The sequence below is a fragment of the Streptomyces sp. SD31 genome (assembly GCF_052068475.1).
Lineage (GTDB): Bacteria > Actinomycetota > Actinomycetes > Streptomycetales > Streptomycetaceae > Streptomyces.
Genome location: NZ_JBQHCX010000011.1, coordinates 113106 through 227556, shown reverse-complemented (window position 1 = coordinate 227556; position 114451 = coordinate 113106). Strand labels below are relative to the sequence as shown.

Sequence of the window (114451 nt, the reverse complement as noted above, 5' to 3'; positions counted from 1 at the left end):
CCCCGGCCGCGCCGCGGTCGTGACCCGGTGCATACCGGTCGTAGCCGATGACCTCGGCTCCGCGGGTGGCCAGTCGCCACATGGCCTGGTGCCCATGCTGCCAGCACCGATCACGGCGACGCGCTTGGGGATGCCCATGAGGTCGCTCCTCTCTTCCGGTTTTGTCCCGCCGGGAGTGGCGTTCACCATCACCCGGGAAACCTGCAGGTCAACCCGCGCTGTGTCCCACCTTCAGGCGGGGGGAGATGGCTCAGAGGAGCTCGATCAGCTTGTCGGTGAACTCGGCGGTGGTCGCGGTTCCGCCCAGGTCACGGGTGCGGGTATCGGTCTTGGCCAGGACCGACGCGATCGCGTCCGTGATGTCCCTGGCCGCGGCGGGATGGCCGAGGTGGTCGAGCATCATGGCCGCGGACCAGATCGCACCCAGCGGGTTGGCGATGCCCTGGCCCGCTATGTCGGGCGCGGAGCCGTGCACCGGCTCGAACATCGAGGGGAACTCCCGCTCGGGATTGAGGTTGGCCGCCGGGGCGATGCCGATGGATCCGGCGACCGCGGCCGCGAGGTCGCTGAGGATGTCGCCGAAGAGGTTGGAGGCGACGACGACGTCGAAGCGGGCGGGGTCGAGGACGAACTTGGCCGCCAGCGCGTCGATGTGCTCCTGGTCCCAGGTGACGCCGGGGTGTTCGGCGGCCCGCTCGGCGATCAGCTCGTCCCAGAACGGCATGGTGTGGATGATGCCGTTGGACTTGGTGGCTGAGGTGAGCTTCCCTCGGCGGCGGGCGGCGAGCGAGAACGCGTAGTCGGCGATACGAGTGACCCCAGCCCGGGTGAACACCGCTTCCTGGACGGCCAGTTCCTCGGACGTGCCCTGGTTCAGCCGGCCGCCGATCTCGCTGTACTCGCCCTCGGCGTTCTCCCGTACGACGACGATATCGACTTCGCCCGGCCGGGCGCCGCGCACCGGACTGTCGATGCCTTCGAAGACACGGATGGGCCGGAGGTTGACGTACTGGCGGAAGCTGCGCCGGATCGGGATCAGCAGTCCCCACAGCGAGACATGGTCGGGCACCCCCGGGTACCCCACCGCGCCCAGCAGGATCGCGTCCGCCTCGCGCAGCTGGTCGATCCCGTCGGCGGGCATCATCGCGCCCTCCCGCAGGTACCGCTCGCACGACCAGTCGTCGTACGACGTGTAGGACAGGCTGAAGCCGTGGCGGCGGCCGAGAACATCGAGCACCTGCTGTGCCGGGGGCAGCACCTCGGCACCGATGCCGTCGCCGGGGATCAGGGCAATGCGGTGGTTCGTCGTCATGCCGTCGATTGCAGCAGGGCGGTCCGCGGGGCGTCCAAGACGCAAAGCGGATATCCCTTATAAGCGGCGCCTATCAGTCCTCGGCGGCAGAGGTCGCGGCCGTGACGAACGCTGCGGCTGCCGGCGACAGGCTGCCGCGGCGGCTGACGAGGGCGATGTCCAAGCTGGTCTCCGGCTCGATGTCCAGGACGCGGGCGCCCAGCCGCCGTGCGACGTCCCGCCACGAATCCGTGACCACCGCGAGCCCGACCCCGGCCAGTACCAGGGGCATGAGCGACACCCGGTGCTCGGTCTCGGCGGCGACCGTGAACTCGATGCCCTGTTCCCGCAACGCGTCGACGTAGGCACGCATCCCGGTACCCGACTGCCCGACGATCAGCCGCTGCCCCGCAAGCTCCCGGCACTCCACCGCCGTCCGGCCGGCGAACGGGCCGTCGGCCGGCACCGCCAGCACAAAACGCTGCCGCCCCAGCGCATGCGAGACGACCTCCTTGTCGGAGACCGGGCCGGCGGACGCCAAAAGTCCCAACTCCACCGCACCCGTGCGCACCATGTCGATCACATCACGCGAGGTGAACGCCGCCTTGATGGCCACGGAGACGCCGGGATACCGATGGCTGAAGGCACTCACCAAACTCGTCAGCGGCTCCACCGCCTGCGACGGCATCGCCGCCACGTCCAGGCGCCCCTCACGCAGCTCATGCACCGCCGCAACACTCGCCCGCGCCGTCTCCAGACTCCGCACGGCCTCCCGGGCAGGCTCGATCAGGGCCCTTCCGGCCTCCGTCAGGACTGCCCTACGCCCGATGCGATGGAACAGCTCGGAGCCGAGATCACGCTCCAGCGCCCGCACGGCCTGCGACAGCGACGGCTGCGACACATACAGAGCCGACGCCGCACGGTTGAACCCCCCACGATCAACAATCGCAAGAAAGTACTGCAGCTGCCGAACATCCATACACGCCCTCTACTCCTTCAAGAAAACAACCGCCGACTCGATCGGCCCCCAGCATGGTGGCCTGAACGATCGCCTCGACGAAGTACGGACCACCCGACGCACCGGCTGCAATCCTCACAAAACGCGCTCACAGCCACCTCAGGCACCCAACAGGTTGGCCGCCACCCGGTCACATGCCCCGTGGTCTTCCTTCCGCCGTGAAGGGCGCCGGGCCGAAGACCCCACTGCAAGCCGACGGTATGGTCCCCGATTCCCGGGCCGGCGAGGGCACCCCGCCGCCCCAAGACCCGGTCCCCATCAAGCGTCCCTGGCTTGGGCAGGCCCTGCACGTGCCCGGAACTGTGGCTTCCACCACGGCGAACGCCGGCCTTGTCCTGGTGAGATCACCGGATGCTCGGTTTCCTCCTCCGCCTCCTGCCCTTCTGGGTCCGCGAACCCCTGCTCATCGCGGTCGGATCCGTTCTCGGCATCCGCATCATGTATCTCGCCGTCCGCGATCACGACCGGGTCGCGGCCGGTATCGGCGTGGCGTTCCTCCTGTTCACCGCAGTACGCGTCCACACGGTTGTGCGGGCTTTGCGCGCACGCCGGAACCCGAATTCGCCGGCCTCCGAAGACGCGGCGGTGGTCGATGCTGCCGCCCAGGTCCAGGTCCAGGCCCCGGCCCCGGCCCCGGTCCCGGCCGGAGCGAAGGCGCGTCCCAGCCCGGCCCCTGCGGAGAAGGAGCCCAACGCCTGGGGCCAGGCCGTCGCGGCCGTGGCCGTGTTCGGGGCACTCGCCGCCGCCCTGTGGGTGGGCCCACGCGTGATGCCGCCCGACGACACCACCCCGCAGCCCGCCTCCTGCACGGCAGAGGAACACGAGGAACTGCCCCACGCCTACAAGGAGACGCCCCGGCCGGTGACCGGTGAAGAACTGTGCAAGGCGCTCAACCGGCCAGATTTGGCCAAGCTCCTTGGAACGCCGGGAGAGAGCGCGAGCACCGCTTCCGGCACCAGCAACACCGCTCCCCTGACCGACGGCAAGGTCGCCCAGCCGCAGGCCCAGGTCACATTCGACACGTACACCGTGGATGTCTCGGCCACTTACAACGAGCTGTCGACTGACCAGTACGCGAAGCTGATGGAGTACGGGGATGAGAAGGACATCAAGACCCTTACCGTTCTCGGCCGGCCGGCGGTCTTCTCCTCGGATCACACCATGAAGTTCCAGATCAGCCTCGAAGGCAGCGCATCCGGCGGACCGGTCGAACAAGGACCCCTCGCCAGGACACTGACGGTGGCCCTCGACCCCAAAGACCGGGGCGGCTACTACGACATCACCGTGTGGAGCACATCCGCAGCCCTCCCCGATGACAGCGTCCTCCTCGGCATCACGGAAAAGCTCCTACCGAGGATCCCCGACCAGACCGACCGATAACACATCCCAACCACCCCGCCGCGAAAAGAACGGCCCCCTCGCGCCGACGGACCACGGCATCAGTCCGTGACGAGATACGGCGCCGCGATCTTCTTGAACCAGCGCCCGGTTGGCAGCACGTGCAGCCCACCGGCCGCCTTCGCAGCGAAAGGCACCGCGGGACACCACCCACACGGGAGCGGCGCCCGGCAGGCGATCGCACTCAGCAACGGCTACCCCGGACTCCCTCAGATCAGGAAACAACGATGACCCGGTGCGGAGCCCAGCCACCGTCTCCACGCTCATCGAGTCCGCCCAGCAGCGTCAACGGACCGGCCAGAGTCATCCGCCTGAACCACCAGAGGGTGCGAACAGCCGCTGATCCACAGCGTGTGACCATCGCCCGGCCCACGACGGACCGCGGCAAGAGAGCACCCAGCCCATCCAGCAGCAGGCGTAGGACCTACTGCAGGGCCTCACGCACCACAAAGGCCGACAGCGCCAGTTGCCCGCCGCACGGCAAAACGCCGCACACGTCCCTCCGGCGCCAGACCGCCGACGCCATGTCGACGCGACTTACCTCACTCCGCGTCAGGCAAGCCGAGGCGATCGCCGCAGAGGGGCCGATGAGCGGCGGCTGCCCCGCGCGGGCGCCGCGTGCCCCGAAATCTGCACGGAACCGACCTCCCGCGCAGTGTGTCGCCACCGAAGCCGAGTACCGGCCGACGAGCCCATGACGGCGCGGGGGCCGTGCCGGGGGCCGCCGCTGTTGTCATGCGATTCGGCCCGGAATTCCGGTCGCCTGTGCTCATCTGCGCCGATGGGGCGGACGGTGCAGGTGGTGGCGAGGCTGAGCCCGTCTCGGGGGGCCCGGCGCCGTTGTCTGCGAGGAGCTTGCCCGTGGGGCTGACCGGCGGGAACGCCGGTGTCCGGGGACGGGCTCGCCTACGGTGCGACCTTCGGCCCCCGCTGGAGGCAACCGTCCAGCAGCCCATGGTTCACCCCCCTGCCCATGCAACCCCCGTGGCGGTCCGCGGCAGGCGCGGCGTGGGCCAGGCCGGCTCCCACTGCCAGGACGCCCAGGCGGCATCGGCGAACGGGCCGGAGCGCTCTTCGAGCATCGCGAGGACCTGGGCACGGGCGGCGTCCACGGCCCGGTGCTCGGTATCGGTGACGATGCCGAGCCGCCGCACGTGGGCGTACTCGTCCTCGTCCTTCCACCTGATCTCGCTCAAGTCAGGGGCGACGACCAAGTCCACGGTGAGGTCGAAGGTGTCGAACCCGGCCGGCGTGCGGCAGATGGGGTGCTCGAAGTTCACGTACCAGTTCCGCAGCCCGGCGCTCGTGTAGAAGGCGTTGATGCTGAACCACACCTCCGGCGCCTTCCACAGCAGCAGTTCGGTCTCCTGCCACACCGCGGGCTCCAGCTCCCACTCCCCCGTGGCCATCGCGTCGAACGCCTCGGTGCGCACCGATCGGTCGCCGTCGGCGCGGGCCCTGGCGTACAGCGCGGGCCAGCGCGCTTCAGCGCCGGGAGCGCAGCCGGCCACCAGAGCCTCGCCGGTGTCGGCGATGACACGCAGCGCCTGTTCGCTCCACACACGGCCGCTGCGGTACACATCCCGCCGCACGACCGACTCCCCGGCCTCAAAGGATCGCATCCCGCACCTCTTCCTGTCCGAGACCGGGGTGGGCAAGCCACCGGCCGAACATGACTTGCCCAGAAGACTGGTGGGCTCACCCACGGATTCCCGGCGGCATCCCCGGGGTCAGCGGCGGACCGGTTCCGGGCAGCAGTCCCTGTGACCGTACGGAGCATCCACGCCGATCTCGCGCCACGGCCCACCCCGCCAGCAGGGCGGGCAGCGTGACGGCGCGCCCTGAAGAACCTTGACCGGGAAGTGCTGCGTGTCGGCGGCCAGAACTCTTGCCGGCACACCCGTCACAGCGTTGCTCGTGTTTCGGGCCGTAGCGCGCCGAGGGCCCATGTGCTCCCCGGACGGTCGATCCGCGCCTCGGCGCTCTGACCGGTCGTAAGAATCCCAACGTCCGTACGGTGCAGGGTGTTTCCGTGTGGGTATCAGCATCGGATCCGGGAGTGCCGGGTCGGGTGGATGCGACGGGGGCGGGGCGAGTGGCCAGAGAGGTATGGAGTGGCAGCGCCGGGATAGAAGCGGCCGACGCGGTGTTCGAGTTGATGAGACGGCTCATCGACAATTTCCGGGACAATCCGCCGGTGACGCCGCTGGTGGTCCTGCAGGCCGGCGAGGAGGACGACACCGGCACCCTGGACCGTCGGGTCGCGCAGGTCGTGGAGTTCGTCCGTCAGGGCCATCAGCCGCGGGGGCTGATCGCCACACGGCTGGACGGCGGAGGCGGCGCGGACGCGTACTCCTCGGCGATCGACCTGGTGCGCCAGCTGTGCGAACACCCCTGGGACAACCAGAACCAGTCGCAGTACAAGCCGTTCGGCTTTCCGCGCTCGCGGCTGCTGCGCGCCATCGAGCAGGCCGCGCCGGAGGTCGGCGGGGACGTGAGCACCGTGTGGTCCGCCGCCCAGCGCCGCGAACGGCTGATGCGGCGGCTGGCCGAACTGCGCTGGCGGCCGGAGCGTGATCCGGACGGCACCGATGAAGAGAGACGCGTCTCGGCGGTCGCCGACACTGTCGGCGCGGTGGTGAACCCGTCCGGCTTCGTGGGCGCGATGTTCATCGCGTGCCTGAGCGTGCTGCTCGGCGAGGGCGGATGGCAGACGGCTTTGTGGGGTGGGGCGCTGGCACTGGCGGCGTTCGGCGTGGTGCACCTGCTGGCGCGCAGCGCGCCGCCGCTGCTGTGGCTGCGCCGGGCCAGCCGGTGGTTCGCGACCACCACCTTCCTGGCCCCTTCGAGCGACCGCCCGGCGGCCGCCGAATGGTCCCGGTGGCGGCCGACGAAGTCCTGGGAGACGATCCGTGGCCGGGCCTTCGCCGTCGCCCAGCAGGTGGTGGCCGCCCAGGCCGGTGATGCGACGGCTCGTCAGTTCCACCTGGAGCTGCGGGTGCTGGCGTTGCTCGAGGATCTCCGCGACAACTTCCGGCCCCGGACGCTTGACCTGCGCCGCCGCAAGCGCACGGTTCCACCGGTGGTGTATCTGCCCTGTGCCACCGAGGACGACGGCGGCCTGCTGTTGCTGCGGGCGATCAGCAACGTGCGCACCCGTCGCAGCGAGGTGGACCCGCTGCTGGTCCTGGCCGCGATCCCGGCAGCGGAGCGGCTGCGGCCGCCGGGATCCGAGGACCCGGGGCGGCTCGCCGCACCGCACCCCGACGGACCCCCGCAGGACGATCCGGAGCGTGCCTTCGCGGCGGACGCCAGGTATCAGGAGTGGGTGACGGGCCTCAACGTCGGCCAGTCCCCTGGGCGTTCGGCCGCCCTGCCGTGGATCCTGTGGATACCGCTGTCAGCGGAGGAGTTGCGCCGCCGGCACTCCGCGCAGCACTCCACCACCCGGATCCGCCGTACGGCTGTCTGGCTGCTGTGGTCCAGGCCCTGCCTGGCGGTGGTCCTCGCCATCGCCCTCGCTCTCGGCTTCCTGGGCAACCGGTGGATGGCCCAGCGCTACTGCGAGGGTCGGCTGATCGGCTCCAACACGGACTCCGTCCTGGTGGGCGGTGAGTGTGTGGGGATCGCGACCGGGGACGTACGGCTGGCGGCGGGCAACGAGCTGGAACTGTACGGGGCCGGCAAGGGCGTCACCTTCGACGCCGTCGAGCAGGCGATCAGGGCGGAGAACGCGAAGATCGGCCCCGAGGACAAGTACGTGACGATCGTCTACGCCGGTCCGGTCACCGCGGCGGACGAGTCCGACACCCGCAAGGGGCTGGAGGAGATCACGGGTGTCTACCTCTACCAGCACTACGCCAATGTCAGCACTCACCAGCCGACCAAGATAAGGGTCCTGCTCGCCAACGCCGGCGAGAACATGCTCCAGGTGCTGCCCATGGCCCGGCACATAGCGGAGCTGGCACGGCGCGATCGGTCGGTCGTCGGTGTCGTCGGCCTGGGACGCGACACCACGGAGAGCGACGACGCCGTGGAGATCCTCAAGGGCGCGGGCCTGCCCGTGGTGAGCACCACCAACTCCGGCAGCCATCTGGCGCGGGAACTGTCGAACTGGTTCGGGCTGGCCGCCACCGACGAGGAGGAGGCGAACGCGCTGCTCGTCGTCGCCAGGCAACTCGCCCGGCGCGCGGAGGGCGCCCGGGGCGTGGTGCTGTCCCGCAAGGTCGGCAGCGAGAAGGACTTCTACACGACCGAACAGGCCAGGGTGGGCAAGCAGATGCTGGACCGGGCCGGCTTCACGCCGCTGCCCTCCCGCTCCTACGGGCTGAGCCCCAACGGCGAACCGGAACTCACCGACCCGGTGGAGAACATCTGCGCGAGTGACCCGGTGCCCAGGGCCCTGTACTTCGCGGGCCGGGTGGAGGACGTGCCCAACCTGATGTCCCAACTGGGCTCCACGCCCGGCTGCTCCGGCCGGCCCATCACCGTGTTCACCGGCGACGACCTGGCCAAGAGCAACTACGACGAGGGCGAGAGTCTGCGCATCCCTCCGGAGGTCACCCTCTACCACTTCGCGCTGGCCCCGATGGACCTCGTCGGCGCGACCGGCTTCTACCAGGACGCCCACCAGGCGCTCGGCGACCTGCTCCCCGCGGGCGCGACGGCGACCGCGCTCGCCGATCCCGCCCGGCCCTGGAACGACGCCCTCTTCTCCAGCGGTCAGTCGGTACTGGCCTACAGCGCCACCGCGGTGCTGTACCGGGCTTCGAAGAACGGCGACGCCCCGCAGACGGCCCCGGAGACCTGGGCCGACCTGCGCTGGCGCCCCAACCCGAACCTGCCGGTCGGCACGGTCAGTTTCGCCGGCAGCCAGCCCTACGCCGATCAGCGGGGACACGGCTACAAGATCGTGCGGGTGACCTACCGCGGCCACAAGGTGCGCTCGGTCACCGTGTGCGGGCGGCCGGCGGGCAGCGACGAACCGCTCTCCGCGCCGCCGGGCCGCAAGGGCGCCGACCCGGACACGGTGTGCCGCGAGGAGTGATCTCGCCGTCCAGGGGTGGGGGCAGTGGCCCTGTGGGATTTGTGGGAGGAGTGCGGGAACCTGAGTATGCTCCTTCTCTGTTCGTGTCGACGGAAGAGCAGAGAAACAGGGAGGTGAGGTTGATGACCGCGCTCAAGGCCACCGTGCGCAGTGTCCGGGTCTCCCTCACGTCCCGGGCCGTGGCCTGACCTCATCCCGTCCGCCCTCGCCGGGAGCGTGAGCTCGCGGGGCGTCCACACGAACACCACTCCGGAACGGATCTTCATCCATCATGCGCAACTGGATCACGCGCGCTGAGACCAGCGCCGACATCCCCGCCATCCGTGACATCGTCCTGGCCGCGTTCGAAACCTCCTTGGAGGCCGACCTCGTCGACGCGCTGCGTGCCGACTCCTCCTGGATCGAGGGCCTGTCCCTCGTCGCCACGGACGAGGACGGCCGCCACGTCGGCTACGCGCTGCTGACCCGCTGCCACATCGGCGACACCCCGGCCCTGTGCCTGGCCCCGTGCGCCGTCCGCCCCGAGCGGCAGAACAGCGGCGCCGGCTCCGCGGCCGTCCGCGCCGCCCTCGCAGCGGCCAAGGACATGGGCGAGCACTACGTCGTCGTCCTGGGGCACCCGACCTACTACCCCCGGTTCGGGTTCACCCGCGCCTCGACCCACGGCATCGGCCTGACCATCGAGGTACCCGACGAGGCCCTGATGGCCCTCACCCTGGACGCCGAGCACCCGCTGCCCAGCGGAATCGTCCGCTACGCCGCACCGTTCGGTATCTGACCCACCCTGGCGCGGGGCGCGGTACAGCGCGCCCCGCGCTTCGTGCATACGGCCACTCCGCAGAGCGTGAGCATGGACATGGGCTGTCGGTGGCGCAACCAGGTCCTCCGCACAGCAGCAAGCAGGGGAGGCCGGCCCCGCAACTCATCCCTTGGATCGGCACGGCGCCGGCTCGGAAGCCGGACGAACCGGACCGGTCTGACAAGCTGTCAGCCAGCCCGGCAATGCTCGATCCTGCTCGGAACTGCTTTCTATCGAGCACATATTGACATGCACCCTCGAAGCCCGCAGAGTCATGCCCCGACAGTCCCGACAGTGCCCCGACAGTGATGCAAGCCACCCCACCGAGGAGTGTTGCCGTCATGTCCGAAACACCCGCTGTCTCACGCCGACTGCTCCTGGGTGGAGCCGTCGCCACCGGCGCGCTCGCGGCCGGGATGACCGCCGCGGCACCGGCCGCCTCCGCCGCGACCGGACAGGCGCCGAGCCGCCGTCCCGGACAGAAGTCGATGATCGGCGTGCCGTTCGAGGTCCACAGAACCGTCCGCGTCGGCGTCATCGGCCTGGGCAACCGTGGCGCAGGCATGATCACGGGCTGGGCGGCCGTACCCGGCTGCACCGTGACCGCCGTCTGCGACATCCGCGCCGACCGCGCGCGACGCGCCGCGGACCGGCTGGTGAGCAAGGGCGAGCCCCGCCCGGCCGAATACGGCGGATCAGCCGACGCCTACGCCCGGATGCTCCGGCGCGACGACATCGACCTGGTGTACGTCGCCACGCCGTGGGAGTTCCACTACGAACACGGCAGTGCCGCGCTGTCGAGTGGCAGACACGCCGTGGTGGAACTTCCCGTCGCGACCGAACTCCGCCAGCTCTGGGACCTCGTCGACACCTCCGAGCGCACCCGCAAGCACCTGCTCCTCGCCGAGAACTGCAGCTATGGCCGCAACGAACTGGCCATGCTGAGGATGGCGCACGCCGGCCTGTTCGGAGACATCACCAACGGCCATGGCGGCTACTGCCACGACCTGCGTGAACTCCTCTTCTCAGACACGTACTACACCGACTCCTGGCGACGACTGTGGCACACCCGCAGCACCGCGTCCCTGTACCCCATGCACGGGCTGGCCCCGATCGCGGCGGCCATGGACATCAACCGCGGCGACCGGATGACCACCCTGAGCGCCACCGCGACCGCCCCGAAGGGTCTGGCCGACTATCGCGAGCGCTTCATCCCCCGGGACCACCCGTCCTGGAAGGAGACATACGTCAACGGTGACTTGATCACCTGCCTCATCGAAACGGAGAGGGGCAGGGTCATCCGGGCCGAGCACGAGGTGAGTTCACCCCGGCCGTACAGCAGGATCAACACCCTCGCCGGCAGCCGCGGCATCGTCGAGGACTACGCGGGCCCCGCCCCGACCGGCGCGCGTGTCTATCTCGAACCGGACCACGCCGGCCACACCTGGCGCGACTTCGCCGACTACCGCAAGGAGTACGACCACTGGCTGTGGCGGAAGGTCGGCGACGACGCCGCGAACAACGGCGGGCACGGCGGCATGGACTACGTCCTGCAGTGGCGCACCGTCCAGCTGATGCGTGCCGGGCTGGTGCCCGACATCGACGTGTACGACTCGGCTGCCTGGTGCGCGGCGGTCCCCCTGAGCGCAGCGTCCCTGGCGAGGCAGGGCCGCCCGGTCGAGATCCCCGACTTCACCCGCGGAGCCTGGGCCGGCAAACGGCCCGGACTCGACTCCAGCCCCACGGACATGCCGCCCGCCCGCTGAGGGGTGCCGCGCCGAAGCGTTCCGTGGATGTGACGGCGGGTCGGTGGGACGCGGTCAGACCGTAGCGAGGGACACGACCCCCGCCGCCACACTCGCCGGCTCGGTTTCATTTCGGAGCTGAGCGCGATCTTTCGCAGCTGATCCATGGAGCACTGTGGCGTATGGGCTGAACTCTTCGTGCAGTTCGCACAGTTCGTGCCGTTCGCGCCGTTGGGCTCGGTGGCCTTGTCCTCCGGCAGCAGGTCCTTGAGCGTGGTCGTCCGTGCGGGCCCAGTCCAGTGCGTGCCGCAGCGGGCCGGCGGCGGGCTCCGGCCCCCGGAACGGCAGGGTGCGCATGCCATCGCGCCAGTCCCGCACGTACTGGTCGCGGGCCCGCCTCGGCCTGTCGGCGGACGGTTCAAGCAGGCCGTCCTCGTCGGGATCAGCGGTCGTCCGTACGACTGTCGAGAGCCGGCTTCCACGCGCGGACCGGCAACTTCACCGCGGACACCGCGAGGAGGCGTGAGCGGCTACCCATCCTCCACCCCCGGCCGAGCACGCACCGCCACAGATTTCAGGCCATTTCACACCTCAGGCACATCAGCCACACCTTCGACCCGCGAATGCAATGAAAGACCTGTCACCTCCTCGACCATGAGGACCGATCGGCCATTCAAGCCACTGATTGAACAGGCAATATGGTCCGAATTCCAGCGGCGGACAGAATTCGACTCCAGCGTTCTGAGACGACAGCAACAAGGCGGGTACTTCGAGGCATCAACACCGCAAACAGAAGGGAGTTACACCATGCGACCAATGACACGCTGGGCAATGACAGGAGTCCTGCTCACTACAGCTGTCGCCGGTCCCCTGAGCATGCCTGCCCACAGCGCGCCGGCCTCCGCTCCCGCCTCGCTGTACGCCCCCTCGGCGCTGGTCATGACCACCGGCCACGGCGAGAAGGCCGCCTCCACAGCGCCGGAGCGCGCGGTGACGGTGAACTGTGCGTACACCACCTCGGGAACTCACCCCGATCCGCGACAGGCCTGCGCGGATCTGGACCGTGTGAGGGGGGACCTCGACCGCTTGGCCACACTCCGCGGGAATGAGGCAGGACAACCCTGCACCAGGGAATACCGCCCCATTGTCGTCACCGTTCAGGGGGTATGGCGTGGTACACGCATAAACTACGAGCACACCTTCGCCAATCCTTGCATCAAGGAAACTCAGGGGGCTGCGGCATTTGCCTTCTGAGCCACCACGGCCGAGGTAAAGCCTCAATCGACGGGGCGGGGCGCACACTGTCGGGCGGCCCGCCCCTTCCGTGTGCGCACTGCACGCGGACCGTAGGTCACGGCAGCAGACGTCGCTCCTTCGCGACCGCCACCGCGCCCGCGCGCGTGTCGACGCCGAGCTTGTCGTAGATGCGCCGAAGGTGGGTCTTGACCGTGGCCTCGCTGATGTACAGGGCGCGGGCGATGTCGCGGTTGCCGACGCCCCGGGCGAGCTGGGCGAGGATGTCGCGTTCGCGGTCGGTGAGGGTGGGGCGGGGTCGGCGCAGGTTGGCCATGACGCGGCCGGCGACCGGTGCCGACAGGGCCGTACGTCCCTCGGCGGCTGCGTGGATCGCGGCGAAGAGCTCCTCGGGGCGCTCGGCCTTGAGCAGGTAACCGGTGGCGCCCGCCTCGATGGCACGGGTGATGTCGGCGTCGGTGTCGTAGGTGGTCAGGACCAACACGTGGGCGGAGGGGTCGGGGGTGGAGGTGAGGCGGCGGGTGGTCTCCACGCCGTCGATGCCCTCGCCGAGCTGCAGATCCATCAGCACCACGTCCGGGGTGAGCTTCGCGGCCAGCGCGAGCGCCTCCTCGCCGGTGCCGGCCTCGCCGACGACCTCGATGTCCGGGGCGCTGTCGAGCAGGGCGAGCAGCCCGGCCCGTACGACGGCGTGGTCGTCGCAGACCAAAATCCGCACGGGAGTGCGGTCGGGGGTCATCGGGGCGCCTCCAGGGGGACGGCGGCGGACAGGACGGTGCCCTCGCCGGGAGCGGATTCGACGGTCAGGGTGCCGCCGAGGGCGCGTAGCCGGGCCCTCATCGCGGGCAGACCGTGGCCGCGTTCCGCGCCCGGGGAATCAGGCAGTGCGGTGGGGTCGAAGCCGCCGCCGTCGTCCGTGACGTCGAGTACGACCGCGTCGTCGAGGAGGGTGAGGGTGAGGGCGGCGTTGTCGGTGGCGGCGTGTTCACGGACGTTGGCCAGGGCGCCCTGCGCGACGCGCAGCAGGGCGGACTGGACCCGGTCGGGCAGCTCGGGAAGTCGGCCGTCGTCGTCGACGTGGACTCGTACGGCGAGGTGTGCCTCGGACTCGCGTGCGGCCAGGGCGCGCAGCGCCTCGGGGAGGCCGCCGCCGCGGGCGAGGTCGGCGGGGGCCAGGTCGTGCACGAAGCGCCGGGCCTCGGTGAGGTTGTGCTCGGCGACGGACGCGGCGGTGCGGACGTGGGCGCGGGCCTTGTCCGGTTCGGTGTCCCATACCCGGTCCGCCGCCTGGAGCAGCATCCGCTGGCTGGACAGGCCCTGGGCGAGCGTGTCGTGGATCTCCATGGACAGCCGCTGGCGTTCGCCGAGAGTGCCCTCGCGGCGTTCGGCGGCGGCGAGTTCGTGGCGGGTGCGGATCAGGTCGTCGATCAGGACGCGCTGGCGCGAGGTGTGCCGTTCCATCTGGAGGAACACGGCGGTGGCGAGGGCGGCGACGGCGGGCGGGGCGAGGACCAGGTTGGGGTCGAAGCGGCCCGCGAGTTGCACCTGCGCGGCGACGACGAACACGGTCAGGAGCGCCACGAGTGCGAGGGCCGCGCGCGAGGGCAGTGTGCGCAGGCCGGTGTAGAAGAGGGGCACCGCGCACCAGGCGAAGCTGGGGGCGAGCACGACCAGGATCATCCACACCACGACGACCAGCGCCAGCCAGGCCGTGTGCCGACCGATGGGCCGCGGGCCGGAATCGCCGGCCTTGGGGCCCAGCAGATGCAGCACGGTGAGCACCACGCACAGCGCGATGATCCACGGCGTACGCGGTTCGCCGGGGTGACGCAGCAGGAAGCGGGTGAGCGCTCCGCCGAGCAGCAGGAAGAACGCCGCGTGCATCACGGCGCCGAGCCACCGGGTGTCCACGGTGTCCGGTTCGTATGGCCGGTTCCCCATGCGGGGTCGCCTCCCTTCCCTGCTTGTGGGCGCTGAACTGGGCAAACACCTCCATTGTGGCCCGCTGCGCGGGCCGGGCAGGTCAACCGATCGGATGACACCGGTGTCGTCCGTCGCGCGACCGGGAGGCAGACGGAACGTCGACCGGCGCGGCCTGGTTCCGGGACGAGGGTGGAGAGCGGACGAAGCGGAGCGGCAACCGGGCCGCCCGCCCACCGAAGGAGTCGACCGACCCATGAACCGAGTGCACAAGAACTTCTCCCGCCGTGCCCGCGTCGCCACCGGCGGCGCCGTGCTCGCCGTCGTCGCCCTGGCGGGCTTCGGCGCGGTGTCCGCGAACGCCTCGGCGCCCGCCACGACGTCCGCCGCCGCCACGTCGGCCGTCGCCCCGGACCGGGCCACCACCACCTCCACCCACCTGACGATCGACGCCGCCGGCAAGGCCGCGCAGGCCGCGCTCGACGCCGCCGAGAAGGAGAACCAGCGCGTCACGGTCGCCGTCGTCGACCGCAACGGCAACACGATCGTCACCCTGCGCGGCGACGGCGCCGGCCCGCAGTCCTACGAGTCCGCCGAGCGCAAGGCGTTCACCTCGGTCGCATGGAACGCCCCCACCTCCCAGCTGGCCGAGCGCCTGGAACAGGCCCCGAACCTCAAGGACATCCCGGGCACCCTGTTCCTGGCGGGCGGCGTCCCCGTCACCGCCGACAAGGCGCCGATCGCCGGCATCGGCGTCGCGGGTGCCCCGTCCGGGGCGCTGGACGAGAAGTTCGCGCAGGCGGGGGCGGATGCGATCGCTCGCTAGTCGCCCGGGTCAAGGGCTGGTGCGTTCGGCTCGGCCATGACGGGCGGGCCATGCTCCCCGAACGCGGCCCGCCACCGGTGCTTCGGAGCCGGAGCATGGTTGACGAGTCCCCCATGCCGCCTGCCGACAAGGCGGACGGCCGCGTGCGATGAGCGAGGACGGCGTGCCCGGGTCAGCCGGTGCCGAGGGCCATGAGGAGGCGGGCGCAACGGGCCGTCATCTCGGACGTGTTCTGGTCCGGGTGCTCGAACCACCAGCGCATCACGGCTGTGACGGTGTGCTGCCACACGTGGTTGAGCAGGTCGTGGTCGAGCGGGTCGTCGTGTCCGGCACCGGCCAGCAGCTGCGCGGCACCGGCGGCGCCCATGGCGGCGAGGCGTTCACGGTAGCGGTTCACGGCGTCGCGCATCTCGCCGGCCGGCGGCAGAGCCGGGTCGTAGAGGACGGACCAGGCGTACCGGCAGTGCTCGACGGCGGTGAAGATCGCAGTGAGCGTGTCGACGGCGTGACCGGTCGATCCGCTGCGCGACCGGGCGGCGGCCACCGAGTCCACCAGGAGGGCGCCGACATGGTGGACGCAGGCGAGGTACAGGCCGTCCTTGGAGTCGAAGTAGCTGTAGATCAGCGGCTTGGAGATCCCCGCGCGCCGCGCGACGGCGGCGACGGACACGCCTGCGTAGCCGTGTCTGCCGAACTCCTCCACGGCCACGTCGATGATCTGTCGCTCCCGATCGACGCGGGAGACGCCTTTGGTTCCGGCCTTCCCCATGAGGCTCATCCTAGCCAACCATATGACCGAGCGGTAATTTACCCATTGGTCAATTCATCGGACGGGCGACAGAGAGCGGGCGACATGACGCGGTCGTGGTGGGGATGGGGCAACGTCGAGGACGCGGTGGTCGGCGCGGAGCTAGACGCCTTGCTCGGCCGGGTGCGGGCCGTGATGCCGGGGGAGCTGACGGCCCACGACCCGCCCGGCATCGCCGCCCTCGATCTGCCCGGACCGCGGACGACTCCCCCGGCCTCCCTCGCCGACCTGTGCTCCGCCGATCCCGCCGACCGGGCCGCGCACGCGCACGGCAAGGCGTTCCGGGACGTGGTGCGCAATCTGCACGGGGACCTGCGCCAGGTACCGGACCTCGTCGCCCGCCCCCGTGACGAGCGCGACGTGACCGACCTGCTCGACTGGTGCACACGCGAGGGCATCGCGGTGGTCCCGTTCGGCGGCGGCAGTTCCGTGGTCGGCGGTGTCGAGGCGCGGTGCGCCGACCACCCCGCCGTCGTCACCATCGACCTCGAGCGTCTGAGCAGGGTTCTGGAGATCGACACCACGAGTCGTGCCGCGCGAATCCAGGCGGGTGTGTTCGGCCCGCAGTTGGAGGACCAACTGCGGCCGCACGGCCTGACCTTGCGCCACTTTCCGCAGTCCTTCGAGTTCTCCACGCTGGGTGGCTGGCTCGCCACCCGGGCGGGCGGGCACTACGCGACGCTGTACACGCACATCGACGACCTGCTCGAATCGATGCGTGTGGTGACGCCCGTCGGGATCAGCGAGTCGCGGCGGCTGCCGGGCTCGGGCGCCGGACCGTCGCCGGACCGGCTCTTCCTGGGCAGTGAGGGAACGCTGGGGATCATCACGGAGGCATGGATGCGGCTGCAGGAGCGCCCGCGTTGGCGCGCCGGTACCTCCGTGCGGTTCAGCGACTACGCATCGGCGGTGGCGGCCATCCGTGCCGTCGCGCAGAGCGGGCTGAACCCGGCGAACTGCCGTCTGTTCGACGCGACCGAGGCACTGATCAACGCGGGCGTGAGCGTCGGCGGCGGCCTCCTCGTCCTCGCCTTCGAGTCGGCGGACCACCCGGTGCGCGCCGGCCTGGAGCGAGCGGTGGAACTGTGCCGGGACCACGGCGGCGAACCGTACGCCGACGCCGCGGGAGAGTCCGGCGGCGACACCCGAGGCGAGTCCGCCGCCGAGACATGGCGCTCGTCGTTCCTGCGGATGCCGTACCAGCGGGACGCGCTGGCTCGCCACTCGGTGATCGCCGAGACCTTCGAGACGGCCTGTACCTGGGACAGGTTCGGCGCACTGCATCAGGCGGTCACCGACGCGGCACGGCGGGCCGTCGAAGAGGTCGCCGGAACGGGGGTGGTCGCGTGCCGGTTCACCCACGTCTACCCGGACGGCCCGGCGCCTTACTTCAGCGTGTACGCGCCCGGCCGCTGGGGCAGCATCGTCAGCCAGTGGGACCACATCAAGGCCGCGGTGTCCGAGGCAATCGCGCAGAGCGGCGGCACGATCACTCATCACCATGCGGTCGGCCGCGATCACCGGCCCTGGTACGACCGCCAGCGACCCGGCCCCTTCGCCGCCGCGCTCACCGCCGCCAAGGCCGCTCTCGACCCGGCCGGCGTCCTCAATCCCGGTGTGCTGCTGCCTGCGCGGTGAGCACGGGCTGTGAGCACGGGCTGTGAGCACGGGTCGGTCGCGCACCGCCGTGGCGCCTCGGGGAGGCGCACCGGGGAGGCGCACCGGGCTGTCGACTCACCGCTGGAATCCCGTCGCCGGCGCCATGCCGGTGTCGTCCAGCGGCCCAGGGCGCCTCCAGTGCGCCGCCGCCGATCCCGATCTCTGAACACCTACGGCACGAGCCGCCCGCCCTGGGAAACCGGCGGGCGACTTGGTCGTTCACGGCCATGGGGCACGAGCTTTCGGCCGCCTGGGCCGACTGATGTCGATCCCCACCGCATACCTGGTGTGACAAGGGGAAACTCGGACTGCGGACCGTTGATGACGCGCGGAGGGAGTACGCAATGAGTCAGGACAGGACGAACTCCTCGGATCTTCCTCAGCCGCTGCGGATCCTTGGCTCCGGGCTCCGCCGCTTGCCCGGCGCGGGGCAGGTGAGCAAGGTCGCCGACGGTGCCCTGGATCGGATTGGTGCGGTCTCGCCGCGCGGACGGCGGATCGCGGTCTACACCGGAGCCGGGGTGCTCGGCGTGGCCGGCGTGGTGGAATGGCCCCTGGCTCTCACCGGCGCGGCCGTCGCCTGGCTGACCCAGCCGCGCCCCCGCCAGGACGCACGAGGGGAGACGGCCCCGGACGACCTGGCGCAGGACAGCGGGCAGCGGCCAACTCCGGTCGGCGCCGGCGACGCCCTGTCGGAATCCCAGGGTCCCGGTGGCAGGCTGGCCCCCTCCCACTTCCAGCACGAGCGCCCTGAAAACGGCAGGCACGATCAACCCGCCAAGGTCGGTGACCCTGCCACGACGTCGGCGCTCAAGAAGGTCGCGGAGGCCTCCTCGCACCACACCGACACGTAGGTCCCGCGCGTTGGCGCCAAGAACCGCAACAGGTGGCTGGCGCGGCCCGACCGCGCACCCGTCCCGCCGTACGCGCCCGCGCCCGACGCCCCCTGCCGAAGGCTCGCCCGGCTGGGCGCCGACCGCCGCGCCCAGCGTCCTCGGGGTCGCTTGAAAAGCCGGCCATGGTGCCTGGGCAAGTGGCGGCCTTACTCAGGCCCCCGGTTCCTCCGGTGTCGCCGGCGGCTCGGCAGGAGCCGTTGTCGGCGGGCGGAAGAGGACGGCTCGGGCTACGGGCGGGGCGAACAGGGCGGTGACGGGTGCGGAGAGGGTCAGTACGGAGCGGAAGGCGCGTCCTACGACGGGGTCGCCCGGGGCGCGGTCCTGGACGCGCTGCAGGTACCAGTCGGCAGCACGGTCCGCGGGTCCGCCGGCCACCGCGTTGCCGGCCGCCCCCGGCATCTTGCGGTCCGCCCCGGCGGAGATGTCCCACGCCTGCCGGGATGCCGCGAGGAGTGCCCGCTGCACGCGCCGCGTCGTGGGGGTCCGGCGTGGATCGGCCAGTGCGTCGCGCAGAGCGACCGCGCTCATCGCGGCGATGGCCATGCCCTGTCCGTAGATCGGGTTGAAGGTGCACAGGGCGTCGCCGGTGGCGACGAATCCGGCCGGGCCGTTGCCGGGCACGTCGTAGCGGCGGCGGATATTGGCGGTGCGTCGGTAGCCGAAGGCCGGCGAGAGCGGTTCGGCCTCGTCCAGCCACCGGTGCAGCAGCGGATGCGGCAGCCTCTTGGTGTACGTCACGAACTCGTCGTCGTCCGTGGGCGGTTCGTCACCGCGCAGCCCCGAGACGATGACCAGATGGCTGCCGTCCTCCAGCGGCAACGCACCGCCGGCGTGGACCTGATCGGGGCTGGGATAGACGTAGTAGCCGACGGTGTGGCCGTCGAGGACGCCGCTCCTGCCGCGGTAGACGCGCGAGGCGTACGCGAGCCCCGTGTCGATGGTCTCCTCGAGCGGGGCCTCGGCCCCGATCGCCGTGAGCCACTGCGGGGCCTTCGTGCCGCTGCCGGAGGCGTCGACGACCAGGTCCGCCTCCAGGGCCCGCTGGTCCCCGCGGGCGTCGCCGGAGCGGTCCCGCAGCAGCACGCCCCGCACGCGCGAGGCGTCGCCGAGGAGCCCTACGACATCGGTCCCGTCCACCGCGCTGATCACCGGGTTGGCCAGAACCCGCCGCCGTACCAGCTCCTCGAGCTGTGCGCGGGAACCGGTGTAGATGTGCGTCGTCGCGGGCAGCCGGCGGTACCAGCGGCTGTTCTGCCACAGCACCATGTCCGACGGCATGCCCACCCGCGGCGCCCCCGCCGCCCGTAACTCCGCCAGGAAGCCCGGCAGCAGTGACTCCAGGGCCACCTGCCCGCCCTCCAGCAGAACATGTGGATGTCGGCCCTGCGGTACGCCGGGGCGCGGTTTCGTCCCCTCCGGGAACCGGTCGCGCTCCACGACGGTCACCCGGTCGGCGTGCCCCGCCAGGACGTGCGCCGCGAGCATCCCCGCGAGACTCCCGCCCACCACGACCGCGTGCCGCCCACCCCAGCCATCGCCCACGCCCCAACCGCCCTTTCCCTCGGCAGAGTTCACCCAGCCACTCCCCTGATCACCACGACGCGAGAAGGCACCAGTATCCCGCTCCGCAGGACGGGTTGACCGCGTTCAAGCCCTTTTGCGCCTCCCTGAACACTCCCGCCCGCCCCGGGCCGCGAAGCGGCTGTTCATCGTCGCCGTCCGTGTCGTACTTCCGTGGCCGGCGGCACAGCCGGGTGTGTGGCGGTCGTGCCGGGGCATTCGGACTGCCGGGAGGTCTACATGGACATGAGTGCGTTGGCATGGACGGGACGGTTCCGGGCCCGGCGGGTGGCGCGGGGTTCGGTGACCGAGGGGGCGGCGCGGGCGGGGCTCGCCGCCCGCGGTGTGATCTATCTGCTCGTCGGTGCGCTGGCGCTGCAGATCGCCTTCGGCGACACGAACGAGCAGGCCGACCGCGGAGGGGCCTTGGCGGAGCTGTCGCAGAAGCCGTTCGGCGCGGTACTGCTGTGGGCGCTGGGCATCGGGCTCGTCGGTATGGCCTTGTGGCGGTTGTCCGAGGCACTCTTCGGCTCCGTCGGGCAGGACGGTCGCAGCGCGCGCAAGCGGCTGCTGGCCACCGTTCGTTTCGCGTTCTACGTCTTCGTCGCCTATTCCGTGCTGTCGGTCGCGGCGAGCCGGAACCACAGCGGCGGCGGATCGAGCGACCAGCAGTCCCGCGATGCCACCGCCCGGGCACTGGAGATACCCGCCGGTCAGTGGCTGGTGGGCGCGGCCGGTGTCGCCATCGTCGTGGCCGGCGGCTGGATCGGCGGACGGGCGGTTCTGCGCAAGTACCGCGACAAGCTCAGGCTCGGGCAGATGAGCCACCGGACGCGGCAACTCGTGGACGTCACCGGCGTGGCCGGCGGCGCCGCCCGTGGGCTGGTGTTCGCCCTGGCCGGCGTCTTCGCCGTCCGTGCGGCCATCGACTACGAACCCGACCAGGCCAAAGGGCTGGACGACACCCTGCGCAGCTTCGCCGAGACCCCGCTCGGCCCCTGGCTGCTGGTCTGCGTCGCGGCCGGGCTGGTGCTGTTCGGTGTGTTCTCCTTCGCCATGGCCCGCTGGCGACGGGTCTGAACGGCGTCCTGCGGGGAACACGAAGCGGATGAGTGAATCCGAGATTCCGCATGGCGACGGCCGGCCCGTGGACGTGTACCTGGACCTCCTGCGTATCCGGATGGACACGGACGACTACCGCCTTCTGCTGCGCGTGGTGGAACCAGCCCTCCAGGCGATCGAGGAGGAGCGCCTCTCCAGTCTCGACCTCGCGCTCGACACGCGGGGCGACGAGCTGCCGCAAGAGGTCCGTGACGAGGCCGCGCTCGTCATCGCCACCGCCGTCACCGGCCGCCTGGACAATGAAGTGATCGAGATCGATGTCGACGAGACCGGCCCGGTCAGGATCGTCACGGACGCGACCACCGCTTCCGATCCCGTCCGCCTCGGCGAGATCGCCGCATACATCAGGGAACGGCACAGGCAGACGGAAGAGCTGCGGGGCATCGCCGAGGTGAGCGGGCTGCCCACGGACTTCTGAACGGCAGCCCGGACCACCCCGCCCTCCCTCGCCTGCGTCCGCCTCGCGGGCGTGGGCCGGATCAGCGGCTGCGGGTGAAGACCTTGTCCTGGGTGGAGCCGGTGGAGCAGAGCTTCTTCTCGGCTGCGGTCATCTTGCGGGACTTGACCACGACCGCGCTGTGCTTGCCGTCCGTGCCGTTCGGGGCGGGGCCGGTGATCACATCGGGTACGAACCAGTAGTAGTGGCCCCACTTGGGGTCGTCGTAGTGGGTCTGCCAAGTGCCTGATATCTGCTGCATCACCTGGGCGCGGGAGATCCAGCCCACTTCTCCCGGCCGCACGGTCACGGTGAAGGAACTCGTCTCCGTGTGCGAGCTCTGCCAGGTGTAGTTGTACGTCGCGGTCACGCTGGCCGTGATGATGCCCTCGATGCCTGCCCCGACGGTGACCGAACCTCCCACCGAGTGGGAGGAGCCCACGGTGTCCGCCCACGACATCGACTGGGAGGCCGGCGAGGCGGTGCAGTTGTAGAGCAGTTCGGAGACCTGGCGGGGCTTACCGACGTAAGCTTCGCCGATTTCCGGGGAGTTGAAGCTGCACTTGCCTTCTCCGGAAGCACAGTCGGCCATGATCTGCTCCGCGGTGGGCTGCTGCTCCTCCGCCCCAGCGGGGACGGCCGCCGCGATCACCCCGAGCGTGGTCGCCGTCAACGCCAGCGTGCGAGCGCCGTGGCGCAGAGTGCGGTTCATCGTCATCTTTGTTGCCTCTTACCGTACGTGGGGGGGTTGGTGCCCATGAGGCTCACGTAATCGACGACTCAGCTACACCAAGAACTGGCAAAGTTGTACTTGATTCCAGAACTGATGAACAGTCAACTTCGTTGGTGGCGACGTGTGTTGAGCTCGAGGTGGCCCGTCGGCGCGTCTCCGCACTGCTTCAGTGACCGATTTGGGACGATGGCCGGATGGACGGCGATCCGGCTTTCGGCGGGAGCGAGCCGACGGATGCGCTCGAGGTGGCACCGACGGCCCGGACGGCGGTGGCGTGGCTGCCGCCACGGGAGTTGTGGCCGGCCATTCAGGACATCCGCTGGGAGCACGATCCGCAGGTACGGCGCTGGCCGCCGCATGTGAATCTGCTGTTCGGCTTCGTGCCGGAGGAGGAGTTCGACCGGGCCGTGCCGCTGCTCTCCACCGTCGCGGCGCAGAGCACGCCGTTCACGGCGCGCCTGGCCGGTGTGCGGTACTTCCGGCACCGGCACTACGCGACGGTCTGGCTCGATCCGGCCGCGGCGGATACGGCGCCATGGGCCCGCCTCCACCGTCAGCTGCGGCTGCGGTTCCCGCTCTGCCAGGGGCGCGGCGGCCGCTTCACCCCGCACCTGTCCCTCGGCCGCACCCAGGACCCGAAGACCCTGGCGACCGAGTGCGCCGTCCGGCTCGGGACGCTGTCGGCGTCGGTCGAGGAGGTGGTCCTGCTTTCCCGCCGGGGCCAGGAGCCCATGCTGCCCCGGGCCGTGATCACCCTGGGCACGGGCGAGGTCCGCGACCCTGGCACGTACTGAGTGCGTGGCACGACGGCGACCGGAGGCCGCACCGCCGCATCCTCCCGCCACTCGGCAGCGGCAACCGGCCGCGGAGTCGTATCAGCCGATCGTGGGTTTGGCGGTACTTCGGTCCGGGACGGTCGTTGGGTGGGTCGTGATCGACAACGACTTCCCCGTGATGACCAGCGGTGGGCGGACAAGCCGCCGCCGGTTCGCCCTGGCGCTCGCTCCCCTGCTCGTGGGTGCGTCCGTCCTGTTGGCCGGGAGCGCGGCAGGGGCCGTGTCCGTGGCGTTCGCGGGGGAGGTTCCGGTCACCGTGCATGCCGCGCGGGTGTCCGCGTCGGGTGTGTCGGCCTCGCCGGCCGCCGCCGGCCGCAGCGGGTTGTTGCCTGCGCTGGCGACGCGCGTGGAGCAGGCCACGGTGGAGGATGCCTGCGTCACCTCCACCGCCCACCTTCCGGTCGTCGGAGCGGTCACGGCCGTCGTACGCATCGAGCAGGCCTCCGCCACTGGCCTGACCGTTGAGGCGGGCAAGGCCACGGCCCGGTCGGTGAAGCTCTCCGGCGCGAAGTTCAGCACGCCGCGGCTGTCCCTGCAGGAGCCCACGGGCCTGTTCACCGTCGGCGCGCGGAAGGTCAGTGGCAGCACGGTGACGACGCAGCCGCATGCCTTCACCGCCGGGACGATCACGTCCCGGGGTGTCTCCATCGAGGTGCGCCGAGGTGCGGGCGGCTGCGCACCGGGGGCGGCCCGATGAGTACGGCGGCACGGCCTGACCGGCGGTTCGGCCGGCAAGGATGGCGGCGGAGCCGCCCGTTCACGGCGGGGCTGCTGTTGGGCCTCGGCGGGCTGGAGTTGATCTGCGTCTCCTGGGTGGGGCTGGGCTTCCTGCGGTTCACCGGCACCGCCGGCGCCGCCTCATGGGCCCTCGGCGCCCTGTTCGTCGTCGCCGGTGTGACGACGTGGCACAACCCGGCCCTGCGCTACTTCTCCGGCGTCCTGGCCGCGGTGCTGTCCCTGGTCAGCCTGGTCGCCGCCAACCTCGGCGGCCTGCTGTTGGGCTTCCTGCTCACCGCCGTCGGCAGTGCGCTGGCCCTGGCCTGGGTCCCCCAGCCGGCGGCTACGTCCGCGGAAGCGGAGGCGTGAGGTGAGGTCTCCGGCTGTGCCCACCGCCCGGGTCTACCAGCGCAGCGGCATCCACGACGCGGCCCTGCGCCGCGGCTACGAGGCGTGCCGCCGTGCCACCCGAGCGACGGGCGAGATCGAGTACGCCGTCTCGCTGCTGCTGCCGCCGCCTTTGCGGACCGCCACCTGGGCCCTGTACGGCGCCGTACGGGCCGTGGACGACCTGGCCGATTCAGCCGATTCAGCCGACAGCACCGAAATCCCTGGCAGCCGGAGCGGAACCGGCGGCGACGGGACGGATCCGGGGCGGGCCGGGCGGCTGGAGGCGTGGATCTCGGCGTTCGACGCGGACCTGCGCGACGGCCGCAGCAGCGACCCGGTACGGCAGGCGCTGATCCACACCATGCTGACCTGGAACCTGCCGCCGGGATTCCTGCACACGGTGTTCGAGGAGCTGCGCCAGGACGTCCACGGGCGGCAGTTCACCACGTGGCAGGAGTGGCGGCGCTACAGCAGCCTGGTCAACACCCCGTTCTGGCTGCGCGCGGGCTCACTGCTGCTGCGGGTCGCGGGCCTGCCCGCCGAGCCGGAGGCGCTCGCCGCGGGCGTGCCCGAGGCGGCCGTGGCGTGGCAGACCGCCGTGGACGGTCTCTACCTCACCGACGCCCTTGTCGACCTCTCCGAGGACCTGGGCCGCGGCCATGTGCCGCTGCCGCAGGAAGCCCTGGACGAGGTCGGCGTGTGCCGGGCGGACCTGTTGGCCCGGCGCGCCACCCCGGCGTTCGAGGAACTGGTGCGCCGCCTGGCCGACCGGGCCCGCGCATGGCTGGACCGCACCCCGCTGCCGCCGGTGCTGCACCCGGCGGTCGGCGTCGCGCTCGGCGCCTACACCGACCTGTACCGGCTGCGCCTGAAGGCCGCGGCCGACGCCCCCGCCGCGCTGCTGCACCGCCGCCCGGCCTTGCCACGGGGCGCCCGCATGCGCCTGTTGCTGCCTGCCCGGGCGAAGGCCGCGCTGGCCTGGGGCCTGTTCCCTTTCCCCATCCGGACCTGCTCGCCGGGCCCCTTCCCCTCCTGCCCGCAGGGCCCGGCACCGGCAGACGCGCCCGAAGCGGCCGGCTGGACCGAGGAGATGCGGTCGGTCGCCGCCCAGCGGCGTCCGACGGTCCCTCCGACCCCGCACCCGTCCGGCGCCCGCCCGCCTCAGCTGCCCGCCGAGGCCATGCCCCGCCACCTCGCGATCGTGATGGACGGCAACGGCCGCTGGGCTGTCGCCCGCGGGCTGCCGCGCAGTGACGGTCACCGGGCGGGCGCCGACGCACTCATCGACGTCGTCCACGGTGCCCTGGAGATCGGCCTGAAGCACCTGACCGTGTACGCGTTCTCCACCGAGAACTGGAAGCGCCCTGCCGACGAACTGCACGCGCTGATGTACGAGATCCCCGAGTGCCTGCGTCGCCTGACGGACGACGACACGACACTGGACGTCCGCGTGCGCTGGGCCGGAGTACGCTCCCGCCTGCCGGCCGACGTCGTCGAGACCCTCGCCGAGGCCGAGCGGGCCACCCGCCACCACACCGGGCTGACTCTGACCCTGTGCGTGAACTACGGCGGCCGCTCCGAGATCACGGCGGCCGCGGCCAAGCTCGCCCAGGAATCGGTCGCCCGCAGGGTCGATCCCGGCTCCGTCTCCGAGCATGTCTTCGCCCGATACCTGCACGTCCCCGAACTGCCCGACGTGGACCTGTTGCTGCGCACCGGCGGCGACCAGCGGACTTCCAACTTCCTTCCCTGGCAGGCCACTTACGCCGAACTGCTGTTCCTGGACACCCCCTGGCCCGAGGTGGACCGCCGCGATCTGTGGGACGCGATCGAACAGTACGCCCGCCGCAGTCGCCGCTACGGCTCACTCCCCCGCGTCCCCGCCCAGCTCTCCACCACCGGACTCTCGAAGCCGTGACGGAACATGGGCTTTGTCACGTGAGTATCTAGACCTCCGCGGTTCGCTGGTTCACGGTGGTCCCTCCTGTCCGGCCTTGTCGGGCCCTTCCCGGCACTGCCCGGCACTATCCGGCTCCATCCGCCTGGAGGGATCCCGCAGTGAGACGAAGGCGATTTGTCGCAGGGGCGATCGGCGCATTATCGGGGATCGCGCTCGGCCCGGCTCCGGTCCGGGCCGACGAGCCGACGCCCCGTACGCAAGGCTGGCAGGCCGTGCCGGCGCCCGGCAGCACTCCGGCCGCGCAGCTGCGTCGTATCGCCGCAGCCGGATCCCAACTGGCCTGGGCGGTGGGCGAGGAGGGCCGGGCCGGGGCGTCGCAGGGACGGGGGCTGGCCATGCTGTGGAACGGCGGTGCCTGGACCAAGACCGACCTGTCGCACCTGGGCCACACACGGTTGACCGACGTCGCCGGTGTCTGCTCCACCGCGGCCTGGAGTGTGGGCCAGCCCGCCGGGAGTGACAGCCCGCTGCTGCGCTGGGACGGAACCTCCTGGCGGGAAGCCACGTTTCCGGGGAGGGGCGAGCCGGACGTTCGGTTGAACGCGGTGGCGGTCGGCCACGACCGGCGGGTGTGGATCTGCGGCAGCCGAGGCGGCGCCGCCCGTCTGCTGCACTGGGACGGGCAGCGATGGCAATGGCTGGACCCGCTGCCCGTCGCGAGCGCGAGTCTGTACCGGGTCGTACTGCGCTCGCCGGGCGAGGTCTGGGTGAGCGGCGACCAGTCGAACGGCGGAGGATGGTCCGGGCTCGTGGCCCGCTGGGACGGAGCGTGGACGGTCCTGCCCGCGATCGCGGGCCTGCGTCTGGGGATCGCCGATCTCCACTCGGCCGGTGCCGACGATGTCTGGGCGGTGGGCACCGAGGCCGGCGTCGGCGGGCCGCCCGGCCGGCCCGGCAACCCCGCCCTGAGCCACTGGGACGGCACGGCCTGGACGCGGGTGGAAGCGGGCTTCACCGTCGGGTCGTTGAGTGGAATCGCCGGTGATGCGCAGGGGCGCGCCGCGTGGATATCGGGCTGGAACTACCAGGACCAGAGCCGCAGTACGTACCTCCGCCGGGACGGTGACACCTGGACCGTCGTCCGAGGCCCGGCCGGCGCGGCGCCGGCGCCGTATCTCAACGACGTGACGTCGATTCCCGGTACCGCGGGGTTCTGGTCGGCAGGCATGACGAGTCCCACACCGGCCCCGCCGACCGAGGCGTACACAGAACGCATCGAAGCCTGACGCGCCTCCTATACGGAGCCACATGCGCGCCACCACGAAGCCGACCTGACGAGCAGCACACCGCCCGGCGCGCAGGGGCGGCTGCGGCTCGCGACCGGCGAGGCCGGCGTGGCCGACGTACGGCCGCCGCGTCCGGCGGTGCCGTGCTCGGTGACCGTCTGCTGCGCGCGGCCGGACTGACCCCGGCGACGGACATCCACGTGCGCCACCTGCCGATGCCGTCGGCGGCGCGTGCGATGCGGGACGGCGCCGTCGACGCCCTGCTGGTCGCGGGCGGCGTCCCGCTGCCGGTGCCGTCCGGCCTCGATGTCAGGCCCGGGCCCGGCTGCGACGGGCCGGCATTTTGGTGGTGCACGGCAAGAATGTCCTGCTTCGATGCCGCCCGCACCGCGGAGGGTGGGCGGGTGTTCCGCATCAAGGACCTCCCCCAGGAGCAGCCGCGCCGGCCGGCCGGCTGCTGGCCTCGCATGCGTCCTGCGCCGCTACTCTCAGGAGAACAACATCACGCTCCGTGAGGTCGCGCGCATGCTCTGCGAGCGCGGCACGCTGTCGTGATCGCGCAGGGCGGCTCCCCCGGCTCGTGGTCTGAACCAGAGGAGCCTGGCCGGACCAGCCCCCAAGGGGATCGCCGCTGAGCCCGGCCTGACCGCCAAGTCCCCAGCTCCGCGCATTTCACTCGGACCGGCTCCGGGTGCGTCGAGGCCGTCACCGTGCGTGTGCGTCGAATCACCGTCATGGGCCCGTCCCCGCAGCCATTCGGTCCAGCCGAGACGCGGTCGGGCAGCGCCGCGCGCCGCCGATTCGATCTCTGCCCGTCTGTTGTGGAGAATCATGGCCATGAGCGAGAACGTGTTTTTCAAGGTTTCGGCCGGTGGCGAGGACCTCGGCCGCATCGTCTTCCGACTGTTCGACGACGTGGTGCCCAAGACCGCGCGCAACTTCCGTGAGCTGGCGACGGGCCAGCACGGGTTCGGCTACAAGGGTTCGCCCTTCCACCGGGTCATCCCGGAGTTCATGCTGCAGGGCGGTGACTTCACCAACGGCAACGGCACCGGCGGCAAGAGCATCTACGGTGAGAAGTTCGCGGACGAGAACTTCCAGCTCAAGCACGACAGGCCGTTCCTGCTGAGCATGGCCAACGCGGGCCCGGGCACCAACGGCTCGCAGTTCTTCATCACCACCGTGGTGACGCCGTGGCTGGACGGCAAGCACGTCGTCTTCGGCGAGGTCGTCGAGGGCGAGGACGTCGTCAAGGCGATCGAGGGCCTGGGCAGCCGCTCGGGCGCGACTGCCAAGAAGATCGTCATCGACGACTGCGGCATCGTCGCCTGACGTCCTTGTGCAGGGGGGCGGGTCCTGACGGACCTGCCCCGTCGCCGCCGCGGTCAGTGTGATTCGCGGCTCACCTCCGAGCCGCTGGACCCTACGAGAAAGTCCAGATCGGCGCCGGTGTCGGCCTGCAGGACGTGGTCGATGTAGAGGCGTTCCCAGCCGCGCCGGGGATCGGCGAAGCCGGCGACGGCGGCCTTGCCGGGGTTTCTGCGAGCGAGTTCGTCGGTGGGTACGTCGACGTCGATACGGCGGGCCTCGACGTCCAGGGTGATGAAGTCCCCCGTGCGCACCCGTACGAGGGGGCCGCCCGCCGCGGCTTCGGGGGCGACGTGCAGGACGACCGTGCCGTACGCCGTGCCGCTCATCCGGCCGTCGCAGACGCGGACCATGTCGCGGACGCCCTGTTCGAGAAGCTTCTTCGGCAAAGGCATGTTGGAGACCTCGGGCATGCCCGGGTAGCCCTTGGGGCCGCAGCCGCGCAGTACGAGGACCGAGTCGGCGTCGACGTCCAGGTCCGGGTCGTCGATCCGGGCGTGGAAGTCCTCGATGGAGTCGAAGACGACGGCCCGGCCGCGGTGGCGCAGCAGGTGCGGGGAGGCTGCGGCCGGTTTGATGAGCGCGCCGTCGGGTGCGAGGTTGCCGCGCAGGACGGCGATGCCGCCCTCGGCGACGAGCGGTTCGGCGCGGGTGCGGATGACCTCGGTGTCCCAGACCGGGGCGTCGTCGAGTGCGTCGACCAAGGGTTTACCGGTGACGGTGAGGGCGTCGGGGTCCAGCAGGTCGCGGACCTCGCGCAGGACGGCGAGCAGGCCTCCGGCGCGGTGGAAATCCTCCATGAGGAAGCGTCCGGCCGGCTGGAGGTCCACGAGGACCGGCACGCGTGAGCCGATGTGGTCGAAGTCGTCGAGGGTCAGGTCGACGCCCAGGCGGCCCGCGATGGCCAGGAGGTGGACAACGGCGTTGGTGGAGCCGCCGATGGCGGCGAGCGCGACGATCGCGTTGTGGAAGGACGCCTTGGTGAGGAAGGATGCCGGCCGGCGGTCGGCGCCGATCATGTCCACCGCCAGTCGGCCGGTGTGGTGCGCGGCCTGAAGCAGCCGGCTGTCGGGGGCGGGGGTTCCGGCCACGCCGGGCACGACCGTGCCCAGGGCCTCGGCGACCAGGGCCATCGTGGAGGCGGTGCCCATGGTGTTGCAGTGGCCGCGGCTGCGGATCATCGCGGACTCGGAGCGGGTGAACTGCTCCTGCGAGAGCGTCCCGGCCCGCACCTCTTCCGAGAGCCGCCATACGTCGGTGCCGCAGCCCAGCGGTGTACCTCGGAAGGTGCCGGTGAGCATCGGGCCGCCGGGGACGACGACGGCGGGCAGGTCCACCGACGCGGCGGCCATGAGCAGCGCCGGGATCGTCTTGTCGCAGCCGCCCAGCAGGACGACGCCGTCGATGGGGTTGGCCCGCAGCATCTCCTCCGCGGCCATCGCGGCCATGTTGCGCCAGAGCATGGCGGTGGGCCGTACGTTCGTCTCGCCGAGCGACACCACGGGCAGGTCCAGTGGGATGCCGCCCGCCTCGTGCACGCCGTCGCGCACCGAGGACGCGACCTCGTCGAGATGGGCGTTGCACGGGGTCAGGTCCGAGGCCGTGTTGGCGATGGCGATCTGCGGTCGGCCGGTGAAGGCGTCGCCGGGCAGGCCCCTGCGCATCCACGCCCGGTGGATGTAGGCGTTGCGGTCCTGTCCCTCGTACCACTGTGCGCTGCGCAGCCTCACCATGGGACCCCTCTTCCGGCAGTCGGTACGGAGGCCTACAGTCTGGAACGCCATGGAGCATACGCAGACGTACGACGGATCGACAGCCCGCGTCGAGCCGCACTCCTGACGTGCCCCGCCCCTCACCACCTCGCTCTGGAGCCGCCGTCTCATGCGTGCGTTCGTGCTGACCGCGCCCGGCGCGTACGAGGTCCAGGACCTCCCGGCACCGGTGGCGGCACCCGGTGAAGTCGTCGTCGACGTCGAGCGGGTCGGTGTGTGCGGCACCGACATGGAGTTCTTCACCGGCGCCATGGCCTACCTCCACCAAGGACACTCCACCTACCCGATACGGCCGGGTCACGAGTGGGCCGGGCGCGTGGCGGCGGTCGGCGGGGGCGTCGACGCGGGCTGGGTCGGGCGCCGCGTCATGGGCGACACGATGCTCGGCTGCGGCAGTTGCCGCCGCTGTCTGCGGGGGCGTCAGCATGTGTGCGAGAAGCGCCAGGAGGTCGGTATACGCGGAGCGCAGCCCGGCGCCCTGGCAGAGCAACTCGCCGTACCGGCATCCTCGTTGCACGCCCTTCCCGACTCGGTCGACGCCGTACTCGGCGCGCTCGTGGAGCCGGGCGGCAATGCGCTGCGCGCGGCGCGGGCGGCGGACCTGCGCGCCGGGGACCGTGCTCTCGTGCTGGGGCCCGGGACCATCGGACTGCTGGTCGCGATGTTCCTGCGGGCGTCGGGTGCCGAAGTCCACCTGCTGGACCGTGCCGGCAGCTCGCCCGCGTTCGCCCACGCGTTGGGCTTCGAGCACGTGTGGGACGCGCACTCCCTTCCGGACCTGCCCTTCGACGCGGTCGTCGACGCCTCGAACGCCGCCCATCTGCCGGGGAGAGCACTGGAATTGGTCGAACCGGCCGGCCGCGTCGTGTACATCGGGCTGGCCGGCGAGCCGAGCGGGATCGACACCCGCGCGCTCGTGCTGAAGGACGTGACCGCGGTGGGCATCCTGTCCGCGTCTCCCGGCCTGGAGGCCACCATCCGGGCGTACGCGTCCGGAGCGGTCGACCCCCGGCCCCTCGTCGCCGCCACGGTGGGCCTCGACGAGGTCGGCGCGGTACTCGCGGGTGAACGGCCGCAGGGCGCCGGGCCCGGCCCGAAGATCCACGTGGACCCCCGGTCGAGTCAGGACTCCAGTGCCCGCCGCCGGCTCCCGTGACTGTGGACGTGGCACAGCAACAGGCATACGTCGTCGTCGTGTTCGGAGTCGTGCAGCAGGGGGTGCAGGAGTCGGTCGGCCGACGCCTCCAGGTCCTGCTCGAGTTCGGTCCGGCTGAACCCGCCCAGTTCCTCGGCGAGGCGCTCGATACCGGGGTCGATCCCGCGGGAGCGGCGTTCCACCAGGCCGTCGGTGTACAGGGCCAGCGTGGATCCGGGCGGAAGCGGCACCGTGTGGTCGTGGATCTGCTGTTTCAGTGGGATGCCCAGCATGGCACCGGGTTTGGCGTCCAGGGTGTGCACCCGGCCGTCGGGGGTGCGCAGCACCGGTGGCGGATGGCCGGCGGCGGCCCAGGTGAGCGTGGGGTCGTCCGGGTGGAAGCGGGCGATGACCGCGGTGGCGTACAGGTCGAGGCGCAGGCGGTGCAGGAACGCGTGCAGCCGGGTCAGGAGTTGGCCGGGGCTGCTGCCGTCGACGGCGTAGGCGCGCAGGGCGGTGCGTAGCTGGCTCATCATCACGGCGGCGTGCAGGCCGTGCCCGGTGACGTCGCCGATGACGGTGATCAGGCTGCCGTCGGGCTGGCGGAAGGCGTCGTACCAGTCCCCGCCGATGTTCAGGCCCCGGGTGGCCGGGAGGTAGCGTGCGGCCAGGCTCAGTCCGGGTGTCGTGGGCAGTTCGGTGAGCAGGGCGCGTTGCAGGGTCTCGGCGATGTCCCGGTTGTGCTCGAAGCGCCGGGCGTTCTCCAGGGCGATGCTGGCCCGTCGGGTGAGCTCGATCAGCATGACGGCGTCGTCCGCGTCCCAGCGCTCGTCGGGCGGCGACAGGGTGAGGACGCCCTGCGAGGCCCGGCGGGTGAGCAGCGGGATGCACAGGAGGGGTCTGCCGGGGTCGAGGGCCGAGGGGGGCTGGTCGTCGACGCCGGGCAGATTGCCGGGGTGGTCGGCGGCGTACTGCGGGCGGCCGCGGCGGGCCGCGAGGACGGCGGCGGCCGGATGGGGGCCGCCGCGCAGCGCGTCGTCGACGTCGTCGAACAGCCAGACGTCGACGGTGCGCGCGTATCGCGGCACCAGCAGGGCGGGCAGCAGCCGCACGATGGCCTCGTGGTTGAGGGAGGCCGTCAGGGCGGCGCTGGCATCGGCCAGGAAGGTCAGTCGGCCGCGGGCGTTCTCCGCCTCCTTGCGGGCCTTCTGCTCGGCGTCGAAGAGCTCGCGCTGGGCCCGGCCGGCGGCGTCCAGCTCGGCGTGGAGCGCCAGTACGCCCTGGTTGGTCTGGTGGAGTTCCTCGCGGTGGAAGGCGACCAGTCCTTCCTGCTCGTCGAGCCGCTCCAGCAGCACAGCCGCGTCCTCGTCGGCGCCGAACAGGGCCTCTGCCAGCGTCGCCGGGTCGTCGGCGGCATGTTCGGCACCGGAGACGTCGGCGTCCGCGGCGCAGGGGACGCAAGCGCGCCACGGAGGCTGCCGGTCGTCCGGGCGGCGCTTGGCCGCGGCCACCTCGACGCTGAAGTCTCCCCCGCCCGGTGACACGGTCGCTGCCACGTCGACCCGCCACTCGCCTCCCTTGGTGAGGCACTGCCGTAGCTGTGCGGTGAGGGCGGCCACCAGACGGGTGCGCTCGACGGTGGTCACTCCGCACGCGGCGGCCAGCCGCGCCGTGGCGATGCGGGCCTGCGCGGCGTCGGTGATGGTGCTCACGTGCCAGGTGCGGGTCATGAGGAGGCGTCCGAGGGGCAGGGGCTCAGCACGACGACGGCGGTGTCGTCGCGTACCGGCCGGGCGGGACTGCCGGCGTCCCGCACGATCGATGCGGCGATCACGGCAGGGTCGACGGGCGACCGGTCATGAGCGGCCGGGCCGGGGCTCCAGCGGCTCGGCAGGCCGTCGCTGTGCAGGACCAGGAGGCAGTCGTCCGTCCAGGTCAGCTGTTGTTGCGGCAGGTGCGTGGGGAGGTGGGCGCCGACTATGCCGGGGTGCGAGACCAGCCCCTGCCAGCTGTCGCCGCGGCGCAGCCGGGCCCCTACGTTGCCCACTCCGGCGAAGTACAACCGTCCGGCTGCGACGTCGAGTTGGGCCACGGCCACGGCCGCTCCCCTGGTGTCGCGCAGGGCACCGTGGAGCCGCCGTAGCAGGTCCGGCGGTGGCAGGTGCGGTGCGCACCGCACCGTCTCCAAGGCGGCGGTGGAGGCACGCGCCGCCAGCGGGCCGTGGCCGAGGCCGTCGGCCAGCATCAGCGTCACGCGGTCGGCCGTCCGGACGCACGCCCAGGCGTCACCGGAGAACTCCGCGCCCGCGAGGGGGATGTTGATTCCGCCGGCGCGCACCGGGAGCGGGGCGGGGCGCGGGCCGATGGTGTCGCGGTTCGGGCGCGGAGCGATCCTGGCCAGGGCGACCGTGCCCCGCCCGGGTGTGCTGTGCAGGCCGAAGTCGTCGGCCGTGCGCAGGCAGGTGCCTAGGCCGGCGCCGAGGGAGGCGGTGGTCGAGTAGCCGTCACGCAGCGCCGCGGCGGTGTCGCGCATGCCGGGCCCGTGGTCGACGGCCATGATCTGCACCCTCGCGTTGCTCTCGTCGCCGTAGGCCGGAACGGGTGGGACCACGAGTTCGAGAAGCATGCGTCCGCCGCCGGCGTGCTTGAGCAGATTGGTGGCGAGTTCGGTGGCCACGAGTTCGGCGGCGGCGGTCCGGTCCTCGGCGAGCCCGGCACGGCGGGCGGCGGCCCCGGCCGCCACGCGGGCGTCGCGTACGCGGCTCGAGTCGTGCACCGGCACCTCCCAGACGCGCGGCATCAGCGCGCCTCGCGCGGCCGGGGCGGCCCGGCGATCCAGGACGTCACCGTCACTGTGGTGCCGGCGCCGCGGCGGCTGTCGACGGAGAACTCGTGGACCAGGCGCCGCGCGCCGCCCAGGCCCATCCCCAACCCCTCGCCGGAGGTGTAGCCGTCGGACAGGGCCTGGTCCAGGTCCGCGATGCCGGGGCCCTGGTCGCTGAAGACGAGTCGCAGGCCCTGTGTCCCGCCGCGGGTCACCGGGCTGCACTCCATCTGGCCTCCGCCGCCGTGGACGAGGGCGTTGCGTGCCAGCTCGCTGGCCGCGGTGACGAGTTTGGTCTGCTCGACCAGACCGAACCCGAGGTGGGCGGTCATCTGCCGCACATGCTGCCGCACCCGTACCAGATCGAGGTCCGAGTGGATCGGCAGGCAGGCGGAGACGCTGCCGGGGCTGTGGGTCACGGGCGCTCCCGGCGTGGGCGCCCGGCGCGCGGCAGGGCCGACACCTCGGAACCGAGCAGGTGCAGGGCGTCCTCGGTGCTGAGGGCCGTGCGCAGTCCCGGCAGGGTCAGGCCGAGTTCCACCAGGGTGATGGCCACCGCCGGGCGCATCCCCGCCACCACGGTCTGGGCGGCCAGCAGCCGGGTCATGGCCGCGACGTCACTGAGCACGCGGCCCATGAAGGAGTCGACGATCTCGACGCCGGAGAGGTCGATGACCACACCGGTGACCGCGCTGTCGGAGGCGGTCTCGCCGATGTCCTGCCGGAGTTGTTCCGCCGTGCTGTCGTACAGGTCGCCCTGGAGGGTGACGAGGAGGACCCCGCCGAGCCTGAGTACGGGCACGTGTCCTTCGTACGGGAAGGTGGACGCGCCGGTCACCTGGTGGACTCCGCGTCCGAGTCGGGGTTCGGGACGATGTGTGCGCCCTGCTGGCGCAGGGCGTAGGCCAGGGCGTCCGCGAGGCTGGCGCGGGTGAGTACCGAGCTCAGGTCGATGCCGAGGTGGACGATGGTCTGCGCGATGGCCGGCCTGATCCCGGACACTATGCACTCCGCTCCCATCAGCCGCGCTGCCGCCACGGTCTTCATCAGGTGCTGTGCCACCAGGGAGTCGACGGTGGGCACTCCGGTGATGTCGAGGATCGCGAAGCGGGCGTGCTGTTCGACGACGGCGTCCAGGAGCGTCTCCATCACCACCTGACTGCGGGCGCTGTCGAGCGTGCCGATCAGCGGTACGGCGACGATGCCTTCCCACAGTTTGATCACCGGCGTGGCGATTTCGAGGAGTTCGAGCCGTTGGCGGTTGATGAGGTCCTCCCCAGCGTTCATCGTCGCCTCCAGCATGACCAGGCGCAGGGTGCCCATCAGCACGGTCAGCGCCGTCGTGCACTTGCGCAGGTGCTCGGCGGGCGCGTCGGAGAGCTCCTCGATCAAAAGCTCGGTGACAGCCGGGCGCAACGCGTCCATCTCCGCCGAGATCTGCCCGATGCCGGCGCCGGCGCGGGCCCGGGCCTGTGCCGTACGCACCAACTGCTCGCGGACGACCGCGAATCCGTCCGCCTCCGCATCCTCGACGCGTCCCGAGGCGGCCACCGCGGCCAGCGCCTCCACGACGGTCCGGCCGGCTTCCACCGCCTCGTCCCGGGAGACGGTGAATACGGTGCGCAGCAGCGCCGCGTCGGCCCAGCGCTGGGCGATCTGCTCCCGGCGCTCCCTCAGGAAGGCCCCGACCTCCTCCGTGGGGTTGGTCTGATCGTCTGCCGCTCGCTGCTCCGGCACGTGCTTTCCTCCTCATACGGTGTGCGCCGCCCCGATCCTGTGGGGAGCGCCGGACGATACGGTCGAGGCGCCTGCCGCGGCCCCAGCCGGTCGAGGCGGACCACGATCGAGTCGTCGTCGGCCACGGGCGTGCCGCGGTGACCGGGCAGTTCCCTCAGGGCGGCGCCGGGGCTGAAGCGTGGTGAGGCCGGGGCCGGGCAGGAAGAGCTGGGCGGTCTTCGCCGGGTGGTCGTCGCACCGTACTTCGCGGACCGCGTCCACCATGGGGTGCGGGGCCGCGGAGCGAGCGCCGGCTCGGCTGCCAGGAATCTGCTCACGATGTCGGATACGCCATTCTCGTCACGGTGACGGCTTCGGAGCCGCGCTGTCGGGGAGGCCGTCCATCGGTCCTTGTTGTCCGTATCTAGCGCTCTGTGCGTATGGTCCGAACCGGCGGGCTGACAGTGCCCGGGAAGACTGAAAGGGTGGAGGCGTGACTTCCTCCCACTCGCATCCGCGGCCGGACGAGGTGGCGCATGTGACCTCCGAGGCCGCCGAGTTGCTGGAGGTCTTGTGGGGCCGGGCTTCGACAGCACCGGTGTCCGCCTCCCAGATCCGCGTGCTGTTCGTCCTGGAACACACCGACGGCATCAACCTGCGCATGCTCGCCGAGGCCCTTGGCTCCACGCCGTCGTCGACCAGCCGGCTGTGCGACCGTCTCCAGGCGGTCGGCTTCGTCGAACGCGGGCCCAGCGCCTCCAGCCGCCGCGAGCTGCGACTGCGGCTGAGCCGTCGCGGCCGGTCGTTCCTGGCGGGGCTGCGCGGACGACGCGAAGCCGCTCTGTGGTCCGTGCTGGAGCAGATGCCGGTCACGAAGCGGACCGCTCTGCTGGAGGGTCTGGAGGCGTTCTGCGCCGCGGCGTCCGCGGGGATCCACGAGGGCGACGAAGCCTCCGGTATCAGGAGCACCTGAATCCCGCGGGCGACGCGGGAAGTCGTCGTTGCTGATCGGCACGTTCCACACCCCTCCCGCGCTGGACTCGCTCACTCTGTTTCCTCACAGTCACAGTTGTCAAACGACAACTGTCGGTGCTGTGGGCGCGGCTCGCGATCGATGAACCGCCTTCCCCGGAAGCCGTCTTCACCCCTCCTCCGGGTTCGGCGGCTCGGGGTCCGCCGGCCCGGCGTCCGCGGCGGCGAGCGCCTCCTCGGCGCTCGCCACGATGGGGACGGTGATGCTGACACCGGTGAGATCCAGGATCCGCCGGACGGCGGGCGCCGGGGAGATGACGTACACACCGCCCGGAAGCTCCCGCACCTCCTGATAGGCGCGCAGGATGATGTTCATGCCGGACGAGTCCATGAAGGGAACGTCGGCGATGTCCAATAGGAAGTGACGTCGGCCGTGGTGGAGCTGGTTGGCGATGTGGTGCTGCAACTCGGTCGCTGTATCCATGTCCAGGTCGCCCTCGACCGTGAGCAGCACGGCATCTTCGCGGGGCACTTCCACCTTGATCGACAAGGGATTCTGGGCAACGGACACAAGTACCTCCCATAGGCGTTGACGATCGGGACGGGTGCCCCGCCGGACGGATTTGATGCATCGCGGATCGACACTTCTGTCCTGCCGACTCGGCCGCTGTCGACCGGCCGTCGATGCGTTCGCCCGCCTACCCCCGAATCCCCCTTACACACTGCCCGAAGAGCGGTTTGGCGGCTGGTGGACTGGTCACGCGAATAGGGAGAACCCCTCGCCTCGGTCAGGGAGCGGAAGGATGAGTGAGAAGTACCGGATCGGCGCCACCAGGAGCCCGGCGGACGCGGGCCGTGCGCGCCACGGACCGCTGAGTCCGGCCGAGGCACGCGGAGCCGTGCGGCAGGTCCTGTCCGAAGAGTCACGTACGCGGGGCACCGCGTGCGGGCCGGACGCACTCTCGGACGCGCTGCTGGTGGCATCGGAGTTGACGACCAACGCGATGCTGCACGGCGGCGGCGTCACCGGCTTCGACGCCGAGGTCGTGGGCCAGAACCTGTACCTGTCCGTCAGTGACCGGGAGCGGCGCCGGCCGGTCACTGTGGACCCGGTCGACCGCCAGGGACGGCACCGCTGTGGAGGCCGCGGCTGGCCGATCGTGTGCAGGCTGTCCCAGACCGTGCTGGTGTCGGATCTCCCGGCCGGCGGCAAGTGCGTCACCGCCGTGATTCCCCTGTCGGCACAGTGCCGGCACCCGGTCGGCGGAAGCTGACCGGGTGCCGGGTGGACGGCCGGTCGGCCGGGTCGAGTCGAGGGTCGAGGTGGGCTGACGACACCTCGGCCGCGGCCCACCTCGACGGACACCACTCGTCCCTCGACCGACACCACTCGTATCGACGACACCAGCCCTCGGCCGGTACCGGTCAGGCGACCCCGGGCTCCAACAGCCCGGCGCGCAGCTGCTTGATGATGCGGCTGATGAGCCGCGAGACGTGCATCTGGGAGACGCCGATGCGGTCGGCGATCTGCGCCTGGGTGAGCTCCTCGACAAAACGCAGATGGAGGATCCGGCGCTCACGCTCGTCGAGACCGGCGATCAGGGGTGCCAACGAGTGGAAGTCCTCGACGAGTTCCAGCGAGGGATCCTCCTCACCGAGGAGGTCGGCCAGGACGGACTCGCCGTTCTCGGCGTCGGAGGTGACGGCCGCGTCGAGGGAGGCGGACCGGTAGCCGTTGGCGGCCTTGCGGGCCTCGATCACCTCTTCCTCCGACAGCGACATCAGCTGTGCGAGCTCGGGGGTGGTCGGCGTGCGGCCCAGCCGGGAGCGGAGTTCCTCCGTCGCCCTGGTCAGCTCCACGCGCGCCTCCTGCAGGCGGCGCGGCACATGGACCGCCCAGCTCGTGTCGCGGAAGAAGCGCTTGATCTCGCCGACGATGTACGGGACGGCGAACGTCGTGAACTCGACCTCCCGGGACACCTCGAAGCGGTCGATGGCCTTGATCAGCCCGATGGTCCCGACCTGGACGACGTCCTCCAGCGAGTCCCCACGGGCGCGGAAGCGCGACGCGGCGTACCGCACGAGCGACAGGTTGATCTCGATCAACGTGTTGCGTACGTACTGGTGCTCGTGCGTGCCCTCTTCCAACATGGCCAGGCGGTCGAAGAACTGACGCGACAACTCGCGTGCGTCCTGGGGCCTCACTTTCGTCGGATCCTCGATCAGCGGCAGCGCCGCCCCGTCCGTCGTGACCGTCTCCTGTGCCGTGGCCGTTGCCTGCGCCACCGTCACGGCTGCCATGCCGCCCTCCCGATTGCCGAAACCAGTTGCCTTTCCCCGCGTGCCCTGGCTCGCGCGGCTCACTCCCCTTCGGTCGCCGGAAACACGGCCCGGTGGTGACTTCTGGCGTGAAGTCGCCCCTGGACGCGGTCGATTCCGGACACGCCGTCCGCGCAGGCCCCCGGCCGACGTCGGCCCTTTGTCGCCCCTCGTGTGTCCGGAGCAGTTTGCGTGGTCGGTCGTGGGGCATGCGGGATTTCGTGCTTCGGACCAGAGGCGCACCGGTGCTGGAGGTGTGACCGCTCCGGGGCTTTCGTGCCCCGTGCACCGTTTCCCACGGAGATTCCCTGAGAACGCCGTTCAGGAGCTGTTCCCCATGCTGGTTGAGACGTCCGCTCATGGTTCCGACCTCGCTGCCGCCCGTCCCCGAGTGTCGGGGGGACGCGTCCACGACGACGCCCCCGACACCGCTGCCGACTTCGCCCGCCTGGCCGCTCTGCCCGAAGGGCCCGAACGAGACGCGGTACGCGACGAACTCACCAAGGCGTGGCTGCCCATGGCCCACCGCATCGCCGGCCGATTCCGCAACCGCGGGGAGTCGCTGGAGGATCTGCGCCAGGTCGCGGCCCTCGGACTGGTGAAGGCGATAGACCGGTTCGAGCCCGGACGGGGGGCCTTCGAGAGCTATGCCGTGCCCACCATCACCGGAGAGATCAAGCGGCACTTCCGCGACCGGATGTGGGCCCTGCGGGTCCCCCGCCGTGTCCAGGAGCTGCGCAACAAGGTGCGGTTCGCGCGTCGCGACCTCACCGAGACCGCGGGCGGCGCCATGCCGTCGGTCGCCGAGATCGCCGCTCACGCGGGGCTCACCGAGGACGAGGTCAACGCGGGGTTGGAGGCCCTGGAGAGCTTCAGCACGCTGTCCCTCGACGCCGAGATGTCCTCGAGCGACGACGGCTTCAGCCTCGCCGACACGATCGGCGCCTGCGACGAGGCGTACGACGTCGTCGTCGACCGGGAGGCGGCGAAGGAGGGGCTGCGGCGGCTGCCCGAGCGCGAGCGCGCCATCTTGTACATGCGTTTCTTCGAGGACATGACGCAAAGCCGCATCGCCGATCGCCTGGGCATCTCGCAGATGCACGTCTCCCGCATCATCAGCCGGTGCTGCGCACGGGTGCGGGACGAGGCTCTGGACCCGGGGTCCCAGCCCGAGCACTGATGCGGCGGGACCAGTGATGAAGAAGGAAGCTACGACACGGAGAAGGAAGCGATGTGAGCACCGACAGAATCTGGTCGTATCCTCCCGGCAGCGGCCACCAGGAGGGGCGGACGCTCACGGGGTTCACGGTCGAGGCGACCGACGGGATCGTCGGCCATGTGGACCGCCAGGCCGATGACACACCCCTGCGGCACTTGATCGTCGACACGGGCGCGTGGGTGTTCGGCAGAAGCCTGCTGATACCCGCGGGCACGGTCACCGGCGTCGACATGACGACCCGGGTGGTCACCGTGGGGTGCACCCGGGCGGAGGCCAAGGCGGCGCCCCGCTTCGAGACCGACCGCGAGACCCTCGATCCCGCGTACCTGTCCACCGTCGGTGCGTACTACGCCGCTCTGCCCCATGGATCGGGCGCGAACGGGTAGCCGAGCCACATGGACGTGGACGGGCGACGAGGAGTGGAGACGACAGCGTGCGAGGAGTGAAGTGACACAAGCCGCAGCCCTCTTGGTGCGCGCCTGCGATGCTCGGGGCAAGACGAGCATCCCGCGGGCAGCGGACGAGCAACCGTGAAGCCGGCGGAGCGCCGTCCGGCCGAGGACAGCGGGACGGCGCCTGGCCGGTCGGCCCCGATCACCAGCGCGGCGACGGCACGCAGGTATGTGCGGTCGCTCGTGGACGAGCACTGGCGTGCGCAGTCCGGCGCGGCGAGCGAGAGAGCCCTCATGGACCTCCTGCTGGTCGTGTCGGAACTGGTCACCAACGCCATCCGGCACGGCGGCGGCCTAGCGGGGTTCGAGGTGGCCCTGCTTCCCGAGGGGGTGAAGCTGAGCGTGCACGACTACAGCGACGCCGTTCCCTCCGCCGCCTTCGGGCCGGGCACCTTGCCCCGATCGCACGAGGGCAGCGGATACGGATGGCCGCTGATCATCCGCCTCTCCCGGGAGATCCTCATCGAGCACCGCCGGGAGGGCGGCAAGACGGTCGGCGTGCTGGTGCCGCTGACGTGAGAGACCAGGGCGGGAACGCGTGCACGTCCTTCACCAGGACAGGAACGCGTGCACGTCCTTCACCAGGGCAGGAACGCGTGCACGTCCTTGCCGTCCTCACGCACCACCACGCTGACCTGATCACACAGTGTGTGGAGCAGATACCAGCCGATACCGCCGCCACCGCCCTTGCCCGGGTGGAAGGGACGCGGCGCCGGTGAAGTGGTGCTCGTGTCGCCGAGCGTCACGTGCACACCGTCGAACGCCTTGCGCAGCGTCAGCTGGAACGGCCCCGGAGCGTACTGGATGGCGTTGGCGGCGAGCTCGCTGACGACCAGCAGGATGTCGTCCCGGTACTCGGGCGCCGCCGGCGGTGAGGACCGCGCCAGCGTGCTCAGGAACTCCTCCGCGCACTGGCGGGCTCTCGTCACATCACCGAATCCCCCGTCAAACCCGACCTCCCAGTCCTCGATCTCTTCGGAGGACGGTTTGCCGCCCCCACGCGATTCGGTAGCCATCACACCTTCTTCGGCCCGTCCGCCCGTCGGCCGCCGTGACTCGTCGTGCTGCTTCCACCCCGCTGGTTCCCAGCCAGGGCGCGAGTACTCGTCCTGAATTGGTCGAAGCAGTGGGGCATCTCGGACGAAAGCGACGACAGAGCCTGCTGTGTCGATCGGATCGCGGTCAGCCGGCGAACACCCTGCCTTCCTTCACCTCGTAGTGCGTGGGCTCCGAGCAGCCGATGGAAGGTGTGATCAGCAGGCTCACGGTGAGCGGCGCGGGGTCCGTGCTCGCGGTGGAGAACTCGCAGACGGCGCCACTGCCCGTCAGCGGGTACCAGAACCACCCGTCGACGTCTCCCACGGTGACCCGGTCGGACTCCTTCCACGCGCCACCGCTCTGTGTGTAGACCTGCAGCCGCACCGAGGCGGCGTTCTCGTCCTGTGTCGACCGCAGGGCGGTCAACGTGACCTTGTAGTCGCTGCCGAGGACGGACGAGGCGATCTGCCGTGTCTGCGGCGCCGCGGCGCCGGCGCTGGACGCTCCGGCGCCCGCCGTCCCGAGGACGGCCGCCGTGAGGAGAGTGGCGACTGCGGTCACGGCACGACGAGTGCGGTTGCGGTTGCGGTGCTGATTACGGACCAGGCTCATGTGTTCCCCCGTTGGAACGAGATGTACTGGAAGGTCGGATTGATTCGTACGGTGGTTGAGACCAGTCAGCTGCCTGGAGGGTTGTACGGCGACATGCCCGGCAACGTGAACTTCGCGCCGGCCGGCGGTGCGGCACGAGCCGCTGCGCGTCCGGCTGCGGCCGTGCGGCAGGATGAGCACCATGAGCGTAGTCAAGATCAACGTACTGACCGTCCCCGCCGAGCAGCGCGAGACGCTGGAGAAGCGCTTCGCCTCCCGTGCGCACGCCGTGGAGAACTCCGACGGGTTCGAGTGGTTCGAGCTCCTGCGGCCGGTCGAGGGCACCGACACCTACCTCGTGTACACGCGCTGGCGTGACGAGGAGTCCTTCCAGGCCTGGATGGAGGGCCCCATGAAGTCGGCCCACCAGGGCGGCGGCACGGAAGGCGGCGAACGCCCCAAGCCGGCGGCCAGCGGGTCCACCCTGTGGTCCTTCGAGGTCGTCCAGCAGGCGGGGCCGAAGGGCGAGTAGCGCGTAGCGGTCACTGGCGGGGGCTTCGCCCCCGCCGTCGCTCGGCCCCGATCGCGCCCGATGCCGCAATGCGGGGATGTCATCCTCGCGCAGCCTCCCCGGTTTCGACCGGGACGACTTCCACATCGACTTCGAGCGCCGCCAGGTCACCTGCCCCCAGGACCAGGTCAGCGCGGGCTGGCACGGCCCCTACCCGACCTCCTCTCCCACCGCCGCCCCGCTGATCGTGGCCCAGTTCACCAAGAGCCAGTACCGCCCCTGCCCGGCCCGTACCCGCTGCACCACCACCGCCGACAGCGCCCGGACCGTCGGCTTTCCCCCACGAGAACTCCGCGACCTGCAACTCCGCGTCCGCGCCGAACAGCAGACCCCCAACGAGTTCGCCCACGGACATGGCATGCGCCACTGCCGCTATCGAGGACAGCCGAAAGCCCACCTGCAACACATCCTCACGGCCATCGCCGTGAACATCTTCTGGCGAACCCTCGGCAGTTGAGCCCGACCATCCAAGATCCCCGACAGAGTCAAGCTGAGCTTGGTGTTCAACCTCGGCCGTTCACCTGACCCTCTGTTCTTGGTTCATTCCCGGGACAACAGGGCGCCTCGATGGCCAGTGACTTGTCGGGACTTTCCGGTCCGCTGCTCGCGGGCCGGGTGCAGAGAAGGCGTGAGATCCCCCGCTGGGTGACCGACGGCCCGGTCGGCATCAACGGCAGATGAGCAGGGAACCCCGACGAGCTCGCGTGACGCCGCGCCTGACGCCCCATGAGGAGAAGCGCTTCGACGCGCAACTTTTCGAAAACTCGATTGAGGTTCCATGCGGATTAGCCCGTTCTCTCCGTCGTCAGGTTGCGCTAGGCTCCCGCACCGTGTCGAAGCGCTTCGACGATGACGTATTCGACGCAGGGGGCAGGCCTTTCGACTCAATGGAGAGTTCTATGCCGAGTTCAGCCGGTTTCACTCGCCGCCAGGTCATGACGACCTCCGCGGCCCTCGCCGTCACGGCGTCGTCCATCCCGACGGCCGCCCAGGCCGCCGCCCGGTCCACCGGTTCCGCCGCGTCGGCGTCCGCGATGGATGTCGTCGCACACATGCAGCCCGGCTGGAATCTGGGCAACAGCTTCGAGGCCATCGGCGCCGACGAGACGGCGTGGGGCAACCCGCGGGTGACCCAGGCGTTCTTGCGCAGGGTGAAGGCGCAGGGATTCAAAAGCATCCGGATACCGGTGACTTGGGGTCAGCACGAGGGCCCCGCTCCCACCTACACCCTCGACCCGGCGTTCCTGGCCAGGATCAAGCAGGTGGTCGACTGGGCCCTGGCCGAGGGCTTCTACGTTCTGATCAACATGCACGGCGACGCGTGGCAGTGGGTGCCGAACATGCCGACCCAGCATGACGCGGTCCTGGCGCAGTACACGGCCACCTGGCAGCAGATCGCGGCCACCTTCCGGGACGCATCGCGCCGACTGCTCTTCGAGAGCATCAACGAGCCCTTCTTCACCGGCAGCTCCGGCGATCAGCAGAACGCCGTTCTGATGAACGAGCTCAACACGACCTTCCACTCCGTCGTGCGCGCGACCGGCGGAGGCAATGCCGACCGCCTGCTCGTCATGCCGACCCTCGGGGACACCCCGGATCAGCCCAAGATCGACACCCTGCTCGCCACCTTCGCCGCGCTCGACGACCCCAACCTCGTGGCCTCGGTCCACTACTACAGCTTCTGGCCCTTCAGCGTGAACCTCGCCGGCTACACGACCTTCAACGCGGCCACCCAGCAGGACCTGACCGACACGTTCGACCTGCTGCACAGGGCCTTCGTGGCCAAGGGAATCCCGGTCGTCGTCGGTGAGTACGGGCTGCTCGGCTGGGACTCCGGCCCCGGCACGGTCGAACAGGGCGAGACGCTCAAGTACCTCGAGTATCTCGGCTACTACGCGCGCCACCGGGGCTTGACCACGATGCTGTGGGACAACGGCAGTCGCTTCAACCGCCGCACCCTGCAATGGAACGACCCGAGCCTCTATGCGCAGATACGGTCGAGCTGGACCGGGCGCTCCGGCACCGCGTCCACTGATCAGCTCTTCGTGCCCAAGGGCAAGACCCCGACGGACGCGACGATCACGCTGAACCTCAACGGCACCAGGCTGCTGAGGATCGATGTCGGCACCCGCCCCCTGATCCGGGGCGTGGACTACACCGTCAGCGGCAACACGCTGACGATCGCAGCGGCGACGCTCAGCCGGCTGACCGCATCACAGGAGTACGGCACGAATGCCGTCCTGTCCCTCCGGTTCACGGAAGGAATTCCTTGGGCCGTCAACGTCATCACCTATGACAAGCCGGTACTGACGAGCGCGACGGGTACGACAGCCTCGCTGGTGATACCCACCGCGTTCAACGGAGACAAGTTGGCGACCATGGAAGCCGTCTATGCCGACGGCACCGCCGCCGGTCCGCAGCCCTGGACGACGTACCAGCAGTTCAATGTGGCCTTCACACCGGACTACACCGCAGGCACGATCACCTTGCCGACCGCGTTCTTCGACGCTGTCACCGACAACACCACCGTGACCCTCACCTTCCACTTCTGGAGCGGGGCGATCTTGACGTACACGCTGACCAGATCCGGCACCGCGGTCACGGGCACCTCTGCCTGAGGGCGACGGCCCGGCTGGGTGCATTCAGTGTGCTGCCGCGCTCGCTGTGCAAGGACTGCCTCGACGGCGGCCGCCTCACGCTCCTCCACGAAGCAGGAGATCGTCGCTCAGCACCCTGTTCCTCGTGCATCGGCCGGGCGCCTGTGCCAACCCCGACGTGATCCGGGTGCGTGACGTCCTCCGGAGCGCCGCCCGCGACCGGTAGGCGAACCGGACCCGGATTCGCGGGGGACAGCAGTGCGCATTCCTGGCTTGCGGATCACGGCGCCGTCATGCAGCTCACCGCTCACTGGCCTCAGGCGGCCGACCGATCCGCTTCATGCCCATCCGTTCCATGCCCCAGGTGGTGCGGTGTCTGAACAGCGCGATCCAAGGCAGCGGCTCGCGTTCGCCCGCTTGCCTGCCTCCTTGGCTCGCGCGTCCGCCTGGATGGAGGCGGGTTCCTCGGCGGACAGCCGCGGGTGGTCCTTCGGGGCCGCGGTGGAACTTCGACCAGATCGGGCCGGGGCTGGGGCAGCGCGGGTCAGGAGCGGCAAGGTGCCCTGGTGGTGCTTCGTATGACGAGGTGTGGTGTGACGACGACTTCTCGTTCGTCGTCCGCCGCCCCACCCTCCAGCCGGGCGACGGCCCGGCTCACGGCCCGGCGCGCCAGCTGGCGGGCTTCTTGCCCGACCGTGGTGAGTTGGACGTGGGCGAGGCGGGCGAGGTGGCTGTCGTCGAAGCCGACGACCGAGATCTCGTCGGGCACAGGGATACGGGCGCGCAGGAAGGTGTCGAGGACGCCGATGGCGCAGTGGTCGTTGAAGGCGAGGACGGCGGTGGGGCGGGCAGCCTCGGCGAGGAGTGTTCGTGCGGCTGCCGCGCCGTGGTCCTCGGTCAGCCCGCCCGGCACGAGGCGGACGCGGTCGGTGAGGCCGTGGTGCTTCATGGCCGACTTGTAGCCGCGGCGCCGATCGGCAGCGCCCGGCGCCCTGCCCCCGTCGATGTGGACGATGTCGCGATGGCCCAGTGCCACGAGGTGGTCGACCGCCTGGCGGGCGCCCTCGTCGTCGGCCGCGCGGACGACGTCGACGCCGTCGGTGAGCGGACGCAGCCGGCGGGCCACGGAGACGACGGGAAGCTGCGCCGCGAGTTCTGCCAGCCGGGCCGCCGGGGCATGGGGGCTGAGCAGGATCAACGCCTCGCAGCGGTCGGCGAGCAGCGTCTCCACCGCCTCCTGTTCGCTGCGGCTCGCGGCGACGGCGCTGAGCGCGATCTGATAGCCGGCCGCCCCCGCCGCGGCGTAGAGCGCCTCAACCATGTCGGCGTGGAAGGGCTGTCGCAGGTCGAACTGCACTCCCACCAGGTGCGAGCGGCTGCTGCGCAGGAGGCGGGCCCTGCTGTCCGGCCGGTAGCCGATCTCCTGCGCGGCCCGCAGCACCCGCTCGCGACTTGCCGCGCTGGGCCCCTTGGCACCGCGCATGACCATGGAGGCAAGCGGCACGGAGACACCTGCCCGCGCCGCGAGGTCGCTGAGCGTCGGCCGCTTTCCGTCCGGGACGGCAGAGGGCGATGGCACCGTCGGCCTTCCTGATCGAGGGTCTTCTCCGAGGTGATCGTAGACCGAGCCAAGCAGGACACGCACTGGTCAACGTTGTCACAACGTTATAAATCAAATGTCCGCACAAACCCTTGACAGGCTGCCCGGCGCCTGGCGTACTGCTCCTGTTCTCTTAGAACGTTATAACTCTGGAGCTGCGATGTACACGTTGGCGGTCTGTGCCGAGATGGTCTACCGCGACCTGCCGATCGAGGAGCGGGCCCGGCGCATCCACGAGGCCGGCTTCCAGGTGGAGATCTGGGACTGGACCCGGCACGACCTGAACGCACTGGCCCAGACCCCCGCCGAGTTCTCCTCGATGACCGGCTACATCCGCGGCACCCTGACCGACCCGGACGGCGCAGCCGAACTCCTGCGCACAGCCGAGGAGTCGATCAAGGCCGCCGAGCATCTCGGCTGCCCCCGGCTCAACCTGCACGGCACCGGCCTGGACAGCGAGGGCCTGCCCGTGGTGCCGGTGACCGACGAGGCCACCGGCGACATGTGGATCACCGCCCACCGCACGCTCACCCGCCTGGCCGAACTGGGCGAAAGCGCGGGCGTCACCTTCACCTTGGAGAACCTCAACACCGCCGTCGACCACCCCGGCGTCCCGTTCGCGCGGGCCGCCGACACCTACGCCCTGGTCGCGGCAGTCGATCGGCCCGGTCTGCGGATGAATCTGGACCTGTACCACGCCCAGATCGACGAGGGAAACCTCATCGAACTGATCCGCCGCGCGCACGGCGCCGGCCTGATCGGAGAGATCCAGGTCGCCGACGTGCCCGGCCGCTGCGAACCCGGCACCGGAGAGATCAACTATCCGGCCGTCGCCTACGCCCTCACCGACCTCGGCTACGACGGCACGGTCGCCCTGGAGGCATGGCCCTCCGGCGACAGTCACACCGCGATGGAGCGGTTCCGCGCCGCGTTCACCCTCTGATCCCCCCGAGTCGCACAGCAGGCTACCCAATAGCTCCCCGCCCGACCCACAACGGGATGTGTGGCGTCCCGCCGGTGGATCACCCCTTCCCGCAAGTCAGCACAGTGAGGTGCCGAAATGAACCGCTCGCTTCCCTCCCGCTCCCGCAGATTCACCATGCTCGTGGCCATGGCCGCCAGTACAGTCCTGGCACTCGCCGGCTGCTCCAGCAGCTCGGGCGGCAAGCAGTCGGAGGAGAGCGCCGGTGGCGTCTCTGCCGGCAAGGCCACCACGCCCCGCATGACCATCGCGATGATCACCCACGCCGTCCCCGGTGACACGTTCTGGGACACCATCCGCAAGGGCGCCCAGGCCGCGGCCGCCAAGGACAACGTCAAGCTGATCTACTCCTCCGACCCGATCGGGGGCAACCAGGCCAACCTGGTGCAGAACGCGATCGACCAGAAGGTCGACGGCATCGCCGTCACCCTCGCCAAGCCCGATGCCATGAAGGAAACGGTGGCAAAGGCAGTGCGGGCCGGTATACCCGTGGTCGGCTTCAACTCCGGTGTGGACGACTGGAAGAAGCAGGGCCTGCTCGAGTACTTCGGCCAGGACGAGACCGTCGCGGGCGAGGCGATCGGGAAGAAGCTGAGTTCCCTCGGTGCCAAGAAGGTCGCCTGTGTCATTCAGGAACAGGGCCAGGTCGCCCTCGAGGCACGCTGCGCGGGCGTGAAGAAGGGCTTCACGGGCACGACGGAAAACCTGTTCGTCAATGGCGCCGACATGCCGTCCGTGCAGTCGACCATCACCGCCAAGCTCAAGCAGGACCCTTCCATCGACTACGTCGTCACCCTCGCCGCCCCGGTCGCGCTGACCGCCACGCAGGCCGTGTCCGACGGCGGCAGCAAGGCCAAGGTCGCCACCTTCGACCTCAACAAGGAACTCGTGAAGGCGATCCAGGGCGGCAGCATCCAGTTCGCCGTCGACCAGCAGCCCTACCTGCAGGGGTACCTGGCGGTCGACTCCCTCTGGCTCTACAAGAACAACGGCAACTACAGCGGCGGTGGCGTGGCGCCCGTGCTGACCGGCCCGGCCTTCGTCGACAAGTCCAACGTCGAGGCCGTCGCCACGTTCGCCGCCAAGGGAACACGGTGACGCGTACGACCCGGGTCACGGCCGGACCCGTGTGGGTTCGGCCGGCCCTCTGCTGACCGTCACCGCCATCGCCCACCCTCAAGTCAAGGAACCACATGACCTACCGCACCTCCCTCGGAGTCGCCGTGATCGGCGCCGGCCGCATGGGAGCCGATCACGTACGCCGGATCAGCGAGGTGACCAGCGGCGCCCATGTGGCCGCCGTTGTCGACGTCGACATCGATCGCGCCAAGACGGTCGCCGCCGACGTCGAAGGATGCGCGGCCTACGGCGACGTCGCCGAAGCGATGGCCTCACCCGACGTCGACGCGGTGCTGCTCGCCTCCCCGGGCGTCGCCCACGAGGCGGCACTGCTCACCGCGTTCGAGCACGACCTGCCCGTCCTGTGCGAGAAGCCCCTCACCCCCGACGCCGCCTCCGCCCTGCGCGTGCTGGAGGCCGAGCAGCGGCTCGGGCACCGCCGGGTGCAGGTGGGCTTCATGCGCCGTTACGACCATGAGTACATCAAGCTCAAAGCGCTGCTGGACAGCGGGGAACTGGGCCGGCCGCTGATGCTGCACAACCGGCACCGCAACCCGTCCTGCCCGCCGGACTTCACCAGCGCCATGCTCATCAACGACTCCGTGACCCACGAGATGGACATCACCCGCTGGCTGCTCGGCCAGGAGATCACGTCCGTCACAGTGCTGCGGCCGCGGCCCTCCGGCAACGCGCCCGAAGGGCTGGCCGATCCGCAGTTCGTCGTCTTCGAAACCGACGGCGGCGCCCTGGTCGACGTCGAGATCTACGTCAACGCCCGCTACGGCTACCAGGTCCAGGCCGAGGCGGTGTGCGAGCACGGCATCGCCCGCATCGGCGACCGGCACGACATGCTCGTCAGCACCGGCGGACGCTGGGGCGGCACGGTCACCCCCGGCTTCGTCGAGCGGTTCGAGGAAGCGTACGACCGCGAGGTCCAGGCATGGGTCGACGCCACCCGGCGCGGCGAGGTCACCGGCCCCAGCGCCTGGGACGGCTACGCCGTGGCCGCGGTCTGCGAGGCGGGCGTCCGCGCCCAGAACGAGGGCCGCCGCGTCGAGGTGGAACTCGCCGACCGCCCCGCCTTCTACAGCTGACCCCTACCGCCGCCACACCGAACCACCGGGGAACGACGACCCCCGCCGACCACACCGCAGACGGGACGCATCATGAAGATCGGTCTGAACACCGACAGCGTCGGGCAGCTCACGCTCGACGAGACCCTGGACCTGGCCGCCGAACTCGGCCTGGACCACGTGGAGTTCGCCACCGGCGCCTGGTCCACCGCCCCGCACATCGACATCGACCGGCTTCTCGACAGCGACGGCGCGCGCCGCGAACTGCTGGCCAAGGTCGCCGACCGAGGGCTCACGATCAGCGCCCTCACCTGCTCGGGCAACCCCCTGCACCCCGGGCCCAGCGGCCGCGAGCACGACCAGGTCGCGCGCAGGACGATCGCTCTCGCCCCGCTCCTCGGCGTCGACCGCGTGGTGATGATGTCCGGGCTGCCGGGCGGGCCGGGCGACGCCAACCCCAACTGGATCACGGTCTCCTGGCCGCCGGAGACCACACAGATCCTCGACTGGCAATGGACCGAGGTCGTACTCCCGTACTGGCGAGACCTCGTCGCCCACTCCCGTGACCGGGGCGTACCCAAGCTCGCTCTGGAGATGCACGCCCACCAGGCGGTGTACAACGTCCCCACCCTCCTGCGCCTGCGCGAGGAGGTCGGGCCCGTGGTCGGAGCCAACTTCGACCCCAGCCACCTGATGTGGATGGGCGCCGACCCGCTCGCCGCCATCGAGACCCTGGGCGAGGCGATCTACCACGTGCACGCCAAGGACACCCGGCTGGAACCCTCCCGCCAGGCCCTGACCAGCAGGCTGGAGACGCTGCCGGTCATGGCCGCCAAGGAACGCTCCTGGAACTACGTCACCCTCGGCTACGGCCACGACGACGCGTTCTGGCGCGCTTTCTGCCTCGCCCTGCGCCGAGCCGGCTACGACGACGTCCTGAGCATCGAGCACGAGGACGTTCTTGTGGCCCCCGTCGAGGGCGTCACCAAAACCGTCGATCTGCTGCGCCGCGTCATCCTGCGCGACCCCAGCTCCTACAAGCCCCAGGAGATCTGAGCCGTCCTGAGCCGCACGGACACGAGTTCCGCGCGGCTCGGTCCGCCAGGCCGAGGTCGACCGCAAAACGCCCAGTTCTTGTCCTCGGAAAGCTCCTGGTGCTGCTGGAGGACGACTACACCCCGGCGTTGCGCCGGGCTCCCGACGTCCGCCAGGCGTGTCTGGACGCCTACGGCTCCCCGAAGGGGCCCACGGTGGTCTCTCTGCGGGAACTGCTGGGAGTGATCGGCGCTCACCAGTGGCGCTTGAACGGAGTCGATGTGCCGGCGCTCGGGACTCGCATCCACCCCCACTACGGCGTTTTCGCCCCGGTCAGAGGCGAGTACGTCGACCTGGTCGCCCATACGCCGTGACGCGGCCGTTTCCGCGAGGAGCCGGGCATCGGCCGCGGTCGTCGCGACGGGTTTCTCGCATACGACGTGCTTGCCGGCCCGCAGGGCGGCGACCGCCTGGCTGACGTGCAGGTGGTTGGGGGTGCAGACGTGGACGACGTCGATCGTGTCGTCGCTCAGGACGGCATCGAGGTCCGGGTAGCCGACATCGACCTGCCACCGCTCGGCCGCCGCGAGGCTGCGCTCCGCCGTGGAGGACAGGACGCCGACGACCTCGGCCCCGCTCGCGCGTGCGCTACGCAGGTGGACGTCGCCGATCATGCCCGCGCCGAGGACGGCGCCCCGCAGGCTCGGGGTGCGCCGCGCCCGGCCGGTCGCAGCCGCCGTTACACGTGTGGGTGCGGACGGGGCGGGGGTGCCGTCGGTGGAGGGTGCGTGCGGGGAGTGCCCAGCAGGAGCCGTCATGCCTGGTCCTTTCGATGTGCGGCGGCGTGGTCGCCGACCGCCGGCCACGTCCGGGCCTCGTCCACAACGGCCTTTCCCGCCCGGAGAGTGGCAATGGGATCAGCCGCTTCGTCCAGCTCGATGAGCGCGATTCCGGCGCCGGGCGTACGGGACATCGCCTCGGCCCACGCTCTCCAGTCCACGATGCCGGTGCCCAGTTCGGTCATGTAGGGCTGTTGCTGGGCGAAGACCGTGTCGTCGATGGTGAGGTGGACGTCGATCGGCTTGACGGCGTCCTTCCAGTGCGCGAGCGCGATGCGCTGGGCGTGGCGGCGTGCGACGGCGACGGGGTCACCTCCCCCGAGCGTGATGTGGCAGGAGTCGGGGCACAGCCACACGTAGCGCGGGTCGGTCAGGGTCATGAACAGGTCGATGTCCCGCTCGTACCACAGGGTGCTGTTGGACTCCGTGTGGAAGGCGAGCTTCACGCCGTACCGGGAGACGGCCTCCCCGACCACGTGGGCGATGTCGGCCATCCGGGTCATGTACGCGGCGTCGACGAAGAAGGGCGGGCGGGTTCCGTACGTCGTCCGCATGGGCAGCCCGGCGACGAGCAGTTCCGCCCCCACCTCGGCGAGGAAGGCGGCGCGTCGCTCCGCGTCGGCGACGATCGCGGGCAGGTTGCCGCCCTGCCGCCAGTCGGGTGCGTCGCTGCCGGCGATGAACGCGCTCACCACGGACAGGCCGCGGGCCGCGAGCTCGCGGCGGAAGGAGGCCGCGCTGCCGAAGGCGCGCAGAGCCGAGTCGATGTCGCCGGGCGCGAAGGTCAGCTCCAGGCCGGTGACCCCGGCCTCCACCAGCGCGTCCATCACGCGTTCCCAGAAGGGCCGGGGATGGTCGCGGGCCCAGTCGCGCAGGGCCTCGGCGCAGTCCAGTCCCCAGAATTCCGGGTGGTAGAAGGTGACGACGTCGGTCGCGAAGCGCGGTGTCACCGGGCACCTCCGCGGGCGTTGTAGACGACGACACCGTCGGCGTCGACGGCGTCCCGGTAGCCGCGGAACACGGCGAGCGCCTCGTCCCGCAGCACGTCCCTTACGACCTTGATGCCGCGTCCCTCGAACTGCTCGGCCCAGTCCGCGCCCAGCGGGCCCTCGTCGAAGGTCGTGATCTCCTCCAGGTCCGGCCCCTCACCCGCAACCACGAGACCACGCACGCCGGACCACATCGTCGCGCCGTAACACTGCACGCACGGGCGCCAGTTCACGACCAGTTCGTGCGCCGGCATGCCCTCCCCGCCGAGGTCCCAGCCGCCGGTCGCCGTCTGTGCCAGTCCGAGCGCGACGACCTCGGCGTGTGCACTGGAGACACCGGAGGCGAGCACCACGTTCACGCCGACCGAGACGATTCGGCCGGTGTCCTGCTCGGCGACGAGTGCTGCGAACGGGCCGCCGTTTCCCTCGCGCCAGTTGCGGTCGGCGAGGCGGTGCACGAGGCGCATCCGGTCGTCGCGGTCGGGGATGACAGCGGGCACATCGGCGAGTTCGTCGTCGATCCACGCGGGCAGCGCCACGCGGTATTCCTTCGGTATGTCGATCACGGGTTCCGGATTCCTCTCAGTGGGCGGCGTGCGCGGTGAGGCGTTCGGCGACGGCGCGCGCGGCCCGTACGGCGGTCACCGCGCCGGCCAGCGTGACGTTGGCGGCCATCGCGGTGGGGATCACGCCGTTGCCCGCGAGGTACAGGTTGTCGAAGTCCCACACCCGGCCGTCGGGGTCGCACACGCTGGTGCCGTCGTCGGCGATGCCGGCCCGGACGGTGCCGGTCTGGTGCAGCGACGAGCCGGGCGGGAGCAGGGCCAGTTCGGTCTCGGGATCGAACGGGCCGAACTCCTCGGCGAGCGACCGGACTTCGTCGAGTGCCCGGCCGATCAGTGTGCGGTCGGTGTCGGAGTAGCCGAACTCGACGGTGATCCGTGGCATTCCGGCGAGGTCGGTCCGGGCTTCCGAGAACACGAGCCGGTTCTCGGGGCGTGACTCGACGGGGGCGTACAGCGACAGGCCCACTGAGTGCGCCAGGGGGCGGCCGGCCTCGTCCACATACGTGCGGTTCATGATCTGACCATGGAACGGCTGCGCCGCTCCGTTCTGCGGCAGCCAGAGCGAGTCCGTGGCGAACTCGCCGGGGCGCGGCAGGGGCAGGGCGTCGAGGCCGATGCCGAACCGGTCGAGGTCGAGCAGCACCCGGGCGCTGATGAAGGCGTGCTCGTTGAGGTGACGCCCCAGTGCCTCGGGCCGTATGCCGGACGCGAACAGCAGCTGCGGGGTGCGCAGCGCGTCGGCGCACACCACCACGGCGTCCGCCAGGAGTTCTGCCTGGGCACCGTCGGCCACGCGACGCAGCCGGGCGCCGGCGACCCGGCCGCCCGAGTCGATGAGCGACGTCACCAGCGTGCCGGTCACCAGGGTGAAGGCCGGGTCCCCGCCCGCCGCGATCGGGGGGAAGATCGTCCCCGGAGCCGTGCGCGGCATGGGTCCCGCCGGTGTCGCGGTGACCGCCATGGGCATCGGCTGCGGCTGCCGGTCGTCCGGTCCGACGCCGTCGAGGCGCCGGCGCAGTACGTCGAGCACCATCCGGCCGACCCGGGTCGGCCCGATCGCGGAGGGTGTGACCGCGAGCAGGCGGCGCGCGGTGTCCAGATCCGTCGCCCAGCGGTCCGGGTCGCCGAAGTCGAACGCCTCGTCCCCGGCGGGCCAGGGGGTCGCGGCGGTCCAGTGCACGCCCATGCCGCCCGCGTTCCACGCGAGCGCGGCAGCCGGCATCGCCTCGGCGTCCTCGCCGAAGGCGAGCGCGTGGAACATGCCGGGCGGGAGGCCAGTGATGCTGTCCGCGACGTCGCGCACCACTTCGGCGCCCGTGTACAGGCCCTGGACACCGGTGGCGACCCGGTGGTTGTACTGCGACCAGAGGGCCGGGTCGTCGAGGTCGTGCAGGTGCAGGCCGGGGGCTGCGCCGATCGGGTTTCCGCCGTCGACCATGGTGATGTCCAGCGCCGGATCGGTGTCCCGCAGCAGCCGGGCCACGACGGATCCCATGATGCCGCTGCCCACGATGAGAACGCCGGTCCTGCTGGTGCCGGTCATGGCCGGACTCCTGTCCTGTGTCACTGGGGGATGAGGGGAAAATGCGGGTGGGGTGCGCGATCACGCGCGCGGGACGAGCGGGCCGAACAACTCGGTGTCCATGTGGTCGAGGGCCAGCTTGACGGCGCCGATGAGAGGGGCGTCAGAGCCCAGTGCGGTGGCGCGCAGCTCGACGGCAGGGGTACGGGCGCCGCGCATCGTCTCGCGCACCCGGGGCAGCAGCACATCGGCCGCGTCCTCCAGACCGCCGCCGAGCACGATGAGCGACGGTGCGACCGTCCACGACAGGGTGGTGAGGATCGACGCGATGTTCTCGACGAACTCGCCGACCTCCGCGAGCGCCGTGGTGTCGCCGGCCCGCGCCGCGTCGAAGCGGCTGAGCGCGACCCTCCGCCGCTCCGGTTCCGGCGAGGTGAGCCCCGCCACGGGGCGGTCCTCGACCGAGCCGGCCGGCAGCGACACCGCCTCGACGATCTCGCCCGCCGCGCCGTCGAGACCGCGGTGCACCTCACCGCGGATGAGGATGCCGAGGCCGGTCCGGTTCCCGAGCATCGCCCACACGACGTTGTCGTGGTCACCGGCCACACCCCGCCAACGCTCGGCGAGCGCACCGAGATTGGTGTCGTTGTCCGCGAACCAGGGCATCCGGATGCGCCGTCCGAGTTCCTCGGGCAGGTGCACGCCTTCCCACCACGTGGTGTGCACCAGGCGTCGTACGACGCCGTAGTCGTCGATCGCGCCACCGCTCGCGATCGCGCCGGCCCGCAGCCGGTCGGCCGACCCGCCCGCGTCGTCGAGCGCCTCCAGCACCAGCGCCGCCGCGTCATCGAGCGTGGCCTGCGGATCCTGATAGGCGCGCAGCGGCCGGTGCGCCCGGCCGACTATGCGGCCGCGCACATCGGCGACGACTGCGGACACGTCCAGGGTGGTGATGCGCACAGCCGCCAGCAGCGCGTGGTCGGCCCGCAGCTCGTATCGGCGAGCGGGGCGCCCGGCGCAGCCACTGGTCGGCACACGATCGAGTTCGCTCACCCAGCCCGCGTCGACGAGCGAGTCCATGATGAGTTCGATGGTGCGGCGGGACAGGCCGACCTGCTCCGCGAGCTCGGCCAGCGTCACCGGCCCGGCCGACACCGCCAGCGCGCGAAGGATCACCGAGGTGTTGACCCGTCGGACAGCGCTCTGGTTCATCCCGGGCATCAGCATTCCTCCGCCGCACCGGACCCCGCCGCACCGGACCCCGCCGGTACCACCGGGTCGAACACGCCTGTGGTGTCGGCCGTCGGCGCCGTCCCGGGCCTGCCGTACTCGCGAGCGGGGTCGCCGAGCCTCCCGGTCGCCGGCTCCCAGGCCGGCGGCCGGCCGTGGACGAACGCGACCAGGTCGGAGTGCATGAACCTGGCGAGTTCCGTGGGCGGTTCCGCTCCGAGGGCCTGGGCGGTACCCGGCGCGTCGAGTACGTCGAAGAAGAACGGGATGTCGGCGCAGTGCACGGCGCCACCGAGTACGGGGGAGGGCCATTCGAAGGAATACAGCCAGGTGCCGGCGGCGGCGTCGCGACGCGAGGCCGCCGCGCGCGGACAGGCGGCGCGGAACAGGGTGTCCGTCACACGGGTGCCCGCCGCGCGGGCGGCGGCATTGCGGATGCCCGGGGCGCCGCCGTCGAACTCGTCGCCTGTCGCGCCGAGCAGCAGCGGTACGCCGTGCCCTTGTACGGCCAGTCCATCGGCGATGGGCACCGGAAGGATGTCGTCGCCGACGACCGGACCGAGCACGAGCGGGCCGTCGCCGAGTTCGCTCCGCAGCAGATTGACGCCCTGCTGAACGCGTTCCACGGTGAGGCCGCCGAAGCCGGCACGCGTCGGCGGCACGCCGAGCCCTTCCCCGAGCCGCACGACGAAGTCGCGCGCGGCGTCGTCGCCCACCTCGAAGAAACCGCCGGACATACTGACGGCGCGGTGGAAGCGGCCGCTGCCGAGGGGCGAGGAGAGCAGGGCGAGCACCACCCCGCCTCCCGCCGACTGGCCGGCGACGGTGACCCGGCCCGGATCACCGTCGAAAGCGGCGATGTTCTCCTGCACCCAGTCGAGCGCGAGCAGCAGGTCGCGCAGCCCGAGGTTCGCGGGGACGCCGTCCAGCGGGGCGAAACCGTCGACGCCCAGCCGGTAGCCGACGGTGACGCAGACGACACCGTCGCGGGCGAAGGCGCGGCCGTCGTACCACGGGCTGGCCGGGCTGCCCGCCAGGAAGCCGCCGCCGTGGATCCACACCAGCACCGGGAAGGGCGCGCGGTCGTCGTCCGCGTCGGGAGCGACGACGCTGAGGTTCAGTACGTCGTCGCCGGGCACGGAGGGCTCCGGGATCGTGGTCGTCTCGAACAGGGGTACGACCTGGGAGGTGGCACCGTGCCGGGACGCGTCGAACGGTTCCGTGAACCGGCCGCGGGGGACCGGGGCCGCGAACCGCCGCGCACCGATGGGTGCTTCGGCGAACGGGATGCCGAGGAAGCGCCGTACCCGGCCGGAGCGGCGGCCGATGACCGTTCCTGCGGGAGCACGTACGGTGACCGTCGCCCGGGGAACCCCTGTGCCGGGCTCGTCGAGTGAGCGCATCCAGTCGTCCATCGGGTCGTCCATCGAGGTCACCGCATTCCCGTCCCGGCGATGCCCTGCACGAAGTAGCGCTGCAGGAGCAGGAAGAGCAGGAGCACCGGCAGCATCACGACGATCGCCCCGGCGAGCATCAACCCGTAGTCGGTGACGTGTGCGGCGGCCTGGCTGGTGGCGGCGAGGCCGACCGGCAGCGTGTAGCTGGAGGTGCTCTGAGCGACGATAAGCGGCCAGATGAAGTTGTTCCACGAGTAGAGGAACGACATGATCGTGATCGTCGCGACAGCCGGGCCTGCCATCGGGAGGAAGATCCGGAAGAAGATCCGGAACTCGCCCGCCCCGTCGATCCGGGCCGCCTCCAGCAGTTCGTCGGGGATCGACATGGCGTACTGCCGCATGATGAAGACCGACAACGGCAACGCCACACCGGGCAGAGCGATACCGGTGAGGGTGTCCGCCAGGCCCAAGCCGACCGTGATCACGAACTGGGTGACGAACACCGTGGTGAACGGCACCATCATCGCCGCCATGACCGCGCCGAACGCGATCCGCTTGCCCGCGAAGTCGAGCTTCGCGAGCGCGTATCCCGCGGCGGACGCCGCCACGATGTTGCCGGCCACCACGATGATCGCGACCACGATGCTGTTGACCAGGAACCGGCCGAAACCCTCGGTCTGGAACAGCCGCACGAAGTTGTCGAGAGTGACGTGGTTCGGGAGCCACGCACCGGGGTCGGAGCGGATCTCGTCCAGGCTGCGCAGCGAGCCGCTGATCACCCAGACGAACGGCAGCATCGTGAGCAGCGCACACAGCACGAGCGCGCCGTACAGCAGGGGACGGGCGACGGACCGACGGCGCACGTGCGTCCGGTCGCCTGCCATCTCGGCATTCCGCGGTGCGGCGATGGTGGTCATGCGCGGGGCCTCAGCATTCGGAACTGGACGATGCTCACCAACGCCACGAGCAGGAGCATCACGAAGGACGCCGCCGAGGACATCCCGAACTCGCCGGTCCCGAACTGGTGGTAGGTGTACAGCGCCACCGACTCGGTGGAGCCCAGCGGGCCGCCGTCGGTGAGCAGATACGGCTCGTCGAACACCTGGAGGTAGAAGACGGTCAGCAGGACCGACACCAGGAGGGTGGTGGGCAGCAGCAGGGGCAGGGTGATGTGCCTGAGCTGCCGCCACCGGCCGGCCCCGTCGAGGGATGCGGCCTCGTACACGTCCTTCGGAATCGCCTGCAGACCGGCGAGGAACAGCACCATCGCGATGCCGAAGTTGCGCCAGACACCGAGCAGGATGACCACGGGCATGGCCAGGTGCGTGTCGTCCAGCCAGTTCGGTCCGGCGAAACCGACGGCGCCGAGCACCTTGTTGACGGTGCCGTCGGCGTTGAAGGCGTACTGCCAGATCAGCGTCACCGCGACGACGTTCGTGACGACCGGCGCGAAGAAGACGGTACGGAAGACGCCGCGCATGCGTCGGATGCCGGAGTTGAGCGCGACGGCCAACGCGAAACCGCTCCCCATGGTCAGGGGCACACCGACGGCCACGAAGAGGACGGTGTTGAGGATGTCCCGCAGGAAGCTCGGGTCCGCCAGCAGCCGGACGTAGTTCTGCAGTCCGGTGAAGTCGACGGCGAGCGGATGACGCAGATCCGTGCCCCGCAGATCGGTCAGGCTGAACCCGAGCGCGGCGACGGTGGGTATCGCCGTGTAGAGCAGGAACACCAGGGTGAACGGCGCGAGGAACAGCCAGGCGACAGCTGTTCGGCGGGCGCCCCGGGGCCGATGCGCCCTGCGCGGCGTCATCGGCCCGATGGCGGCGGTCATCCGGGGATCACCTCTTGCCCGTGCCGAGGCTCTCGGCGTACGACTGGACGTTCGCGGCGGCCTCTTCGGCGGTCCCCTTGCCCTTGGCCACGGCTTCCATCTCCTTGCCCAGCCGGGTGGCGACCTGCTGCCAGCTGCTCACCTGCGGAAACGCCCTGGTGTTCTTCAGTTGCGTGAGGAAGGCGTCCAGCAGCGGCTGGCTCGCGATGGCAGGGTTGGCCCAGGCGGAGGCGACGGCCGGTAGCGAGCTGTAGGCCTTGTACTGCGCGACTTGAGTGCTCGGCTTGGAGATGTACCGGATGAGCTTCCACGACGCGTCCGCGTTGCCACTGTCGGCGAGCACGCCCCAGCTGCCTCCGGCGGAGAAGGAGACGCTGCCCGACGGCCCGGCGGGCAGCGGTGCGGTGGCGACGTGGGACGCCGTCCAGCCGTCCTTCTTCGCGACCGTGTCGAGCTGACCGACGACCCACGGGCCGGTGACCATGCAGGCGGTCTTGCCCGACACGAAGTACGGCTGCGCATCGAGGAACGTGGGCCCGCTGGTGTCGGCGGCGCCCGAGGTGAAGAACGACGCGTTGTACTTGAGGGCGTCGATCACCGCCGGCGTGTCCAGCGTCCACTTCCCGTCGGACGAGAGCAGCGAGCCACCCGCCTGCCACGCGTACATCGCGACGTCCTGGCCGTTGAAGATGTCCCAGCCGATGTCCGCCCCGAGGCCGTGCCCGGCGCCGGCGCGCTGGAGCGCCTTGAAGAACGGCACCACGTCGTCCCACCTTGCCGGCGCCTTGACACCCGCCTTCTTGGCGCGGTCGGAGCGGTAGACGAGCGCGTAGGTGTAGGCGTACCAGGGCACCGTGTAGGCGACGTTTTTCACCACACCGGCGTCCCACAGGCTCGTGAAGAAGGCGGACGGGTCGACGAGGCCGTCCGGGACGGGCCGGAGGATCGACGGATCGAGGAACTGCGCCTGCGACTCGGGGAAGAACTGGGCGACATCAGGTCCCTTGCCCGCCGCGATCGCCGACTGGAGCTTGGTGTAGTACTCGGCGTTCGGGATCAGTGTGAACTTCACGTCGAGGTCGGGATTCGCCGCCTCGAAGGGCTTGATGACCTTGTCGAGCACGTCGGCGTCGCCCTGGGCGGCCCAGACGTTGACGGTTCCCTTGGCCGGGGAGTTGTCGATGGGCTTGGCGGTGGCGGTCGCAGCGTTGTCACCGCCGCGACCGCAGCCTGCCAGGGCAACGCTGCCGAGGAGAGCTGTGCCGGCGGTCAGCCGTAGGACACCGCGTCTGGAGGGATTGGACACGCTGGGCTCCTGTCTCATGGGCGCTGAGCACAGTGGGGAATTTCGGGGAAAGTAGCTATTTCAGCCCGAGGGGACCCGATGGGGGTGATGGTGCCTTTACGGCGTTGCAGTGACCGTAGGGGTGACGGGTCGCCGTGGCGTGACGGGCCCGTCACGGCGCAATTTCGGAACTTGTAGCAAAATCCCTTGGGGCCGCATTCGGGCTCTGTGCGGCCACGCACATCGACCCGGGTCCGGTGCGTGCCGAAAACCTCATCCATGCTGGTCGCAGCCCTGCACCTGTCGGCAGACTGCCCTGTCCGGTCCGGTTGCGGCATCCCGCCCGACCCGGAGCATGATGATCACTCGTGCTGCTGTGACTTGCCTGCCTCGCGCGGTAGGACCGTGCGCGGCCCCCCGAACGACCAACGATCCCTGCCATCTACCGCGCCCCGACTCCACATCGCGGTCATCTGGCGCATGAGGATGGCTGGCGTCCGCTCACGCAAACGGCCCCGGACGAGGAGTCCGAGGCCGAGTAGAGCCCCTCCCTGGGGGAGAAACTCTAGGTCAGAGCGGTGCCGAAGGATGCGGCCATCTCCTGGCAGGTCAACGGACCCTGACCAAGCCGGGCCCGGTCCGCGAGCACCTTAAGGATGCGCTGGTAGTCCACCGACAGCACCGACCAGGCCGGCCCCTCGTGCCACACCGGCACCTGCGACTTCGGCTTCGCCGCCACCCGGAGCGTCGAGGGCGCGTCCGCACCCCGCGGATCGTCGGCGACCTCCGTGCCGTCCGGGGCCGGCACCGTGTCGACCCGCCTGCGGGCGATAGCCCACTCCTGCCATTCCTGCGCGGCAGCGGCGAGTCCGGCCTGAATGCGGTCGGCCTCCTCCCGCAGTTCGTCGACTCGACGGCGAGCGGCGAGCTCGTGCTGTTCCAGCAGTCCGACCACCGACGGCATTCGCGACCTCCAGGGAAACGACGACCCGACGGGCCACCACTCCCACGGAAGCACCGCTCCTATCCCCGACCAGCGGAAACTCAGCGATCACGATCGGAAAGACAACAGCTTCTCAGACCGACCGTATCGAGGTGTCGGATCCCGTCCTGTTCCCGAAGGCCGCGCCGACCTCATCGTGTGTAACCCGCCCTGGCTCCCCGCCCGTCCGACCAGCCCCATCGAGCAAGGCGTCTACGACCCGGACAGCACCATGCTCCACGGCTTCCTCACCGGACTGTCTGCCCACCTCCGGCCAGGCACGTGGAGCCGGATGAGGAACCGTGGGCCGCGGTCGCCCGGGAGTGCCGGGAGGAGCTGGGTATCCCGGCGGTCGCTTCGGGGTTCACGGGCGAGCGACCCCTGTTCCTCACCGTCACCCGGACTCGGAGGCAAGGAGAACACACGGACGTCTCGCTCTCGTACGTCATCAACGCGGACGCGGAAACCGTCGTCGCCTGGGACGAAGAGGAGTTGTCGGCGATCCGATGGCTGACTCCCGATCAGGTGCTCGCCGAGGCGCTCGACTCGATGGATCCCCATATGCACCGCTTCACCCGCAAGCTGGTGCGGGCCCGGGCTTCATGACCTCGGCGGTGTCGTGCCAGGGCTCTCGGGTTTGGGGTGCTGCGATCGGGCGACCATGGCCACCAGCACGACGGTGACACTGATCAGCAAGGACCAGGCGCCGAACTTCTCCACTCCCACGGGCTGCCAGCCGTCGAGTTGGTACGGGTAGCGCCAGGCGCCCAGGTAGGTGGCGAGGTTCTCGGCGACCCAGAGGAAGAAGCCGATCAGGACGAACGACAGCGCGAGCGGCATTCGTCGGCGTACCCCGCGCACCGTGTAGCGCACGGAGGTGCCCGCGGTGACGGCCAGGAGCAGTGCGGCCAGGAGCCAGCGGGCGTCGGGGAGCCAGTGGTGGCTGAAGAAGTTGACGTAGATGGCCGCGGCGACGACGGCCGTCGAGCGCGGGCGGTAGCGGACCAGTTCCAGCTCGAAGAGGCGCCAGGCGCGGCAGACATAGCTGCCGACAGCGGCGTAGAGGAAGCCTCCGTACAGCGGCACGCCCGCGAACTTCAGTACAGCCGGTTCCGGATAGCTCCACGAGCCGAGGGACACCTTCACGACCTCGAAGGCCAGGCCGATGACGTGGCAGACGGCGATGACGGCGACGTCCCGCCCGTTCTCCCAGCCGCGCAGCCAGAACAGCAGCGTCAGCAGCACCCCGTAGACGACGAGCAGGTCGTAGCGGGCCATGGGGAGGCCGGGCAGCAGGGCCGATGCCGCCACACCGGACATCAGGGCGATGGCGAAGGCGCAGGACCGTGTCTGCATCCACGCGAAGTCGAGCAGCTGGCGCAACGACGCGGCCAGCGGGCCTGTGATGCTTGTGGTGACCATGATCCCAAAGACGGGACTGCGGCTTCCTCGGTTGCGGCGCGGCGGGGAAGAGGGCGCGCCGCCGAAAATGCGTTGCGGCTGCGCTCCCCTCCCCCGGACCCTGAGCCCATGTCCTACCTTCTTCGTCCCGCCGGCCTCACCGACGCGACCGCCATCACCGAACTGCTCAACGAGGTCGACCGGATCGAGATCGGCCGGCCCGAGACCGATCTGCACGCCGTCGAGGCCGATCTGAAGCGGCCCGACATCCAGCTGGAGCGCGACTCGTGGCTGGCCTTCCACGGCGACCGGCTGGTGGCGTACGGCCTGCTGTGGGACGACTCGGGGGGCGAGCGCATCGACGTCGACCACTATGTGCTGCCCGAGCACCAGCAGGCCGGGGAGCTGATTCTGGACCCGATGCAGGCCCGGGCCCTGGACAAGGCACGCGAGAACGGTGCGGACAGGGCGGTGGTCCATCTGCACCTCAACACGGAGCCCACGCTCGACACGGGGCTGATCGAGGAGCGGGGCTGGTACGTCGTACGGCGCTATCACGTGCTGCAGCGGTCGCTGGACGCGGCCGCGGACCTCGTGCCGGAGATACCGTCCGGCGTACGGCTGCGGTCGTGCGCCGACGAGGCGGACCGTGCGCGTGTCCATGCGCTGTATCAGTCGAGCTTCGCCGAGCACTTCGACTTCCAGCCGCGTACCTACGACCAGTGGCTGGGAGACGTCGACGCCGACGTGCTCGACTGGTCCCTGGTGTGGATCGTCAGTACCGAGGAGCTGGGGGACGCCGGGTTCCTCCTCGCCCGCGACGACCGGGAGGCGATGGGCTGGATCCGGAGCATCGGCGTGGTGCGAGAAGCCCGTGGTCTGGGTCTGGGTGGCCTGATGCTGCGGAACGCGTTCGCCGCGTTCGCCGCGCGCGGGCGGGAGACGGTGGGGCTCGGCGTGGACACCGCCAACGCCACGGGGGCTCCCGCTCTGTACGCCCGCCACGGCATGGCCGTCCACTACGCCGTGGACACCTGGGAGGCGGTCCTGAAGTGACCGGGGCCTGCGCGCCGGCAGCGCAGCCCCTCTCACAGGCCCACGCCGAGGAGCGCGGACGGGGCGCGGCCGCTGATCACGGCGAGTGTGAAGACCGCGCAGGTCAGCAGGCGGAACGGGACGGTCCACCGGAAGAAGGGCTTCCAGTCGGCGAGTGCGGCCAGCACGTACCTGCATACCGTGCCGGTCCCGGCGCGCAGAACACCGAGACCGGCCGGGACCGGGCGGTCAGCGGGCTCTGACGTCCTGCCGGGCGCTGTTCCTGCGGGCGTTGTTGTACAGGCGCAGCAAGTGCTTCGCGACCGCGCACGGCACGGTGTCGGCATGGCACTGCCGGCAGGTCTGCATGTGGTGTTCGTAGTCGGTACGGGTCTGCTGCAGGGCATCGCCTTGAGACGGCATCGAGGTCCTCGGAGTCGACGGCGGTGGGGGGTGGAGGTGGCGGGGCCGGTGCCGAACGGACCGCGCCCGCGCACCTGACAGAGAAGTTGATCATGTTACTTGTGGTAGGGGGAAGTCGCCCCCCCCAAGCCGCACCCGTCACCGCCCAGCCGGAAAACGCTTGGACTACGCGGTCGCCGTCGCGGGACACTGCGTACTCACACCATGACTCCACGTAACCACAGGGGTGGGATGGGTACGCCTGAATCGCGCAGGGTCCTGCCGGGCAAACGCTCGGTGCTTCTCGCACTTCGTTACTACGCACGGGAATTGGCCCGTCTACGGTGGCTGACGGCCCCGGCGATGCTGCTGTCGGCGCTCGGCAACATCGGAATCAACTACATCGCGCCGCTGATCGTCGCCAAGCTCGTCGGCGACATCGCGAGCGACACGGACGTCACCCTCGGCTCGACGCTGCCGTACGTCCTCGGCTTCGTCGGTGTGCTGCTGTTCGCCGAGACGTTGTGGCGCATCGCTCTGCACTGTCTGAACCGCCTGGACGCCCTGGGCATCGAGCATCTGTACGTGATCGGGATGGACGAGCTGTTCGCCAAGGACGCCGCGTTCTTCCACGACAACTTCGCCGGGTCGCTGACCAAGCGCGTGCTGAGCTTCGCCTCCCGTTTCGAGCAGTTCGTCGACACGCTGACGTTCCAGATCGTGGGCAGTTTCGTGCCGCTGGCGTTCGGGGCGGTGGTGCTGTGGCGCTACGAACCGCTGCTCGTCGTGGGCCTGTTGACGATGATCGCGGTGACGGCGCTGTGTGTGGTGCCCCTCATCCGGCGCCGGCAGGCGCTGGTCGACGAGCGTGAGGAGGCGATCGCCCGGGTTTCGGGCCATGTCGCCGACAGCCTGATGAACATGGACACGGTGCGGGCGTTCGCCGCCGAGGGGCGCGAGGCCGCCGAGCACCGCTCGCGGGTGGCGGTGTCGCGGGCGCTCACCCTGCGGTCGTGGGACTACGGCAATCTGCGCATCGACACGCTGGTCGCACCGATGTCGGTGCTGACCAACGCGCTGGGCCTGCTGCTCGCGGTCACGCTCGGCGGGGGCGCGCACGGGGTGGAGGCGGTCGTGGTCGCCTTCACCTACTACAGCAACGCGACGCGGATCATGTTCGAGTTCAATCAGATCTACCGTCGGCTGGAGAGCTCGATGACGGAGGCCGCGCAGTTCACCGAACTGCTGCTGACACCGCCGACCGTGCTCGACCCGCCGTCGCCCGAGCCGCTGCTGCCCGGGGCCGCCGACGTCCGCTTCGAAAAGGTGACCTTCGCGCACTCCGGCGGTCGGTCACTGTTCGAGGGCCTCGATCTGGCCGTGCCCGCCGGGGCGAAGGTCGGCCTCGTGGGCCGCTCCGGCGGCGGCAAGACCACGCTCACCCGGCTGCTGTTGCGGATGACGGACATCGACGGCGGCCGGATCCTGATCGGCGGTCAGGACATCAGCCGGATGCGTCAGGCCGACCTGCGCGGTCTGATCGCCTATGTGCCGCAGGACCCGGCGATGTTCCACCGCACGCTGCGGGAGAACATCGCGTTCGCCCGGCCGGACGCCACCGACGCCGAGATCCGGCGCGCGGCCGAGGCGGCACACGTCACGGAGTTCGCCGACGCGCTGCCGAACGGCTTCGACACCATGGTGGGCGAGCGTGGCGTCAAGCTGTCCGGCGGTCAGCGCCAGCGGGTCGCCCTCGCCCGGGCGATCCTGCGCGACGCGCCGATCCTCCTGCTCGACGAGGCGACCAGCGCGCTGGACTCCGAGAGCGAGATCCTCGTCCAGGAGGCGCTGTGGCGGCTGATGGACGGGCGGACGGCGCTCGTGGTGGCGCACCGGCTGAGCACGGTCGCCACCATGGACCGCCTTGTCGTCCTCGACCGCGGGCGGATCGTCGAGCAGGGCAGCCACCACGAACTGCTCGCGGCGCAGGGCGCCTACGCGAAGCTCTGGGAGCACCAGTCGGGCGGCTTCCTCGACGACGACCCTGCGCGGGCCGAGTTGCCCTGAGTCGGAGATGGGTCCGGGTGGCGGCGGGCGGCCGCCGCCACCCGCAGAGGGCCTTCAGTCGGCGCAGCAACCGTCCTCGACGGCGTCTCGGCCGGTGGTGTCGAGGCGGCAGAAGCAGGACGCCTCGATCGGTACGTCCGCCATCGCGGCCGCGAGACGCAGTTGCTGGGCCACCATCTGTGCCTGCGCGGTCCTGCCCAGGCGCATCAGGCACTCATGGAGGCCGTGCAGGGACCAGACGTTGCCGGGATGCTGCAAGGCTCGCGGGAGCGTGCCGTCGAGGCCGAGGTCGGCCCGGTAGACCGCCTCGGCCTCCGCCACACGCCCCTGTTCGAGGAGGAGGGCGCCGTAGGCGTGCCGGGTGGGCTGCATCCAGCCCCATGGTTCGTCGTAGGGGAGGTTGTCGTCCAGTTCGATGGAGTGTTCCAGGGCGGCGAACGCGGCGTCGAAGTCGCCCTTGCGGTACTCCAGTTCGCCGTCGAGCATCGCCGAGGCGATCGTGAGGATGTCGGCGCAGGTGTTGTTGAAGAGCATGCGGGTCTCGGGGACACGGGCGACGGCCTCGTGGAAGAGGCGGCGTTCCGTCTCGGCCTCGGGGACGCGGTGGGTCGAGGAGTACGCGACCCCGCGGGCGTAGTGGAGCATCGCGGTCGTCACGCAGTACAGCTCGGGGTCGGCGGGCAGGGGCAGTTCCAGGATGTCGTCCCAGCGCCCGAAGCGGATCAGGGCGTGGACCCGCATGGCGAGGAAGCCCTCCAGCCAGTCGGCCATGGGCGGGCTCGGCACGCGCAGCAGGTCCGCCGGGATGGACGCTTCGAGCTGCTCGACGGTCTGGAGGGCGACCTCGCACTGGCCGAGGAACATCGCGCCGTAGATCTTGAAGTGGTAGTTGTGCGTCCGGTACAGGGTGTAGAAGTTCATCGCTCCGGCTCGGGAGCGGTACTTCTCGTCGGCCTCGATCGCCGCGGTGTTGTCCGAGACGACCCGCCGGTAGTCGCCGCACAGCACCTCCAGGTGCGAGGGCATGTGCAGCAGATGCCCGGCGTCGGGCATGAGGCCGCGCAGCCGGTCCGCGACGCGAAGGGCCGCCTCGGGGGTCGGGGACATCTCCATCAGGTGGATGTACATGTGGACCACGCCCGGGTGGCCGCGTCCCGCGTCGGTGGCGAGGGCACGGTCGAGGGCGGCCTTGGCCTCGAGCGTGCGCGCGCCCTCGGCCGGTTCGCCGGTCCTCAGGTCCCACAGCTGCCAGGGGGTGAGGTTCATCAGGGCGTCGGCGTACAGCGTGGCGACGTCCGGGTCGTCGGGGGCGAGTTCGTAGGCCGCGCGCATGCTGTCGGCGTAGGGGGCGTTCCAGACGGAGCAGTCCGCCACGGCCTCCGCCTGCGGGTAGCGGGCGCGCAGGGCGGCGATGAGGGCCTGTTCGACGGGGGTGGCCGTGTCCGCTTTCGCATGGGCCAGTTCCACGGCGGCGTGGGTGCGGTCGACGGTGCGGGCCAGGTCCTGGTCGTCGAAGAACTCCCAGGGTTTGTTGTAGTTCGGGCCGAGCGCGTAGGCGATGCCCCAGTGGGCCATGGCGCAGTCGGGGTCGGCCGCGGCCGCGGCCTCGAAGCAGGCGACGGCCTCCTCGTGGTGGAAGGCGTACGTCCACATCAGGCCGCGGTCGAACCAGAGCTGGGCCTGGGCGCGGGAGGTGGTCACGGGGCGGGTGTAGGTGCCGAGGTCGTAGTACTCCATCGTCTGTCTCCTGCCTGTGCTGCGCCCGCCAGGTCGTTCCCGGGCCGGGTCCCGTTCCGACAACGGGGAGGGTTGATGCCCGGTTGCGGGTTCGGGCATTTCCGGGCGGGGCGCCCTGCCCGGCGCTGCGGCGAGGCCCGGTCGGGGTGACCGCACAGCCCCGCTTGCGCCGCCCAGGTGCGGGCAGGGTGCGTCGTGGCGCATTCTTGCTGTGTCGCGCGCGTGATGGGCGTACGGACGAGGTAGGGCCGATGACTGGGAGCGCCGAGGGCGCAGAGCGGACGCCCGGCAGGCTGGCGGCGCTGCTGATCGATGCCTCGGCCGAGGCGATCAGCGCGGCCGGTGGCCACGCGGGTGGGGTCTACCTGCGCTCCGGCACGCCCGGACTGCTTCGTCTGGCGGTGCTGGAGGGGCTGCCGGGGCCGCTGTTCCGGCCGTGGTGGCGGCTGCATGTGGACCGGCCGTTTCCCGTCGCGGACGCCTATCGGCTGGGCCTGGAGGTGGTGCTGCCGAACGCCACGGAGACGATGCGCCGCTATCCGCAGTTCGCGGCCGGTCTGCCGTTCCAGTTCGGGTCCCTGCACGTCCCCGTGGCGAGCAGGTCGGCCGTGTACGGAGTGCTGACCGTGCTGCGGCCCTCGGCGGCGGACGCCACGGAGCTGCTGCCCGTGCGCGAGCGCATGACGCAGGTGGCCGAGGAACTGGGGTCGGCGCTGCGGGTCCTGGAGGACGGGGACGCCTCGGCGGTGTCCTGGGACGGCGGGCCGCTGTGCGTCCGGCCGCCATCGGGCCGTCCGCCCACGGGGCGCGTCGGACGGTTCGCCTGGGATCCGGCGACGGGCCTGGTGACGACGGACGAGCGGCTGAACGTCGTACTGGAGGCGGCCGCGGGGAAAACCGACGGCACCGGGGAGGCGTTCGCGCAGGCCGTCGCACCAGGGCATCCGGAGCGGATTCTGGCGGCGCTGCGGGAGGCGGCGGGTGGCCGGCCGCCGGCCCTGCCGCTGTATGTGCGTGCGCCGGACGGTGCGCTGCGGCTGGTCGAGGTCTGGGGGCCGCACGACGACTCGGCCCCGTTCGGTGCGGCGACGGTGCGGGGTGTCGTCCTCGACCCGGGGCCGGGCGCGGTGGCGGACGCGGCGGCCGATCTGCTGCCGGACGGTGTGTTCTGCCTGGACCGGGTGGGCACGGTCGTCTACGCGAATCCGCATGCGGCGCGGTTGCTGCGCCGACCGCGCACCGAGTTGCTGGGCCGCACTCTGTGGGAGGGCGTGCCGTGGCTGAACCAGCCCGCCGTCGAGGATCATCTGCGCGGAGCCCTGCTGTCTCCGGAGCCGATGCATTTTCATGTCCGCAGACCGTCCGCCCATGGTCGTGAGCCCGCCGCCGACTCCGTCGAGGGCGACTTGCTCGCGATGTCCGTCTACCCCGGCCGGGACCTGCTGACGTGCACGCTGCGGCCCGGGCACCGCATGGCGGACGTCCCGGCCGGCCTCCCGGAAGCGCACGGTCCGCCGGAGCCGGCCGGTGCGCCTTCCCTCTCTCCCCTGTACCGCCCGATCGTCCTCGCCATCGCGCTGACGGAAGCGGTCACCGCCCGTCAGGTGTCGGCCGTGGTGATGCGGGAGCTGCTGCCCGCCTTCGGCGGCCGTCGGCTGGCCATCTACCTGCTCCAGGAGCGGCATCTGTACCTGGCCTGGGAGACGGGCTTCCCCAAGGGGTTCCTCGCCCCGTTCGAGGGTGTGGGGCTGGACGAGCGGCTGCCCGGCGTCGAGACGCTGACCAGTGGCCGCCCGCTGTTCTTCGACTCGATGCAGCAGCTCGCCGACGCCTATCCGGGCATCGCGCTGGACGCGACGGAGGGAGCCCGCGCCTTCCTTCCCCTGATCGCCTCGGGGCGTGCCGTCGGCTCGTGCATCCTCGGCTTCGACCGGCCGCGCAGCTTCAGCACCGAGGAACGCACCGTGCTCACCGCCATGGCGGGGCTGATCGCGCACGCCATGGAGAAGGCACAGCGCTACGAGAACGAGGCCGCGCTGGCCCGTGGGCTGCAGCAGGCGCTGCTCCCCCGGCGGCTGTCGCAGCACCCGCTGGTGGAGACCAGCGGGCGGTATCTGCCGGGCACCCAGGGCATGGAGGTGGGCGGCGACTGGTACGACGTCGTCGCCGCCGGGGACGGTCTGGCCCTGGTGATCGGTGATGTGCAGGGGCACGGCGTGCAGGCGGCGGCCACCATGGGCCAGCTGCGCAGCGCCGTGCGGGCCTTCGCCCTCGGCGACCGGCCCCCCGACGAGGTCATGAGCGGCACCAACCGGCTGCTGATCGACCTCGACGCCGGTCTGTTCGCGAGCTGCTGCTACATCCGGCTGGATCCCGCGACCGGCGTCGCCCAGGCGGCCGTGGCCGGGCACCTGCCGCCGCTGCTGCGCCGTCCCGACGGCCGTACGCATGTCGTCGACCTGCCCGGCGGGGTCGTGCTCGGCGTGGACCCGCAGGCCCAGTATCCGGTGGCGGAGCTGCTGATGGAGCCGGGTGCCGTCCTGGCCCTGTACACGGACGGGCTGGTCGAGCGGCCCGGTGTCGACATCGACGTCGGCATCAGCGCGCTGCGGGTGGCGCTGGCCAAGGCCGGTGCCCCTGGTGCCCGCCGGGGCGGCCGCTTGCTGGCGGGCGTAGCCGACCGGCTCACCGTGGCGGCCCGGCACACGGCGGACCGACCCGACGACATCGCGCTGCTGCTCGCCACGCGGCGGGCCCCGCCACCGCACCGGAAATGAGGGTGCGCGCCGACGACACCGGCCCCGTAACCCTGTTGCGAGGGCGGGAGTTGCCCGGATTCGCCCCATCACTTCTGTGATCGTGGTGTGTGAGAGACAGCAGGTCCTGTCACGGTCCGCGACGTCTCTCGCCTCCTGCGGCCGGGCAGTGTAGACATGGGCACATGGTCCGACTAACGGGTCGATCCGGGGCCCGGTCGGCCCATCGTACGAGCGGTCTGCGCACCCGACGTGCGCCCGACCGCGATTTTGCGGTGCCGGAACGGGGAGTGCCGCGCGATCCACTCGCCGAGGGGCGGCGGAAGGGCCGGCTCGCCGGGGTGCGGTCGGCGCTGGGCGGGCGCAGCGTCGCCGGGCAGGTGTTCCTGCTGCAAGTGGTGATCGTGCTGCTGCTGGTCGTCGCCGCTGTGGTGGCGCTGGTGCTGCAGACGCGGTACGACAGCACGCAGGAGGCACGCAACCGCTCCGTGGCGGTCGCCGAGGCGTTCGCGAACGCGCCCGGCACCCGGGAGGCGCTGGACAGCCCGGATCCCACCGCTGTCCTGCAGCCGCGGGCCGAGGCGGCGCGCGAGGCGACCGACGTGGACTTCATCGTCGTCATGAACACCGACGGCGTCCGCTACACCCACCCCAAGCCGGACCGCATCGGGAAGAAGTTCGTCGGGACGCTGGAGCCGGCGCTGGCCGGGAGGGTCGTGGTCGAGCAGATCACCGGGACCCTCGGTCCGCTCGTGCAGGCGGTGGTCCCCATCAAGGATCCCGACGGGAAGGTCGTGGGCCTGGTGTCGGCCGGGATCACCACGAAGACCGTGGGCGGTACCGCGGACCGGCAGCTGCCGCTCGTCCTGACCGCCGCGGCGGTGGCGCTCGCCCTGTCCACGGCGGGCACGGCCCTGGTCAGCAAGCGGCTGCTGCGGCAGACGCACGGCCTCGGGCCGGACGAGATGACCCGGATGTACGAGCACCATGACGCCGTCCTGCACGCCGTCCGGGAGGGCGTGATCATCGTCGGCGACGAGGGGCGCCTGCTGCTCGCCAACGACGAGGCGCACCGCCTGCTCGACCTGCCCGAGCAGGCCGAGGGACGCCGGGTGCTCGACCTCGGCCTCGCCCCCGACACCGCCGAACTGCTGGACTCGGGCCGGATGGCCACGGACGAGGTGCATCTGGTCAAGGACCGGCTGCTCGCCGTCAACCAGCGCCCCACCCACCTCAGGGGCCGGCCCTCCGGCAGCGTCGCCACGCTCCGCGACTCCACGGAGCTGCGGGCCCTGTCCGGCCGCGCCGAGGAGGCCCGCGAGCGCCTGAACATGCTGTACGACGCCGGTGTGGGCATCGGCACCAGCCTGGACGTCACCCGTACCGCCGAGGAGCTGGCCGAACTCGCCGTGCCCCGGTTCGCGGACTACGCCACCGTCGACCTGTTCGACGCGGTGCTGGCCGGCGGGCAGCCGGAGGGGGTGACCCGGCTGCGGCGCACGGCGTCCAGCGGGATCCGCAAGGACGCGCCGCTGTACCCCGTGGGCGAGCAGATCCGGCTCGTGGACTCCTCGCCGCAGGCCCGTGCGCTCAGCGACGGCCAGGCCGTCGTCGAGCCGCGGCTCCGGGAGGCGCCGGGCTGGCGCGCCCAGGACCTGGAGCGGTCGGCGCAGGTCGTGGACTTCGGCATCCACTCGCTGATCGCCGTGCCGCTCAGGGCGGGGTCCCTGGTGCTGGGCGTGGTCAGTTTCTGGCGGTCGCACAAGGGCGAGCCGTTCGACGCCGACGAGGTCGCACTCGCCGAGGAGCTGGTCGCGCGGGCGGCGGTGTCCATCGACAACGCCCGCCGGTACACGCGCGAGCACAGCATGGCGGTGACCCTCCAGCGCAGCCTGCTGCCCCGCCGCCTGCCCGAGCAGAACGCGCTGGACATCGCCTACCGGTACCTGCCGGCGCAGGCCGGGGTGGGCGGCGACTGGTTCGATGTGCTGCCGCTGTCCGGTGCCCGGGTGGCGCTGGTGGTGGGGGACGTCGTCGGCCACGGGTTGCACGCGGCGGCCACGATGGGACGGTTGCGTACGGCCGTGCACAACTTCTCCGCCCTGGACCTGCCGCCCGACGAGCTGCTCGCGCTCCTCGACGAGCTGGTCGCCCGGATCGACCAGGACGAGACGGAGGAGGGCGACAGCTCTCCGGTGGCCGGCGCGACCTGTCTGTACGCGATCTACGACCCGGTCTCCCGGCGGTGCACGATCGCCCGCGCCGGTCATCCGCCGCCGGCCCTGATCGGGCCGGACGGCACCGTCGAGTTCCCCGACGTGCCGGCCGGTCCCCCGCTGGGCCTGGGCGGGCTGCCGTTCGAGACGGCCGAGTTGGAGCTGTCCCAGGACAGCCGGCTGGTGCTCTACACGGACGGGCTCGTGGAGGACCGGGGGCGGGACATCGACGAAGGTCTGGAGCTGCTGCGGGCCGCGCTGGCCCGGGCCGGCCGGTCGCCGGAGGAGACCTGCCGGGCCGTACTGGACGGCCGGCTGCCCGAGCGGCCGAGCGACGACATCGCGCTGATCGTGGCGCGGACGCGGGCGCTCGGCGCCGACCTGGTCGCCGAATGGCAGGTTCCGTCCGATCCGGCGGCCGTCGCCCAGGTGCGCTCCGATGTGACAGGGACGCTGGAGAGGTGGGGGCTGGAGGAGCTGTCGTTCACCACTGAGCTGATCCTGAGCGAGCTGGTCACCAACGCGATCCGGTACGGCGGTGGTCCGATCAGCGTGCGCATGCTGCGCGACCGCACGCTGATCTGCGAGGTCTTCGACGCCAGCAGCACCTCGCCGCATCTGCGCTACGCGGCCATGACGGACGAGGGCGGGCGCGGCCTGTTCCTCGTGGCGCAGCTCGCCGAGCGCTGGGGTACGAGGTATCTGCCCACCGGCAAGGTGATCTGGGCGGAGCAGCCGCTGCCGTAGCCGGCGGCTGTTTGTACATAGGTACGAACCTTTGACGCGACCGGTGCCCCTCACGACCCTCCTCTGATAGGAAACCTTCCTATCAGTATCCGGTACGGCCAACTCTCCACCCCCCACCACCATTTGGAGCCGCCGTGAAGCACCCCCCGCAAGCGTCGCGCCGCACCCTCCTCACTCTGATCGGCGCGTCCTTGGCATCGACCCCGCTCCTCAACTCCCCCCGTGCCGCCGCGGCCCGCGCCGCCGTGGGACTCGACGACCCGGCGAAGAAGGAGATCGCCATGCGGCTGGTGTCGAGCGCGGAGAACTCCTCGCTCGACTGGAAGGCGCAGTACAAGTACATCGAGGACATCGGCGACGGCCGCGGCTACACCGCCGGCATCATCGGCTTCTGCTCCGGCACGGGCGACATGCTCGACCTCGTCGAGCTGTACGCCGACCGCCGCCCCGGCAACGTCCTCGCCCCGTACCTGCCGGCGCTGCGCCGGGTGAACGGCACCGACTCGCACGACGGGCTCGACCCGAACTACCCCCGCGACTGGTCCCGGGCCGCACAGGACCAGGCGTTCCGGCAGGCACAGAACGACGAGCGCGACCGGGTCTATTTCAACCCGGCCGTACGGCAGGGCAAGACCGACGGCCTGCGGGTGCTCGGCCAGTTCGCGTACTACGACGCCATCGTCATGCACGGCGACGGCACCGACCCGACCAGCTTCCGCAACATCCGCAGGCGTGCCCTGAACCGGGCCCGGCCGCCGGCGCAGGGCGGCGACGAAGTCACCTACCTGCACGCCTTCCTGGACGCGCGGGTGTGGGCCATGAAGCAGGAGGAGGCCCACGAGGACACCAGCCGGGTCGACACCGCCCAGCGGGTCTTCCTGCGCAAGGGCAACCTCGACCTCGATCCGCCGCTCGACTGGAAGGTGTACGGGGACAGTTACCACATCGACTGAGCACCACCCGGCGCCCCGGACGCGGGGCGCCGGACCTCGCCGTACCCGCCCTTCGCCCGGCATGAGAGAGTGGCCGGCACGGCCCGGTTGCCTCATAAAGTAGATTTATGAGCTCATAGAGCGGACCCGCGTACCGACTTAGGCTTGCCTTAGTTTAGGCTTCCCGACGAGATCGCTTGTCACCGCTCGAAGGGATCCTGATCATGCCCCGCCCCTTGCGGGTAGCCATCGTCGGAGCCGGCCCCGCCGGGATCTACGCCGCCGACGCCCTGCTCAAGTCCGACGTGGCCGCCGAACCCGGCGTGTCCATCGACCTCTTCGAGCGCATGCCGGCGCCGTTCGGCCTGATCCGTTACGGCGTCGCGCCCGACCACCCCCGCATCAAGGGCATCATCACGGCCCTCCACCAGGTGCTCGACAAGCCGCAGATCCGCCTCTTCGGCAACGTCGACTACCCGACCGACATCAGCCTGGACGATCTGCGCGCGTTCTACGACGCCGTGATCTTCTCGACCGGTGCGACGGCCGACCGGGCGCTGCCGATCCCGGGCATCGACCTCGACGGGTCGTACGGCGCCGCGGACTTCGTCTCCTGGTACGACGGCCACCCGGACGTGCCGCGCACCTGGCCGCTGGAGGCGGAGAAGGTCGCCGTCCTGGGCGTCGGCAACGTCGCGCTGGACGTGGCCCGCATCCTCGCCAAGACGGCGGACGAGCTGCTGCCGACGGAGATCCCGCCGAACGTCTACGAGGGCCTCAAGGCCAACAAGGCGCTGGAGGTCCACGTCTTCGGCCGCCGTGGCCCGGCGCAGGCGAAGTTCTCCCCGATGGAGCTGCGCGAGCTGGACCACTCCCCCAACATCGAGGTCATCGTCGACCCCGAGGACATCGACTACGACGAGGGCTCGATCGAGACCCGGCGCGGCAACAAGCAGGCCGACATGGTCGCCAAGACCCTGGAGAACTGGGCGATCCGCGATGTCGGCAACCGGCCGCACAAGCTGTTCCTGCACTTCTTCGAGTCGCCCTCGGAGATCCTCGGCGAGGACGGCAAGGTCGTCGGCCTGCGCACCGAGCGCACCGCCCTCGACGGCACCGGCAACGTCAAGGGCACCGGCGAGTTCAAGGACTGGGACGTCACCGCGATCTACCGCGCCGTCGGCTACCTCTCCGACAAACTCCCCAAGCTGCCCTGGGACATCGACTCGGGCACCGTCCCGGACGAGGGTGGCCGGGTCATACAGGAGTCCGGCGAGCACCTGCAGTCGACGTACGTCACCGGCTGGATCCGGCGCGGCCCCGTGGGCCTGATCGGCCACACCAAGGGCGACGCCAACGAGACGGTGTCGAACCTGCTGGACGACTTCGCGAACGGCCGTCTGCAGACGCCCGCTTCGCCCGAGCCCGAGGCCGTGGAGGCGTTCCTCGCCGAGCGCGAGATCCGCTTCACCACCTGGGACGGCTGGTACAAGCTCGACGCCGCCGAGAAGGCGCTGGGCGAGCCGCAGGGCCGTGACCGCGTGAAGATCGTCGAGCGCGAGGACATGCTCCGGGAGAGCGGCGCGTAAGTCGCCGACGGAGACACAGGGCACAGACGGAGAGGGCCGGGGTTCAGTTCCCGGCCCTCTCTCGGCTTTCACACTCTCCGCGGTGATCGCCCTCTATTAACGTTGCCCGGTGTTCTCACTTCTCGAGCCCCCCTTCTTCACCCGGCTGCGCGATGCGCGGCGGGTGCTCGTCGCCGGCGCCGGCGGCGGTTTCGACGTGTACGCCGGTGTGCCACTGGCCCTCGCGCTGCGGGCGGCGGGCAAGGAGGTCCGGCTGGCCGGCCTGTCCTTCTCGGATCTGTACGGGCTGGACCTCGATGTATGGGTGGACCACGACGTCGCGGCGATACGGCCGGACACCGCGGTCCGCGGCGACTACTTTCCCGAGCGGACGCTGGCCACCTGGCTCGCCCGGCATGACCTGCCCGACACGGTGTACGCGTTTCCCCTCACGGGCGTCCAGCCGCTCAGGGCCGCCTACCGCGCGCTCGCCGGGCATCTGGGCGGCGTGGACGCCATCGTCCTGGTGGACGGCGGGACCGACATCCTGATGCGCGGCGACGAGAACGGGCTGGGCACGCCGGAGGAGGACATGGCCAGCCTGGCCGCCGTGGCCGGGCTCGACGAGGTTCCCGTGCGGCTGGTGGCGTGCCTCGGATTCGGGGTGGACTCCTACCACGGGGTCAACCATTCCCTGGTGTTGGAGAACCTCGCCGCGCTGGACCGCGAGGGCGGCTACCTCGGCACGTTCTCGCTGCCGCGCGACAGCCGTGAGGGGCGCCTCTACCTCGACGCGGTGGAGCACGCCCAGCGGTGCACGCCGGACCACCCGAGCATCGTCCAGGGCTCCGTCGCGGCCGCGGTGCGCGGTGACTTCGGCGACGTACGGTTCACCGAACGGACCAGGGACAGCGAGCTGTTCGTCAATCCGCTCATGGCCCTGTACTTCTGCGCGGACGCGCCCGCCCTGGCCCGGCGCAACCTCTATCTCGACCGGCTGGAGAACACCGCGCTCATGCGCCAGATCAGCTCGGTCATCGCGGAGTTCCGCGACGAGCTCCCGCGTCAGCGGCCACCGCGGGCCTACCCGCACTGACGCACCCCTGTCTCACATTTCGGTGAAGTCACCACGGCACTCGCGTGAACTGCATACACTCCTGATCTTCACAGAAGTTCCATACAGGGGGGTAATTCTCCATGGGCATACGCCTTGTCGCCACAACCGCCGTCGCGACCGGCGCGCTCGCCGCGCTGTCCGCCGTACCGGCACAGGCCACCGAGTACTCGTCCGCGCTGAAGGTCAAGGGCATCCAGTACGACGCCCCGGGCCGCGACTCCAACAGCTGCTCCACCGGCAATACCGACGAGGAGTACGTGACGATCAAGAACTACTCGTCGAGCACGACCGTGAACCTCAAGGGTTACGTCGTGAGGGATGCCAGCACCACCAACAAGTTCGTCTTCAGCGCGAACCACTACCTGCAGCCCGGTGACTACGTGAAGCTCCGGGGCGGCAACGGCACCGACTCCGACAGCAAGAACGTCGTGTACCGCGACAACTGCAACTTCCTGTGGAACAACGACAAGGACACCATCAAGCTGTACAAGCCCTCGGGCGCCGGCGCCGACTCGCACTCGTACACCAAGAGCGGCAGCGACCCGGACGGGAACGGTTACATCACCTACCACGGCTGACCGTTCGCGGAACGCGCGCGAGCAGGACCCGCCCCAATGCGGATGGTGGGCGGGTCCTGCTCACCGAGTCATTGTCATGACCGGACGTGGCGCGGGCCACGAGTGAGCGGCGGTCGGGCTGTGCGCATCGTGCACACCCCGTGTGCGGACCCCCGCCCGACCGGCATCCATCGGCGGCGACGATACTGGTACGAGCACGTGTCCCCGCTCACAGATGGACCCCATGCCCAGCTCCTCCAGCGCCCGCCCCACGACCCCGCCCTCGGTGTGGTCGGCCCGTGGCCGCCACGTCGGCCCCGCCGCGGAAGACGTACTCCGGCTCAGTCTGCGGCAGCTCAAGGACAGCCGGGTCATAGACGACCATCTGGAGGTGCCCGAGACCGAGGGCGCCCAGGAGCGGATCTTCGAGGCGCGATGGCGGGTCGCCGAGACGGTGACCGTCCGGGCCAGGCTGACCCTCGAACACGGCTCCGCCGAGGGGCAGGTGTGGACGCTGGTCGCGGAGGCGGAGGCCCCGTGGGACCCGCGCTGGCCGTCGCCGGCCGCCATGTTCTGGCCGCAGGAACCGGACGCGGCCTGGGACCACGATGCGGTCACGGGCCTGCGCTGGACGGACATCAACCCCCTCCCCTCGGACGACAAGGCCGTACGGCGCGTGCTGCGGGACTGCGCGCGCGACGGCTGGAGCATCCATGTCGTCGTCCACGAGGCCATGACCACGGACGAGCGCGGCCGCGTGCCCCTGGCGGGGATGGTGCCGCCGAGCCTGCGGCACCGGGTGGTCGAGCATCGTGCCGCGCCCCATCAGCTGCGCGTCGTGAACTGGGCCTTGCGGGACTTCGGGGTGCAGGTGCCGCGCGGTGGTGCCGTGGTGCTGCCTGGGACCGCGGCCTCGTCGGGCTACGACGCCGACGACTTCGCCGTACGCAGTGTCTTTCTCGACGGCTCGGAACCGGCCGAGCTCATCCATGCCGTGACGCGGTTCGCCGCGCTGCCGCGCCCATTGCCGGAGGACGGCGAGGAGGCGCTCACCGCCCTGCGTGAGGACTGGCGGCTGCTGACGCTGGAGGAGGAACTCGCCCGTGAACGCAAGCTCGTGGCGATGTACGCCGAGGCGCTCGAGGCGATGACGAAGTCCCGCGACCTGTACCGGGAGGCCGCCGAGCAGGCGCACGCCGCGCTGGCGGCCTACCGGGAGTCCGCCGGGGCCGTGCCCGTGACACGGCCCGAGCCGGACGCCGCCCCGACGGCCTCCCCACTCCAGCAGCTGACCCGGACCTTCGAGCGCCTCAAGGTCCCCGCGTGGGCGCGCAGGCCCGGGCCCGGCGCGGACGGTGAGCAGGAGGGCAAGGCCGTCGAGGAGCGGGCGGAGACTTCGGACCGCTAGAGCCGGTGCTAGCTCCGGGCGCCTGCGTGCAGGGCGGCGAACAGCCCGTGGGCGCGGGTGCCGTCCGGGAGCTGCCAGGCGCCGCCGACATGACCGGTGGCTCCTTCGGGAAGGAGCGACGCGGCGTTCGGGGCGGGCCGCAGAACCCGGTGCAGATGGAGAGTCGAGCCGTCCGGTGCGGTCAGCCTGGTGCCTCCGGCGTCGTCGGTGGCAGGGGCCGCGATCTGCGTCGAGGTGAGGCCCGCACCGGCGTAGGAGCGGGTGACCTCCTCGTCGACGGTGTCGGTGATGCTCTGTGCCTGAGCCTGGACCCGCCCTTCGATCAGGGCCCACAACTGGGCGACCAGTACCGGGTCGTAGCAGCCGTCGTAGGCCCAGCGCTGTCCCAGCACGCCGTGCTCCATGGTCCCGACGAGGGCGTGCTCCGCTCCGTCGAGAGGGGCGCCGCGGTACGTCAGCGGCGCCAGGTAGCTGACCGGCTCGGTGCCGGCGGTGTCGGTGGCCACCATGAACTCGATCCCGACCTCCCCCTGCGGGTCGTCGAGCCGGAAGCCGCCGGCCTTGGCCAGCTTCGGTTCACCGGCGCCGCCGTACCACGGACGGGAGGGCAGCCAGGAGGTGAGCAGTTCCAGCTTGGTCGGTTTGAGGGTGGTGCGGTGAATCAAGGCCATGTCCGCAGGCTCTCACGGAAGTTGACGCGCTGGTACTGTGTTCGATCATGACGTACTTCTTCCCCCTCCGCTAGCCGCTCCGTCGGCACTGCGCGGCTCGACCCGGCGCCGGCGATGCGGGACGGTCCTCCACCGTCCCGGGCTGCGACGTGGGAGAAGACGGCATCATGCGCATGGTGGCGCGGTGCGTACGCGGGTTGGAGCCCGCACTCGGCACGGAAATTCTGCGGACGGGTTCCGCGACCATCGACTGGATCGGCCACCGCGAGGTGGGCTTTTGGACCAGCACCGACACCCCTTCCGGTAACGGCGACGGCCAGGTGCGGCTGCGGACCGCCGACGACGTCTTCCTGCTCGCCCGCCGCCGGGACGACATCGGCCCGCACAAGAGCAACCTGGCCGCGCTGGCCGAGATGGCCCGCGCGGTCGATCTGGAAGGGCTGGCCCGGGAACGCCGGGCCCGCGGCGGGCCGGCCGGGTTCGGCGGGATCGAGATCTCGGCGTCCTTCCTGGGGCGCAGGACGTACAACCGGTACGACATCGAGGACGCCGTCGGCCGGGTTCTGGCCGAGCGCGCGGGTGTGCCGTACCACGCGCGCCGGAACGGCGAGCCCGCGCCGCCCGGCCACAGCGGATGGCGGCTGACGTTGGACGGCGCCCACGCGACCCTGCTGCTGCGCCTCGGGCGGCGCCCGGCGCACCGGCGGACCTACAAGAACGCGACCGTGGCGGGTACCCTGCACCCGCCGGTCGCCGCCGCCATGGCCCAGGCGGCCGAACTGCGCCCGGGCCAGCGGGTGCTGGATCCCTGCTGTGGCGCGGGGACCCTGCTCATCGAGGCCCATCACACGGTGCCGGACACCACCCTGCTCGGGTTCGATCTCGACCCGGCCGCGCGGCGGGCGGCACGGCACAACGCCGGGCCGCTCCCGGTCACCGTCCAGCACGGGGACGCCGGCGCCCTGCCCCTCGCCGATCGCAGTATCGACCGTGTCCTGTGCAACCCGCCCTGGGGAGAACAGGTCGACGCGGGTGGGTGCCTCGCCGGGCACCCGGAGCGATGGTGGCGCGAACTCGCCCGCGTCCTCACCGACGAGGGGCGTGCGATCGTGCTGCTGCCCGAGGCGCGGGGACTGGGCCACGCCCTGCCGCTCGGCCTGACACCCGTCCACGTACAGCAGCTGAGCCTGTTCGGCAGCCGTCCGCTGCTGGTCCGCCTCGAACGGCAACGCGACCGCGGACGCGCTCGGGCCCGTCGGCAGGCGCAGGCCAAGGGCGGCACGCGCCCCCGCGCGGTGCGTACGCCGCCTGCGCAGGAGGCGTAGGCGGCGCGTACTGCGTCCGGCGGGTTGCCTTCAGTGCGCGTGGTGGGCGGTCCCGGCTCCTGCCCAGGCAGGTACCGGGGCCGGTCGCGCGTCTTTCGTCCTGACGGGTGACGGGGACCGCCAGGTGACCGCCGTCATGCAATGCGCACGCCGCGAGGGGGAATCCGACGAGCAGTGTGTCGTGCGCACCGCCGGCAGGAGGAGGGTCCGTGGAGTCGAGCACCACAGTGATCGTCGTCGCCGTGGCCCTCGCGGCCGTAGTGCTCGCCGTGGCCGTCGGCGTGCTGGTGCGGCTGGTGCGGACCCGGCGCGTCATGAGGCGTGCCGGGCTGCCGACCGGGCCGCGATGGGTGTTCTGGGGTGCCGTCGCGTACTTCGTGCTGCCCGCCGATCTGGTGCCGGATCCGGTGTATCTGGACGACATCGGCGTGCTCTTGCTGGCACTGCGTACCCTGCGCCGCTCTCCCGAGGCGGGACCGCCGGACGCCGTTGGTTACAGAAAGTAAGGAAACCAATCACTCGTTCGATTCGTTTAAGTAAGTGGAAACCAAAGGGCGTCTTCGGACCGAAGGGCGCCGCTGGGTGACCAGGCTCGATCGGAGCAGCACCTGTGAGGGAGAGACGATGCAACCGTTCGCGCTCAACTATGCACGGCCGGCGGCGGAGTTGGAGGTCACCGCTCCGTACGTCTACGACTCCGGTCTGCAGTTGAACGTGCTCCGTGACGGGCGGATAGCCGCCCGTGATCATGCTCTGTTGCGGGAGCTGGGGACCACGACGTCCACGGCGGGGTCGAAGACCCACTTCGACGACTGAACACAGATCGGCGACGATGACGGTCTTGATTCTGACCAGCGAAGAAGACGTGACGGCGGACATGGTGGTCGTGCACCTGAACGCGTCCGGCGTCCCGGTGGTCCGGCTCGATCCCGCCGACCTGACCGGCGGGGTCGCCCTGTCGGGCGAGTATGTGCACGGCGCCTTCCGTGGCCATCTGTCGTCCGCGGGGCGGCTGGTGGGCATCGACGGGCTGCGGTCGGTCTGGATGCGCCGGCCGGGGACCGCGGCGGCCCGGGCGGTCATTCCTTCCGCCTGGCTGACGGAGGAGGCCGGGCAGGCGCTGTACGGCATGCTGCGCGGGTGTGACGCCCGCTGGATGAACCATCCCGACGCGGCCCGCCGGGCCCGTTACAAGCCGTGGCAGTTGCGGGTGGCCCAGCGGTGCGGGCTGCCCGTGCCGGCCACGTTGATCACGACTTTTCCGCAGGCCGCCCGCGATTTCGCCGATCGCTATCCGGATCTGGTGGTCAAGCCGGTGTCCGGCGCGCATCCGCAGGATCCGCCGCGGGCGGTGCCGACCAGCAGGGTGGCCCCGGACGCGGACTTCTCCGCCGTCGCGTTCGGGCCCACCCTGCTGCAACGGCGCGTCGCCAAGCGGGCCGACATCCGCCTCACGGTGGTGGGCGAGCGCCTGCTGGCCGCCCGCCGGACGACCGACCCCGACGCCGAGGTGGACGTCCGCTTCGACGCGTCGGACGCGCCATGGCGGCCCGTCGAGGTCGCACCGCGCGTCACCGAGGCCGTCCGCGCGTACATGCGGGCGGCGGAACTCGCCTACGGTGCCTTCGACTTCGTGGAGGACGCCGACGGGACATGGTGGTTTCTGGAGTGCAACCAGTCCGGTCAGTTCGGGTTCATAGAGGTGGACACGGGCCAGCCGATCGCTCTCGGCATCGCCGAGTGGCTCGCCCGGCCCGCCTCGTGGCAGCAGTCGCAGGTGAACGGTGCGGGTGCGCAGGTTCCCTGACCGTGCTCAGAGCTGCTGCGAGCCGGGCGGCAGGGCGCCGCGCTGCCAGGTCGGGGCCGGGGGTCCCGGGCGTCCGGGAGCCGGTGCGTGGCCGCCCGACTGCAGCAGCGGCTGCATGGCGAACTCCACTTCTCTGCTGACGCGTTCGGCCTCCCGGCGCACCTGCAGGGGGATGTCGCCGCGCTCCGCGATGAGCCGGTCGTAAATGGGGGAATCCTGGAACACCCGTCAACGCGCCTTTCATGTCGTGGCCCTGTGTGCATTTGGGCACGGCTGTCGAGTCTAGGCGCCGACGCACACTGAAGTGCGAATTCTGCCAGAGCGCTTGACGGCCCGGGTCAGGCACCCGTAGTCGAGCCGGGCCGGACGATCATCAGGACGGTGACGGTTGCCCACAGGAGGTTGAAGATGCCGGTGAACATGGCGAGTTGAACGGTGGCCGCGTGCTCGACGGGCTGCTCGGCGCCCAGTCGCTCGAGGAGTTCCTCCTGGCGCGGCAGGACGAAGGCGATCAGGATTCCGGCGGCCGCGGCGGTCAGGGCGATGGACGTGATGAGCCATCCGCTGCCCAGGACGCCCATGGCCAGGGCGGTGGCCAGGCCGAGCACGGGGACCGACACCCCGATGGCTCCGTAGACGCGGCAGATGCGGTGCAGGAGCCGGACGGTGCCCACCGCCACCGCCCCGTCCGTCGCCGGGACGCGGCGCGCGGCCGGGGGGAACATGCTGGCCGCGACGGTGACGGGGCCGACGGCGACGATGGCGGCCAGGACGTGAAGGGTGAGGAGGATCTTGGTCACCCGCCCCACGCTAGGGATCCGCCGGATGATCGGACAGAGGCTGAAATGACAGCTTCCAACGGGTTCTCGCCAACAGTCCTGCCCGCCTCCTCAGCACACCTCGACTGTGCCACCTGCACTTATGTCGGGTGGCGGGAATCCGCCTAGAGTGGCGTTCATGCACACCGTGGCGATCCTGGTTCTCGACAACGTCGTGCCGTTCGACATGGCGACGCCCTTCCAGATGTTCAGCTGGACCCGCCTGCCGGACGGCCGCCGCCCCTACCGGGTCCGGCTGTGCGCCGAGTCGCCGGAGGTGCCCACGGAGGGCTTCGCCCTGCGGATCGACCGCGGGCTCGAAGGGCTGGTGGACGCGGACACGGTCATCGTGCCGGGCTGCGACGAGACCGGGCCGCCCTCCGCGCGTGTGGTGGCGGCCCTGCGGGAGGCGGCGGAGGCCGGCACGCGGATCGCGTCGGTGTGCGTGGGCGCCTTCGTGCTGGCCGAGGCCGGACTGCTGGACGGGCTGCGGGCCACCACCCACTGGATGGCCACCGACGAACTGGCGCGGCGCTTCCCGCGCGTCCGGGTGGAGCCGGACGTGCTGTACGTCGACAACGGGCAGGTCCTCACCTCCGCCGGAGCCGCCGCCGGACTGGACATGTGCCTGCACATGATCCGGCGGGACCTGGGCTCGGCGGTCGCCGCGCACACCGCGCGCATGGCCGTCGTACCACTGGAACGGGAGGGCGGGCAGGCGCAGTTCATCGTGCACGAACACCCGCCCGTACCGCGGGGTTCGGCGCTCGAACCGCTGCTGGAGTGGATCGAGGACAACCTGGCCGGCGAGATCACCCTCGCGGCGATGGCGGAGCGTTCGGGGATGAGTGAGCGCACCTTCAGCCGCCGGTTCCGTGAGCAGACCGGCACCACTCCGCTGCAGTGGCTGCTGCGGGCACGGGTGCGGCGGGCCCAGTATCTGCTGGAGAACAGCGACCACCCGATCGAACGGATCGCACGGCAGGCGGGGTTCGGTTCGCCCACGGCGTTCCGGGAGCGCTTCCGCCGGGTGGTCGGCACCACGCCGCTCGCCTACCGCTCCGCGTTCCAGGGGAAGGCCGCGGTCGGCGCCCAGTCATAACCGGTGGCTCGCCCTGTTCAGTCACGGTGGGATAAATCACCCGAGTCCACGCGGGCCGTCAGCAGTTGGACAAGGGGTATCGATCCTCCCCAAGGACGGTGTACGCCCATGAACTGCTCCAGCCGCCTCCTTTGTGTCCTCTACATCGCCACGAGCGCGGGGCTCGCCTGGACCTCGGTCCTCACCTTCCGGTACGGCCCCATGTGGGGGGCGTGCCTGTTCGCCGCTGCGAGTCTCGTGCCGGTCATCGCCGTCGTACGGGAGACCGTGATCGGCGAACAGCGGCGGTGGCTGCTGGAGCTGATCGCACGGACCGGGCGCACCGGCGACACCGCCGAGGCGATCGTCCGTGCGGAACTCGACTCGGCGTGCTGCGAGCGCTGGTGGACGAGCCTCGGCAGTCAGCACGACGTGACCTGCCGGCACGGGATGCCGCGGAGCAGCAGCGCCGCGTGAGCGTCCGCGACGGTCAGCGGCCGAGGGCACGGTCGACCTCCTCGCGCAGGAGGGCGACGTAGTCGCGGGTCCAGCCCTCGATCGTGGTGCGGTCCCACAGGTCGGCCGAGTACTCCACGAAGCCCTTCAGTTCGTCCCCGGCCGGGATCAGGCCGAAGCTGAGCTCGGTCCGGGCCGCGGCGGGGGCGAGGTCCTCGACGGCCGTGGTCAGGCCGGGCAGTTCGATCTCCGCGTCCAGCGTGCTCTGGTAGGCGAAGCCGACGTCCAGCCGGTCCGGCACGTCGACGCCCGTGCGTTCCCGCAACGCGGGGGCGATCCGGCGCACCGGCAGGGCATGGTCCATGCACTCCACCGCCGTACGGGCGACGCGGTCCGTCAGCGCGGTGAAGGCACCGGCCGCCGCGTCCCGCACGCGCAGCGCGAAGCCGGTGATCGTGCAGGCCAGCAGGGATTCGAACTCCCGGCGCTCGCGGTTGGCGTAGGAGATGTTGAACACGACGTCGGCCTGTGCGGACTGCTGCGCGAGCATGCGGCCCAGGGCCGCGGCCGTGACCGCGAAGGGCGTCGTTCCGCGCTGTCGCGCCAAGCGCTCGACGGCGGCCCGCACCTCGGCCGGCACGGTGAACATCACGGCGCCGCCCCGTCCGCTCGCCCGCTTCGGCCGGGGCCGGTCCAGCGGCAGGTCGACCGTGAACGGCACTCCGTCGAGCTCACGGAGCCAGAACTTCAGTTTCCGTTCGTCGGCGGCCCCGTCGGCCTGCTCCCGCTGCCATCGCGCGTACGTCACGGGCTGGCACCGCACGGGCGGCAGGGTGTCGGGTTCGCCCGTGACGGCGGAGCCGTAGAGCGCGGCCAGTTCCTTCAGCAGCAGGCTGACGGACCAGCCGTCGCAGGCGGAGTGGTGCAGGACGAGGAGCAGGACCCAGGTGCTCTCGCCGGTGCGCAACAGGCGCAGTGCCACCGGGGTTCCGGCGGTGGGGTCGAGGGGTGTCTCGGCGGCCTTGTCACTGGCTCGTTCAAGGGCGGCCTGCCGCTCGCGCGCGGGCAGGGCGGTGAGGTCCTCGACCGGCAGCCGCACCGGTCGGGGCCGCAGCACCTGCTGCTCCCAGCCGTCGCCGCTGCGGGCGAGGCGGGTCCGCAGGCCTTCGTGCCGCTCGACGAGCCGGGTCAGGGCGGTGCGCAGGGACGTCGCGTCCAGGTCACCGGAGAGGGTGATCCGCAGGGCGACGTTGAAGACCTGTGGGAGGTCGTGGTCGGCGTGCACCGTGGCGAAGCGGGCCTGCTGCGCGGTGGCAGGAGCCCGGCGCTCCACCGTGCCGGGGCCGTCGTCGGCTTCGGAGGGCACGCTCGTCCGGTCGGTCATGTCGCCTGCCGCAGCGGCCAGTTGGGCCGTCATGGCCCGCAGCGTCGGCTCCTGGTAGAAGCTGAGCATCGGGTACTCGGTGCCGAATTCCTCCCGGACCTGGTTGACCAGCCGCATCGCGGTGATCGAGTGGCCGCCCAGCTCGAAGAAGGAGGCGTCGGCCGCGATGCCGTCGGCGTCGACGCCGAACTCGGCCGCCCACAGCTGCCGTACGCGTCGCTCGATGTCGGTGCGGTCGCCTTCCGCCGCCTGCCCGGCGACGGGGCTCGGCCTGCGGTCGGCTGGTGCGGAAGTGACGAGGTCGGGGGCCGGCAGCGCGGATCGGTCCAGCTTGCCGTTGCCCGTCACGGGCAGGGCGGGCAGGACCCGCCAGGCACGCGGCACCAGGTACTCCGGAAGCCTGGCCGCCAGTTCCTCGGCCAGGAGGTCGGCGCACGCCTGCCGGTCGTCGGCCGCCGTGCCGATCTGGTCGGCGGCGACGGCATACGCCGCGAGGTACGCCTCACCGCGGTCGTTGCGGCGCGCCAGCACGGCCGCCTCGCGCACGCCGTCCAGGGCGTTGAGCACGCGGGAGACCTCTTCCGGCTCGACCCGGAAGCCCCGGATCTTCACCTGGTCGTCGGCCCGGCCGCAGAACTCCAACGTCCCGTCGGCACCCCAGCGGACGAGATCGCCGGTGCGGTACCTGCGGGCGTCCGGACCGCCGTCCGGGTCCGGCGGGAAGCGCTCCTCGGTGAGTTCGGCGCGGTGCAGATAGCCGCGGGTCACGCCCGGGCCGCCGACGTACAGCTCCCCCACCGTGCCGACGGGCGCGGGGCTGCCGGACTCGTCGAGCACGCTCAGCCGTACGTTGTCCACCGGGCGCCCGATCGCGATCGGGCGGGCGGCGTCCGGGCTCTGCGCGGCCACGGTCTGGGTGGTGCACAGGACGGTCACCTCGGTGGGCCCGTACACGTTCACCGTCTCGTACCGCGCCTCGGGGCGGGGCCGGGTGCGCAGCACATCGCCGCCGAGCAGCAGGTGGCGCAGCGGCGGCTGGTCGCCCGCCGGCAGCCGCAGCAGCTGTTCTCCCAGGGCGGTGGGGAGGATGGAGAAGGTGGCACGTTGCTCGCCGTACCACCGGGCCAGGGCGAGCGGATCCCTGCGGAGGCCCTCGTCGGCGATGGTGACCGAGGCTCCCGCGGTCAGCGCCGGCCAGATCTCCAGGAGCGAGGCGTCGAAGCTCTGGCTGCACACCATCGCGCTGCGGTCGGCCGGTGTGAAGGTGAAGCGCCGGTGGTGCCACTCGCACAGGTCGACGACGCCGCGGTGCGTCACCACGACGCCCTTGGGGGTGCCGGTGCTGCCCGAGGTGTACAGGACGCAGCACGGGGACTGGTGGTCGGTGGCGGACGCGGCGCGCGGTGAGGGGGGCGCGGTCGCGTTGGGCCGTACGACGGTCACTCCCGTCGGCAGCTTCAGGGCGGCCGCATCGTCGTGCGTCGACACCACGATCCGGGCCCCGCACTCGCCGATGACCTGCTCGGCGCGCGCCCGTCCGAGGGACGGATCGAGCGGCACATAGGCGCGGCCCGCCTTGAGCACGGCGAGCATGGCGACGACGAGGTCGGCGGAGCGGGGCAGCCATAGGGCCACCTCACCGCCCTCGGGCTGCCGCTCCCGCAGAGCTGCGGCCAACTGCTCTGCCCTATCGTGCAGTTGACGGTAGGTCAGTCTCGTATCGCCGCTGATCACCGCGGTGCGGTCGGGCAGCGCTGCCGCCTTTCGGGCGACGAGGTCGTGGACGGTGGTGTCCGTGAGCGGGCGGGTCGGGCCGCGCTGCCAGGACGGCGGTACGGGTTCCCCGTCGGCGGCGGTGTCGGCGGCGGTTACCGGGACGAGCCGGGACAGGGGTGCCTCGGGTGCGTCGACCGCTGCCGCGAGCAGGTCCCTGAAGGTGGCGAAGAACCGGTCGACGGTGGCCTCGTCGAACAGGTCGGTGTTGTACTCCAGATGGCAGCGGATGCCGTGCGGCTGGTCGGTGAAGTAGACCGTGAGATCCGTCAGGGACTTGTCCGGCCCCGCGTCCAGCGGTGTGGCCTCGATGCCGGGCAGTGCGAAGCGGAACGGTTCGGCGCGCTGGAACTCGGCGAACGCCTGGAACACCGGTGTCCGGTCGACCGCCCGGGGCGGCGCGAGCTCACGCACCACCCTCTCGAAGGGCACACGCGCGTGGTCGTACGCGTCGAGCGCGACCGTGCGCACCCGGTCTAGCAGGGTGCCGAAGGCGGGATCGCCGGACAGGTCGAGGCGCAGTGCGAGCGTGTTCACGAAGAACCCGAGCAGGTGCTCGGCCCGCTCGGGCCGGTCCGAGATCGGGGTGCCGATGACGATGTCCGTCTGCCCGGTGACCCGGTGCAGCATCGCCGCGTACCCGGCGAGCAGGGTCATGAACAGGGTGCTGCGACGGGCGCGGCCCAACTCCCGCAGTCGTCGGGAGAGCTCCGGGTCGAGGGTGTGGAAGACGGCCCGGCCGTTGGAGGTCATGGTCGACGGGCGGGGCCGGTCGGTGGGGAGGGCGAGGGCGGGCAGGTCGCCGTCGAGGGTGCGGCGCCAGTAGGCGAGGTCCTCGTCGGCCTCGGGGCTGTTCGCGGCCGCCGCCTGTTCCCTGGCGTGGTCGGCGTAGCTCCGGGTGAGCGCGGGAAGGCCGGGGGCGGTTCCGTCGCGTTCGCTTCGGTAGAGCGCGGAGAGGTCGCGGGCGAGGACGGTGGCGGAGGCCGCGTCGACCACGATGTGGTGGAGAGACAGCACGAGGACGTGCTCCGCCTCGCCCAGCTTGACCAGTCGGGTGACGAACAAGGGGCCGTTCACCAGGTCGAAGCGGCGCGCGCTCTCGGCCGACAGGACGTCCTGGAGCGTGCGTTGGGGGCTGTCGGTGCCGTCCACGCACGCGAAGTCGGGCTCCGCGAACGCCCGCACGACCTGGCGTGGCCCGTCCCCGGTCTCCCGGAAGACGGTACGCAGTCCCTCGTGACGGGCGACGAGGCCGCGCAGCGCCGCGTGCAGGACGGGTACGTCGAGAGGGCCGGCCAGGCGGATCGCCTTGACCTCGTTGTAAGCGGTGCGTCCGGGAAGGAGGCGCTCCAGGAACCAGATCCGTTCCTGGCCGGGCGACAAGGGCGCGTCGGCGGAGGCGGATTCGGCGGATGGCGGCCCGGCAGCCGGCCCCCGGCGGTAGCGGCGGCGCAGTGCGTCCAGCCGTGGCAGCCCGGCGCGCAGCTCGTCCGCTGCGACACCGAAGTCGACGAGCGCCACGATCTCGTCGGCACCGGCCCCGGTCACCGCGTCCACCACCGGGCGCACGCTGTCCACCGTGCCGATCAGGGCACGCTGGTCGCAGTAGCGGCCGTAGGCACGCCGGAACACCGTGTCCAGATCGTCCTCGCTCAGGGCGGACAGGTCGATGCTGTGCCCGAGGCTGTTGGTGACGCCGCTGAACAGGGACAGGGAGGCGCGCATGTAGCGGGACAGCGGTTCGTACGCCTCGGTCCGCGCCGTGTCGTGGTCCTCGGCGAGATAGGTGTGCAACAGGACGGCCACCCGCCCGGCGTCCGGGTCCAGGCCGTGGCGGGCCCGGGTGCGCCGGTAGCGGGCGATGTTCTCCTGGAGCTGTTCGACGGTCTGGGTCATCAGGTTGGTGACGACGCCCAGGTCGTGGCGGGCGGCGAGTTCGTACGAGGCGGGGTTGCCGACCACAGCGGTGTAGAGGGGCGGAGCGTCCTGCACCGGTCGGGGGAAGAGCCGCAGCTCTGCCTCGCCGTCACCGGTCGTGCGGCGCACGGCGTCCCCGCGCCAGAACTTCCGTACCTCCTCGAGCTGTTCGTACATCAGCTCCTTGTGGCGGCCGAAACGGTCGGGGAAGAAGGCGAAGTCCTTGGCGCTCCAGCCACTGGCGACTCCGATGCCGACGCGCCCGCCGGAGAGGTTGTCGACCATCGACCACTCCTCGGCGACCCGGATCGGGTCGTGGAGGGGCAGGACGACCGAGCCGGCGTTGAGCCGGATGCGCTCGGTCTCGCGGGACAGCGCGGCGGCGAGCACCGCCGGGTTCGGGAAGAGGCCGCCGAAGGAGTGGAAGTGGCGTTCGGGCATCCACAGCGCATGGAAACCGTGCCGGTCGGCGAACCGGGCGATGTCCATGAGGAGTTCGTACTGGCCGTGGCGCGGTGAGGACGCGTCCTGAGGGTAGTCGCCGAAGAAGTAGACGCTGAAGTCGGTGGTACGCGTGGCGGGTTGGCTCGCCGGCCGGGTCCGGGATTCGGTGACGGCGGCGGCGTTCCAGGCCATGGCGGCCACTGGGGAAGGCGTCGGCGCAGGTGCTTCCGGTACCGGCGCACAGGGTTCCGGTACCGGCGCCGGTCTCGGTGGCGCGGCCTTCGGCGCCACGGGCCGCCCGCCCGGGAAGAAGCCCGCCGTCCGCAGCTCGCGCAGCGCATCCCGTACGGCGTCCGCCACGAACTCGAGGTCGCCGTCCGAGTGGGCGGTGGACAGGAAGAAGTTGCGCCACTCCCAGACGTGCACGCCGCGCAGCATCAGGTGGTGGTAGAGGAGCTCCATGTCGGCGCGGTGCTCGAAGCGGAACTGGGAGCCGAAGTGGCTCATCCGCAGCGGGTACTCCTCGGCCTCGAAGAAGCCGTTCAGCGTCGCGGCCAGTTCGGCGGTCCGCGCGTTGAGGCGCTCCTGCAGGTGCGGGCTGTGCTCCTTGAGGTGGGTCAGTACGGCGCGCGCGGCGACCATCGACACCGGGTGCTGGATGTACGTACCGCCGAAGAAGGTGGTGTCGGCGGGCGGGTAGCTGTCGTCGCCGTAGGACCAGTAGCCGCCGTCGACGCCGTCCATGAGGTCGGCGCGGCCCGCGATGGCGCCGATGGGGAAGCCGCCGCCGAGGAGTTTGCCGTAGGTGGCGAGGTCCGGTGTGACGCCGTACAGCTCCTGTGCGCCGCGCGGTGCGGGACGGAAGCCGGTCAGCATCTCGTCGAAGAGCAGCACGATGCCGTGGCGGCGGGTGAGTTCGCGCAACCTGCGCACGAACTCGACCGGTTGCAGCGACGGGTGCCTGCTCTGCACCGGTTCCACGACGACCGCGGCGATGTCGTCGGCGTGCCGGGCGATCGTCTCCAGGGCGGTGTCGCTGCCGTAGTCGAGGACCAGCAGATCGGAGACGGCGGCCTGCGGGACGCCTCGGGAGACGGGCACGGTGAGGTGGTCGGCGCCGCTGCCCGAGGGGCGGCCGAGGACGTTGTCGGCGTGGCCGTGGTACGCGCCCAGGAAGGTGACGATCTTGTCGCGGCCCGTGGCGGCGCGGGCGAGGCGGATGGCCGCGGAGTTCGCCTCCGTACCGGAGTTCGCGAACGCCACCCGCTCCAGACCGGTCAGCTCGGCCAGCAGCTCGGCCGCCTCGCCGGTCTCCACGTTGCGCGGGCCGAGCTGGATGCCGCGGGACAGGTGCTCACGGACGGCCTCGGTGACGAAGTCCGGTTCGTGGCCGAAGAGGAGGACGCCGAAGCCCATCGTGATGTCGACGTACTCGTTGCCGTCGACGTCCTGGAGGCGCGCCCCGCTCGCCCGGCGGCCCGCGATGGGGTACAGCATCTCCTTGGTGCCGCTGCGGAAGCCGACGACGGCACGGCTGTCGGCGAGGACGCGGCGGTAACGCTGGGCGATCCGCTTGGAGGTCGGGGTCCTGGCGGTGTAGCGGCGTACGAGGTCGTCCAGGTGCTCCTGCTGGGAGCGCGGGGAGGCGTCCCGCACCATGCCGGAGGTCCGCGCGACCGTCACCCGGGGGCCGTGGACGCGCGGCGGCTCCGGGGCGGTAGCGGCGCCCATCTGCTCGGCGATGCGCTGCGAGAGTTCGGTCATCGCGGCCAGGTCCCGGTCCAGTGCCGCGGATATGCCGTTCAGCCCGGTCACTTGGCCACCTTGCCGTTGAGCCGCTCCGTCACCGAGGCCGTCTGGAGGGCGAGCAGTTGGGAGAGCTGGGACATCATCTGCAGCTGTATCTGTGACATCTGCTGGATCTTGTTGGCGAGGTCCTCCAACTCCTCGCGGGTCGCGTACTCGGATGCGGAAGCGGATGCGGTGGCGGCAGGGGCGGGCTCGGGAGTGGGCGCTGGTGCGGGTTCGGGTGCGGGTGCGGGTGTGGGTGTGGGTGCGAGTGTGGGTGTCGGTGCGGGTTCGGGTGCGGTGACCCAGGGCGTGACGGGCGCCGCCGACTCGGCCCGCTCCACCGCGGGTTCAGCCGGCGCAGTCCCCGTCCCCTCCGGCATGCGGGCGACGATGAACTCCGCGAGCCGCCGTGGCGTACCCGTCTCGTCGAACAGCTGCCGCATCGTCACCTTGACCTGGTGCTCCTGCTCCAGCTCCCGCAGCACGCTGATCATCTGCAGCGAGTCGGCGCCGAGGTCGAAGAAGGACGCGTCCGCGACGATCTCCGACGGATCCTCGCCGAGGTGCCGGGCGGTCGCCTCGACAATGCTGTGGAGTACCCGCGCGACCGCTGCCTCTTGCTGAACCACTTCGGCTTCCTCTCTCGCTGATCTTTCCGTGCTCAGGGCGGTCGACTCCGGCCCTGTCCAGTAGTCCTTGTGCTGGAACCGGTATCCGGGCAGGGGGATGCGTCTGCCCCCGGTGCCGTCCAACAGCACCCGCCAGCCGACGTCCGCTCCGGCGCAGTGCAGTCCCGCCGCCGCACCCCAGAGGGACCCGAGCCCGGTGCCGCGGCGCAGCGACGGCAGCGACCGCACCTCGGGCAGCGCGCGGCGGGCCAGACCGCTGAGGGTGGTGTGCGGACCGATCTCGACCAGTACGTCGGGCCGTTGTGCGCCGATTCCGCGCAACGCCTCGTCGAAACGGACGGGTTCGCGGGTGTGCCGTACGAAGTGGTCGGCGTCCGGGGTCCAGCCGGGCGGGCGGGTCACCCCGTCCAGGGCGCTGACGAAGGGGATGCGCACCGGCCGGAAGTCCACGTCGTCGAGGAACTTGCGGAACTCCTCCAGCATCGGTTCCATCAGGACGGTGTGGAAGGCGCGGGTCACCGTCAGTCGCTGCCCCGGTGTGCCGCGCTCGTCCAGCAGGGCGCACGCCCGGTCCACGGCCTCGACCGGCCCGGCGAGCACCTGGGCGCGCTCCCCGTTGGTCACGGCGACCTCCAGGCCGGGCACCTCGGCTGCCAGGGCGAGGGCGCTCCCCCGGTCGAGTGCGGCCGCCACCATCGCGCCGGGGACGCAACGCTGCTGCATCAGCCGGCCGCGCTCGATGGTGAGGCGCAGTCCGTCGTCGAGCGACAGGGCTCCCGCCGCATGCAGCGCCGCGTACTCTCCGACGCTGTGTCCGGTCACGGCGTACGGTTCGATGCCGAGGTCACGCCAGAGCCGGACGAGGGCGCACTGCAGGGCGAACAGGGCGGGCTGCGCGGTGTCCGTGTTGTCGAACGGTCCCGCGAGCAGGGAGTCGCCGGTGAGGTCGCGGTAGTGGTGCTCGCATGCGTCGAGCACCTCGCGTACGGCGGGGAAGCGCTCGTGGAGGTGGTCGGCCATCCCCGGGTACGGGCTGCCCTGCCCGGTGAACTGGAACGCGACGCGCGCGGGGCCCTCCTGCGGTGTCGTGCCCGTGGTGACCGTGGCTCCGGCGGTCCCGGCGAGCCAGGCGTCGAGGGTGTCGGCGAGGGCGGCCGGGGTGGAGCCGCGGGCCGCGAGCCGGTGGCGGCCGTGGGCGCGGCCGAGGGCGGCGGTGGTGACGAGGTCCGCCAGGTGGGGTGCGGGTGGCTGCCGTAACCGGTCGCGCAGGGCGCGGGCGTTGTCCGCCAGGGCGGCCTCGCTGCTCGCGGAGACCAGGAGCACGTCCGCGGGGGCGGCGGCGTGGGTGCGGGGCGCCGGGTCGGGGGCCTGTTCCAGGATCAGGTGGACATTGGTGCCGCCCACGCCGAGTGAGGTGAGGCCCGCGCGGCGGGGCACGTCACTCTTGGGCCAGGGCCGGGCGGCCGTCGGTATGTAGAAGGGGCTGTCGTCGAGGTCGAGGCGGGGGTTGGGCTCGCTGAAGTTCGCCATCGGCGGGATGACGCCGTGCCGCAGGACCAGCAGGGCCTTGACGAGGCCGGCCAGTCCGGAGGCCGCGTCGAGATGGCCGATGTTGGCCTTGGTCGAGCCGAGGGCGCAGTAGCCGGTGCGGTCGGTGTCCTCGCGGTAGGCGCGGGCGGCGCCGTCGAACTCGATCGGGTCGCCCTTGAGCGTGCCGGTGCCGTGGGTCTCCAGGTAGCCGATGGTGTCCGCGCCGACGCCGGCGCGCCGCAGGGCCTGCCGGATGGCCGCACGCTGGCCGTGTGCGCTGGGGGCGGTGAAGGCGGTCTTGTCCGCGCCGTCGTTGTTGATGCCCCAGCCGCGGATGACCCCGTGGATGGTGTCGCCGTCGGCGACGGCCCGGGCCAGCCGCTTCAGTACGACGGCCAGGACGCCCGTGCCGCCCACGGTGCCGTCGGCGCCGGCGTCGAAGGCCCGCAGGCGGCCGGACTTGGAGAGGATCGAGCCCTTGACGTACCGGTAGCCCAGGGCCCTCGGCACATGGACGGCGGTGGCGCCGACGAGGGCGATGTCGCAGTCGCCCATGAGCAGCGACTGCGCGGCCGACTGCACGGCGACCAGGGAACTGGAGCAGCCCGTCTGGATGTTGACGGCGGGGCCGGTGAGGCCGAGCCGGTGGGCGACCCGGGTGGCCGTGAAGTCGGCGTAGTTGCCGACCGTGATCTGCATGCCGGCCATCCAGTCGGTGGCGGGCCGGCTGCGCAGGACGTTGTTGAGGAGGTAGTTCTGCAGGGCGTACAGGTGGTATCCCGCACTGGCGTACACACCGACGCGGGTGCCGTCGCGTTCGTCCGGATAGCCGGCGTTCTCCAGGGCGTGCTGGGCGCACTCCAGGAACATGCGTTGCTGGGGGTCCGTGAGCCGGGCCTCGCGGGGGCTCATCGCGAAGTGCTGGGCGTCGAAGCCGGCGATGTCGTCGAGCACTCCGGAGGCGCCGACGAAATCCGCCGCCCGGTATTCCTCGGCGGGGACGCCGGCGGCGGCCAGTTCCTCCTGGGTGAATCGGGTGATGCGGTCCGTGCCGTCACGGACGATGCGCCAGAGTTCCTCGGGGGTGTCCGCGCCGGGCAGCCGGAAGGCCATGCCGATGACGGCCATCCGCGGGTCGGACTCGCTCGTGGCCATCAGCCGTGTCCCTCCGTCACCGTCGTCCTGTCCTGGCCAACCGTTTCCTCGGCGCCGGGGTCGCGGGTGCGGCCGCGGCTCAGGAGCAGCAGGAGCAGGGCCGCGCAGAGCACGATCGCCAGGCCGTGGAAGGAGGCCACCACCTGCAGCGGGGAGAACGTCTCCAGCAGGGCGCCGCTGACGAGCATGCCCAGGCCGAAGCCGGTGTTCTCGGCCGAGGCGGAGAGCCCGAAGAGGCGGCCGCGCTGTTCGTCGGGGGCGGTCTGCAGCCGCGACACGTAGACGATCTCGGTGAATCCGTCGGCGGCTCCGGCGACGAGCGCGGCGATCACGGCGGGCACGGTCGGCAGTCCGCTGAAGACCACGATGAACCCGGCCGACATCACGCAGGCGCCGAGTGCGAACGCCCGCTCCCCCGGTGTGCGCCCGGTCTTCTTGGTGACCCGGCCGATCACCTGCTGGGCGACGATGTTGCCGAGGGCCCAAGTGGCCCAGAACTGGCTGATGAACGTGGCCGGATGGTCGGGGTCCAAGCCGCTGGAGTAGATCGGCAAGGCGACGTTGTGGGACGAGGAGCCCAGCCCGTCGACCGCCCGCACGGCGATCATCGCCATCAGCAGCGGGGCCGTGCCCAGCAGCATCCGGGCCGTCCAGCGGGCGGCGCCGGCGGACTTCGCGGAGCCGCCGCCGACGGCATCCTCGGCCGCCCTCGTGCGTACGGGCAGCAGGAACAGCACCGTCGCGGAGACCAGGAAGGTCGCGGCGTCCAGCGCGAACGCCGCGGAGTAACCGAGCTCGGCCACCACCACACCCGACGACGCGAACCCGGCGATCATGGCGAGCGAACGCCCGGTCACCAGCAGCCCGTTGGCACGTACGCGGTGCTCCGCCCCGACGATCTCCGGAATGCTGCTGCGCAGGGCGACCTGGGACAGCGTCGAGCAGCCGCCGGTGACCACGGCCAGGACGTACAGCAGCCCGGGGCGCGTGCCCTCGGGCGCGAGCAGCAGGCTCAGCAGCGCCACGGCCTGGCACAGGTCGGCGCCGACCATCAGGCGCTTGCGGTCGTGGGCCGAGACCAGACGCCCGCTCACCCAGCCCGACACGACGCTCGTCGCCAGGCGTACGGCCATGAAGAGGCCGGCCGCCAGCGCGCTGCCCGTGGCGTCGTAGACGAAGACGTTGAGCGCCACCATGTTCAGGTAACTGCCGTACGCCGAGATGCCGTTGCCCACGACGAGCAGGCGGAAATGCCTCATGCGCCTTCCTCTGGTCTGCATGAAGGGTGTGAGTGAGGTGAGGTCCGGGATGCCGTGCCCGCCGACTCAGTGGCGGCGGGCGGTCCGGGCGGACGGCAGGTCGCGGTGCGGTCGCCCGTCGCGTCCGCCGCGCGGGAAGCGATGCCGCGGGGTCGGAGGCCCGGTCAACGGCCCCGACCGCTCTCGGTGCGTCGGTGCGCACCGATGTCGCACGGCCTGTTCCTGCCCCCATTGCCGGCCCAGCACAAAAACCATTCCCCCTAGAGGCCGCCGTGGACAGCGGCCATCGGTCCGCCACCCAAGCAGATCCGGACACGGCCATTCAAGGCTCCGAGCAGGTCCAGACTATTTCCGGTCCGGATTTGGCGATTTCGGACCACCCCTCCCGTCCCGGCTGGTCACACCGATCACTTCCACCTTGCTGTAGTGTCTGTTCCAATTGGAATGTCCGCTACGGAGCGTGCGATGACCTTGACCGAGCAGCCCGGGCAGCAGGGCCGACATCGCCCGGCGGATCGCGGACGGGGCGACGGTCGTCGGTCACAAGGTCGGGCTGACCTCGGTCGCGATGCGGCAGCTGCTCGGCGTCGACGAGCCCGACTTCGGTCATCTGCTGGACGACATGGTCCACCGCGACGGCACGCCGATCTTCGCGGTGCGCTACTGCCGGCCCCGCATCGAGCCGGAGATCTGCTTCCGCCTCGCGCGGCCCCTGAGCGGCCCGGGCGTCACCGCCCAGGACGTCCTCGCGGCCACGGAGGCCGTCGCCCTGGCGATGGAGATCGTCGACAGCCGGATCCGCGACTGGAGGATCACGCTCGTCGACACCGTGGCCGACAACGCCAGCTCCGCCGGGTTGGTCCACGGCTCGTGGGTACCGCTGGAGTACGCCCCCGACCTCGCGGCCGTCACCGTCGACCTCGTGATCGACGGTGAGCCCGTCGCCTCGGGCGGCGGCAAGGAGGTGCTGGGACATCCCGCGGCGGCCGTCGCCTGGCTGGCCAACACGCTCGCCGCCTTCGGCACCGCGCTGGAGCCCGGGCACCTGGTGCTTCCCGGCGCCATGACCACCGCTCCCTTCGTCAGCGCCGGGCGGCGGACCGAGGCGCGGTTCGGCTGCCTCGGCGCCGTGTCGGTCACCTTCGTGTGAATCGGTCACCTTCGTGTGACGGACCTGAAGGTAACCCGCCTGCACGCTGTTCCCGGCCCAAAGTCGGCCGGGACGACGACTTCACCGACGCCGCCCTCGCCCCGATCGCCGCCCAGGAGGCATCCCCGTGACCGTTCCCTTTCCCCGTGTCGACGTCCACCAGCACCTCGTCCCGCCGTTCTACCGCGAGCTGCTCGCCGAGGCGGGCATCACCGAAGCCGGCGGGCGCGCCCTGCCCGACTGGAGCGCCGAGGGCGCACTGGAGCAGATGGACCTGCTGGGCACCGCCACGGCCATCGTGTCGGTCTCCACCCCCGGCACCTGCTTCCTCACCGATCCGGCCGAGGCCGCGGATCTGGCCCGGCGGCTCAACGACTTCTGCGCCGCCCTCCCCGACGCCCACCCGGGCCGCTTCGGCTGGTTCGCCACCCTGCCCCTGCCGGACACCGCCGCCTCCGCCACCGAGGCCGGGCGCGCCCTGGACGAACTGGGCGCCGACGGCGTCACCCTTCTCGCCAACAACCAGGGCAGGTACCTCGGCGCGGACGGCCAGAAGGAGCTGTGGCGGACGCTGGACGACCGGGGCGCGGTGGTGTTCGTCCATCCCGCCGATCTGCCGGCACCCGCGGTCGAGGACATCCCGCCGTTCGCCGCGGACTTCCTCCTCGACACCACCCGGGCCGCCTATCTCCTCGTACGCAACGGCATCGTGCGCTCGTACCCGAACATCCGGTTCATCCTGAGCCACGCCGGTGGCTTCGTCCCCTACGCCTCCCACCGGATGGCCGTAGCCATCGCCGCCGACACCGGACGCAGCCCCCTGGACGTCCTGGACGACTTGCGCGCCTTCTACTTCGACACCGCCCTCTCCTCCAGCCCGGCCGCCCTGCCGACCCTGCTCGCCTTCGCACGGCCCGGGCATGTCCTGTTCGGCAGCGACTGGCCCTTCGCCCCGACCCCGGCCGGCCAGTACTTCGCGAACGGCCTCGACACCGGCGTGGACCCCGCCACGCTCCAGGCCATCGACCACGGCAACGCCGAGGCCCTCTTCCGCCGCCTGGGCGGGGCCCGCGTCCCGGCGCCTGCGGCAGGTCTGCGCCACTCCGTCAGGCGGACCGCCGCCCGCCTCGTCTTCAAGCTCGTCCAACCGGGCACCGATTGACAGCCCCGGCGGCGACGGCTGCGCTCGGCGCCTTTCGGCTCATTCGTGTGTGGCGAAGTACCGGGCGATGCCGGCGATTCCGTCGCCGACGGCCCGCTCGACGAGGGGCGCCAGGCCCTCCGGAAGGATCTCCTGGCTGTAGATCCCGCGTGCGCCGTCCCCGTCGGGGAGCACATCGAGGGTGCCGAGGTGGAAGTCGATGGGCAGCGGCAGTCCCTCCACGAACCGGTACGGGAAGCGCCGGGAACCACTCCGGGATCGTGCGCACGTCGGTGAGCACGGCCCAGACGCGGTCGGGGTCCTGCATGACCCGGGTGTCGAAGCGAAGAGTTACCACGTCATCTCCTACGCCGGTAACGGGCACGACTGTGGTCCAGTCCCACCCCGGTGCCCATCCCTGGACTTACGAGGTCTCCGATCGCGTCCATCCATCGTTGCGATGGCCGTCCGCCTCGCCCCCGTCCCCATCGCCCCCGATTCCGATCCAGGTCTTCCCGGCACGTTCGGCGGCGCCGGTGAACGCCTCCTGGGCCCGGTCGAGATCCCGGTGGTGAAGTCGCCGGGGTGGTCGTAGATCATCGACCCGCGCAGCACGAGTTGGCGGCGGACCACGTCGTCGGTGGTTAGCGGCATGTGGTGGGGGGCGAGGCCGATCAGGACGATGGTGGCGCCGGCGGCGCAGCGGTCCACGGCCGGGCGCAGGGCGGGAGCGTGGCCGGAGGTCTCGAAGACGTGCGTGAACCCGGTGCGGCCGTCGTCGGGTGTCGCGCCCAGCCGCCCGGCGCGGGCGAGCCTTTGCGGGTGGGGTTCGGTGACCATGGGCCGGATGCCGAGGCGGGACAGGATCGGGCAGACCAGCAGGCCCTGGGCGCCGGCACCGACGACCGGACAGCGGTCGGCGGCCGTCACGCCGCTGCGGCGGACGGCGGCGCGGGCGACGGTGTACGGCTCGGTGGCGACGGTGTACGGCTCGGTGGCGGCGAGGACGGCGCCGGTGAGGCCGTCGGGGGCCGGGTGGGCGAAGTGCGCGGGGAGGGCGACGCGTTCGGCGAGGACGCCGGGGGCGTCGATGCCTACGATGGCCCGGTGCGGACAGGCCGAGGTCAGCCAGTGGGAGGTGCCGCGCGAGACCCGCAAGGTCATGCGCGATCTCGCCGACCGGCTGGGCCGAGACGGTCAACATCTTCGTCGCCCGGGACGTGAGCCGGGTCTGCGTCGCGCACGAGGAGAGCCCGCACCCGCTGCGCCATGTCGTCGACATCGGCGACGAACAGCCCCTGTGGGCCGGCGCCTCGTCCAAGATCCTTCTGCGCGACGCCTCCGACACCTGCTGCGCCGGGTCGCCGCGTCCTCCCCCCTCACGGCGAGGAGCACGCCGACCGGCTGCGCGACCGGGCCGGGAGTCCGCGCAGCGGGGCTATGCGGTCAGCAGCAGCGAGTTCGACGGCGGACCGACCGCCGTCGCCGTGCCGGTGACCAGCCGCTCGGGCAAGGTCATCGCCTCCCTCTCCCTGAGCGGACCCACCCACCGCTTCCCCTACAAGGCGGTCGAGCGCTTCGCCACCGATCTCGCCGAAGCGGCCACGCTCATCTCCGCCAAGGGCTTCAGCCACCCGCTCAACCAAGACCGCTGAACCCGACGGCGCCCGGCCCGGCCGTTCCTGGTCGCCGCTGCTGCCGTAGGGGTTGCTCCAATTAGAGTGGACGCTTCAGGAGACGACCACTCCACGGTGGTCGACGGCCCGTACGACCGGAGAGGCACCCCATGACCAGGCCGCAGACGGCGCGCAGGAAGCGTGCGAACGGGGTGGAGTCGCGGCAGCGCATCCTGGACGCCGCCGTGGAGATCGCCGGCGAGCGCGGCTACGACGGCACCTCCATCGCGGCCGTCAGCGCCAAGTGCGGGCTGCCGGCCAGCTCGATCTACTGGCACTTCAAGGACAAGGACGACCTGATCGCCGCGGTCATCGAGCGCAGCTTCGAGGCCTGGCTCACGGCCGTCGAGCTGCCGGGCGAAGACACCGGTACACCGCTGGAGCGGGTCACCACCATGGCCGCGAACGTGGCGAAGTCGCTCGTCGACGCACCCGACTTCCTTCGCCTCGGCCTCATGCTCGCCCTGGAACGGCGCCCCACCGAGCCCCGGGGCCGCACGGTGTTCCTCCAGGTCCGCGACATCACCCACCAGAAGATCGCCGAAATGCTCACCACCCTGTTCCCCGCCCTGGACGAGGAGGCCGTACACACCCTCACCACCTACACCGTCGCCGGCGCCGACGGCCTGTTCGTGCACAGGGAGGTCACCGGCGACGCCGTCGACCTGGTGGCGCTGTTCGAGCTGCACGCGCGCCTCGTCCACGACGCGGCTGCCCGTATGGCGGCAGCACGCTCTCAGAAGAGCTAGTGCGCCTGCTCGGTGGCGAGCATGATCCAGCGGGTGTGGGAGAAGGACTCCATGCCCCAGTGCCCATCGAAACGTCCGTAGCCGCAGGCCGCGAGTCCGCCGAAGGGAGCCTGCGGCTCGTCCCCCACCGACTGGTCGTCCACATGCACGATGCTGGTGCGGATGCGGCGAGCCACCTTCAGCCCGTGGGTGCCGTTCTCGGAGACAAAGAACACAGGTATCTGGACCGCGTACGGTGCCCACCAGCTCGCCAGGGGTATCGAGCTGCCCGAGCTGGACAGGTGGGCCTGGGACATTCCGGAAGTCGGCCCCGGCATCGAGGTCTCCGGCGACGTGAAGGGACTGCGCGTGCTCGACCTGGGCAGCGGGCTCGGGCGGCACGCTGCCCACATGGCCGCCCTGGGCGCGAAGGTCACCGCCGTGGATGCCTCCCCCACCCAGCACCAGCGCGCCGCCGCCCGCTACCCCGGCAACCCCGGCCTCCACCTGGTGTGCGCTGACGCCGTGACTCACCTGCGCGATGCCGATCCGTACGACCTGATCTACTCGGTCAGCGGCGTGCCCTTCATGGACCCGCGCCGACTCCTGCCCGCGCTGGCCAACGGGCTTAGCCCCGGCGGGCGCTTCCTGTTCACCGCGCTGCACACCAACTGCCGCGGCGTCGGTCCCACGACCGATGTGGCCGCGCGCACTGAGGTGCTGCGGCTGCCGGGCACCGAGCAGGAGCACCTGGTGCACATGTGGGTCCTCGCGCCGCGGCTGTGGGAGGACCTCCTCGTCGAGCACGGCCTCGCCCTGGAGGCGGTCGCCGCGATCGACGCCCCGCAGGAGGGCAACGCTGCGTCGTACCGTCTGTACGCTGCCCGCCGACCGGAGCGGGTGCCGCGTCGGCCTCGCACACCCGCGACGCCCGCGCCGAACGCTGCGCTCGGCGTCGGCGTGATCGTCCACGGTCCCGACGGTGTCCTGCTGGGCTGCCACCGGCGCGGCACCTGGGAGGTCCCCGGAGGGGCCGTGGAGCCCGGCGAGGCGCTCGCCGAGGCCGCGGTACGCGAACTCGGTGAAGAAACCGGCCTTGTGGCAGCGCCCGACGACGTACGGCTGCTGGGCACACTCCTCAACCGGGTCGGCGACGTCGTCCGGCTGACGGTGCCCGTCCTCGTCACCAGCCGGTCCGACACTCCGCGGCGCCGGGAGGAGACCATCGGGTCCTGGCGGTTCTGGCCCCTGGCCGCGCTACCCCAACCACTGTTCGTCGCCAGCAGCCAATGGCTGACCGCTTGGAACCCGGCCCTCCCGCTCGACCATCCACCCGCCGCGTTCCAGCCCTACAGCAGCCCCGGGCATGCCTAAGTCCGGCGACCACGTCCGCCCGGCGCCACCGCGCCCGGCCCGCACCAAAGGGGGCGGGCGGCACGCCTCTTTGCGATCAACGCCGGACGGCGCGCATCCCCAACTGACGAAAGGAGCCCTGTCGGATACGCACTCGTGGGACACCATCGGCCGTCTCGCCGATCTCTTCACCAGCCTGGACACCGCGCGCGGGATGCCCCCGGAGCAGCAGTGGACGCTGCAAGCGCTCAAGCTCTCCGAGGAAGCCAGCGAGACCGCGCAGGCCGTGATCGGCGCCTGGGGCAGCAACCCCAGAAAGGGGCAGAGTCACACATGGCGGCATGTTCAAGGAGAAATGGTCGACACAGCGATCACCAGCACGATCGGGCTGTACCGGATGCTCGGCGAAGAGGCGCCCGCGTTCTTCGACGCCGTGCTGGCCCAGAAGGCCGCGAAGTTCCTCCCCGAGGGCGGCGTCGAGAGTGCGCCAGCCGCGGAAGGTGCGTGAGGAGTAGGTGAGCATCGTCCTGATGTCCGACCGACGCGTGGCCCCCATCCCCGTCGTGGATTGCGGCGAGCCGCTCGTCGATGTCCGTGGAGTCCTGCTGGTCGACGACCGCAGGGCCGATCCGGCGGGTGCGTTCGCCCATCTCCGTCAGGGAGTTCTCGACCGGCTCCTTCAAGCCCAGTCGCTCCTGCCCGACGGACTGCGGCTGCTCTTCATCGAGGGTTACAGGCCGCCCGCCCTGCAACGACGCTACTTCGAGCAGTACGCGAACGAACTGCGCGAGGCCAACCCTGCCTGGCCCCAGGACCAGGTGCACGAGGCCGCCAGCCGGTACGTGTCTCCTCCGGAGATCGCGCCGCACAGCGCCGGCGCCGCCGTCGACCTCACCCTCGTGGACGCCGATGGCCGCGAGCTGGACATGGGCACGCGCGTGAACGCGAGCCCGGAGGAAAGCGACGGCGCCTGCTACACGGGCGCTCCCTCCATCAGCCCTCAGGCCCGTACGAACCGGACCACCCTGGCCGCCACACTGTCCGCCGCCGGGCTCGTGAACTACGCGACCGAGTGGTGGCACTGGAGCCACGGCGACCGGTACTGGGCGCTGATGACGAACCAGCCGACCGCCCTGCACGGACCACGCGACCTTCCCTGACCAGGCCGAGTTCTGCCGCCTGGCTACTGTCCCACCCCTATTCGGACAAAGAGGAGTTGGAGATGCCACGAACCATACGGTTCGCCAACCTCAACGCGTACAAGCTCGGGCACAGCCTCATCGACACCGACTCGTGGAGGGCGCGAGTCACCTCCATTCAGGACGCGGCCTGAGCGTGACCACCCTCCGCGCCGATGGCACGCCGGGCCCGACAGCCATGGCCAGCAACGTCCACCGCGGCTGGTACACGGCGCTGCTGTGGAATTCGGCGTCGGTGACGCCGGTCGCAGGAGGGTTCCGGCCGTTTGGCGCCCCGGACTTCTGGCACGGGTGCTCCACCCTGGTCGTCGACGTCGGCGCCGACGAGCCGGTCACCGTCGCCTGTCCGGGCCCCGAAAAGAGGCGGGCGCGGTCAGGGCGGGGCGGCGGAAAGAATCAAGTCCCGTAGCAGGCGGAGGAGTTCGTCGCTGCTGGGGCTCCGTACGCAGACGCGACGTCACCGTAGTTGCGCTGGAGGAGTTCCTCATGGCGCGGGCCGAAGTTCTCGCGCCATGTTCCTGTCCTGCCCTGGTGGAAGGTGAAGGAGTTCGGGTTGAAGATCTGCTCGGCGATGGTTGCGGGGTGGGCGGCGTGGTTGCCGAGGAAGTCGGCGATGCGGGCGACGGCGGCCTGCTGGGCGATGCTGGTGCCGCCGCCGTGAGGCCCGATGAGTTCCTCGAACGACACCTTGCACACGGCCGGGTGGCGCAGCAGCCACAGGGAACGGCGGGCCGTCTCCATGCCGGGGAAGCCGGGGTCGGTCAGCGCGAGGTGGAGTCGGGCGTCCATGTCGGGCAGAGAGCGCAGGATGTCGCGGTAGACGCGGTGGTCGGGGAAGGTGCCCACCGGGTCGGGCCGGTCCGGTGGCGCGTCGCGGACCAGGAAGTTGATGGTGGAGACGAGGATGTCCGGCAGGCTCCGGTAGTTGAAGACGATCCTCGGCCTGCCGGTGTCGAGCCAGGTGTTGAGGAAGGCGGGGTCGGCGGCGGTGAGGTCGAGCTGGTGGACGAACCAGCAGCACCGGCCGGGCAGCAGATGGAAGTCGGCTGCCTCCGGCGCGCACAGCAGACGCCCCACCAGGCCGGCGTCCACCCCGGGAACGCCGGGCAGGGACAGCGGTGTGGGCGCCCCGAGCCGGATCGCCCACACCTTGTGCAGGGCCGCGACGACGGCCTCGAACGCTGCCGCCAGCGCCGTTCGGTCGTGGCCGCCGAGCAGCCGTCCGGCCTCCTCGGACCCGTAGGCGACCTCCAGAAGCCGCCGTACCTGTACCGGGTCGGCGAACTCCACGTCGCCGGACGCCCGTACGGCGCCGAACGGCGCATAGCCCAGCGCCTTCATCACCTCACCGATCAGGTGGGTGCCGCTCTTGCGCAGCGACACCACCACAACGTGCGAGTCTGCTGCCACAACCGTCTCGGTCACCGCTGTCCTCCGTGCTCCGTCACGCGCCCAGCGGCCCGCCCAGCCCGGTGCCGTAGTCGGTGTTGGCGCACCTGTTGCGCTGGATGAGCAGCGGCGCCTGCACCAGGTTGGCGCCCAGCGGGGCCGCGCCCTCCTGGGTGCGGTCGGCCTGCGACTGCTGCCCGACGTTCGCGCAGTAGTTGTCGTGGGCCGGCAGTCCGATTGCGCCGATGCCACCCGCGGCGGCGGGAGCGGCGGAAGTACCGACGGCGGCGGCCGCGGCAAGGGCGAGAAGGGCGGCGCGAGACGAAAGATTCACAGGGAGATGTCCTTGTCGTGTGACTTCATCAGCTTGCATGACAAGAACGCTGTTCCGCCGTTCGCGGTAACTCAATGTCACCCGATCCGGTTGCGCGCCGTGCTGCTCTCGCTCGGGCCTGCTGACATTCTCATGACCCGTCGGTGGACGTGTCCGACTCGATGATGAAGCCCGGATCAGTCCCGAGCTGGACAGCCTCGCGATCGGAGGGCCCCACCGAGTCGACGAGGCCGCCCCTGCGCGTTTCGTAGGTGCCGCACCGGAGTGTGCCCCTGCTTCGCTGCATGCCGTTGTGTCGGCTGGATTACGTCGTGTCGCGGCTTTGCGGTCGGGTACGGCTTCGGCAACTGGCCGCCGCTGGGGGGCTGGGGGGGTGGGCCGCACGGTGCACGCTGATCCGAACCGAGGCGCGCCGCGCGCCGTCAGTACTCGACGTCCCCGCTCACCGCAGCCATCACGGTGGACCGCACGTCCCCGAGGTGGTTCCATGCCGGTTCCATCGCCTCCCACAGCGAGCGCCGATCCGACCGTTCCTCCCAGCGGGCGGCGGTCTCGAACCACAGCCGGGCCGTGACCTCATCTGTCGGCGCACCCGAGTACCGCGCATGACGAGCAACGTCGTCGATCGCCGGCTCGGGTAGAACAACGCCATCCCAGGCAACCCGCACGGCCTCCACGTGCCGTAGCACTGGCTGCGCGCCCCGGACATAGAGATCGATCAGCTCGACCATGGGCGAGCCGTCGGGCAGACGGGTGCGCCACCCGGGCAAGAACTCCTCCCGCAGCAAAGCGACTTCCTCGTCCAGCACGACGACGTTCTCCGTGCGCAGCCGCAGTGTCCACGGCCTCGCGCTCGTGTGCCGGGGGAAATCCGGGCGCTCCGCCTCCTCCATGCCCTTAACCAGCTGGAAGAACTCAGCACCGCACGCGACTTCGTCAGCAGTGGGCCGCCACTCGTACTGGTTGAGCGAACGAGCAATCAACCGGAGGGGCTCACAGGGGCCTTCCCGGGTGTTGCTTGCGCCGGCAACTGAGAGCTTGTGGCAGCGGCGGAGGGGGTTGGTGGGGTCGCGAGGGTGGGCAGCAGCCGATTGTACAGCAAGGTAGTGAGGTCGTGGATGGTGGTGCCGCTGCGCAGAAATTCCATTGGTGGGATGTCGATGTTGAACTGCTGTCGCACCGTGACGAGGAGCTCGGTAGCCATCAGGGAGTCGAGCCCGTATTCATCGAGCCGGCGGTGAGGGTCGAGTGCGTCAGGTTCGGTCTGCATGGCAGCGGCGAGGTTCCGGGTGACGGCCTGCTGTAGAGCGGCGCGGGAGTCCTCAGGGGACATGGCCGTCAGGGAGGCCAGGAACTCCTCCTGGCTTTGGCCGTCGATCTCTTCATCGGCGGGGACGAGCAGGGTGTACCGCGGAGCGGTGACGTTAGGCAGCAGGGTGCGGAGCCGGCTCCAGTTGCAGCGCGCGGCGCCGGCCACGGGAATGTTCCGGGTGAGCACGTCGTCGGCGGTGGCGAAGGCGTCCTTGAGTTTGAGTGGTTCCAGGCCTACGGCAGTGAGCTGGCCGGTGAGGTTGTTGCGGAAGACGTATCCGGTCTCGTCGAGGGCTCCCCAGGCGATGGCCTGAGCCGGCAGCCCGGCCTGCCGTCGCTGTCGGGCCAGAGCATTGAGGTAGAGGTTTCCCGCTGCGTAGGGAGCTTGGTGGATGTTGCCGATATCGGCAGCCATGGAGGAGTACAGGAGGAACAGGTCGAGGTCCCGGTTGCGGGTGAGCCGGTCCAACACCATGGCTCCCTGAACCTTGGGAGCCAGCACCTCCGAGAAGCGCTCGCCGGTCAGCTCGTCCAGTGGTGCGTCATCGAGGTGCATGGCGCAGTGCACCACACCGCGCAGCCGGTGCGCGCCGGCATCGAGGTCGTCGAAGAGGGTGCGCATCGCCGCCTCGTCGGTGACGTCGCCGGAATAGGCGCGTGCCTGCACTCCGCGTCGGGCCATTTCCTCCAGGAGTTCCGGTGCCTCAGGTGCGAGGTGGCCTCGGCGGCTGACCAGGGCCAGATGGCGGGCGCCTCGCTCGGCGAGCCAGCGGGCAGTAGCCGCGCCGAAACCGCTGAGTCCGCCGGTGATGAGGTAGGTACCGTCCGGGTCCAGCCGCATCTGTTCAGGGCGGGGTTCCACTGCCGGCTGCTCGTCCAGGGAGTCGAAGGCGACGACGACCTTCCCGATATGGCGGGAATGCTGCATCAGCGCGAACGCTTCATCGACCCGGGCGGCGGGGTAGGTGCTGTGCAGCAGGGGGCGGTAGTCACCGGCCTCCACATGGTGGCCTACCTGCTCCACGAGCCTGCGCGCCGCCTCGGGCTGTTGAGTCAAGGCGGTCAGGTCGACGCCGAAGAACGCCAGGTTGTTCTTGAAGGGGCGCAGGGAGAGCGGATTGTTCTCCAGGATGTCGAGTTTGCCGAGCTCGACGAACCGTCCGCCTGGACGCAGCAGTTCCAGGCTGCGGCTGATGGCTTCCCCGGCCAGCGAGTTCACGACGACGTCGACGCCCTGGCCATCGGTGAGGTTCTTGATCTGGGGGGCGAAGTCGAGGCTGCGTGAGTCGAGGACGTGCTGGGCTCCGAGCAGGTGCAGTAGTTCGCGTTTGGCTTCGCTGCCGGCGGTGGCGATGACGTGCGCACCTCTTCGGGCGGCGAACTGCAGTACGGCAAGCCCGATGCCACCTGCTCCGCCGTGGACCAGCACCGTCTCGCCCTTGCGCAGCCGTGCCAGGTGCTCAAGGCTGTAGTGGACGGTCGAGAAGGCTACGGGGAGTGTGCAGGCATCTTCGAAGGCCATACCTTCGGGCATGTGGCACACCGCTTGCGCTGGTGCGGTGGTGTGGGAAGCGAGGGTGCCGGCAGCCAGTGCGTAGACCTTGTCGCCGATGCTCAGCCCGGTCACGCGGTCGCCGACGGCGGTGACCACACCGGCACATTCGAGGCCGGGGACGGGGCTCGGGTCGCGCTCCAGGGCCTCGGGGGGAAGAAGTCCGGTCGCGGCCATGATGTCGCGGTAGTTCAGGGCGGCAGCACGCACGGCGATTGTCACCTCCTCGGGCCCCGGGACTGGCAGAGCCACCTCCTCCCACACGAGTTGGTAGGACAGTCCGGGCTTTCGGACGCTGAGGGCGTAGGAGTGAGGCGGCTGGGGTGTGGTGGCGGGCAGCGGCAGGAGGCGAGGGACGAACCGGCCGCCGCGGGTGAGGGCCACTTCGTCTTCCTCGGTGCAGGCACGTAGTTCGTCGGCCAGCCGCCTGGCGTCGGAGTCCTGCTCGGTGGATCGTTCCAGGCTGATACGGCGTACCTGGAGGTCGGGAAACTCGTTGGCCAGGGTGCGTGCGGCGCCCCAGGCGGCGGCATCGGCCACATGGGTGGGATTCTCGGGCGAGGGCAGTGCGCCACTGGGCCGGGTGACCAGCCATAGCCAGCCCGGGGACTCTGAGGCCAGATGCTGGCAGGCATGTGCCATGGCGCGCATGAGTGCAGCACGCCGGGTGGTGTGGGCCACAAGGCGTTCGGGCTCTTGGGGGGCGTCATCGGCGAGCAGCAGTACCAGGTGTACGTCCTGGGATGGCTGGTCGATGGCGCGCTGCCAGTCCCCCGCGTCCTCGCTGGCTTGGATGCGCTGGACCTGGACGGGTGAGGTGCGCGACAGCTCCGCCTCCACTGCGGCAGCCAACAACTCTTCACTCACTGCTTCGGTAGCCAGGATTACGGTGCCTGGTACTTGCTGGTCTGCAGGTGGGGCCGGCATAGGCCGGGGCTTGTCCGAGGCGGTGGCCAGGAGGAGGGAGAGCGCGTCGCGCATCGATCCGGGCAGCAGGTGGCTTTGCACGATGTCGGTGAAGCCGCCCTGTCTGAGCAGCTTGGGCCAGGCGTTGCAGGGCAGCAGCGCTGATACCGGGCGCAGGCCGTGGTCGTTTCGATGGTGCCAGAAGCTGTCGAGTAGGCCGACAAGCGTGGCCAGTGCCTCGGTGGAGTGGGATTCGAAGGCCAGCAAATGCCCGCCGGGCGCCAAGAGCGCGTCGATCCGTCGGACGGCGGCGGTGAGGTCTTTGCCGGTATGGAGCGCGTTGGCCGCCACCACCAGGTCGAAGCTGCCTTCGGTCAGCCCTTGGTCTGCCGGGTCCTCATCCATGTCGAAGGTCCCGAACTCGACGAAGTCGTAGCGGGCGAAACGCTGCCGGGCACGAGAGAGGAAGTACGCGGACAGGTCGGTGAACAGGTATGCGGTGCGATCGGCCGGGAGGAACGGCAGCAGAGCGCTGGTCATTCCGCCGGTTCCGGCACCGACTTCCAGAACACGCAGCGGGCGGTCGGCCGGCCAGCGTCGTGCAAGCTCTTGCACGACTGCCTGAGCAGCCTGGTTGTAGGAACGACAGAAACGTCCGATGTCGTAGAACTGCTCCAATGCGGACGCTGCTCCACCGCCCGTCAGCGTTTCCAGCGCGTCCTCTTGGCCGCGAAAGACTGCCTCTGCGTGAGCATGGCTACGGGCCCCAATCACGAGCTCGCTGGAAAGATCGGGGTGGCTACGCGCAATTTCGCAGAAGAGGGCGCGTGCTTGGGGTGCAGCAGTCATTCGCCATACTCCGCCTTCGGCCGGCTCGGCGATCTCGCGCCACTCCTCCATCGACAGAACGTGCTCGAAGAGGGCAACATGCGACGCTTGTAGTCCTGCACGGACCAGATCTTCAATGGCGAAGGGTACGGCAGGGTCAGGCAGGAGTTTTGCCACGTGCTCGGCAATGCCGTGCACATGCAACCGCTTGAGCAGCCCGATGGCGGCCTCGGGACGCCACTGGCAAGCCGCCTGCTGTACTTCGCTGATCTGTCGCTCGCACGCGGTAGCGATCTCAGTCGTGGTGGGGAGAGCAGCGGGCAGCGTCGAAGCGGCCGGCAGGGGCGCGGCACGCATCTCGGTGTGATATCGCATGGCTGGGGCGCTGTTTGGGTGGGTGAACCGGCGCTGTCGGCAGCCTTCTAGCTCGACGGTGACCGTGCCGTCCTCGTCCATGATGGTGATGTCCCAGCACGTCTCGGCATGAGTGAAGGAACGCTCACGTACGTGGACGAGCCCGCGTGGGGAGGGGGTACGCCAGACACGGACCGCCTCGATGCCGGACGGCAAGTAGCCGGAGCTCTCCTCCAGCACCTTCTCCATGAGGAGCGGCGCGCCGGTCTGCAGGGCCCCGTCCAGCAGAGCGGGGTGCACGGTGAAGGGCGAGTCATCCGCGCGGTGCTCGTATTGGGACAGCACCTCCCGGTCCCCCTTCCACAGTTCGGTCAGTACCTGGAAAGCTGGCCCGTACTGCAGACCCTGCCGGTCCACTTCCGCGTAGAAGTCGACAGCCGACAGGGGGCGGTGGCAGCTCTGACGCAGGTCCGCCACTTCGACCTGGTCGGGTTGGAGACCGAGACGGGCCCGTACGCGGGCGCGCACGTGCTGGCGCGGTTGCTGCGTGAGCTGGTCGGTGCTGGTGATGGTGACCAGTCCGTCGTCGGTGTTGATGGCCAGCTGGGTGTGGACGCTGGAGGCGTCGGCCCATGGCACCACCAGCGCCGTGGCGATGTGCAGATGCTCCACCTCCACGGGTGCCCCCAGGGCGCGCTGGCCAGCAGCCAAAGCCATCTCCACGTAGCCGGTGGCGGGCATGACCACCGAGCCGGCGATCTTGTGATCGATCAGCCAGGGAACCAGAGTCGGCTCGATCGCCCCGTGCCACACAGGGTGCGGACCGGGCATGCGCTCGCCCAGGAGGGGGTGGTCGATGAGACCGGTGCCGCTGGTGCGGACCCAGTCCTGCGGAGCCCCCTGCCAGTGACGGCTGCGCTGCCAGGGATAGGCTGGCAGGTCCACCACCCGTCCCGGCTGCGGGAAGTAGACGCTCCAGTCGAGGTCGGCGCCGGCGGCCATCACCCTTTCCGTGGTCTGGCGCAGGGCGGTCGGCCCGCAGGCGTCGCGCCGCAATGTGGGCACCACGGCCGTCGGCATGCGTTCGCTCGCGACGGCTCGGCGCAGGTAGGAGCGCAGCACCGGATGCGGTCCGATCTCCACGAGCACGTCCGCGCCGTCGGTGAGGACCGCCTTGACAGCGGGCGCGAACTGGACGGTGGCGCGCACGTTGTGCCACCAGTAGCCGGCATCCAGCTCGGTTCCCTCGGTTCTTTTGCCCGTCACGGTGGAGAAGAAGGGGATGCGCGCGGGCGACGGGGTCAGCCCCGCAAGGGCCTCACCCAGCGGCTCCCGCAGCCCTTCCATGGCAGCCGTGTGGAAGGCGTAGTCCAACTCCAGTACCCTGCAGGCAACTTCCCTGACCGCCAGGTCCGACGCGAGCCGCAGCACTTCGTCCTGAGGGCCGGCCACCGTCACGTCGCGTTCGGAGTTGACTGCCGCCAGTTCCACCCCGGGATAGCTGGCGAGAAGCTCCACCGCTTGCTCGGGCGGTAGAGCCACGGCCGCCATCCGGCCACTGCCGACCGTGCGTGCCTGAGCCCGGCTGCGCTCCGCGATGACGCGGGCCGCCTGCTCCAAGCTCAAGGCACCCGCTACGTAGGCGGCAGCTACTTCACCCACACTGTGCCCGACCACCGAAACTGGTGAAATGCCCCGCTTGCGCAACACGGCGGCCGTAGCGACCTGCAGAACGAACAGCAGAGGCTGGGCGGTCTCCGTGGCCGCCATCTCCTCTGCGTTGACCGTAGTGAGCCGGTCAAACACCGCCCAGCCCAGATGCGGCCGCAACACGGCATCCACCTCGTGCACCGCATCACGGAAGACAAGGTCACTGGTG

96 protein-coding genes and 5 pseudogenes (1 of these 101 running past the window's edge) are annotated in these 114451 nt (G+C 70.8%); 55 read left to right on the top strand and 46 right to left on the bottom strand.

From position 1 onward, the window contains the following. Positions 1–250 precede the first annotated feature (250 nt). Both ACTMVF_RS24655 and ACTMVF_RS24650 read right to left on the bottom strand, forming a co-directional pair. On the bottom strand, positions 251–1312 hold the full coding sequence (locus tag ACTMVF_RS24655) for a tartrate dehydrogenase (protein WP_441273278.1): 1062 nt from the start codon (positions 1310–1312) through the stop codon (positions 251–253). Positions 1313–1385: 73 nt separating this feature from the next. Continuing rightward, on the bottom strand, positions 1386–2270 hold the full coding sequence (locus tag ACTMVF_RS24650) for a LysR family transcriptional regulator (protein WP_441273277.1): 885 nt from the start codon (positions 2268–2270) through the stop codon (positions 1386–1388). 390 nt (positions 2271–2660) lie between these two features. Between ACTMVF_RS24650 and ACTMVF_RS24645 the strand changes: the two genes are divergently transcribed. Continuing rightward, entirely contained in the window at positions 2661–3689 is a 1029-nt protein-coding gene (locus tag ACTMVF_RS24645; RefSeq protein ID WP_441273276.1) for a DUF6215 domain-containing protein, read from the top strand. A gap of 977 nt (positions 3690–4666) precedes the next feature. Here the strand turns inward: ACTMVF_RS24645 and ACTMVF_RS24640 are convergent. Beyond that, complete coding sequence (locus ACTMVF_RS24640; RefSeq protein ID WP_441273275.1) at positions 4667–5329, bottom strand: DUF402 domain-containing protein; 663 nt, start codon at positions 5327–5329, stop codon at positions 4667–4669. Between the two features lie 473 nt (positions 5330–5802). Here ACTMVF_RS24640 and ACTMVF_RS24635 point away from each other — a divergent pair, with 473 nt between their 5' ends. From ACTMVF_RS24635 to ACTMVF_RS24620, 4 genes are all read left to right on the top strand, one after another. Further along, positions 5803–8754 (top strand): hypothetical protein, encoded by a 2952-nt coding sequence (locus tag ACTMVF_RS24635; protein ID WP_441273274.1) that lies wholly within the window; start codon positions 5803–5805, stop codon positions 8752–8754. A gap of 271 nt (positions 8755–9025) precedes the next feature. Further along, the gene (locus ACTMVF_RS24630; protein ID WP_441273273.1) at positions 9026–9532 is read left to right on the top strand and encodes a GNAT family N-acetyltransferase; all 507 of its coding nucleotides are present in this window, start codon (positions 9026–9028) and stop codon (positions 9530–9532) included. A 362-nt stretch (positions 9533–9894) separates the two neighbouring features. Then, the gene (locus ACTMVF_RS24625; RefSeq protein ID WP_441273272.1) at positions 9895–11319 is read left to right on the top strand and encodes a Gfo/Idh/MocA family protein; all 1425 of its coding nucleotides are present in this window, start codon (positions 9895–9897) and stop codon (positions 11317–11319) included. Between the two features lie 144 nt (positions 11320–11463). Next, positions 11464–12552 (top strand): subtilase-type protease inhibitor, encoded by a 1089-nt coding sequence (locus ACTMVF_RS24620; RefSeq protein WP_441273271.1) that lies wholly within the window; start codon positions 11464–11466, stop codon positions 12550–12552. A gap of 97 nt (positions 12553–12649) precedes the next feature. On the opposite strand, the gene ACTMVF_RS24615 is transcribed toward ACTMVF_RS24620, so the two are convergent. After that, positions 12650–13291: a response regulator gene (locus ACTMVF_RS24615; protein WP_441273270.1), complete on the bottom strand. Its 642-nt coding sequence runs from the start codon at positions 13289–13291 to the stop codon at positions 12650–12652. Then, positions 13288–14493: a sensor histidine kinase gene (locus tag ACTMVF_RS24610; protein ID WP_441273269.1), complete on the bottom strand. Its 1206-nt coding sequence runs from the start codon at positions 14491–14493 to the stop codon at positions 13288–13290. Before ACTMVF_RS24610 ends, ACTMVF_RS24615 begins: the two co-directional genes overlap by 4 nt. 235 nt (positions 14494–14728) lie before the next feature. Between ACTMVF_RS24610 and ACTMVF_RS24605 the strand changes: the two genes are divergently transcribed. Then, positions 14729–15298, top strand: coding sequence for a GlcG/HbpS family heme-binding protein (locus tag ACTMVF_RS24605; protein ID WP_441273268.1), 570 nt, complete (start codon positions 14729–14731; stop codon positions 15296–15298). A gap of 172 nt (positions 15299–15470) precedes the next feature. On the opposite strand, the gene ACTMVF_RS24600 is transcribed toward ACTMVF_RS24605, so the two are convergent. After that, the gene (locus tag ACTMVF_RS24600; RefSeq protein WP_441273267.1) at positions 15471–16067 is read right to left on the bottom strand and encodes a TetR/AcrR family transcriptional regulator; all 597 of its coding nucleotides are present in this window, start codon (positions 16065–16067) and stop codon (positions 15471–15473) included. An 84-nt stretch (positions 16068–16151) separates the two neighbouring features. Between ACTMVF_RS24600 and ACTMVF_RS24595 the strand changes: the two genes are divergently transcribed. Continuing rightward, on the top strand, positions 16152–17744 hold the full coding sequence (locus ACTMVF_RS24595; protein WP_441273266.1) for an FAD-binding oxidoreductase: 1593 nt from the start codon (positions 16152–16154) through the stop codon (positions 17742–17744). A 365-nt stretch (positions 17745–18109) separates the two neighbouring features. Next, a complete protein-coding gene (locus ACTMVF_RS24590) occupies positions 18110–18619 on the top strand; it encodes a hypothetical protein (protein ID WP_441273265.1) in 510 nt (169 codons plus the stop codon). 192 nt (positions 18620–18811) lie between these two features. Here ACTMVF_RS24590 and ACTMVF_RS24585 read toward each other — a convergent pair whose 3' ends face one another. After that, positions 18812–20167: an NAD(P)/FAD-dependent oxidoreductase gene (locus ACTMVF_RS24585; protein ID WP_441273360.1), complete on the bottom strand. Its 1356-nt coding sequence runs from the start codon at positions 20165–20167 to the stop codon at positions 18812–18814. A 294-nt stretch (positions 20168–20461) separates the two neighbouring features. On the opposite strand from ACTMVF_RS24585, the gene ACTMVF_RS24580 reads away from it, so the two are divergent. Both ACTMVF_RS24580 and ACTMVF_RS24575 read left to right on the top strand, forming a co-directional pair. Continuing rightward, complete coding sequence (locus ACTMVF_RS24580; protein ID WP_441273264.1) at positions 20462–21301, top strand: DUF1206 domain-containing protein; 840 nt, start codon at positions 20462–20464, stop codon at positions 21299–21301. A 28-nt stretch (positions 21302–21329) separates the two neighbouring features. Next, the gene (locus tag ACTMVF_RS24575) at positions 21330–21761 is read left to right on the top strand and encodes a hypothetical protein (RefSeq protein ID WP_441273263.1); all 432 of its coding nucleotides are present in this window, start codon (positions 21330–21332) and stop codon (positions 21759–21761) included. Positions 21762–21822: 61 nt separating this feature from the next. On the opposite strand, the gene ACTMVF_RS24570 is transcribed toward ACTMVF_RS24575, so the two are convergent. Continuing rightward, on the bottom strand, positions 21823–22491 hold the full coding sequence (locus tag ACTMVF_RS24570) for a hypothetical protein (protein WP_441273262.1): 669 nt from the start codon (positions 22489–22491) through the stop codon (positions 21823–21825). A gap of 215 nt (positions 22492–22706) precedes the next feature. Here ACTMVF_RS24570 and ACTMVF_RS24565 point away from each other — a divergent pair, with 215 nt between their 5' ends. The 7 genes from ACTMVF_RS24565 (at position 22707) to ACTMVF_RS24535 (ending at position 28973) form a co-directional block, all read left to right on the top strand. After that, positions 22707–23306, top strand: a complete 600-nt coding sequence (locus ACTMVF_RS24565) for a 2'-5' RNA ligase family protein (protein ID WP_441273261.1) — start codon at positions 22707–22709, stop codon at positions 23304–23306. A gap of 136 nt (positions 23307–23442) precedes the next feature. After that, complete coding sequence (locus tag ACTMVF_RS24560; RefSeq protein ID WP_441273260.1) at positions 23443–24045, top strand: DUF6230 family protein; 603 nt, start codon at positions 23443–23445, stop codon at positions 24043–24045. Further along, complete coding sequence (locus ACTMVF_RS24555) at positions 24042–24434, top strand: DUF6114 domain-containing protein (RefSeq protein WP_441273259.1); 393 nt, start codon at positions 24042–24044, stop codon at positions 24432–24434. Before ACTMVF_RS24560 ends, ACTMVF_RS24555 begins: the two co-directional genes overlap by 4 nt. Before the next feature lie 16 nt (positions 24435–24450). Continuing rightward, positions 24451–26373, top strand: coding sequence for a polyprenyl diphosphate synthase (gene uppS / locus ACTMVF_RS24550; RefSeq protein ID WP_441273258.1), 1923 nt, complete (start codon positions 24451–24453; stop codon positions 26371–26373). Positions 26374–26513: 140 nt separating this feature from the next. After that, positions 26514–27641 carry a hypothetical protein gene (locus ACTMVF_RS24545; RefSeq protein WP_441273257.1) on the top strand — a complete coding sequence of 376 codons (1128 nt, stop codon included), beginning with the start codon at positions 26514–26516 and terminating at the stop codon, positions 27639–27641. A 143-nt stretch (positions 27642–27784) separates the two neighbouring features. Beyond that, positions 27785–28156: a hypothetical protein gene (locus ACTMVF_RS24540; protein ID WP_441273256.1), complete on the top strand. Its 372-nt coding sequence runs from the start codon at positions 27785–27787 to the stop codon at positions 28154–28156. Between the two features lie 322 nt (positions 28157–28478). Next, on the top strand, positions 28479–28973 hold the full coding sequence (locus ACTMVF_RS24535) for a peptidylprolyl isomerase (RefSeq protein WP_441273255.1): 495 nt from the start codon (positions 28479–28481) through the stop codon (positions 28971–28973). A gap of 53 nt (positions 28974–29026) precedes the next feature. Here the strand turns inward: ACTMVF_RS24535 and ACTMVF_RS24530 are convergent, their stop codons facing one another. Next, positions 29027–30742 carry an IlvD/Edd family dehydratase gene (locus tag ACTMVF_RS24530; protein ID WP_441273254.1) on the bottom strand — a complete coding sequence of 572 codons (1716 nt, stop codon included), beginning with the start codon at positions 30740–30742 and terminating at the stop codon, positions 29027–29029. Positions 30743–30890: 148 nt separating this feature from the next. Here ACTMVF_RS24530 and ACTMVF_RS24525 point away from each other — a divergent pair, with 148 nt between their 5' ends. Further along, a complete protein-coding gene (locus tag ACTMVF_RS24525; protein WP_441273253.1) occupies positions 30891–31937 on the top strand; it encodes a zinc-dependent alcohol dehydrogenase in 1047 nt (348 codons plus the stop codon). Here the strand turns inward: ACTMVF_RS24525 and ACTMVF_RS24520 are convergent. The 5 genes from ACTMVF_RS24520 to ACTMVF_RS24500 are packed head-to-tail and all read right to left on the bottom strand — an operon-like array spanning position 31904 to position 36477. Beyond that, on the bottom strand, positions 31904–33646 hold the full coding sequence (locus ACTMVF_RS24520; RefSeq protein WP_441273252.1) for a PP2C family protein-serine/threonine phosphatase: 1743 nt from the start codon (positions 33644–33646) through the stop codon (positions 31904–31906). The two genes, ACTMVF_RS24525 and ACTMVF_RS24520, sit on opposite strands and share 34 nt — an antisense overlap. Next, positions 33643–34716, bottom strand: coding sequence for an ATP-binding SpoIIE family protein phosphatase (locus ACTMVF_RS24515; RefSeq protein ID WP_441273251.1), 1074 nt, complete (start codon positions 34714–34716; stop codon positions 33643–33645). Before ACTMVF_RS24515 ends, ACTMVF_RS24520 begins: the two co-directional genes overlap by 4 nt. Continuing rightward, a complete protein-coding gene (locus ACTMVF_RS24510) occupies positions 34716–35159 on the bottom strand; it encodes an anti-sigma regulatory factor (RefSeq protein ID WP_403343038.1) in 444 nt (147 codons plus the stop codon). Before ACTMVF_RS24510 ends, ACTMVF_RS24515 begins: the two co-directional genes overlap by 1 nt. Next, on the bottom strand, positions 35156–35578 hold the full coding sequence (locus tag ACTMVF_RS24505; protein ID WP_441273250.1) for an STAS domain-containing protein: 423 nt from the start codon (positions 35576–35578) through the stop codon (positions 35156–35158). Before ACTMVF_RS24505 ends, ACTMVF_RS24510 begins: the two co-directional genes overlap by 4 nt. Beyond that, entirely contained in the window at positions 35575–36477 is a 903-nt protein-coding gene (locus ACTMVF_RS24500; protein WP_441273249.1) for an STAS domain-containing protein, read from the bottom strand. Before ACTMVF_RS24500 ends, ACTMVF_RS24505 begins: the two co-directional genes overlap by 4 nt. A gap of 472 nt (positions 36478–36949) precedes the next feature. Here ACTMVF_RS24500 and ACTMVF_RS24495 point away from each other — a divergent pair, with 472 nt between their 5' ends. Beyond that, a complete protein-coding gene (locus ACTMVF_RS24495) occupies positions 36950–37429 on the top strand; it encodes a MarR family winged helix-turn-helix transcriptional regulator (RefSeq protein WP_441273248.1) in 480 nt (159 codons plus the stop codon). A 168-nt stretch (positions 37430–37597) separates the two neighbouring features. Here the strand turns inward: ACTMVF_RS24495 and ACTMVF_RS24490 are convergent, their stop codons facing one another. Continuing rightward, positions 37598–37999, bottom strand: coding sequence for an STAS domain-containing protein (locus ACTMVF_RS24490; RefSeq protein ID WP_441273247.1), 402 nt, complete (start codon positions 37997–37999; stop codon positions 37598–37600). Positions 38000–38231: 232 nt separating this feature from the next. On the opposite strand from ACTMVF_RS24490, the gene ACTMVF_RS24485 reads away from it, so the two are divergent. Then, complete coding sequence (locus ACTMVF_RS24485) at positions 38232–38702, top strand: ATP-binding protein (protein WP_441273246.1); 471 nt, start codon at positions 38232–38234, stop codon at positions 38700–38702. Positions 38703–38853: 151 nt separating this feature from the next. Here the strand turns inward: ACTMVF_RS24485 and ACTMVF_RS24480 are convergent, their stop codons facing one another. Next, positions 38854–39729, bottom strand: coding sequence for an RNA polymerase sigma factor SigF (locus ACTMVF_RS24480; RefSeq protein ID WP_441273245.1), 876 nt, complete (start codon positions 39727–39729; stop codon positions 38854–38856). 355 nt (positions 39730–40084) lie between these two features. Between ACTMVF_RS24480 and ACTMVF_RS24475 the strand changes: the two genes are divergently transcribed. The 3 genes from ACTMVF_RS24475 (at position 40085) to ACTMVF_RS24465 (ending at position 41937) form a co-directional block, all read left to right on the top strand. Further along, complete coding sequence (locus ACTMVF_RS24475; RefSeq protein WP_441273244.1) at positions 40085–40927, top strand: RNA polymerase sigma factor SigF; 843 nt, start codon at positions 40085–40087, stop codon at positions 40925–40927. Between the two features lie 53 nt (positions 40928–40980). Beyond that, complete coding sequence (locus ACTMVF_RS24470) at positions 40981–41352, top strand: PRC-barrel domain containing protein (protein WP_441273243.1); 372 nt, start codon at positions 40981–40983, stop codon at positions 41350–41352. 144 nt (positions 41353–41496) lie between these two features. Beyond that, positions 41497–41937 (top strand): ATP-binding protein, encoded by a 441-nt coding sequence (locus tag ACTMVF_RS24465; protein WP_441273242.1) that lies wholly within the window; start codon positions 41497–41499, stop codon positions 41935–41937. A 59-nt stretch (positions 41938–41996) separates the two neighbouring features. Here the strand turns inward: ACTMVF_RS24465 and ACTMVF_RS24460 are convergent, their stop codons facing one another. Then, entirely contained in the window at positions 41997–42434 is a 438-nt protein-coding gene (locus ACTMVF_RS24460; protein WP_441273241.1) for an ATP-binding protein, read from the bottom strand. Between the two features lie 166 nt (positions 42435–42600). After that, positions 42601–43068: a hypothetical protein gene (locus ACTMVF_RS24455; RefSeq protein ID WP_441273240.1), complete on the bottom strand. Its 468-nt coding sequence runs from the start codon at positions 43066–43068 to the stop codon at positions 42601–42603. Positions 43069–43249: 181 nt separating this feature from the next. On the opposite strand from ACTMVF_RS24455, the gene ACTMVF_RS24450 reads away from it, so the two are divergent. From ACTMVF_RS24450 to ACTMVF_RS24440, 3 genes are all read left to right on the top strand, one after another. Beyond that, positions 43250–43579 (top strand): antibiotic biosynthesis monooxygenase family protein, encoded by a 330-nt coding sequence (locus tag ACTMVF_RS24450; RefSeq protein ID WP_441273239.1) that lies wholly within the window; start codon positions 43250–43252, stop codon positions 43577–43579. 76 nt (positions 43580–43655) lie between these two features. Continuing rightward, entirely contained in the window at positions 43656–44075 is a 420-nt protein-coding gene (locus ACTMVF_RS24445; RefSeq protein ID WP_441273238.1) for a hypothetical protein, read from the top strand. Between the two features lie 247 nt (positions 44076–44322). Beyond that, the gene (locus ACTMVF_RS24440) at positions 44323–46236 is read left to right on the top strand and encodes a cellulase family glycosylhydrolase (RefSeq protein WP_441273237.1); all 1914 of its coding nucleotides are present in this window, start codon (positions 44323–44325) and stop codon (positions 46234–46236) included. 523 nt (positions 46237–46759) lie between these two features. Here ACTMVF_RS24440 and ACTMVF_RS24435 read toward each other — a convergent pair. Further along, positions 46760–47794, bottom strand: coding sequence for a LacI family DNA-binding transcriptional regulator (locus ACTMVF_RS24435; RefSeq protein ID WP_441273236.1), 1035 nt, complete (start codon positions 47792–47794; stop codon positions 46760–46762). A gap of 181 nt (positions 47795–47975) precedes the next feature. On the opposite strand from ACTMVF_RS24435, the gene ACTMVF_RS24430 reads away from it, so the two are divergent. The 5 genes and pseudogenes from ACTMVF_RS24430 to ACTMVF_RS24410 all read left to right on the top strand — a co-directional run. After that, entirely contained in the window at positions 47976–48758 is a 783-nt protein-coding gene (locus tag ACTMVF_RS24430; protein ID WP_441273235.1) for a TIM barrel protein, read from the top strand. Between the two features lie 117 nt (positions 48759–48875). Further along, positions 48876–49895: a sugar ABC transporter substrate-binding protein gene (locus tag ACTMVF_RS24425; RefSeq protein ID WP_441273234.1), complete on the top strand. Its 1020-nt coding sequence runs from the start codon at positions 48876–48878 to the stop codon at positions 49893–49895. 95 nt (positions 49896–49990) lie between these two features. After that, positions 49991–51010 (top strand): Gfo/Idh/MocA family protein, encoded by a 1020-nt coding sequence (locus ACTMVF_RS24420; RefSeq protein WP_441273233.1) that lies wholly within the window; start codon positions 49991–49993, stop codon positions 51008–51010. 72 nt (positions 51011–51082) lie between these two features. After that, positions 51083–52045 (top strand): sugar phosphate isomerase/epimerase family protein, encoded by a 963-nt coding sequence (locus ACTMVF_RS24415; protein ID WP_441273232.1) that lies wholly within the window; start codon positions 51083–51085, stop codon positions 52043–52045. Between the two features lie 77 nt (positions 52046–52122). Further along, positions 52123–52395: pseudogene (locus ACTMVF_RS24410) on the top strand (methyltransferase); the annotation flags it as partial. A 57-nt stretch (positions 52396–52452) separates the two neighbouring features. Here ACTMVF_RS24410 and ACTMVF_RS24405 read toward each other — a convergent pair. From ACTMVF_RS24405 to ACTMVF_RS24360, 10 genes and pseudogenes are all read right to left on the bottom strand, one after another. Continuing rightward, a pseudogene (locus ACTMVF_RS24405) lies at positions 52453–52698 on the bottom strand (Gfo/Idh/MocA family protein); the annotation flags it as partial. A gap of 140 nt (positions 52699–52838) precedes the next feature. Continuing rightward, positions 52839–53813, bottom strand: coding sequence for a sugar phosphate isomerase/epimerase family protein (locus ACTMVF_RS24400; protein ID WP_441273231.1), 975 nt, complete (start codon positions 53811–53813; stop codon positions 52839–52841). Next, positions 53810–54418 (bottom strand): nucleoside deaminase, encoded by a 609-nt coding sequence (locus ACTMVF_RS24395; RefSeq protein WP_441273230.1) that lies wholly within the window; start codon positions 54416–54418, stop codon positions 53810–53812. Before ACTMVF_RS24395 ends, ACTMVF_RS24400 begins: the two co-directional genes overlap by 4 nt. 16 nt (positions 54419–54434) lie before the next feature. Then, positions 54435–55961: a GMC oxidoreductase gene (locus ACTMVF_RS24390; RefSeq protein ID WP_441273229.1), complete on the bottom strand. Its 1527-nt coding sequence runs from the start codon at positions 55959–55961 to the stop codon at positions 54435–54437. 60 nt (positions 55962–56021) lie between these two features. Then, complete coding sequence (locus ACTMVF_RS24385; protein WP_441273228.1) at positions 56022–57167, bottom strand: ROK family protein; 1146 nt, start codon at positions 57165–57167, stop codon at positions 56022–56024. Continuing rightward, entirely contained in the window at positions 57161–58597 is a 1437-nt protein-coding gene (locus tag ACTMVF_RS24380) for a carboxylesterase family protein (protein ID WP_441273227.1), read from the bottom strand. Before ACTMVF_RS24380 ends, ACTMVF_RS24385 begins: the two co-directional genes overlap by 7 nt. Before the next feature lie 5 nt (positions 58598–58602). Beyond that, positions 58603–59484, bottom strand: a complete 882-nt coding sequence (locus ACTMVF_RS24375; protein WP_441273226.1) for a carbohydrate ABC transporter permease — start codon at positions 59482–59484, stop codon at positions 58603–58605. After that, a complete protein-coding gene (locus tag ACTMVF_RS24370; protein ID WP_441273225.1) occupies positions 59481–60401 on the bottom strand; it encodes a carbohydrate ABC transporter permease in 921 nt (306 codons plus the stop codon). The genes ACTMVF_RS24375 and ACTMVF_RS24370 overlap by 4 nt, the downstream gene beginning before the upstream one ends. Before the next feature lie 7 nt (positions 60402–60408). Continuing rightward, a complete protein-coding gene (locus ACTMVF_RS24365) occupies positions 60409–61707 on the bottom strand; it encodes an extracellular solute-binding protein (RefSeq protein WP_441273224.1) in 1299 nt (432 codons plus the stop codon). Between the two features lie 559 nt (positions 61708–62266). After that, a pseudogene (locus ACTMVF_RS24360) lies at positions 62267–62650 on the bottom strand (hypothetical protein); the annotation flags it as partial. A gap of 116 nt (positions 62651–62766) precedes the next feature. Here ACTMVF_RS24360 and ACTMVF_RS24355 point away from each other — a divergent pair. Together ACTMVF_RS24355 and ACTMVF_RS24350 are read left to right on the top strand one after the other, a co-directional pair. Then, positions 62767–62948 (top strand): annotated as a pseudogene (locus tag ACTMVF_RS24355) (methyltransferase); the annotation flags it as partial. A 2-nt stretch (positions 62949–62950) separates the two neighbouring features. Continuing rightward, positions 62951–63274: an NUDIX domain-containing protein gene (locus ACTMVF_RS24350; RefSeq protein WP_441273223.1), complete on the top strand. Its 324-nt coding sequence runs from the start codon at positions 62951–62953 to the stop codon at positions 63272–63274. Here the strand turns inward: ACTMVF_RS24350 and ACTMVF_RS24345 are convergent. Continuing rightward, a complete protein-coding gene (locus ACTMVF_RS24345) occupies positions 63269–64090 on the bottom strand; it encodes a DUF817 domain-containing protein (protein WP_441273222.1) in 822 nt (273 codons plus the stop codon). The two genes, ACTMVF_RS24350 and ACTMVF_RS24345, sit on opposite strands and share 6 nt — an antisense overlap. Before the next feature lie 108 nt (positions 64091–64198). Between ACTMVF_RS24345 and ACTMVF_RS24340 the strand changes: the two genes are divergently transcribed. Continuing rightward, positions 64199–65125 (top strand): GNAT family N-acetyltransferase, encoded by a 927-nt coding sequence (locus ACTMVF_RS24340; protein WP_441273221.1) that lies wholly within the window; start codon positions 64199–64201, stop codon positions 65123–65125. 32 nt (positions 65126–65157) lie between these two features. Here ACTMVF_RS24340 and ACTMVF_RS24335 read toward each other — a convergent pair whose 3' ends face one another. Both ACTMVF_RS24335 and ACTMVF_RS24330 read right to left on the bottom strand, forming a co-directional pair. Then, positions 65158–65292, bottom strand: coding sequence for a hypothetical protein (locus ACTMVF_RS24335; protein WP_441273364.1), 135 nt, complete (start codon positions 65290–65292; stop codon positions 65158–65160). A gap of 61 nt (positions 65293–65353) precedes the next feature. Beyond that, positions 65354–65527, bottom strand: coding sequence for a hypothetical protein (locus ACTMVF_RS24330; RefSeq protein ID WP_441273220.1), 174 nt, complete (start codon positions 65525–65527; stop codon positions 65354–65356). A 231-nt stretch (positions 65528–65758) separates the two neighbouring features. On the opposite strand from ACTMVF_RS24330, the gene ACTMVF_RS24325 reads away from it, so the two are divergent. Next, on the top strand, positions 65759–67573 hold the full coding sequence (locus tag ACTMVF_RS24325; protein ID WP_441273219.1) for an ABC transporter ATP-binding protein: 1815 nt from the start codon (positions 65759–65761) through the stop codon (positions 67571–67573). Positions 67574–67627: 54 nt separating this feature from the next. Here the strand turns inward: ACTMVF_RS24325 and ACTMVF_RS24320 are convergent, their stop codons facing one another. After that, positions 67628–69310: a tetratricopeptide repeat protein gene (locus tag ACTMVF_RS24320; protein WP_441273218.1), complete on the bottom strand. Its 1683-nt coding sequence runs from the start codon at positions 69308–69310 to the stop codon at positions 67628–67630. Between the two features lie 251 nt (positions 69311–69561). Here ACTMVF_RS24320 and ACTMVF_RS24315 point away from each other — a divergent pair, with 251 nt between their 5' ends. The 7 genes from ACTMVF_RS24315 to ACTMVF_RS24285 all read left to right on the top strand — a co-directional run bounded on the left by ACTMVF_RS24315 (position 69562) and on the right by ACTMVF_RS24285 (position 80611). Continuing rightward, a complete protein-coding gene (locus tag ACTMVF_RS24315; protein ID WP_441273217.1) occupies positions 69562–72087 on the top strand; it encodes a SpoIIE family protein phosphatase in 2526 nt (841 codons plus the stop codon). Between the two features lie 164 nt (positions 72088–72251). Next, complete coding sequence (locus tag ACTMVF_RS24310; RefSeq protein ID WP_441273216.1) at positions 72252–75029, top strand: SpoIIE family protein phosphatase; 2778 nt, start codon at positions 72252–72254, stop codon at positions 75027–75029. A gap of 134 nt (positions 75030–75163) precedes the next feature. Further along, positions 75164–75982: a chitosanase gene (locus tag ACTMVF_RS24305; protein WP_441273215.1), complete on the top strand. Its 819-nt coding sequence runs from the start codon at positions 75164–75166 to the stop codon at positions 75980–75982. 203 nt (positions 75983–76185) lie between these two features. Then, a complete protein-coding gene (locus tag ACTMVF_RS24300; protein ID WP_441273214.1) occupies positions 76186–77550 on the top strand; it encodes an FAD-dependent oxidoreductase in 1365 nt (454 codons plus the stop codon). 109 nt (positions 77551–77659) lie between these two features. Next, a complete protein-coding gene (locus ACTMVF_RS24295) occupies positions 77660–78625 on the top strand; it encodes a DUF1152 domain-containing protein (protein WP_441273213.1) in 966 nt (321 codons plus the stop codon). 101 nt (positions 78626–78726) lie between these two features. Beyond that, positions 78727–79224: a lamin tail domain-containing protein gene (locus tag ACTMVF_RS24290; protein WP_441273212.1), complete on the top strand. Its 498-nt coding sequence runs from the start codon at positions 78727–78729 to the stop codon at positions 79222–79224. Between the two features lie 223 nt (positions 79225–79447). After that, a complete protein-coding gene (locus ACTMVF_RS24285; protein WP_441273211.1) occupies positions 79448–80611 on the top strand; it encodes a hypothetical protein in 1164 nt (387 codons plus the stop codon). An 8-nt stretch (positions 80612–80619) separates the two neighbouring features. Here ACTMVF_RS24285 and ACTMVF_RS24280 read toward each other — a convergent pair whose 3' ends face one another. After that, positions 80620–81282, bottom strand: a complete 663-nt coding sequence (locus ACTMVF_RS24280) for a maltokinase N-terminal cap-like domain-containing protein (RefSeq protein ID WP_441273210.1) — start codon at positions 81280–81282, stop codon at positions 80620–80622. A 167-nt stretch (positions 81283–81449) separates the two neighbouring features. On the opposite strand from ACTMVF_RS24280, the gene ACTMVF_RS24275 reads away from it, so the two are divergent. The 4 genes from ACTMVF_RS24275 to tgmB all read left to right on the top strand — a co-directional run bounded on the left by ACTMVF_RS24275 (position 81450) and on the right by tgmB (position 84414). Beyond that, a complete protein-coding gene (locus ACTMVF_RS24275) occupies positions 81450–82607 on the top strand; it encodes a TRM11 family SAM-dependent methyltransferase (protein WP_441273209.1) in 1158 nt (385 codons plus the stop codon). 209 nt (positions 82608–82816) lie between these two features. After that, complete coding sequence (locus tag ACTMVF_RS24270; RefSeq protein ID WP_441273208.1) at positions 82817–83113, top strand: YkvA family protein; 297 nt, start codon at positions 82817–82819, stop codon at positions 83111–83113. 118 nt (positions 83114–83231) lie between these two features. Beyond that, positions 83232–83423 (top strand): putative ATP-grasp-modified RiPP, encoded by a 192-nt coding sequence (tgmA, locus tag ACTMVF_RS24265; protein ID WP_301994635.1) that lies wholly within the window; start codon positions 83232–83234, stop codon positions 83421–83423. A 16-nt stretch (positions 83424–83439) separates the two neighbouring features. Then, a complete protein-coding gene (gene tgmB, locus ACTMVF_RS24260) occupies positions 83440–84414 on the top strand; it encodes an ATP-grasp ribosomal peptide maturase (protein ID WP_441273207.1) in 975 nt (324 codons plus the stop codon). Between the two features lie 6 nt (positions 84415–84420). Here the strand turns inward: tgmB and ACTMVF_RS24255 are convergent, their stop codons facing one another. Next, the gene (locus tag ACTMVF_RS24255; RefSeq protein ID WP_441273206.1) at positions 84421–84639 is read right to left on the bottom strand and encodes a hypothetical protein; all 219 of its coding nucleotides are present in this window, start codon (positions 84637–84639) and stop codon (positions 84421–84423) included. A gap of 113 nt (positions 84640–84752) precedes the next feature. Next, positions 84753–85214: a DUF2269 family protein gene (locus ACTMVF_RS24250; RefSeq protein ID WP_441273205.1), complete on the bottom strand. Its 462-nt coding sequence runs from the start codon at positions 85212–85214 to the stop codon at positions 84753–84755. 157 nt (positions 85215–85371) lie between these two features. Here ACTMVF_RS24250 and ACTMVF_RS24245 point away from each other — a divergent pair, with 157 nt between their 5' ends. After that, entirely contained in the window at positions 85372–86334 is a 963-nt protein-coding gene (locus tag ACTMVF_RS24245; protein ID WP_441273204.1) for a GlxA family transcriptional regulator, read from the top strand. A gap of 108 nt (positions 86335–86442) precedes the next feature. Continuing rightward, complete coding sequence (locus ACTMVF_RS24240; RefSeq protein WP_441273203.1) at positions 86443–86790, top strand: hypothetical protein; 348 nt, start codon at positions 86443–86445, stop codon at positions 86788–86790. 13 nt (positions 86791–86803) lie between these two features. On the opposite strand, the gene ACTMVF_RS24235 is transcribed toward ACTMVF_RS24240, so the two are convergent. From ACTMVF_RS24235 to ACTMVF_RS24225, 3 genes are read right to left on the bottom strand one after another with little or no spacing between them, the layout of a single operon-like run. Beyond that, positions 86804–94051, bottom strand: coding sequence for a MupA/Atu3671 family FMN-dependent luciferase-like monooxygenase (locus ACTMVF_RS24235; RefSeq protein WP_441273359.1), 7248 nt, complete (start codon positions 94049–94051; stop codon positions 86804–86806). Between the two features lie 47 nt (positions 94052–94098). After that, positions 94099–97392 carry a type I polyketide synthase gene (locus ACTMVF_RS24230; protein ID WP_441273202.1) on the bottom strand — a complete coding sequence of 1098 codons (3294 nt, stop codon included), beginning with the start codon at positions 97390–97392 and terminating at the stop codon, positions 94099–94101. Beyond that, entirely contained in the window at positions 97392–98651 is a 1260-nt protein-coding gene (locus ACTMVF_RS24225) for an MFS transporter (RefSeq protein ID WP_441273201.1), read from the bottom strand. Before ACTMVF_RS24225 ends, ACTMVF_RS24230 begins: the two co-directional genes overlap by 1 nt. Positions 98652–99219: 568 nt before the next feature. Here ACTMVF_RS24225 and ACTMVF_RS24220 point away from each other — a divergent pair. Next, a complete protein-coding gene (locus ACTMVF_RS24220; protein WP_441273200.1) occupies positions 99220–99801 on the top strand; it encodes a 2-keto-4-pentenoate hydratase in 582 nt (193 codons plus the stop codon). A 127-nt stretch (positions 99802–99928) separates the two neighbouring features. Further along, positions 99929–100963 carry an amidohydrolase family protein gene (locus ACTMVF_RS24215; protein WP_441273199.1) on the top strand — a complete coding sequence of 345 codons (1035 nt, stop codon included), beginning with the start codon at positions 99929–99931 and terminating at the stop codon, positions 100961–100963. 39 nt (positions 100964–101002) lie between these two features. Here ACTMVF_RS24215 and ACTMVF_RS24210 read toward each other — a convergent pair whose 3' ends face one another. After that, complete coding sequence (locus ACTMVF_RS24210) at positions 101003–101185, bottom strand: hypothetical protein (protein WP_441273198.1); 183 nt, start codon at positions 101183–101185, stop codon at positions 101003–101005. A gap of 123 nt (positions 101186–101308) precedes the next feature. Beyond that, entirely contained in the window at positions 101309–102106 is a 798-nt protein-coding gene (locus tag ACTMVF_RS24205; RefSeq protein ID WP_441273197.1) for a zinc-binding dehydrogenase, read from the bottom strand. Between the two features lie 56 nt (positions 102107–102162). Here ACTMVF_RS24205 and ACTMVF_RS24200 point away from each other — a divergent pair, with 56 nt between their 5' ends. Together ACTMVF_RS24200 and ACTMVF_RS24195 are read left to right on the top strand one after the other, a co-directional pair. Next, positions 102163–102597, top strand: coding sequence for an IclR family transcriptional regulator domain-containing protein (locus ACTMVF_RS24200; protein ID WP_441273196.1), 435 nt, complete (start codon positions 102163–102165; stop codon positions 102595–102597). Positions 102598–102728: 131 nt separating this feature from the next. Then, positions 102729–103367 carry a TetR/AcrR family transcriptional regulator gene (locus ACTMVF_RS24195; RefSeq protein ID WP_441273195.1) on the top strand — a complete coding sequence of 213 codons (639 nt, stop codon included), beginning with the start codon at positions 102729–102731 and terminating at the stop codon, positions 103365–103367. Here the strand turns inward: ACTMVF_RS24195 and ACTMVF_RS24190 are convergent. After that, positions 103364–103573: pseudogene (locus tag ACTMVF_RS24190) on the bottom strand (aldehyde dehydrogenase family protein); the annotation flags it as partial. The gene ACTMVF_RS24195 and the pseudogene ACTMVF_RS24190 sit on opposite strands and share 4 nt — an antisense overlap. Here ACTMVF_RS24190 and ACTMVF_RS24185 point away from each other — a divergent pair. The 3 genes from ACTMVF_RS24185 to ACTMVF_RS24175 are packed head-to-tail and all read left to right on the top strand — an operon-like array spanning position 103530 to position 105859. Next, complete coding sequence (locus ACTMVF_RS24185; protein ID WP_441273194.1) at positions 103530–104720, top strand: bifunctional class I SAM-dependent methyltransferase/NUDIX hydrolase; 1191 nt, start codon at positions 103530–103532, stop codon at positions 104718–104720. The pseudogene ACTMVF_RS24190 and the gene ACTMVF_RS24185 overlap by 44 nt on opposite strands. Beyond that, positions 104713–105207: a MazG-like family protein gene (locus tag ACTMVF_RS24180; protein WP_441273193.1), complete on the top strand. Its 495-nt coding sequence runs from the start codon at positions 104713–104715 to the stop codon at positions 105205–105207. Before ACTMVF_RS24185 ends, ACTMVF_RS24180 begins: the two co-directional genes overlap by 8 nt. Before the next feature lie 22 nt (positions 105208–105229). Further along, positions 105230–105859: a M15 family metallopeptidase gene (locus tag ACTMVF_RS24175; RefSeq protein ID WP_441273192.1), complete on the top strand. Its 630-nt coding sequence runs from the start codon at positions 105230–105232 to the stop codon at positions 105857–105859. Between the two features lie 435 nt (positions 105860–106294). On the opposite strand, the gene ACTMVF_RS24170 is transcribed toward ACTMVF_RS24175, so the two are convergent. The 4 genes from ACTMVF_RS24170 to ACTMVF_RS24155 all read right to left on the bottom strand — a co-directional run. Beyond that, positions 106295–107323: a hypothetical protein gene (locus ACTMVF_RS24170; RefSeq protein WP_441273191.1), complete on the bottom strand. Its 1029-nt coding sequence runs from the start codon at positions 107321–107323 to the stop codon at positions 106295–106297. 19 nt (positions 107324–107342) lie between these two features. Continuing rightward, the gene (locus ACTMVF_RS24165) at positions 107343–107621 is read right to left on the bottom strand and encodes a hypothetical protein (RefSeq protein ID WP_301999784.1); all 279 of its coding nucleotides are present in this window, start codon (positions 107619–107621) and stop codon (positions 107343–107345) included. Positions 107622–108043: 422 nt separating this feature from the next. Continuing rightward, the gene (locus ACTMVF_RS24160) at positions 108044–108514 is read right to left on the bottom strand and encodes a hypothetical protein (protein ID WP_441273190.1); all 471 of its coding nucleotides are present in this window, start codon (positions 108512–108514) and stop codon (positions 108044–108046) included. Between the two features lie 86 nt (positions 108515–108600). Further along, positions 108601–114451, bottom strand: partial view of an SDR family NAD(P)-dependent oxidoreductase gene (locus tag ACTMVF_RS24155; protein ID WP_441273189.1) — the 3' portion only. Its footprint extends 1715 nt past the window's final position; only the last 5851 of its 7566 coding nucleotides appear in the window; the start codon falls outside the window, past its right edge; it ends in the stop codon at positions 108601–108603.

Excerpts from the sequence above, each read along its gene's own strand:
- ACTMVF_RS24425 (WP_441273234.1), top strand. The coding sequence starts at position 48,876 with ATGAACCGCTCGCTTCCCTCCCGCTCCCGCAGATTCACCATGCTCGTG.
- ACTMVF_RS24450 (WP_441273239.1), top strand. The coding sequence starts at position 43,250 with ATGAGCGTAGTCAAGATCAACGTACTGACCGTCCCCGCCGAGCAGCGC.
- ACTMVF_RS24330 (WP_441273220.1), bottom strand. The coding sequence starts at position 65,527 with ATGCCGTCTCAAGGCGATGCCCTGCAGCAGACCCGTACCGACTACGAA.
- ACTMVF_RS24370 (WP_441273225.1), bottom strand. The coding sequence starts at position 60,401 with ATGACCGCCGCCATCGGGCCGATGACGCCGCGCAGGGCGCATCGGCCC.
- ACTMVF_RS24220 (WP_441273200.1), top strand. The coding sequence starts at position 99,220 with ATGCGGCAGCTGCTCGGCGTCGACGAGCCCGACTTCGGTCATCTGCTG.
- ACTMVF_RS24620 (WP_441273271.1), top strand. The coding sequence starts at position 11,464 with ATGGAGCACTGTGGCGTATGGGCTGAACTCTTCGTGCAGTTCGCACAG.
- ACTMVF_RS24390 (WP_441273229.1), bottom strand. The coding sequence starts at position 55,961 with ATGACCGGCACCAGCAGGACCGGCGTTCTCATCGTGGGCAGCGGCATC.
- ACTMVF_RS24185 (WP_441273194.1), top strand. The coding sequence starts at position 103,530 with ATGCGGCGAGCCACCTTCAGCCCGTGGGTGCCGTTCTCGGAGACAAAG.
- ACTMVF_RS24530 (WP_441273254.1), bottom strand. The coding sequence starts at position 30,742 with ATGGTGAGGCTGCGCAGCGCACAGTGGTACGAGGGACAGGACCGCAAC.
- ACTMVF_RS24280 (WP_441273210.1), bottom strand. The coding sequence starts at position 81,282 with ATGGCCTTGATTCACCGCACCACCCTCAAACCGACCAAGCTGGAACTG.
- ACTMVF_RS24430 (WP_441273235.1), top strand. The coding sequence starts at position 47,976 with ATGTACACGTTGGCGGTCTGTGCCGAGATGGTCTACCGCGACCTGCCG.
- ACTMVF_RS24380 (WP_441273227.1), bottom strand. The coding sequence starts at position 58,597 with ATGGACGACCCGATGGACGACTGGATGCGCTCACTCGACGAGCCCGGC.
- ACTMVF_RS24655 (WP_441273278.1), bottom strand. The coding sequence starts at position 1,312 with ATGACGACGAACCACCGCATTGCCCTGATCCCCGGCGACGGCATCGGT.
- ACTMVF_RS24535 (WP_441273255.1), top strand. The coding sequence starts at position 28,479 with ATGAGCGAGAACGTGTTTTTCAAGGTTTCGGCCGGTGGCGAGGACCTC.
- ACTMVF_RS24460 (WP_441273241.1), bottom strand. The coding sequence starts at position 42,434 with ATGGCTACCGAATCGCGTGGGGGCGGCAAACCGTCCTCCGAAGAGATC.
- ACTMVF_RS24340 (WP_441273221.1), top strand. The coding sequence starts at position 64,199 with ATGTCCTACCTTCTTCGTCCCGCCGGCCTCACCGACGCGACCGCCATC.
- ACTMVF_RS24580 (WP_441273264.1), top strand. The coding sequence starts at position 20,462 with ATGGACATGAGTGCGTTGGCATGGACGGGACGGTTCCGGGCCCGGCGG.
- ACTMVF_RS24320 (WP_441273218.1), bottom strand. The coding sequence starts at position 69,310 with ATGGAGTACTACGACCTCGGCACCTACACCCGCCCCGTGACCACCTCC.
- ACTMVF_RS24195 (WP_441273195.1), top strand. The coding sequence starts at position 102,729 with ATGACCAGGCCGCAGACGGCGCGCAGGAAGCGTGCGAACGGGGTGGAG.
- ACTMVF_RS24205 (WP_441273197.1), bottom strand. The coding sequence starts at position 102,106 with ATGACCTTGCGGGTCTCGCGCGGCACCTCCCACTGGCTGACCTCGGCC.
- ACTMVF_RS24480 (WP_441273245.1), bottom strand. The coding sequence starts at position 39,729 with ATGGCAGCCGTGACGGTGGCGCAGGCAACGGCCACGGCACAGGAGACG.
- ACTMVF_RS24245 (WP_441273204.1), top strand. The coding sequence starts at position 85,372 with ATGCACACCGTGGCGATCCTGGTTCTCGACAACGTCGTGCCGTTCGAC.
- ACTMVF_RS24415 (WP_441273232.1), top strand. The coding sequence starts at position 51,083 with ATGAAGATCGGTCTGAACACCGACAGCGTCGGGCAGCTCACGCTCGAC.
- ACTMVF_RS24285 (WP_441273211.1), top strand. The coding sequence starts at position 79,448 with ATGCCCAGCTCCTCCAGCGCCCGCCCCACGACCCCGCCCTCGGTGTGG.
- ACTMVF_RS24565 (WP_441273261.1), top strand. The coding sequence starts at position 22,707 with ATGGACGGCGATCCGGCTTTCGGCGGGAGCGAGCCGACGGATGCGCTC.
- ACTMVF_RS24240 (WP_441273203.1), top strand. The coding sequence starts at position 86,443 with ATGAACTGCTCCAGCCGCCTCCTTTGTGTCCTCTACATCGCCACGAGC.
- ACTMVF_RS24175 (WP_441273192.1), top strand. The coding sequence starts at position 105,230 with ATGTCCGACCGACGCGTGGCCCCCATCCCCGTCGTGGATTGCGGCGAG.
- ACTMVF_RS24385 (WP_441273228.1), bottom strand. The coding sequence starts at position 57,167 with ATGCTGATGCCCGGGATGAACCAGAGCGCTGTCCGACGGGTCAACACC.
- ACTMVF_RS24445 (WP_441273238.1), top strand. The coding sequence starts at position 43,656 with ATGTCATCCTCGCGCAGCCTCCCCGGTTTCGACCGGGACGACTTCCAC.
- ACTMVF_RS24310 (WP_441273216.1), top strand. The coding sequence starts at position 72,252 with ATGGTCCGACTAACGGGTCGATCCGGGGCCCGGTCGGCCCATCGTACG.
- ACTMVF_RS24650 (WP_441273277.1), bottom strand. The coding sequence starts at position 2,270 with ATGGATGTTCGGCAGCTGCAGTACTTTCTTGCGATTGTTGATCGTGGG.
- ACTMVF_RS24235 (WP_441273359.1), bottom strand. The coding sequence starts at position 94,051 with ATGACCGAACTCTCGCAGCGCATCGCCGAGCAGATGGGCGCCGCTACC.
- ACTMVF_RS24615 (WP_441273270.1), bottom strand. The coding sequence starts at position 13,291 with ATGACCCCCGACCGCACTCCCGTGCGGATTTTGGTCTGCGACGACCAC.
- ACTMVF_RS24520 (WP_441273252.1), bottom strand. The coding sequence starts at position 33,646 with ATGACCCGCACCTGGCACGTGAGCACCATCACCGACGCCGCGCAGGCC.
- ACTMVF_RS24555 (WP_441273259.1), top strand. The coding sequence starts at position 24,042 with ATGAGTACGGCGGCACGGCCTGACCGGCGGTTCGGCCGGCAAGGATGG.
- ACTMVF_RS24375 (WP_441273226.1), bottom strand. The coding sequence starts at position 59,484 with ATGACCACCATCGCCGCACCGCGGAATGCCGAGATGGCAGGCGACCGG.
- ACTMVF_RS24600 (WP_441273267.1), bottom strand. The coding sequence starts at position 16,067 with ATGGGGAAGGCCGGAACCAAAGGCGTCTCCCGCGTCGATCGGGAGCGA.
- ACTMVF_RS24325 (WP_441273219.1), top strand. The coding sequence starts at position 65,759 with ATGGGTACGCCTGAATCGCGCAGGGTCCTGCCGGGCAAACGCTCGGTG.
- ACTMVF_RS24515 (WP_441273251.1), bottom strand. The coding sequence starts at position 34,716 with ATGCCGCGCGTCTGGGAGGTGCCGGTGCACGACTCGAGCCGCGTACGC.
- ACTMVF_RS24345 (WP_441273222.1), bottom strand. The coding sequence starts at position 64,090 with ATGGTCACCACAAGCATCACAGGCCCGCTGGCCGCGTCGTTGCGCCAG.
- ACTMVF_RS24420 (WP_441273233.1), top strand. The coding sequence starts at position 49,991 with ATGACCTACCGCACCTCCCTCGGAGTCGCCGTGATCGGCGCCGGCCGC.
- ACTMVF_RS24180 (WP_441273193.1), top strand. The coding sequence starts at position 104,713 with ATGCCTAAGTCCGGCGACCACGTCCGCCCGGCGCCACCGCGCCCGGCC.
- ACTMVF_RS24300 (WP_441273214.1), top strand. The coding sequence starts at position 76,186 with ATGCCCCGCCCCTTGCGGGTAGCCATCGTCGGAGCCGGCCCCGCCGGG.
- ACTMVF_RS24610 (WP_441273269.1), bottom strand. The coding sequence starts at position 14,493 with ATGGGGAACCGGCCATACGAACCGGACACCGTGGACACCCGGTGGCTC.
- ACTMVF_RS24590 (WP_441273265.1), top strand. The coding sequence starts at position 18,110 with ATGAGTCAGGACAGGACGAACTCCTCGGATCTTCCTCAGCCGCTGCGG.
- ACTMVF_RS24290 (WP_441273212.1), top strand. The coding sequence starts at position 78,727 with ATGGGCATACGCCTTGTCGCCACAACCGCCGTCGCGACCGGCGCGCTC.
- tgmB (WP_441273207.1), top strand. The coding sequence starts at position 83,440 with ATGACGGTCTTGATTCTGACCAGCGAAGAAGACGTGACGGCGGACATG.
- ACTMVF_RS24315 (WP_441273217.1), top strand. The coding sequence starts at position 69,562 with ATGACTGGGAGCGCCGAGGGCGCAGAGCGGACGCCCGGCAGGCTGGCG.
- ACTMVF_RS24630 (WP_441273273.1), top strand. The coding sequence starts at position 9,026 with ATGCGCAACTGGATCACGCGCGCTGAGACCAGCGCCGACATCCCCGCC.
- tgmA (WP_301994635.1), top strand. The coding sequence starts at position 83,232 with ATGCAACCGTTCGCGCTCAACTATGCACGGCCGGCGGCGGAGTTGGAG.
- ACTMVF_RS24605 (WP_441273268.1), top strand. The coding sequence starts at position 14,729 with ATGAACCGAGTGCACAAGAACTTCTCCCGCCGTGCCCGCGTCGCCACC.
- ACTMVF_RS24575 (WP_441273263.1), top strand. The coding sequence starts at position 21,330 with ATGAGTGAATCCGAGATTCCGCATGGCGACGGCCGGCCCGTGGACGTG.
- ACTMVF_RS24475 (WP_441273244.1), top strand. The coding sequence starts at position 40,085 with ATGCTGGTTGAGACGTCCGCTCATGGTTCCGACCTCGCTGCCGCCCGT.
- ACTMVF_RS24640 (WP_441273275.1), bottom strand. The coding sequence starts at position 5,329 with ATGCGATCCTTTGAGGCCGGGGAGTCGGTCGTGCGGCGGGATGTGTAC.
- ACTMVF_RS24645 (WP_441273276.1), top strand. The coding sequence starts at position 2,661 with ATGCTCGGTTTCCTCCTCCGCCTCCTGCCCTTCTGGGTCCGCGAACCC.
- ACTMVF_RS24275 (WP_441273209.1), top strand. The coding sequence starts at position 81,450 with ATGCGCATGGTGGCGCGGTGCGTACGCGGGTTGGAGCCCGCACTCGGC.
- ACTMVF_RS24455 (WP_441273240.1), bottom strand. The coding sequence starts at position 43,068 with ATGAGCCTGGTCCGTAATCAGCACCGCAACCGCAACCGCACTCGTCGT.
- ACTMVF_RS24230 (WP_441273202.1), bottom strand. The coding sequence starts at position 97,392 with ATGGCCACGAGCGAGTCCGACCCGCGGATGGCCGTCATCGGCATGGCC.
- ACTMVF_RS24595 (WP_441273266.1), top strand. The coding sequence starts at position 16,152 with ATGACGCGGTCGTGGTGGGGATGGGGCAACGTCGAGGACGCGGTGGTC.
- ACTMVF_RS24570 (WP_441273262.1), bottom strand. The coding sequence starts at position 22,491 with ATGAACCGCACTCTGCGCCACGGCGCTCGCACGCTGGCGTTGACGGCG.
- ACTMVF_RS24625 (WP_441273272.1), top strand. The coding sequence starts at position 9,895 with ATGTCCGAAACACCCGCTGTCTCACGCCGACTGCTCCTGGGTGGAGCC.
- ACTMVF_RS24525 (WP_441273253.1), top strand. The coding sequence starts at position 30,891 with ATGCGTGCGTTCGTGCTGACCGCGCCCGGCGCGTACGAGGTCCAGGAC.
- ACTMVF_RS24225 (WP_441273201.1), bottom strand. The coding sequence starts at position 98,651 with ATGAGGCATTTCCGCCTGCTCGTCGTGGGCAACGGCATCTCGGCGTAC.
- ACTMVF_RS24160 (WP_441273190.1), bottom strand. The coding sequence starts at position 108,514 with ATGGAGGAGGCGGAGCGCCCGGATTTCCCCCGGCACACGAGCGCGAGG.
- ACTMVF_RS24485 (WP_441273246.1), top strand. The coding sequence starts at position 38,232 with ATGAGTGAGAAGTACCGGATCGGCGCCACCAGGAGCCCGGCGGACGCG.